This window comes from Amycolatopsis suaedae (genome assembly GCF_004214935.1).
Taxonomy (GTDB): Bacteria; Actinomycetota; Actinomycetes; order Mycobacteriales; family Pseudonocardiaceae; genus Amycolatopsis; species Amycolatopsis suaedae.
This window is the reverse complement of sequence record NZ_SFCC01000003.1, coordinates 113,778-226,873: the sequence shown is the minus strand read 5'-3', so window position 1 is coordinate 226,873 and position 113,096 is coordinate 113,778. Positions and strand designations below refer to the sequence as shown.

Here is a 113,096-nt window from a genome sequence, read left to right as displayed (position 1 = left end):
GCCGACGTCGAGGCGGCCCGCGGCGAGGTCGCCGCGGTCGCGGGCCTTGCCCGCGGCCGGGTCGCGGTCGGCACCGTCCAGACGCTGACCGTCGTCGACCTGCCCGGCGCGCTGGGCCGCTTCCGGCAGAACTACCCCGGCGTGCGGGTGCACGTCCGCGACGGGATGGTGCCCGACCTGATCGCCGCGGTCGCGTCCGGGGAACTCGACCTCTCCTTCGTGGCCGTCGAGGCGGTGCTCCCGGAGGACGTGGTCAGCTTCCGGCGGTGGGACCAGCGGCTCGGGCTGCTCACCCACCCCGGCCACCGGCTCGCCCGGCGGCGCCGGGTGCGGCTGGCCGAACTGGACGACGAGCCGTTCGTCGTGTTCTCCGGCAGCGGCCTGCACTCGATCCTGGAGCGCCGGTTCGCCGACGCGGGCATCCGGTACAACCAGGTCTGCGAGACGCCGCACATCCCGCTGCTGATCGACCTCGTGGCCGCGGGCCTCGGCGTCAGCATCGTGCCCGAGGACATCGCCGAACGGTCCGGGCTGCCCTGCGCACGTATCGAGCAGCCCAGCCTGCGCCGCCATGTTCACCTGATCGGCCGATCAGCGGTCCCCGCCAACCCGGCGGCCCGCGCGCTGCTCGCTCAGCTCACCGGCTGACCGGGCCGCGTACAGCAAGGCGGCGCCGCCACACATCGCCACCAGCGCGAGGATCGGCGACCCCGCCACCAGGAGCACCGCCGCGACGACCAGGACGCGGCCGCCGATGCCCAGCAGCACCCTGGCGGTCGCGGCGTCGTCACGGGGATCCATCCACCGAGTATTCGGCTCACCCGAATGTTCTGTCCAACGCAAAGATCAGAACCGATTGAGCGATGGAACAGATCAATCCACTACTGAGTAAAATCCCCCCGGCCGGCCACGGAGTCTTTCGTCGGTACCCCGGCACCACCACGCGGCCTACCGTCTGTCGGCACACCGGATCCCCGGTGCCCCGTGAACCCCGAAAGGACCTCGACCGTGAGCCGAGTCCGTACCCTCGGCGCCGCCTGTGCGGCGACCGCCACGCTCGCCCTGACCCTGCTCGGTGCCGGCACCGCCGGCGCCGGGGTGCAGCCGAACATCGTCGGCGGCGGCACCGCGCCGTCCGTGCCGTGGGGTGCCCAGGTCTACGTCAGCGGGAGCTTCAACTGCTCCGGCACCATCATCGCCCCGCAGTGGGTGCTCACCGCCGAGCACTGCCTCGGCAGCTCGATGAGCGTCCGGGTGGGCAGCAACAACCTCGGCTCCGGCACGCACGTCACGGTCGACCAGCAGCGGGTGTCGCCGGTCGGCGACGTCGCGCTGCTGCACCTGACCAGGGCCGTCAACACCACCTACATCACCCTCGGCAACGCCGACCCGGCGGTGGGCTCGACCAACCAGATCTACGGCTGGGGCCGCACGACCCCGACCGGTCCGGCCTCGCCGGTACTCAAGACCGCCAACGTCCAGGTCACCGGGCGGTCGGTGGACGCCTACGGCGGACCGGCCATCCAGAGCCGCGGCATCAACGGCGCCGCCTGGAAGGGCGACTCCGGCGGCCCGCAGATCTCCGGCGGCCGTCAGGTCGGTGTCGCGTCCACCGTGCAGAACCAGGGTGGCAGCAACCCCAACGGCACCAACAACTACGCCAGCGTGGCCAGCAGCCGCTCCTGGATCAAGCAGGTGTCGGGCGTCTGAGTGACCCCGGGGCGCGCCCGCCGCGGCGGGCGCGCCCCTTCACAGTCCACAGCAGACCGGCCGGACCCACTCGGGTTCGTGCCACCAGTACTCCGGGTCGTGGGTGTGCGCCGTGGCCGGGGCCGACGTCGCCACCGCGGTCGCCGCTCCCGCGGCCGGTGCGGCGAACGGCGCCAGCAGGTCGTCCACCGTGTGCAGCACACCGCCCGTCATCACCTTGCTGACCGCGGCGGCGGCCCGGATGTCGGCCAGCGGGTCACCCTCGACGAACGCCAGGTCGGCCACCGCGCCGGGCGCGATCCGGCCCAGCCGGGAGTCCAGCCCCAGCCAGCGGGCCGGGTTGACGGTCGCCGTCCGCAGCGCCTCGTACGGCGTGAACCCGTACCGCACCATCGCGCGCAGGTTGGTGTGCAGGGATATCGCCACGTTGTCCAGCGGTGCGTCGGTACCCGCGATGACGAACCCGCCGCCACGGTGGATCCGCAGCACCATGTCCACATTGGCCGCCAGCATCTCCCGCATCGCGGCGGCCGGCGGCAGCTTCGCCTCCTCGGCCTTGGTGACCAGCCGCTCGTACTCCCACGCCGGGTAGAGCGCCCTGGTCCGCCGGTCGTCCACCAGGGAGCGGTCGTCGGCGTAGAGCACGGCGGAGTTGAACAGTGTCGGCGTGACCGACATACCCGACCTGGTGAACAGCGTGACGACGTCGCCGTAGGCGCGGCCCAGCCTGCTGACCGTGTGCGAGTAGCCGAGCCGGTTGGTCGCGCCGGTGTGTTCCATGCCGTCCATGCCGATGTTCTCGGCCGGGTACAGGTAGTGCGACGACAGCGGCAGGCCGGCCCGGTGTGCCTGCCGCACCGCCTCTCGCTGGGACCGCACCGGCAGCCGGACGTAGGTCTTGATCAGGTCGTAGCCCAGCTCCCTCGCCCGTTCGAATTCGGGGCCGAGCTGCTCGGCGGAGCGGGTGGTGCGCATGAAGTTGTAGTAGATCCGGGAGCCGTCGATGGCCTCGCCGGTGGCGAAGTACCGCGGCCCGGTCCGCCGCCCGCCGTCGAGTGCCTCCCTGGTCTCCACCATCTGGTACGCCGGATCGCCCGGCGAGCGGGTGGTGGTGATGCCGTAGGCCAGCCACAGCCTGCCCTGCCGGTCGCCCCACTGCCGCCCGCGCAGGTGCCAGTGGTTGTGCGCGTCGATCAGCCCCGGCATCACCGTGAGCCGCGATGCGTCCACTGTGGACCGGCCGGGCAGGTGCGGCAGGACGGCCTCGATGCGGTCACCGGCGATGACGATGTCGACGTCGCGGCGCAGCGCGGTGGCCTCGCCGTCCCACACGGCACCGGCGTGGACGACGGTCCGGTCCCGCACGCGGGCCCGCCGCCAGTGCAGGTCGAGCGGGATCGTGCGGGCCCGCCCGCCGGCGACCCCGGCGATCCGCAGCCTGCCGTTGTTCAGGTACAGCAGGCGATCCGGACCGGCCCAGGACAGCGAGTCGGTGACCTCGTGGGTGACCTGCCGCGCCGGGCCCAGGTGCCGTCCGGCGGGGTCGACGTCGACCACCCAGGCCGCGGACTCGACGGTGAACGCCAGCATCCGCCCGTCCGGCGACCACACCGGGCCGTCGTCACCGCGGGTGGCGATGGACCGGCCGGGAACGGGCTCGGTGTAGGTCAGCCCGCCGGTGGCCAGGTCGACGGTCAGGATCTGGCTGGTGCCCTCGCGGAACCGCTTCGAGTTCGGCTTCACCGCGGCCAGCGCGAGCACGCGGCCGTCCGGCGACCAGGTCGGGCGTCCCGGCATGAACAGCGTCGGAGTCACCTGCTTCACCTCGCCGGAGGCCACGTCGAGCACCCAGGTGGCGCCGTCGTGGTCGGAGTAGGCGATCCGGGCGCCGTCGGGTGACCAGCGCGGCGTCAGCTGCGCGCCGGGCAGGGCGGTGAGCCGCCGGTCCTGCCCGCTGCGCAGGTCACGTACCCACAGGTCGGCGGTGCCCGCGCGGTCGCTGCTGTAGACCAGCGAGTTTCCGTCCGGTGAGAAGTCCGGGTCGGAGGCGAAGTAGCCGTCGTCGACGAGCTTGACCGGCTTGCCACCCGTCACCGGGAGCAGCCACAACGCGTTCAGCGCGCGGAAGGCGATCCGGGAGCCGTCCGGTGCCACGACCGGGCCTGCGATGCCGCGGACCGGGCGGGGGCCGGTCGAGTCGAGATCGGGGACGGCACGCCGGTAGTCCCGCCGCGAGACAACGGGAACCTCGGCCTGGAACGGGATCGGGCGGGCGTCCCCGGCGGACGGCCTGCGCCGGATCTGCCCGTTCGCGGTGTAGACCAGCTCGCCGGAAGCAAGCCAGGACGCCGCGAACCCGAACACATCCTCCCCGCGGGTCACCGCGGTGCCGCCGACCACGAGGTCCGCGTTCGCGCCGGTCAACCGGACATGGCTGATGGCACCGTCGGGGGTGAAGGCCGGGCCGAACACCGTCGTGCCCTCCGCCGGCTCGACCAGCCGGGTGACCTGGCCGGTGGCCACGTCCACCGCGTCGACAGCCGTGTTGTCCACGGTGTAGGCGACCCGCCTGCCGTCCGGCGACCAGGCCGGCATCGCCTCCTCGGTGGCGGTGTCGGTGAGCGCGCGGACGGCGCCGGTGGCCAGTTCGTAGGTGAACACCCCGTAGCTGCTGCCGCCGCGGTCCGACGCGAACGCGAGGTACCTGCCGTCCGGGGAGAACTTCGGTTCGCGGTGGTCGAACGGCCCGCTGGTGAGCTGACGCAGCCCGCCGCCGTCGGCGCCGATGACCCACAGGTGGTAGTTGCCGTCGCGGTACGACTGGAAGACCAGGCTGCGGCCATCGGGTGACCAGTGCGGCTGGGTGGCGTCCTGCAGGTCGTCGGTGAGCCTGCGGGCCGGGCCGCCGTCGATCGGCAGTACCCAGATGGCGGTCAGCAGGTCCATCGCCACCCAGCGGCCGTCGGGTGAGACCGCCGCCGCGATGTTGGTGCCCTCGGTGATGCGGGCCCGTCCCGTCGCATCGGGTTCGGCGGCCAGTGCTCCCTGCGGAAGCAGTGCCGCGCCGGTGACGACGGCCGCCGCCTGCCCGGTCCGGACCAGCAGGTCGCGCCGGGTCAGCGCGCCGGATTCCTCGGTTGCCATGCGGGCCTCCCATGTCGACCTTGGCCACGCGAGCGGAGCCGACGGTCTGATCGCTGAGCACTTGATCTTCGACTTTGGTCGTAGCCCCCGGTACCGAAGATCGATGTGCGATGCACAGTCCCGTTCCTACTCTCGGGTCGTGGGCAGGATCAAGGGACGACCGGCGGATAGATCGCCACGATGATCCCGATCGAACGTGCCGGCTCCCGCGGCCCCGCCGAGGTCGTACCGCGCCGGCGCAGCTACGGCCGCACCTGACTCCCCCCTCGCGTGTGGCCGTAGTCCCGCGGCACCGGCCGGAATTCGCCCTCCGGCCGGTGCCGCACCCCTCACCGCCGTGACACCGCGTCGATGGCCGCCGCGACGCCGTCGAGGATCAGCTCCAGCCCGAACGCGAAGTCGCCGTCGGCGTCGGCACCGGGCTCCGGCTCGAACACCCGCGCGGTGAACAACTCGGCCGCGTCCGGGAACCGGTCCGGGGTGACCAGCCCGGCCAGGCTTCTGCCGTAGTCGCGCTCGACCTGCTCCTGGCTGAGCCCGGTGGCGGCGCGGCCTGCCGCGAGCTGTCCCTCCAGCACGAGCGCCTGCCGGACGTATCCGCTCACCACGTTGAGCACGCCGACCTTCGTCCCGGGATCCAGCCCGGTGTCGCGCAGCGTGCGTAGCAGGGCGTCCATCCAGCCGACGGCGTTCGGCCCCCGCGGTGGCCCGGCGACCGGCACCCCGACCAGCCAGGGATGCAGGGCGTACCGGGCCCGGATGGCCGCGGCCCACCGGCGCAGGCCCTCCCGCCAGTGCCCGGCGCCGAGGTCCGGGGCGGCGCCCGTCGCGTGGTCGGCCATCAGCTCGACGAGTTCGTCCTTCGACCCGACGTGGCGGTACAGCGACATCTTCGTGAAGCCCAGTACCTGGGCGACCTTCTGCAGCGTCACGCCGTCGAGCCCGTCCCGGTCGGCCAGGTCGACCGCGGCGGTCACGACGCTGTCGACGTCCAGCGCGGCGGGCCTGCCCAGGCGCGACGGCGCCGGAAGCCGCCACAGTCTCGCCAGCCCGGCGGGCATCTCCTGGTCATCCACAGCAGGCACCCCTATAGTGTCTCATAGATACTATCCCTTGGATACTTAATCGGAGATGATCATGACCGGTGAGCGGGTCCGTGACGTCGACGCGGTGCGCGGATTCGCACTGCTCGGCATCTTCGTCGTCAACATCACGTTCATGGCGTCGGGCTATCCCAGCAACATCGTGACCGACCCCGCGTACTCGTCCACTCTCGACGAGATCGTGCGCGGGCTGACGTCGGCGCTGTTCGGCATGAAGTTCTACCTCCTCTTCTCGTTCCTGTTCGGCTACAGCTTCACCCTCCAGATCGAGTCGGCGAGACGCGCGGGCACGGCGTTCGGCCCTCGCATGCTGCGCCGGATCGCCGGCCTGTTCGCGCTGGGCGTGCTGAACATCGTCCTGATCTACGGCGGCGACATCCTCACCACCTACGCGGTGGCCTGCCTGATCCTGTTCCTGCTGCGCGGAGTGCGCGACCGCACGGCGCTGTGGATCGCGGGCGCGGTGTACGGCTACGTCCTGCTCAGCATGACGATCAGCAGCCTGGTCATGGACCCGGCGGCGTTCCTGCCGCCGGAGTCCGAGGCGCTGGCGAACGCCGAGCGGATCACCGAGGCGATGCGCGGCGGGTTCGCCGACGTGCTCGACACCCACCTGTCCGGCCTGTCGCTGCTGGTGATCCAGGCACTGTCGATGCAGGGTCCGACGGCGCTGGCGATGTTCCTGGTCGGCATGGTGGCCGGCCGCAGGCGGCTGCTGTCCCGCGTCCGCGGTGACGAGCCGGTGCTGCGCACCCTCCAGTGGATCGGCTTTCCCGTCGGCCTCGCCGGCGCGCTGATCTACACGCTCGCCGGCGGCAACGGCAACACGCTGGCCGTCGTCGCCAGCGTCGCCACCGCACCCCTGCTGACCGCCGCCTACGTCGCCACGCTGCTGCGGGTGCTGCACAACCCGCGCACAGCCCGCGTCCGTGACGTCCTCGCCCCGACCGGCCGGATCGCCCTGACCAACTACCTGCTCCAGGGCGTGTTCGGGTTGCTGATCTTCACCGGCGTCGGCCTCGGCCTGGCAGGCAGCCTCTCGCCACTGGAGACGATGCTGCTGGCGGTGGCCTTATTCGCCGTTCAGCTGATCGCCAGCGCGTGGTGGCTGCGACGGTTCCAGTACGGGCCGGCCGAATGGTTGCTGCGCTGGGTGACCAACGGCTCCCGGCCCGTCTGGCGGAAGATCACCTCAGGTGGATGACGTTGCCGGTCACCAGGTCGGCGGCCGGGCTCGCCAGGTAGGCGATCACGGCGGCCACCTGCTCCGGGGTGGCCACGCGGTAAAGGGCTGGGTTGGCCCGCACGTGCTCACGTACCTCGTCGTTGACCCAGCCGGTGTCGGTCACCGGCGGGTGGACGGCGTTGGCCGTGATGCCGTGCGCGGCCAGCTCGGCCCCCGCCGACAGCGTGTAGTCCACCAGCGCCGCCTTCGCCGCGCCGTAGGACACCTCCTCGGGAAAGCCGTTGCCCGCGCCGGAGGTCAGCGACACAATCCGCCCCCAGTCGCCACCACGTGCGACGAACCGGGCAGCGAACTCCGCGATCATCAACGCGCCTCCGCGGGCGTCCACGGCGAACTGCCGCTCGAACGTGCCGGCGCTGATCCGGTCGAGTGACCGGCCGAACCTGTCGGTGGCGTCGGGTTTGAACGTGTCGGCAAGCCAGAAGCTGGCGTTGTTGACCAGCACGTCGACGCCACCCAGCTCCCGCTCCGCGGTGTCGAACAGCCGCGCGGGCGTGTCGACGTCGGACAGATCAGCCTCGACGGCGATCGCGGTGCCACCCGCGGCGCGAATGCGTTCCACCACGGCGTCCGCACCGCCCGCGCGGTTACGGCGGTAGGCCTCCGGGGTGCCCGGGTCGGGTTCGTCGTCCAGCCGCAGGTAGGTGACCAGCACCCGCATACCGGCCTCGGCGAGGGCGACGGCCGTCGCCGCCCCGATTCCGTGATTGGCACCGGTGACGATCGCGGCCCGCGTCGGAGAGTTCATCGGACATCTTTATCATTCGCGGGTGACCGCGTACGACGACCTCGAGTATCTGGACACCTCGACGCTGCCGGAACGGCAGCAGCGGATCCTGGTGACGATCCGGGACTGGGTGATCAAGCACGGCTATCCGCCGAGCACCAGGCAGATCGGCGACGCCGTCGGCCTGCGGTCGTCCTCTTCGGTCTCCAAGCACCTGGCCAGCCTGGAGGACAAGGGTTTCCTGCGCCGCAGTGACACCATGCCCGGCCGATCGACGTCCGCATGTTCCTGCGGGAGCCCGCCGACGCCGGACCGTCCTCTGCGGACTCGGTCCCGGTCCCCGTCGTCGGCGACATCGCCGCGGGCACCCCGATCTCGGCCGAGGAACACGTCGACGACGTGCTGAACCTGCCCCGCGGGCTGACCGGGCGCGGCACGGTCTTCGGCCTGCGGGTGCGTGGCGACTCGATGGTCGACGCCGCGATCTGCGACGGCGACATCGTCGTGGTGCGCCAGCAGTCCGAGGCGCACTCCGGACAGATCGTCGCCGCGATGATCGACGGCGAGGCGACGGTCAAGGTGTACCGACGCCGGGGCGGCCACGTCTATCTCGAACCACGCAACCCCGCCTACGACGTCATCGACGGCGACGAGGCAGTGGTGCTCGGCACGGTCGTCTCCGTGCTGCGCAGCGTCTGACGCGGACTTCACGACCGGAGGAGCAGACTTCTCGGGTTGTGTCTTTGTGGGAAAGCGAGGTGAACAGCATGCCGGACGACAGTCCACAGTCGACCGACCAGTCCGCCGTGCCGTTACCTCGCGGCCGGCGATCCGGATAACCACAAGGAAAGGCGGTCGTACGATGACGGCTGCGGAGATGTTGCTGCGCCTGGGCACCGGGGTCACGCTCGGGGCGCTGATCGGAATCGAACGTCAGTTCCGGGCCCGCATGGCCGGGTTGCGGACGAACGCGCTGGTCGCCGCCGGCGCCACCCTGTTCGTCGTGCTGTCCGCGCACGGATTCACCGGTGACACCGCGGATCCGACGCGGGTGGCCGCGCAGATCGTGTCGGGAGTCGGATTCCTCGGCGGCGGGGTCATCCTCCGTGAGGGGCTGACCGTGCGCGGCCTGAACACCGCGGCGACGCTGTGGTGCTCGGCCGCGGTGGGTTCACTGGCCGGTGCCGGACTGTACCTGGAGGCGGCCGCGGGCACGCTCGTCGTCGTCGCCGTGCACCTGGTGCTGCGGCCACTCGGCCGGGTGGTCGAGCGGCGTCCGGAACACCGCGACGAGGAACACTGACTCACCGCACCAGTGCCTGGAGCCCGAGACTCGATGCCGCGACGGCGATCCACAGCACGCCGCCGAGCAGCAGCGGGCGGGCACCCGCCGCCCGGACCTGTCCGGGGTCCAGCGACAGGCCGATGCCGGCGAGGGCGGCCGTCACGAGGAACGTGCCGGCCGCCGCGAGCGGTTCGTGCCAGGCCGCCGGGATCATGCCCGCGCTGTTGAGCCCGGCGGCCAGCAGGAAACCGATCAGGAACAGTGGAACCATGCGGTGCCACGGCAACCGCGCGCGTGCCCGGTCGCGCCGGGCGGCGAACACGGCCAGCACCAGCACGATCGGGATCAGCGTGAGCGCACGGGTCAGCTTGACGACGATGCCAGCCGAGCCCGCGTCGCCGCCGTAGCCGACGGTGGCCGCGACCACCGAGGACGTGTCGTTGACCGCGGTTCCCGCCCACAGCCCGAACTCCTGCGGCGACATCCCCATCAGGTGACCCAGTGGCGGGAAGATCAGCACGGCCGCGATGTTGAAGGTGAAGATCGTGCCGAGGGCGTAGGCGATGTCGGCGTCACGCGGCCGCAGCACCGCGCTGGTCGCCGCGATGGCCGACGCGCCACAGATCCCCGTGCCGACGCCGATCAGGATCTGCGTGTCACCCCGCACGCCCAGCAGCCTGCCGAGCAGCCACGCCCCGCCCAGTGCCACGGCGAGGGTGCCGAGCATGACCGGAAGCGACTCGCCGCCGACCCGCACGACCTGCTGCAGCGAGAGCCCCGTGCCCAGCACCACGATCGACAGTTGCAGCACCGGCCTGGCGGCGATCGAGTAACCCGCGCCGAACCGCTCGTGCCGCAGTGCGGGCAGGAGCATTCCGGCGAGCACGCCGAGCACGATCCCGAACACCGGCCCGCCGACGAGCGGGACCAGTCTGCCGGCCACCGTCGCGACGGCGGCGACCACGGCGACCACGACCAGACCGGGCACCAGCCGGGTTCGAGCAGCCGTGGCGACCATGATCCTCCTAAATGTGCGCACATTTAAAGTAGGCTATGTACGTACATTTGACAACCCGGGGCCGGCGGTACGGTTTGACGACGGAGGAGGTGCCGTGGACGACGCAGGACTGGACCGCAGCAGCGACGTGCCCCTGTGGCGGCAGCTCCAGCAGCGGCTGCTGCGGCGCATCCGGGCAGGCGAGTTCGACACGACGTTCCCCGGCGAGCTGGCCCTTGCCGAGGAGTACGGAGTCAGCAGGCAGACCGTGCGGCAGGCGCTGCGTGAGCTGCGAGCCGACGGCACGCTGGTCGCCGAACGCGGCAGGCAGCCGCGGGTGGCCCCGGCTGCCGAGATCGTCCAGCCACTCGGCGCGCTCTACAGCCTGTTCGCCGCGGTCGAGGCCGCGGGTCTCCCGCAGCGCAGTGTCGTGCGCACGCTGGACGTCCGCGCGGACGCGGTGGTGTCCGAACGACTTTCCCTCGAGGGCTCGACACCCCTGCTCTACCTGGAACGTCTTCGCCTGGCCGGAAACGACCCGCTGGCACTCGACCGCGTGTGGCTGCCCGCGGAACTGGCCCGCCCGCTGCTCGACGCCGACTTCGGCCACACCAGCCTCTACGGCGAACTGCACCGCCGGACCGGAATCCGGCTCGACCACGGCCAGGAGCAGATCCGGGCCGTCATCCCGACCCCTGCCGAACGTGCGCAACTCGAGTGCGCCGACGACGCGGCGGCCCTGTCGATCTGCCGGCTCGGCACGGTGGCGGGGACGCCGATCGAGTGGCGGCACACTCTCGTCCGGGGCGACCGGTTCGCCCTGACCGCCGAGTTCTCCGGCCGCACCGGCTACCGCCTCGTGGGCACGGCCGCCACGGCATAGACTTTTCCGACTCGCTCGATCGTGTGATTGTTTCGAACACCTGTTCGTAATACGATGGTGATGTGTTCGAGAAACCTGGCACCCGCCTGTGGCGGCACTCCGACGAGGAGGTAGCCGCCATCATTCAGCGCGGCCAGGAAAAGATGGCCGCGGCCGCCGCCGAGATACTGGAAGGCCTGGCGGAGCTGAGCGCCCGCGGGGCCGATTTGGGCTTCCGGGATCTGGTGGCGTTTCAGGTGGACAACCTGAACGTCTCCCGGTCGCTGGCCAAGACGCGGGTGCAGTTGGCTCAGGAATTGTTCGGCTCGCTCGCCGCGACCGGTGCGGCACTGGCCGCGGGTGAGGTGTCACTGGAGCATGCGGTGGAAATCCACCGCGCTATTACGGCGTTGCCGGTGGAGGCGCGGGAGGGGTTCGAGGACATTCTGCTGACCCTGGCCCGCACGGCCCCACCGACCGCGGTCCGCAAAGCCGGGGACAACATCCGGGCCAGGGTCGATCAGGACAGTGCGCCGCCGGACGAGGACGCGCTGGCGCACCCGGTGCGTGAGTTCCGCTCGAAGACCGACCGGCATGGCCGGTACCGGTTCGCCGGAACCCTCGACCCGGAAACCGGGGCCACCCTGGACGGGTTGTTCGATGTGCTGGCCAAACCCTGCGCGGCCGAGGAAGGTCTGCCGGATCTACGCGATCAGGCCGAGCGGAAGGGTGACGCGCTGGCCGAGATCATCGAACTGGTCGCCCGCACCGAGGATTTAACTACTCAGGGCGGGGAACGGGCGGTGGTCACGGTGACCACGACGCTCGATGATCTGGAACGCCGGGCCGGGTCGGCGGTGCTCGACGGCACCGGATACCTGAGCGCGTCGGCCCTGTCGCGGCTGTGCTGCGAAGCCAAGCTGGTTCCGGCCGTGTTCGGTTCCGAGGGCGAGGTACTGCACCTGGGCCGCGACGTCCGGCTCGCCACCAAAGCCCAGCGCCGCGCGCTCCGCCTACGGGACCGTGGCTGCTGTTTCCCCGGCTGTACCAGGAAAGCCCGCTGGTGCGTCGTCCACCACGTACGGGAATGGCAACACGGCGGACAGACCACAGTGGACGAGATGATCCTCCTGTGCGGCAGACACCACCGGATCATCCACCACACCGACTGGACCGTCACCATGGTCCACGGCAAACCCCAGTTCCACCCACCCGCCTGGCTCACCAGACGCCGAAGACCCAGCACCAACCCCTACCACCGAATCCCCGCCTGAAAACGAGGCGCGGGCCCGCCTCACGCCGCCCGGGAACTACCGGACCTTAGTCAGCTCGTAGAACTCCGCACCCGCGATCACATCCCGGCCGCCGGTCGGGTGGGCGTCACGCAGGCTGGCGAGGACACGCTCGGCGAACTCGGCTCGATCGGCCTCGCCCAGGGCGTCGTACAGCCAGCGGTTGCCGTGCGAGAGCAGCCAGTCCCAGTGGGCACGCGGGCCGTCCACCGGCAACCTGACCTCGGCGGTGGAGGTGCGGGTGAACCGGAGGCCGGTCTGCTCGGCGACCTCGTCCCACGGCTCGTCGGCCATGCCGGGCGGCACGTCGCCGGTGAGCCGCGCGGTGAACTCGGCGACGATCTCGCCGTAGCCCGCCCACCATCCGCCGTCCTCACTCGGTCCCGGTACGGACAGGACCGCCCTGCCGCCCGGCCGCAGCACGCGTGCCGTCTCCCGCAGCGCCGCGGCGGGATCCGGCAGGATGTGGAACGCGAAACCGCTGAACACCAGGTCGAACGAGCCGTCCGGCAGATCCAGCGCCTGCGCGTCCATCACCCGGGCCCGCAGGCCCGCGACCCCCAGTGCCGCGACCGAGTCGACCATCCGCGGGGACACGTCGACGGCCAGGATCTCGCCGGCACCACGCGCCTCGGCGACGGCCAGCGACACCGCTCCCCGGCCCGTACCCAGGTCCAGAACCGAGTCGGCCGGTCCGGGCTCCGCCCAGGCCACCAGTTGCCTGGCGAAGGTGGCGAAGAACGGCACTTTCTCGTCGTAGCCGTCTGCCACGCTGTCGAACAGATCCGCGGAGAAACTCGTCACGAACATCAGTGTTCATACCAGAACAAGATCCGTCAAACCGATATCCGGTGGGCGCGGAATAGCCCCGGGCAGGTTTTGGTTGCACCTGCAATGAAATTCGGAGTTCTCACCTTCGTCACAGATGAGGGCATCGCGCCCGCTGCGCTCGGCCGGGCCCTGGAGGAACGCGGGTTCGACTCGCTGTTCCTGGCCGAGCACTCGCACATCCCGACCAGCAGGGAAACCCCGTACCCCGGCGGCGGCGAGCTGCCGCGCATCTACTACCGCACCCTCGATCCGTTCGTCGTGCTGTCGGCCGCCGCCACCGTGACCACCCGGCTCCGGCTCGGCACCGGCATCGCGCTACTGGCCCAGCGGGACACGATCCACACCGCCAACGAAGTGGCCAGCCTGGACTTCATGTCCGGCGGCCGCGTCGACTTCGGCGTCGGGGTCGGCTGGAACCGCGAGGAAATGCGCAATCACGGCACCGATCCGACCACCCGCGGCGCGCTGATGGACGAGCAACTCCAGGCGCTGAAGGAGATCTGGACCAAGGACGAGGCCGAGTTCCACGGCAAGCACGTCGACTTCGACCCGATCAACCTGTGGCCCAAGCCCGCGCAGCGCCCGCACCCGCCGATCTACATCGGTGGCGGCAGCCCCGCGGCGCTGAAGCGGGTCGTGGAGCACGGTGACGGCTGGATGCCCGTCTTCACCCCGGCCGAGGAGATCCGCAAGGCCCGCACCTGGCTGACCGAGCAGGGTCGCCCGGACGCGACCATCATCGCGAGCGGGGTGGAGCCCAACGCGGAGGCGATCGAGGCCAACCGCGAGGCCGGCGTCGACCAGATCCTGTTCAACCTGCCGACCGTGCCGGAGGCCGAGTCGCTCAAGCACCTCGACGAGCTGGCCAGCGTGCTACCTTGATCGCGTAAGTCATCCGACGTCGGTGGCAGGTGGAGCACGTCGGCCAGTTCGGTGTGCCGGTTCGGTCCGGGACACCCCGGCCGAAAGGTCTCCACCTATGTCCACAGTAGACGTTGCCGTCGTCGGCGCCGGCTTGTCCGGCCTAGTCGCCGCGTACCGCCTGCGTCAGGCCGATGCCGATGTCGTGGTGCTCGAAGCCAAGAACCGGGTCGGCGGCAGGCTGCTGACCTCCCCCACGGCCGCCGGAGCCGGTGTCGACTCCGGCGGCTCCTGGGTCGGTCCCGGCCAGCACGCGGTGCTCGGCCTGCTCGACGAGCTGGGCATCGGCCTCGTCCCGCAGTTCGCCGACGGCGTGAACCTGCTGCGCGTCCGCGGCCGGACCCACCGCTACCGCGGTGACATCCCACGCCTGCGCCCGCACGAGATGCTCGACCTCGGGCGGGCGCAGTGGGCGCTCGACCGGATCGCCAGGCGGCTGGGAGCACCACCGTGGCCGCCCGCACTCGCCGCACGCCTCGACGAGCAGACGCTCGGGTCGTGGATGCGCCGGAAGGTCCGCACCGCCGCCGCACGCCTGGTGCTCGACACCGCGACCGCCGCGAGCTTCGGCTGCCGGCCGAGCGAGCTGTCGCTGCTGGGGTTCGCCTCGCAGGTCGGCGGGTGCGGCGGACTCGCCGACCTCATCGGTGTCCGGGACGGCGCGCTGGCCAGCCGGATCGCCGGCGGGGCCGCGGCGCTGCCCGCCGAGCTTGCCCGCCGCCTCGGCGAGCGCGTCCGGCTCGGCCACGCCGTCACCGAGATCCGCCGCTCGGCAGGCCTGATCACCCTGGTCGGCCACGATCATCCGCCCGTGTACGCCCGGCGGGTCATCGTGGCCGTCGACCCCGCGACGGCAGGCTCCATCACGCACGACCCGCCGCTGCCCGTCGAGCGGGCCGAGCTTCAGCGACGCTGGCAGATGGGTTCGGGGATCAAGGCACACGTGGTCTACCGGCGGCCGTGGTGGCGCGACCACGGACTGACCGGGGCGACCGTCACCGACACCGGAACCGTTCGGCTGACCTTCGACGTCAGTCCCGCCGACGGACCCGGTGTGCTGGTGACGTTCCTCGGCCTGCCCGCCGGTGACACCCCGGAGCTGCTGTCATCCGACAGGTCGGCGGCTCGCCGCCGGCAGGTCCTCGACGACCTCGCCACCCTCCTCGGCCCCGAGGCCCGCGACGCCGTGGACTACGTCGAGCAGGACTGGACAGCCGAGCCCTGGCAGAGCGGCTGCGTCCCCCGCCCGCCCGCCGGCGTGCTGCACCCCGGTCACCGGTGGCTGACCCGGCCGGTGGACGGGCTCCACTGGGCGGGCGCGGAGAGTTCGTACCTCGGTGAGGCACACATGGACGGCGCGGTGCGCGCCGGAGAGCGGGCCGCCGGCGAGGCGGTCACCTGACCGGCGGCCCTGGCGTCGATCAGGTGGCGGTGCGGCCGTCGATCGCCTCACGCAGGATGTCGGCGTGCCCGGCGTGCTGGAACGTCTCGGCGACGATGTGCATCAGCGCCCAGCGCAGGCTGCGCACCTCGCCCGGCGCATTCCACGGCGCGTCCGGCAGCGGCCGGGTCACCGACAGGTCCGTCAGGCCGGCGACGATCTTCTCGGTGTCGGCGGCGATCTGCTCGTAGTGTTCGAGGATTCCGGCCAGCGTGTCGCCCGGGTTCATCCGGAAGTCGGCCGCGTGGTCGATCGCCCACTGCGGCACCTCGTGCGCGACACCGGCCTCGACGTCGGCCCAGGTGACGCCGTCGGGCAGCGCGAACAGATCCGCGGGCAGGCCCTCGACCACGAACCGCATCCAGCTCTTCTCCATGGCCGCGACGTGCTTGACCAGGCCGCCGAGGCACAGCGAGCTGACCGTCGGCTGCTGGGCGAGCTGCTCGTCGCTCAGGCCCTCGACTGCGCCGGTCAACGCGGCCCTGGCCTCGGCCAGCATCGAGATCAGTTCGGTCCGCTCGGCGTCGAGGGTGGCGGTCATGGTGTTGCCCTCCAGGGTCTCCGTCTTCATGAGGACAACTCTCGCAGCGATAGCGGCCAGTTTCTGACCGCTATCGCGAGGAGATTCGCCTGCGGTACACACTCGGCGGGACCCCGACCTCCCGCCGGAACAGCGTGCGGAAGTTCTCGGCCGTGCCCAGCCCGGTCTCGGCGGCGACCCGCTCCACCGGCAGGTCCGAGGTTTCGAGCAGCCTGCGGGCCCGCAGGAGCCGCTGGGCGGTGAGCCACCGCATCGGCGGCATGCCGGTCTCCTGCTGGAACCGCCGGATGAACGTGCGCCGCGACATCAGGCCACGCTCGGCCAGTGCCTGCACGGTGATCGGCTCACACAGGTGTTCCAGCGCCCAGCCACGCACGGCGGCGAGCTCCGAACCGGGCGGTGTCAGGACGTCCACGCACTCCGGTTGCCGGGCCGGTGCGGCCACCACGCGTTTCTCCGCGCGGTCGGCGGCCGCCACCCCGAAGTCCGTCCGGATGAGGTGCAGGCACACGTCCATGCCCGCACCGCCGCCCGCCGACGTCAGCAGCGTGCCGTCGTCGACGAACAGCACGTTCTCCACCACCCGCGCCGCCGGGTAGCGCTCCCGCAGTTCGTCGACGTAACGCCAGTGCGTCGTCACGCGACGGCCGTCGGCGAGCCCGGCTGCCGCGATGGCGAATGTCCCCGTGCAGATGCCCACCACGCAGCCGCCACGGGCGGCGTGCCGGGCGATCGCCGCCAGGTAGGCGGGCGGCAGCGGCAGATGGGGGTCGTCGTAGCCGGGGACGACGAGCACGCCGGCTTCCTCGACAGCGGACAGGTCGTGGGTCGGCGTGATCAGCACCCCGCCGCGGTCGGCCGCCTGGGGCCGCTCCAGATCGCCGCACACGATCAGCCGGTACCCCGGCTCGTCGCCGAGGATGTTCGCCGCGATGCTGAAGTCGAGCGCGACCACTCTGGGCAGCGCGAGGATGGCGACGGTGCGCTCCATGCCGGCCAGGCTACCCGCGTTGGCACGATCCTTGGGGTCAACGGCACGCCGTCACCTGGTCGCGACGGGTCCGGCTTCCTAACTTCGGAAAGGTCAAGTCAACGAACCCGATCGGAGCACCATGGCCCACACCGAGACCTTCGACGTCCCGTGGGAGAAGGACTACGGCTACGCCCAGGCGGTCAAGCACGGCGACACGATCTACCTGTCCGGGCAGGTCTCCCACGACGGGCCGGACCTCGTGGCACCCGCCCCGCTCGACGAGGCGGGCCGGCCCGCCGACTCCGGCAACACCGGTGAGCAGATGCGGCAGGCCTACGCCAACGCCGCGACGCTGCTCGCCCGGTTCGGCGCGTCGCTGGCCGACGTGGTCGAGGAGGTCGTCTACGTCCTCGACATCGACGCCGCCATGGCCGTGGCCGGCCCGGTCCGCAAGGCCGCCTACGGCCGGGAGGACCCGCCGGTGGCGAGCACGATCGTCACCACTCCCCGGCTGGCCTTCCCCGAGTTGCTCGTGGAGATCCGGGTGGTCGCCCGCGTCTGACTCCCGGAGCGGGTGTGCGGTGGGCGACGGGATTTGGGGCACGACGCCCACCGCACCCGCATCCCCGGCACGCACTACCGAGGAGGCTCACCAGGCCGCTCCGTTCCCTGGTGACCTCTGGGATACCGCACCGAACACCACTGAGCACAAGGTCAGTGGTCCACGGATTCGCAGCTCAGTAGCCCGTTGTCACCCGTACGGACGCATGGATGGCGGCATTGCGTCACGTGCTTAGCTGGGTGCCATGGGGAGCGACGTTCCGTACCGGCGGCGGGTCAACGAGGCCGTCGCCGTGATCCGCGGACGGTGGACGATCCCGGTGCTCACCGCGCTCGCCCTCGGCGAGGTCCAGTACAAGGAACTGCTCGCGCACATCAACGAGGAGGAGTCGCGGGCGAAGGCCGACCCGGACGACCCGCCGCTGTCCGACCGCGTCCTGACCGACACCCTGCGCCGGGCCCGCGAGCACGGGCTGATCGAGCGGCGGGCCGAGAAGCGGCCGTCCGAACGGGGCCGCTTCACCACCACCTGGTACCGGCTGACTCCGGCAGGCCGGTCGCTGCTGCGTGCGGTCCGGCCGCTCGCGGACTGGGCCGAGCAGTACTCCCAGCGGTCCTGATCAGGCCCGGCCCGCCACCGTGCGGACCTGGTCGCGGCCGCTGTCCTTGGCGACGAACATCGCGTTGTCCGCCGCGAGCAGCACCTCTTCGAGGTCGTCGCCGGCGTCCGGGTGAACGGCGACGCCGACCGAGATGCTCAGCCGCAGCCCGTCGATCTCCTCACCGGTGCCGACGTCGGTCAGGCGCAGCTCGCGGACCGCCGCGCGGATGCGCTCGGCGACCGCGACCGCGTGGTCCGCGGTCGTGTCGGTCAGCAGCAGGACGAACTCCTCGCCGCCGAAGCGGCCGCACAGGTCGTACGCCCTGACCTCGCGACGCAGCACCCCGGCGACCTCACGCAGTGCCTCGTCACCGACCAGGTGGCCGTAGGTGTCGTTCACGGTCTTGAAGTGGTCGAGGTCGATCATCAGCAGCGCGACCGGCGTCCCGTGCGGCGCCGCGCGGCCGAACTCCTTGGTGGCCAGGCTCTTCCAGGTCGCCGCGTTGAGCAGGCCGGTCTTCTGGTCGACGGTCGCGGCGTATTCGAGCTGGCGGACGAGCACGCTGCGGTGCAGCACGTACAGCGGCGGGAACACCAGCGGCGCCAGCCAGGGCAGCGATCCGAGCAGGACGGCGACCAGGGCACCGACGCACAGCGTCGCGCACTCCAGGCCGTTCTCGCTGCGGGTCCCGAGCAGCCGCGACAGCGTGCGCTCACCCGACGCCAGCGCGATCACCACGGCGACGACGCCGGAGTTGACCACCCAGTAGACCGTGAGGATGGCCGCCAGCCAGAGCAGTCCGGCGGGTTCGAGCAGGCTCGCCTCCCGATCGCCTGGCAGCAGGTGGGCGACGCCCGCCGCGGCGTAGCAGGAGAGCAGGACGACGCAGGTGTTGAACACGGCGCGGTACAGCGTGTGCCCGGCCATGTAACGCCACGTCCGCAACCACACGTGGGTGTAGAGCACGACCGTCACCACGGCGGCCAGTACGGGCGGGACGAGCAGCGCGGCGGACAGCGTCCAGACCGAGCTCATGTTGACATGCGGGGTGTCGGCGAACTGTTTACGCAGCCGTTCGACGCGTCGCGTGATCTCCGCGAACCCCAGCCCGCCGGCGATCAGCGCGGCGCCGTACAGCAGGTCGACGCCGTGAACGGGCTCGACGAATGCCAGCAGCGCGGTGGCGGCGAGCGCCGTGACCTCGACAATCAGCAGGTAGGTGAGGACCGGCGGCGGTAGGGTCCAGACCTTCCATCGCGGCTTGATCACCTCAGCGTGACGTCGAGGCTTCATACTGTGACCGCTCGCCGGTTGCCGATTTCCGGGAGGAGGTGCCTCTCATGCGCAACAAGGAGTGGTGACCCGCCATGACCGCACACACGATGGCACTCGCTCCCGGCACCGCGCCGGGGGCGAGTGCGTTTCACGCCCCAGTGCAGACGGAATTCGCGCATACGCTCCCACCGCGAAGTCGACCGGGAGGACTACAGTAGGTGCTGATCATGTCACGCGGCAGAGCCGCTCTCGATGTTCACTCGAACATACCAGCCTGACTACTGTTCGTAGCAGCGTCGGCCCGCGGCCACAGCACGTGAAGGCCACCATCACCACGTCACACGTAATGAAGGTGGCCTTCACGAGCTTTGACGGGGCCAGCTCTCGCCATCTGGAACCGGCGTGCCGAACAGTGGGACCCGGCGGGCGGGAACGGACAACTCGCGCGTCAGAACGTACAACTCGCGGGTCCGGAACGGACGACTCGCGCCCCGGAACGTACGACTCGCGCGAACGGCCCGCTCAGGTGTCGAAACCGGTGATCACCGATCGACGCGTCGGTGACACCAACCAAGGAGGCACCAATGGGCAAGGTCATCACCGGCGGCACGATGTCGCTCGACGGGTACATCGCCGGCCCCGGCGACAGCGGCTTCGACCTGCTGTTCCAGTGGTACGGCAGCGGCGACGTCGAGATTCCGTCGGCCAGCCCCGACGTACCGCCGTTCCGCGTCTCGGCGGCGAGCGCCGAGCTGATCAAGCGCGAGTACGCGGACATGGGCGCGCTGGTCGTCGGCAGGCACCTCTACGACCTCACCAACGCCTGGGGCGGGCGGCACCCGCTCGACGTCACCACGGTCGTGCTCACCCACCAGCGTCCCGCCGACCGGCCGGACGACGAGAACTTCGTCTTCGTCACCGACGGCATCGAAGCGGCCGTGGCCAAGGCGAAGGAACTGGCCGGGGACCGTGACGTCGCCGTCAACGGCGGGCAGATGGCCAGGCAGTGCCTGGAAGCCGGGCTGCTCGACGAGGTCGGCGTCGAGCTGGTACCGGTCGTACTCGGCGCCGGGACCCCGCTGTTCGCGGACCTCGGCATCGCGCCGGTGCAGTTCGACGGGCCCACGACCGTCGTCCAGGGCACCGGCGTGACCCACCTGCGCTACCGCGTGAAGCGCTAGGCCGCGTTTCACAAGTCACGTTCGCGGTCTTCGCGCCCAGGCGGCCCCTGGATCACGAAGCCCATCGAACAGACTTATGAAACACGGCCTAGGCGGCCATACCCGCGCGGTATCGCAGACGCGAAACGGGTCTTGGACGCCACGCGCGGGCCGGCGAGAAGCTGGGGGCATGTCTTCCGAACTCGTCAGCCACGGACCCGTCGTCGATGTCAGCCAGGCGCGGGAGATCGCCGACGACCTGGTGGTGATCCCCGATCGCGGGGCCGGGCTGGTGCCCAACATCGGCGTCATCGGCGGCAGCGACTCGGTGCTGGTCGTCGACACGGGTCTGGGGCCGGGCAACGCGGAGAACGTCCTCGCGTTCGCCACGGAGTACGCCGCGGGCCGCAGGCTGTACCTGACCACGACGCACTTCCACCCCGAGCACGCCTTCGGCGCGCAGGTGTTCGCCGGCGCGGCGACCTACCTGGTCAACAGCGCCCAGGCCGCGGACCTCTCCGGTAAGGGACCGGGTTACCTGGAGATGTTCCGCGGCCTGGGCGAGCCGGTCGCCCGGCGGCTGGAGGGCGTCGAGCTGGTGACGCCGGACGTGGTCTACGGCGACACCCACGACCTCGACCTGGGCAGCCGGGTGGTCCGGCTGAGCGCGACGGGCCGCGCGCACAGCAGGGGCGACCAGGTGGTGAGCGTCCCGGACGCCGGTGTCCTGTTCACCGGCGACCTGGTGGAGGCCGGCCAGTTCGCGATCTTCCCGTGGTTCCCGCCGCACGACACCGACGTCTCCGGGCTGCGGTGGATCGAGGTGCTGGAGCGCCTGATCGGCACCGGCCCGCGCCTGGTCGTGCCGGGGCACGGTGCCGTGTCCGGCCCGGACGTGCTCACCGACGTCCGGGACTACCTGGAACTGCTGCGGGACGAGACCTGGGCCCGGTGCCGCTCGGCCGTCGCCGAGGAGACGATCGCCGCCGAGGTCGAGGCGCTGCTGGTCCAGCGCTATCCGGACTGGTCCGGGCGGGAGTGGGTCACCAAGGGGGTCGGCTGCTTCTGCGCCGAGTTCACGGCCTGAGCCGCCGGCCGCCGCCAGAAGGCGTCCAGGATCCGCTCCCGCTCGGACAGCACGAGCAGTCCGAGCAGGACGGTGTAGCCGAGCGCGAAGTACTTCACCGACGGGTAGTCGAAGGCGAAGTCCATCAGCGTGATGTTCAGCGACACCCCGAACAGGGCCAGCGCGCCCAGCGGCATGGTCCGCCGGGACAGCAGTAACAGGGCGGGGATCAGCTCGAACAAACCGGTCATCCGGCCGTAGAACGGCGAGTAGCCGTAGAACGCCCAGACCAGCGACGTGCCGCCGACCGTCTTCTTGTCCAGGACCCAGTCGCCGTAGTAGTACTGGCCGCCGAACAGCTTGATCCCGCCATAAAAGACAAACACGGCAGCCAAGCCGAACCGGGCGACGTCGACGAGGCGCCGGATGACCTTCTTGCGCTGCATGGGTTCTCCTCCAGAACTCGACTGTGTCCACAGTGTCCGGCGGCACCACCCGCCCCCGGCTCCTGCGACCAGTCGCTCCGGCTCCTCCCCCGGTAGGAGCGGGCCCCGTCAGGGTTGCGCCGTTTCCCGGCCGGGCCGCGATTCCCGCTGGTAGCATCCAGCCCGGACGTTCGAGAGGGGACCAATGGCAGGCCGGGGGTTTCGCGACGAGCTGACCCAGCTGTTGCAGGCGCGCTATCCACTGCTCGTCGTGGAGACACACGAGGAGCAGCGGGTCGTCCGGGAGATCCGCGCGGTCGCCGAGGACGGCAACCGGCTGCGGACCCCTCGCCGGGTGCACGTGTGGTCGTCGACCACCGGGCTCACCCCCGCGGGCGGCGGCGCACCGGTGGCCGAGACCCGGGCGGCGTCGGCGGCCCTGGAGCGGGTGTACAGCTGGAACGAGCCGGGCGTGTTCGTGTTCGTCGACCTGCACCCCTCGCTGGTGTCGGAGGGCGGGCACCGGGCCGACCCGGAGGTGGTCCGCCGCCTGCGGGAGCTGGCCTCGACGCTCAAGACGCGTCCCGTCCCGCTGACGGTCATCCTGGTCTCGCCGTCGCTGAAGGTGCCCTCCGAACTGGAGCACGACGCGACCGTCATCGACTTCCCGCTGCCCGACCAGGAGCAGATCGGCGAGCTGCTCGACGGCATGGTCGCCGCCCACCGCCAGCAGGTGCGGATCGGCATCACCCGCGAGGACCGGGACATGTTCATCGCCGCGGCACGCGGGCTGACGCTGCCGGAGGCGGAGAACGCGTTCGCCCGCGCGCTGGTCGAGGGCGGCGGGCTGGATCCCGGTGACCTGGAGCTGATCCTCGCCGAGAAACGGCAGGCGGTGCGCCGGTCCGGGATGCTGGACATCGTGCCCGCGGAGGTGAACTTCGACTCCGTCGGCGGCCTGGAGCGGCTCAAGCGCTGGCTGACCAAGCGCAGCGGCACCTGGACGCCCGCCGCGGCGGCCTACAACCTGAGCGCCCCGAAAGGCCTGCTGCTCACCGGCGTGCCCGGCTGTGGCAAGAGCCTGTCCGCGGTGTGCGTCGCCAGCATGTGGCGGCTGCCGCTGCTGCGGCTGGACCTGGGCAGGGTCTTCGCCGGGCTGGTCGGGTCCAGCGAGAAGAACATGCGCAACGTCATCCGCACCGCGGAGGGCATCGCGCCGTGCGTGCTGTGGGTCGACGAGATCGAGAAGGGCCTCGCCGGCGCGGGCGGCGGTGGCGACGGCGGCACCGCACGCCGGGTGTTCGGCACGTTCCTGTCGTGGATGCAGGAGAAGACGGCCCCGGTGTTCGTGATGGCCACCGCGAACCAGGTCGACTCGCTGCCACCGGAGTTCCTCCGCAAGGGCCGGTTCGACGAGATCTTCTTCGTCGACCTGCCCTCGGCGGCCGAGCGGGCCGTGATCTGGCGGATCCACCTGCGCAAGCGGGTCACCGACCCGTTCGTCGGCAGCGAGCTGCAGCTGGAGGACGCCCTGTTCGCCGAGCTGGCCGCGTGCAGCGACGGCTACAGCGGCGCCGAGATCGAGCAGGCCGTGCTGTCCGGCCTCGTCGACGCGTTCGCCGAGAAGCGCCCGCTGCGCAAGGAGGACCTGATCCACGCCGTGCGTTCCACGGTGCCGCTGTCGGTCACCCAGTCCGACGAGATCCTCGCCATCCGCAACTGGGCGGAGACCAGGGCGGTCGCCGCCACCGACGACGCCGACGCGGACACTCCCGTCGCGGCGCCCGCCGCACCGGCGCCGGCTCCGGAGGCCCCCAGGGGAAGGACGATCGACGTATGACGCACCGGTTGACCGTGACCGTCGGACGGGACGGCTCGATCAGCGCGAAGACCCACGGCATGACGGGTTCGCAATGCCTGGACTACATCCCGCTGCTGGAGGACCTGCTCGACGCGGAGACGGTGTCGTCGGAGTTCACCGAGGACTACCGGCGCACGTCGGCGACGGTCGACAACACGGCGTCGCAGCAGCAGTCGCAATGGAACTCCTGAACGTCCACCGGATCGTCGACGTCACCGCGGCGGAGGGGCCGGGCCTGCGCTGCGCGGTGTGGACGCAGGGCTGCACTGTCCGCTGTCCCGGCTGCTTCAACCCACAGACCTGGACCACCCGCGGCGGCACGCTGATGCCGTGGCGGGAGGCGGCGGACCGGGTGCTGCGGGCGAGGGCGGAGCACGGCGTCGAGGGCGTGACGCTGCTCGGCGGTGAGCCGTTCGACCAGCCGGAACCGCTCGGCGCGCTGGCCACGGCCGTCCGCGCGGAGGGGCTGTCGGTGATGACGTTCACCGGGCACCTGCTGGAGGACCTGCGGCAGCGGCCGGACTGCGCGGAGCTGCTGGCGTCGACCGACCTGCTGGTGGACGGCCCGTACCTGGCGGACCAGCCGGAGCCGAGCAGGCCCTGGGTCGGTTCGGTCAACCAGCGCTTCCACTTCCTGTCCGGCCGCTACGACCGGTCCATACTGGACGCCCCGAACCGGCTCGAACTGACGATCGCCCCCGACGGCTCGGTGGACCTCAACGGGTTCGCCACCACCGAGGCACTGGAGGCGCTGCTCGCGCCGGTGCGCGAAAGGAACAACCGATGAGCGTCATCCTCAAGCTGCGCAGCCAGGCACTGGCCCAGCTCAACGCCGCGACGATCGCCGCGCACACCCAGGCGCAGGGCGTCGGGCAGCCGCAGGTCACGGTCCGCACCCGGATGCGCCACCGGGACCTGCTCGCCAAGGCCCTCACCGGGCTGCGCGCGCAGGTCACCAGCGACGAGCACACCGTGACGGCGGCGTGGGCGGGCAGGCGGATCCAGTTCACCTACGACGCCGACGGTGTCGCGACAGCCCACGTGGACGGGCCGGCCATCAACCCGGCCGAGGCCGAGCAGCTGGTGCTGTCCGTCGACAACGCCTATGCCGCCGAGGTCCAGCGGCAGGTCTACGAGCGGCTGAAGGAGCGGGCGGCCCAGTCCGGGATGCGCGTGGAGTCCGAGCGCACCAACGCCGACCAGTCGATCAGCGTCACCCTGGTCGCGTCGTCGTGACCGAGCGCAGGATCGGACTGATCGAGTTCGGCAAGGCGCTCAACAACTCGGTCTCGGTCCCCGGCCTCGGTGAGCTGCCCGGCGGGCAGGTGAGCGCGGGACGCGCCACCCGCGGCGCCAGGGCCCGGCTGATCCGGTTCGATCGGGTCGTCGCCGACAACCTGCGACTCGGGATCGTCGTGCGGAAGAAGTTCTTCTCCAGCGACGTCGAACCGGTGACCGAGGCCGGTTTCCTCAAGGACGTCTTCGTCGTCACCGGACGCGACGACCTCGGCAACGGCGACGCACTGGAGCTGTACAGCGACGACACGGCGCTGCCGGACACCAGCCGCCAGGTCGGCCTCGCGCAGGTCCACGCGCCGGCGTTCGACGAGATCACCGGCGTTCGCCTGCAGGTCCACCAGCACAGCGGCGTGCTGCGGGAGGGGTCGCTGGTCGGCCTGCTCCGCGGCGGCCGGGGCGGCGGGCTGCCGATGCGCGTGCTGCGGCTGCTCGGCCCGGTCGGCCCGGTTCCGGAACTGCGGGCGGGTCAGCCGGGCACCGTGCTGCTCGGGTTCCAGTGCGAGGTGCCGCCGATGCCCGGTGACGCGCTGGCCTGCTTCCACGAGCCCGAACAGGAGTACCTGGAACAGCGCGAGGGCATCGCCGTGGTGCACGGCCTCAACCCGCTGCCCGACGGGAGCGTCGTGGCCGCGGTCGAGGTGCCGGAGCAGGTGAAGAGCAACCAGATCACCGTCGGCTCGATGGTCCGGGTGCTGCGGCCTGCGGGCACGACGTTCAACGAACGGTCCACCGTCGTCGCCACCGGCCTGCGGGTTACGTCGCTGTCCAGGAACAACGTGATGGTTCCGAGCGCGCGCGGCACCGGTGTGTTCACCGTCGGGCTGACCAGGGGTGACGTCCGCGAGGGCGACACGATCGAGGTGCACGTCCCCGCACCCGGGACGCCGGGCGCCGGTCAGCCGCTCGCCCCACCGCCCCCACTGGCCCCGCCCGGGCCGCCGTCGCGGGAACTGCCGGTTCCGCAGGCCGCGCCGGGGCCGGTCGTGGACCTGAACACGGCTCCGCCGCCGGAGCTGGCCCGCCTGCCGGGCATGACACCGCAACGGGTCGCTGCGGCGATCGAGCTACGCACGCGGCAGGGCGGGTTCGCCGACGTCGAGGCGTTCGGCGTCGCCATCGGCCTGCAGCCGCACGAGATCGTCCGGCTGCGCGGCAAGGTGACCACGAGCCGGATCCAGCACCACGGCGGCGGCGTGCGGCAGCTCGACATCTGAGCGCCGGGTTGACCTTTCCCCTTGGGCAAGGCCCAAGATCGGTTCATCATGACTCGACACACGGAAAGGGACAGCACGATCAGCAACCCTGACACACACATGACGATCGGTGAGTTCTCGATGGTCACCGGTCTGACTCCGAAGGCGCTGCGTCTCTACGACGAGCGCGGCCTGCTGGTACCGGTCGAGACCGATCCGGCCACCGGTTACCGGTGGTACTCGGCCACCCAGACCCGGCACGGGCACCTCCTGTGGGCCCTGCGCGAGGCGGGGGTTCCACTGGCCGAACTCGCCGACCCGGAGAACCTGGACCTCGAGGCATACGAGGAACGCCTGCGGGCCAGGCGCCTGTACGAGGACACCGCACTGAAGATGGCGAGGGCCATCAGGGGCATCTCGCTGGACGAGTGGCCGGTGACCACCGCCGAGGCCGCCGCGCAGCCCTGGGTGGGAACCGTGGTCCACTTCGCGATGGAGGACTTCGAGCCGGCGTCGTCCATGACGACGTTCGAGACGATCCCGCGGCACCGCTCGGCGCTGGCGTCCACGCTGCGTCACTACGACAACGAAGCCGACGGTCCCTTCTGGACGACCCACCAGCCGACCATGGCCGGTGCGACGGAAGTGGACCTGCTCGTGTGCTGCCCGGTCCGCCGCGACCAGCGAGAGGTCGACTGGACCGGGTTCACCGAGCACATCGGGCAGCGACTCGCCGGCGAGCAGACCCGGGTGCTCGCCGGAGTGCTACCCGACCGGCTGGAGGTGTCCTGCCGTGCGGACGTCGACTTCGGGGACGAGAACGCCGCGATGGCCGCCGGGTTCGCTCCGCGGCTGGCCATCGACGAGTACATCCGGGCGCACGGCCTGCGGCCGTTGACCAGGGCGACACGGGAGCTGACTTTCTTCGGTTCGGAAGGCGACCCGGTCACGGTCCGCGACGTCGCGCCACACGGCTGAGCGGGGCGGGACATGCCGGCGACAACGGAGTGGGCGGAAAGCCTGCGGCGGTGGGCCATCCCCGAGGAGTTCACCCGGCGGACGGCCGAGACGCCGTGGGTGCTGCCGCGGCAGATGTTCGCCCGGCGCGCCGACGCCCTGATCGCGGAACCGTCCGGCGCGACGTTCACCGAGGCACGCGCGGCGCTGACCGAGCCGGGCACCGTGCTCGACGTCGGGGTCGCGGCAGGCGCGACCAGCCTCCCGCTGGCCGGCCGGGCGCCGGTGGAACACGTCACCGGCGTCGACACCGACGCGGAACTGCTGTCCGCGTTCGAGCGGCGGGCCGCGGCACTCGGCGTGCCCTGCCGCGTGGTGCGCGGCACGTGGCCGCGGGTGGCCGGACAGGCCGAGGTCGCCGACGTCGTGGTGTGCGGCAACGTGGTCTACAACGTCGCCGACGTGGAACCGTTCGTCCGGGCGCTGGCCGCGCACGCACGCCGCCGGGTGGTGGTGGAGCTGGCAGCGGCGCACCCGCTGACCGAGCTGAACGAGCTGTGGTGGCGGTTCCACCGGCTACGCAGGCCGGACGGCCCCACGGCGGAGGACTTCCTGCGGGTACTGGAACAGCTGGGGATCCGGGCCGAGGTGACCCGCTGGCGGCGCCCGGCACGGGCCGAGTACGCGACGGCGGGCGAACTCGTCGACGTCACCCGGCGCAGGCTGTGCCTGCCGCCCGAGCGAGCCGGTGACGTCGAGGCGGCGCTGGCCGGCCTCGGCGTCGATCCCGCCATGCCGCCCGACCTCGGCTCGTCCGGCCGCGACCTGGTCACCGTCTCCTGGGCAGGATCTTCCCGCGACAGGTGACGGCGCCCGGTCGGGGGCCCGGGCGCCGTCGTGCTCCCGGTCAGGGAGTGACCGGGACGTTGGTCAGGCCCTTCGTCGCTCCCGTCACGGTGTTCGAGGCGTGGACGACATTCGGATTGCTCCGGCACTTCGACGTCGAGGTGATCTTGATGGCGTACTCGCCCACCCCGCCGAGGTCGGACTTGTTGTTGCGCCACACGTTGCCGCAGCCGTTCGGGAACGACGGGGACGAGCTGGGGTTGTGCGTCTCGTATCCGTTGGCGAACGTGCCCGGTTTGCTGAACGTGCCGGTGTTGTCCTCGATGGTGTAGTCGATGCCCTTCACGTCGACCCACGAGTCGGCCGAGTTCTGGCCGGTGATGCCCCGCCCGTCGAACGTGTTGCCACGGATCAGGCCGTCGAACGTGCCTTCCTTGACGTCGATCGGCTCCGCCGCGATGTTGGGGCCGATCTTGTTGCCGATCACCTGGACCCGGTCGGACTTGTCGACGCCGCCGCTGTTGCCGTGGCAGGACCAGTTCGACTTGGCGGAGCCGATGTAGACGCCCTCGCCGTAACCCTTCTGCACCAGGCCGGTGTCGGTGATCCGCGAGTTGCGGATGACGCTGTCCGCGGAGGACTTGCGGAAGTGCACCGCCTCCTCGTCGATGTGGTGCACGTGGACGCCGTCGATCACCGTGTGGTGCGAGTTGTCCACCACGATGCCCTTCTTGGACTCGGCGACGGTGAACCCCTTGAGGTTCCAGTAGGCGGCGTTGTACAGCCAGAGCCCGTAGCCGGAGTCCCAGCCGGCCGTGGGTGCCGGGCAGGACGGCGCGCTGCCGGACGGGCCGTCGTTGATCAGCACCGCGTTCGCGGGACCGGTGAGGGTGATCGGCTTGCCCGCCGATCCCGCCCGTTGCGTGACGAACGAACCCCGGTAGGTACCGGCGGCGAGGGTGATCGTCTGGCCGGGCTGGGCGTTGGCCAGTGCGGCCCGCAGTTCGTCGGAGTTGCCGACGTTGACCAGCGCCGCGTTCGGTGCCGCCTGGCCGGCCGGCGCCATCGTCAGCAGGGCCAGCGTCGCCGTGGCCAGCAGGGCTGTCTTCCTCATCGCTTCCCTCCGGCGTTCTTCAGGAACAGGGACGGGGCACTGTCGGTCTTCGTGGCGTCCACGCCGTGCCCGCCGGTGTAGTCGCGTTGCTCGTTGTGCGCCCAGTCGCTGATCGGCGTGCCACCCACGTCGAGGTGGGCGAAGGTGGTGCCGTTCCAGCCGAACTGGTAGACCCGGTTGCGGTCGGGGTAGTAGTCGGTGTACGGGCCGTTCCTGGTGAGCTGCTTGGTCATGGCGTTGTTGAAGAAAACGTTGCGGGGACCGGACGCGCCGGACCACTTGACGGCCTTCTTGCCCGCGCCCCACCAGATGGGGAACCAGTTCGAGTCGTCGGGCGCGCCGCCGCCCTCGTCACCGCAGTTGGCGCGGCAGTTGCCCGGCCGGTGGTCGTGCGGGACGCGGACGGTGTTGAGCTCGAACAGGTTGTTGCGCTCCCAGCCGCCGTGCAGGTTCAGGTCCGAGTCGAAGTCGTTGCCGATCACCACGTTGCCCGAGGCCGACCACTGGAACGTGAAGTGCCGCAGGTTCCGGGAGACATTGCCGGTGTAGAGGGAGTCCCACACCCGCGAGCCGCGGAAGTAGCCGTTGCCGCCCTTGCCCTTGTTCCAGGAGCCGTCCAGTTCGTTGTGCTCGATCTGCAGGTTCTTCGCTTCCTCGGTGACGATCGGGTGCGACCCGGTCATCTGCATCCGCATCCCGCGAACCCACGAGTTCGCCGCCCACTTGAACACGATGCCGTGCATCTGGGCCTTCGGCTCCATGTTCCCGTAGTTGTAGCGTGCCTGCGCCGGGTCCAGGTTCGGCATGTCCTGGGTGAACGAGAAGTCCTCGAACCCGACGCCGACGACCGGATCGACCAGCGGTGCCGCCTTGGAGTCGTAGTTCGCGCCACCGATCGGCGCCGAACCGTCCGAAGTGGAGTTGACCGGGACGTCGTACTCCAGCGGCTTGTCCAGCGTGATGGTGCGCTGTGAGCTGTTGACCGCGGTGATCGTGAAGATCTGCTGCCGCATGTGCATGTTCAGCAGCGGCCACTGGGTCGGCGTGGCCTTCTGGTACTCGTAGAACTTCTGCGAGTTGGCCGCGCGGATGTTCACCAGCGACCCGGCCGTCAGCGCGCCGGGGGCCGACGCGAGGTGGACGACCCGGTCGCCCGCGCGGGCGGAGAAGCCGGTGTCACCGGGCTTTGCCTTCAGCTTCACCCCGGACTTCCAGTGCACGTTCACCGTGCCCTCGAAGATGTCCTTGCGGTTCTCCGGTGCGGACCGGTAGTCACCGGAGTAGCTGGAGTGCACGCCCCGGGACTGCACCCGGAACAGGCCGCGGCCCGGCCACAGCCAGCCGCCCTTGCCCGCGCCGTGGGTCATCCCGTCCTCGTCCCAGTCCGACCCGTCCGGCGTCAGCGCGTCGTACAGCGTGTTCTGGTCCGGCCGGTAGACGACCTTGGTGGCGTCCTTGCCGGCGCCGCGGATGATCAGGTAGTCGGCGTCGACGCTCAGCTCGCGCGACACGTTCAGCTCACCGGCGGGCAGCGTGATCAGGCTCAGCTTCGTGTAGCTTGCCGAGCCCGAGCAGGACGACTTCACCTGGTCGATCGCCGCCTGCAGACCGGTGGTGTCGTCCGCGCCGTCACCGGGCCGGACGTTGAACTGGCTCGCCAGCTCCGCCGCGGTGATCTGGCAATTCTGGTTGCTGTTGATGTCGCCGGGCCCGGGCAGGTCGGCCCCGCCCCGGTAGCCCGCCTTGCTCCAGTCGTACAGCCCGCTGACCGGTGCCCGGCGGTTACCCGCCGAGGTGTCCAGGTCCGGCGGCGCCGCCTGGGCCACCGCCCCCTGCGACATCGCGACCCCGGCCAGCGCCACGGCCAAACTCAAGGCCGACGACAACGCGAACAGCCGTTTGGACATGTACGAACCTCCACAGCGGCGGCGGGATGGGGGCTCAACACGAACACGTCAGTTGTGACACGCGAGACGGAGCCCCGTCAATACTGATAGGAAACTTTCCTAACTATTTCCATCCGGACCGATCAGGAATCGAGAAGCACCGGGCCGCGGCCCCTACCTACCGTGATCGCCATGGACATCACCATTCACGAGACCTTCCTCCCCCACACCGACCGTGACGCCTCGCTGGCGTTCTACCGCGACACCCTCGGCTTCGAGGTGCGCAAGGAGGTCGAGTACGGGGACATGCACTGGATCACCATCGGCCCGCCCGGCCAGCCCGGCACGTCGATCGTCCTGCAGCCGCCCACCGCCGACCCGGACTACAGCGAGGACGAACGGCGCGCCATCACCGACATGATGGCCAAGGGCACCTTCGCCGCCGTCAACCTGGCGACCAGGGATCTCGACGGCACGTTCGAGAAGGTGCAGGCAGGCGGCGCGGACGTCGTCCAGGAGCCCACCCGGCAGCCGTGGGGAATCCGCGACTGCGCGTTCCGCGATCCCGCCGGAAACCTGGTGCGCATCCAGCAACTGTGACCACAGTGGATAGACAAGATGGAGTCGACGATGAGTGAGACACGGACACGCAAGCCCGGCACGCCGGGGAAGTTCTCCCGCTGGATGCAGGTACGGGCAGGCGCGCGCGCCGTCAGGAAGATCCGCGGCGGCCGCGCCCGGATGATGGGCATGGACATGCTGGTCCTGAACACGGTGGGTAAGCGAAGCGGCCAGCCGAGGGAAACCGCACTCACCTGGTTCCCCGACGGCGATGACGGCTGGCTGATCGTAGCGTCGGGTGGCGGGAGCCAGAATCCCGACTGGTACGCGAACATGATGGCCCGGCCGGAGCGGGTGAGCGTCGAGATGCCGGGCCGCGAGGCCGTCCCGGTGACGCCGCGACGGCTCGACGGCGGCGAACTCGACACGGCCTGGCAGCGCATCGCCGAGGCCCAGCCCCGGTACGCGAAGTACCAGAGCAAGTCCGACCGGCGCTACCCGGTGGTCCGCCTGACCAGGCGGTGACGCCGAGCGGATACGTCACGGGTTCCTCGTCGGGGCCCAGCCAGCCCGGAACAGCATCAGATAGTGTGGCTGTTCCGCTGATCGCAGGTTTCGCTCCGCCTCCCTCTGTTGCAGACTGAGTTCGGAGGGGATCTATGGACAGCGGCGAGAACCGGACAAGGACAACACGGAACATCTACCAGTTGCCCCGTTCCCCGGTGTTTCTCGTCGAACGCGAAAACTTGCAGAATCGGATGGATCAGGCCTGGTCGCGGCGAGGACCCAGCTCTGGACTCGCTGTACTCACTGGCATGGGTGGCGTGGGCAAAACCACCCAGGCGTTGGCCTGGATCCGCAGGCACAGCAATGACTTCCCAGACGTCCAGCTCTACGCGTCACTTGGCGGATCCAGCGAGCTACCTGCCGACCCGAACGACGTCCTGCAGGCTTTCCTGCTATCACTGGGCTCACAACCGGAGCAGATTCCATCCAATCTAGCTCAACGGGCCGCCTCATTCCGTGCGGCGACGCTCGGCCAGCAGGTGGCTGTACTGCTCGACGACGCGGTGTCGGCGGCACAGGTGACACCGCTGCTGCCTGCGGGCCGGGATTCCATGGCGATCGTGACGAGCAGGCGGCGCCTGACTTCACTGGGCACCGAAGCGGCTGTGTACATCCCGGTGCCCGTCCTGGACAACGCGCAGGCATGGGAACTGTTCACGCGCGGTGTCGGCGACGAAAGAGTGACCGCGGAGCGGGATGCCGCCGCGTCGATCGTCGAAGCCTGCGGAGGCCTCCCGCTGGCGCTGAGCCTCGCCGCCGCAAGGCTGCGTGGCAGGCCTCGACGGCCCCTTTCCCGGGAGGCCATGACCTACCGGCGTGATGCCGGATCCACCGGCGATCGGCTCCCTGACGTACGCACGGTTCTCGACCAGAGCTACGAGGAGCTGTCATCGACAGCCGCCCGGCTCTACCTGACCTGTGGCGTTCATCCCGCACCAGCTGTCTCCGTCGACGCACTCGCGGCGGCGGGCGACACCAGGCTCAGTGACGTTGACGACGACATCGACGAACTGATCGAGGCAAACCTGCTCGATGACCTCGATGACGGCCGGGTGGTCCAACACGACCTCCTGCACCACGACGCGCAGGTACGTGCCGCCACCACCGTCGCCTACGAGGAACGGGCGACGATCCTTCGCCGATTCCTTGCCTGGTACCTCGAACGTGCCACCGCGGCCGACCAGTTCGTTCACCCGTATCGGGACCGCCTCGCACCGGTACGACCGGGACGACAGGCACGGGCCGGGCTCTCGGACAGAACCAGCGCCGTTCGGTGGTGGCTCAGCGACCTCTCCACCGTGCTGGCCCTCTTCACCGAGGCCGTGCGGCACCGCTGGGACGAGGAAGTCTGGCAGCTCGGCGAGGCCGCGTGGGGATTCTTCCTCCACCACAGGGGTTATCACCGCTGGCTTCCGGTCTTCGAAGCCGCCGCCGAAGCTGCCGCCCGGTGTGGCAACCAGGTCGCCGAGGCTCGCCTGCGCTCCCAGCTGGGTTTCGCATTCGCCAAGCTGCGGCGGTTCGACGAGGCAGCCAGGGAGAACAACACAGCACTGTGGTTGGGACGCCAAGCCGAGCACGAACCGACCCAGGCGACCGCCCTGGCACAACTCGGCAGGGTGGCGCGTGGACGCAAGGACTGGGCCACCGCACTGAATCTGTACCGTGAAGCGGCATTACTCCAGGAACGGCTCGGCATTCCCCGTGGCGTCGCGTTGTGCCGCCGCCGCGCCGGCGAGGTTCTCATCCGCCTCGGCCGCCTCGACGAGGCCGAAGCCGAGCTGGCGGCGGCTGCACAGGCCATGGCTGACCTGGGCGACCGGGCGCAGCATGCCCGCGCGATGGTGGCGCTGGCCAGGCTGCGCCACCGCAACGGACACACCGGCGACGCGCTGGACCTCCTCCACAATGCACTACAGGCCATGCGTGAACTCCGGTCGCCCTACTACACCGCCGAGGTACTGACCGCGCTCGCCGACATCGAGGCCGCACACGGCCACGACGAGCAGGCACGCCGCCATCTGACAGAGGCTCACGACCTCTACGTCCAACTCGGTGATCCACGTGTCGGAGACCTCGACACGAGTCCGAGCTGACCGCCGCAACCATCCGGTCCAGCTGTCGGCGGGCACACGAGCGGCCGGCAGCACGACCCGGCGATATCGGGAATCGACGACTGCCCCGACGTCCGGTACCACGCTGATCACCACCTCGGCGCCCGGCCAGCGGGCCAACGCCGCCGCACCCTCCTGGCTGAGCAGGATGTCGGCGCAGGCCAACCACACCGGGTCAGCCCGTTCGGCGGCGACCAGCACATCTCCACGCCGGGCGACCGACACCTTGGCAGCGCTGTCGCCGACTGGCCGGATGACCGCGACCGCCCCGCGTTTCATGAGACAACAGGAGTGACCGGGACAGGCGCAGGCACGGGGTGCGGTGCGGACCATGCCTCGGGCGGAGACAACCGCAGCAGCCGGTACATGGCCCGGCCGAGAATGTCGGCGGCCTGCCCGGGGCGCGATGTGATGGCCGCGCTCGTCGCGGCGGCGAGTTCACCGGAGACGGCTTCCGCTTCCTCCGCCTGCACGGCCAGTGGACGGGACAGGTCGAGGCACGGGGCGAGGCCGGCGACGACGTCGGCGATGCTGCCCTGCCGGACGTCGGGTGACCTGGTCGCCAGCGTGACCGGAACGCCGGTGGCAGCGGCGTAGGCGGTGGTCGAGCCGTGGTCGCCGACGACCCAGTCCGAGGCCAGGACGGTGGCTTGCCAGCCCCGGTCCGGAGGAATGAGCCGGAGTCCCTCGGCAACGCAGTCCCCGAGCCAGGTGAGCACCTGGCGATGCCCGTGGACGGTCCAGATGTTGGGGTGCAGAACAGCGGCCACCGCGCTATCCGGGGCCGGTAATGCGTCGAGCAGGGCCCGGCACAGTCCGGGCAGCCTGCCGAACGCGGAGTCGACCGACCAGGTCGAGCTGACGGTCACCAGCCGCTGCCCGCCTTCCACCCCGAGCGCACGGCGGTACTCCGAACGCCTGTCGCGGCTGGCCATCATGCGGTCCAGGCACATGTCGCCGGACACCAAGGCCACCGGAAGTGCCTCCGGGCATAGGGTTCGCAGCGCGTCGTACTCGGAATCGGTGCTCACAGCCAGCGCGGCGGGCAGCAGCCTGCCGCGGTAGGTGAGCAGTTCCCGGTCAAGGCCGGTAGCCGGCAGCGTCGGCGCTCCCGCCTTACGGCTGAACCGCAGCGACTTCATCGCACCCGCCCCGTGCGGCACCAGCAGGATGGGACCGCGCAACTGTTCGAGGTGGCGGTGGCTCGCGGCCAGCACCAGGTCGTATTCGTGGCGCGCTGCCTGGTGCCACGGCAGGACCAGACCGCCCTGCGCCCGGACGTACGTGTCCAGCCCATGCCAAGTGTCGGTTGTCTCGGGAACGGTGAACAACACCTGTACGCGCCGATCGGACTCCAGCAGAGGCACTAGTTCGAACAGCCGAGTGCCGGCCGTCAGGGTCGGGATCACGACCAGAACGGTGCGGCAGCCCGGGCGCGTGACGCGAGCGTGCGCGTCGATTCCGATCGGCCCTCTGATCCAGGTACTCGCACTCATCGCAAGACGCCTTCCGTTCGGTGACCGGGACGGAACCCAGGCTGGTACACCCGCATTTCAAGCGACTTTTCAACGAGCTGTCAGACCACTGACAATTGATCAACACCCCGAACACATCTGGAATCTTTCCGGAAAGAATGTGAGACTGGCCGCGGACGCGGTGGTCCACGGGAGGGGGCCTGGATGGAATTCATGCTCGGAGTCCTCGGGCCAACCATCGTGCAGATGCACGGGAAGCCGGACGTGAAATTGGGCCCCCCGAAGCTGCGCATGATGCTCGGCGCGCTACTGACCTCGCCGGGCCGTCGCATGGGCGTGGATACGCTGGCGGAGTGGGTTTGGCAGGACAATCAGCCGAAAGACCTCCGCGCGACGCTGCACCAGTATGTCACCAGGGTACGCAAGGCACTCGACGGCGCGGGGATACCGGCAGTGCTGAAGCTGGAAGGCCACGGCTGCATCCTCCATGTCGAATCCGAAAAGATCGACTACAAGTTGTTCGACCACCACATGCGGAATGCCTGGGCGGACCGGCAACGCGGCGATCATTCAAGTGCACGCGACAATGCACATGCAGCATTGAAATTGCGGCGAGGTGATCCTCTCGACGATCTGCGTTCCGACCTGGCCGACGAGTGGCGAACTCGATGGGAGCAGAATTGTTGGATTCCCGCCAATTTCTTTCTCGTTGAGGAACTCTTGGCCGAAGGTCAGCCGCAGGCCGCACTGCGACAGCTCGACGACCTCGACGAGGACCATCCAGGACAACTTCTCTCGGCAACGCTGCGGCTGAGGACACTGGATGCGATGAAACGACGCGATGACGTCACCGCGCTCTACCGAAGTTTGATCCGGCGGTACGAAGGAGACGCGCTGGCGATCGAGGAGGTTCGAAGCGTATGGACGGACCTGCGGTATCCGGCAGCCCCGAAACGCGTTGACGGAGCCTCCGTCCACACCAGCCGGCGCTCCGTTCTCCGGCAGGTTCCCCGCCGCAATCCCGACTTCGTGGGCAGAGACGAGATCCTGCACGCACTCGACGAGGAGACACGGGACCCGTTCGGGGCAGCCAGGCCCACGGTCGTCGCGCTGGCCGGGCTGGCCGCCGTCGGCAAGACGAGCATCGCTATCGAGTGGGCACATCGGGCGGGACACCGTTATCCGGATGGGGTGGCTGTGTTCGACCTGCACGGCCTCGGCAGAGCACCGCGCCGCGAACCGAGCGAGGTCGTCGACACCCTGCTCAGGTCGCTGAACTACCCCGTCGACCACGTCGTCGACCCGAACCAGCGGGCCGCCGAGCTGACCCGCCTGCTCGCTGATCGATCGCTGCTGGTCGTGCTCGACAACGTCGCCGACTCCGATCATGTCCACCCCCTGCTCCCGGTGCTCTCCACCTGCACGGTGGTGCTCATCTCCCGCCACCGGTTGACCGGCGCCGCGGTACGGCACCAGGTCCGGACGATCACCGTCGACCCGCTACCGGACGTCCATTCGCGCGCATTGCTGGTTCGTGGCCTCGGCCCACGCGATGCCGAGCCTCATGTGGTCGACAGGCTGGTCGAGTTGTGTTGTGGAATCCCTCTGGTGCTGACACTCGTCGCGGACCGGGCGGCCGCCCGTACCGGAGTCACCCTGGGCGCCCTGGCCGAGTGGCTCGCCAACCCCTCCACATTGCTGGCGCTGGGTGATGACGGGGACGGTGCCGGCGTCAGCCTGCGGTCGGCGTTCGAACTGTCCTACCACGCACTGGGTCCTGCCGAGCAGCGAGTCTTCACCGCGGTGGGGCTGCAGCCGGACGTCGAGTTCGGGCCGCACGCACTGGCGGCCGCGGCAGGACTACCGGTCGTGGCGACGGAGCGCTCGATCGACACCCTGGTCGCGGCGCATCTGGTGCAGCAGCCAGGTGACGCGGACCGATTCGGAGTTCACGACCTCCTGCACCACTATGCCGCTCTGCTCGCCGAGGCCATACCTGACCGGGCCGGAGCGCTGTCCCGGCTGCTGTCGTTCTTCCTGCACACCGCCCACAACGCGCACGAGGCCGTGCATCCGTACAAACTGCGCCCGCCCATGCTCCCGGTCGAGGACGGCTGCGCACCGCTGATCTTCACGGACGCCGCCGCCGCCCAGCGGTGGTGCCTGACCGAACGCACCAACCTCAACGCACTGGTCGAGGTGGCAGCCCGGCATGAGCTGCATGGTTATGCCTGGCGAATCCCGGCGCTTCTCGCCGATCTGCTCGACACGTTCGGCTTCTACGACGACATCGTGGCGGGGCTGAGAATCGCGGCTGAGTCCGCTGCCGCGGCCGGCGACATCGAAGCGGAAGCCTCCATGCTCAACGACCTCGGCCAGACGCACATGCTGATCGGCAACGACGACGAGGCCGATCGTTACCTCCACGCGGCTTACGAACTGGTCAGCCGCCACCGCATCGAAATAGGCCAGCTGACCGTCATGCTCAACATGGCCCGCAGGCACCTTCACGCCGGCCGGATCGGAGACGCGGTCTACAGCTACCAGGAGACGATCAAACTGGCACGCCGAGTAGGTGAGCCGGACCGCCTCGCCGCCACCGCACACCGGCTCGCCGACGCGCTCGCCGAGGCCGGCCGCGAACCCGAGGCGCTGCCCCTCTACCGGGAAGCGTTGGAGATCCGGATGGATCTCGGCTTCGTGGGTGGCATCGTGCAGACCCGGACGGCACTCGCGGCGCTGCTCATCGAGTTCGGGGACTACAGCGAAGCCGCGCAGCACTGCGAGGCCGCACTGCCTCTCGCCCCGGAGGCGGGCCTTCCGGCGAACATGAAGCTGCATACGGTCATGGCCCGACTGGCGCAGGCCCGAGGATCGCGAGCCGATGCGCTGGAATACGCCCGACGAGCGGTGGAACTAGCGAACGAAGCCCGCAACGCCACCGGGCAGGCTAGGGCACGAAGCACGCTGGCGGAGGTCCTCGCCGATCAGGGCGACCTCGCCGAAGCCCGTGTGGAGTGGACGGCTGCGGCCGCCCTGTACCGGGCACGCAAGCGACACCACCGGGCCAAGCAGGTGGAGGCACGGCTGCGTGATCACGACAGCTCCGATCCCGCCCTGCCGACGGCCCGCCGCCCGAACACACCCTCAGTAGAACACTCACTCTAAGTAGTGGTCCACTAACGGGGGATCTTTGTGCGGTTATAACAGGTTGTCGCTATAGATAGCTTGCCGTAGATAGCACCGGGCCAATACGCTGCGCGGGCGTTGATCTTCCCGATCACCCCGCACACAAGGAAACCCGGTGAAACGATACCTCTTACACTGCACCGCGCTCAGCGTCCTGGCGGCCGTCGCCTTGGTGTCCGCAACGTGGTGGAAGTACTACTGATCTAGTGCCACAGTCGCCTTCGTCTCCGAACCGAACGAAGGCGACTTTCATGCCTTCGTGGGTCAACGCCCCTCGGCGGCCATGCGCACGCCGAGGCCGACGAGCACGGTTCCGCTGATCGCGTCCAGCCTGCGGCGGATCTTCGATCGGCGGAACCAGCCGCCCGCGCGGCCGACGGCCGCCGCGAGCGTCAGATAGAGCACGACCTCGATGACCACCTGGAGCAACGCCAGCACCGCGGTGGTGGTGAACAGCGGCCAGCCCGCCGGCACGAACTGCGGATAGAACGCGATCATGAACGCAGCCGCCTTCGGGTTGGCCAGCATCACCACCGCGCCCTCGCCGAACGCCTTCCACCAGCTCCGCGAGGACGCCACCGGCGGCTCCTCAGCCACGTCCGCCGTCTCGCCGCGGCTGCGCCAGGCCGAGCGCAGCGCCTTGAAACCCAGGTACAGCAGGAAACCCGCCCCGACGATGCGCAACACGAGGAACGCCACCTCGGACGCGGCGACGAGGGCGGCCAGGCCCGCGCCCGCGAACAGGGCCCACAGGTACAGCCCCGCCTCCAGGCCGAGCACCGTCGGCACCGCGCCGGAGAACCCCCGCACCGCCGCGCGGCGCAGGATCAACGCCATCGCGGGGCCGGGCGACGCCGAAATGAGGACCACCGCGACGACGAAGGCGGGCAGCAGCGCGACCAGTTCCATGACCGCATCCTGCCCGGACGAGGCCCACCAGTCCACCTGATCGAAGTGTTGCGATATCCGGGTCAATCGAGCAGTTTCGAGCAGCCGGACCGTTGACTGGGCGGCAGGGCCACTGGCAGTCTGATGCGACTGGCAGCGGTCTAGACCACATTGGGGGCGCCCATGCGCAGGTCACCTCTCGTCGTCGTACTGGCCGTGCTCATGACGCTGGGCCTGGTCCAGCCGATCGCGGTGGCGGAGCAGGCCTTCGACACCGGGCCCGCCGAACGGGCACTGCGCAGGCTGGTGCCCGGGCATGCCGACCAGGTACGGCTGCGGGCCGTGCCCCGCGCGGGGGCCTCGGACACGTTCCGGGTGCACGGCCGGCAGGGTGCGATCGTGGTGGAGGGCAGCTCCAACGCCGTGCTGCTGGCCGGGTTCAACGCCTACCTCGGCGAGGTGGGCGTCAACATCTCCTGGGCGGGCGAGCAGGTGCGGCTGCCCGGCAGGCTGCCCGCTCCCGCCGCGCCGATCAGCCGGACCTCCGACGTACCGCACCGGTTCGCGCTCAACGACACCAACGACGGCTACACCGGCCCGTACTGGGACTGGGCACGCTGGGAACGCGAGCTGGACGTGCTCGCCCTGCACGGGGTCAACGAGGTCCTGGTGTACGCCGGGCAGGAGGCGGTCTACTACGACACGTTCCGCCGGTTCGGCTACTCCGACACGGAGATCCGCGCCTGGATCCCGGTGCCTGCCCACCAGCCGTGGTGGCTGCTGCAGAACATGTGCTGTTTCCCCGGCGGGATGTCCCGTCAGCTGATCGAGCAGCGCGCCGCGCTGGGCCGCCGGATCGTGCACCGGCTGCGCGAGCTGGGGATCACCCCGGTGCTGCCCGGCTACTTCGGTACCGTCCCACCGTCCTTCGCGGACAAGAATCCCGGTGCCCGGGTGGTGCCGCAGGGCGACTGGGGTGGCTTCCGGCGTCCCGACTGGCTGGACCCGCGCACGGCCGAGTTCGGTCGCGTCGCCGCGGCTTTCTACGACACCCAGCGCCGGCGGTTCGGCGACAGCACGATGTACAAGATGGACCTGCTGCACGAGGGCGGGTCGCCCGGTGACGTCCCGGTTCCTGACGCCGCGCGGGCGGTCGAACGGGCATTGCGGACGGCGCGGCCAGGGGCGATCTGGGTGATCCTCGGCTGGCAGAACAATCCGCGTCCGGAAATCCTCGGCGCGGTGGACCGCAGCCGGATGCTGGTCGTCGACGGGCTGTCCGACCGTTACCCCGGCCTGGGCAGGGAGCGGGACTGGGGCGGCACGCCGTACACGTTCGGCAGCATCCCGAACTTCGGCGGGCACACCGCGATCGGCGCGAACCTGACCGTGTGGAACGAACGCTACTGGCAGTGGAAGAACAAACCGGGCAGCGCACTGGCCGGGATCGCCTACATGCCCGAGGCCGCCGACAACAACCCGGCCGCGTTCGACTTCTTCACCAGCCTGGCCTGGCGGGGCGGACCCGCCGACCCCGGCGCCTGGTTCGATGACTGGGCACGGCGCCGCTACGGCGGCGACGACCCGAACGCCCGCGCCGCCTGGCGGGCGATGCTGGCCAGCGCCTATGCGATGCCCGGTGACGACCGGTGGAGCGAGCCGCCGGACGGCCTGTTCGGCGCACGGCCCAGCCTGTCCGCGGACAAGGCGTCCTGCTGCAGCCCCGAACACGAGCGCTACGACACCGCCGTGTTCGACCAGGCGCTGACCGCGCTGCTGGCGGTGCGGCCGGAGCTGCGCGACAGCGAGGCGTACCGCTACGACCTGGTCGACGTCGCCAGGCAGGTGCTGTCCAACCGCAGCCGGATCCTGCTGCCGCGGCTGGAGCAGGCGTACCAGCGCGGTGACCGGGCCGGGTTCGCCGAACTGTCCGCGGCCTGGCTACGCTGGCTGGACCTGCTGGAACGGGTCACCTCCAGCCAGCGTGACTTCCTGCTCGGCCCGTGGCTGGAGCAGGCCAGGCGGTGGGGACGGGACAGCAGGGAACGCGCGCTGCTGGAGTACGACGTGCGCAGCCTGCTCAGTGTGTGGGGCAACCGGTCCAGCGCGGACGAGGGGCTGCACGACTACGCCAACCGGGAGTGGTCCGGGCTGATCTCGGGTCTGTACCGGCCACGGTGGGAACGCTACCTGAGCGAGCTGTCGTCGGCGCTGGAGCAGAACCGGCCACCGCGGCCCATCGACTGGTACGCGATGGAGGACGCGTGGGCGCGACAGCACGACCGGCTGCCGACCCGGCCCACCGGCGACCCGCACGCCGCCGCGAGCGCCGTGCTCGCCGAACTGCGCGGCAACGTGCACCAGGCCGAGCTGACCGGTGCGGCCGAGCCTGCCGCCGTGGAGCCGGGCGGGTCGGTCGTGCTCACCGCGAACCTGCGCAACCGCAACGGGTTCGCCCCGATGACCGACGTGTCAGTCACCCCCGAGGTGCCGCCGGGTGCCACCGTCGAACCGCTGTCCCCCGTTCCGGGACAGCTTCCGCCCGGTGGCCGGGCCGAGGTCCGCTGGCGGGTCACCCTGCCCGCCACGGCCGGCGGCCCGGTGCTCGACCTGGGACTGCGGGCCGGCTACCGGTACGCCGGTGCGGCAGGCAGCGTGACGGCGTCGAGCCCGGTGCTGCTCGCCAACGGCGTACGGCCGCCGCTGCACACGGTGTCGTTCAACGACGCCGCTTTCGGCCAGGCCGGCGACGTGCTGGCCGTCCACGGCGGCGGCGCGGACATGTGGGGCGGGACCAACGAGTTCGGCGCCGCGTACCTGCCGGGCGGGCTGACCGACGGCGCCGCCGCCGAAGTGACGGTCGCCGCCCAGGACCGCACCGGTCCGTGGGCGCGGGCGGGGCTGGTGGTGCGCGACGACCTGTCCCACGACGGCGCGGCCGGTTACCTCAACCTGGCCGTGACGCCGTCGAACGGCTGTGTACTGACCTCGGACAGCGACGGCGACGGGAAGCTGGACCGGGTGAGTACCGCCACGGGCCACACCACCCCGGTGCGGCTGCGGCTGGTCCGGGCGGGGAACACCTACCGGGCCTGGTGCGGCGCCGTCGAGGTCGGCACGGCGACGGTACCCGCTGCGGCACGGCAGGACGTCGGGGCGTTCATGACGGCGGCGAACGGCGGCTCCGGCCGCACCGGCACCGCCCGGTTCACCGGCTTCACGGTCACGGCAGGCTGAGGGCACCGCGGGTCAGAACACGAGTGGCGCTGGTGCAGCTGCACGACGAGCGGCGCAGGCTCGGCGCTCCGCTGGTCACCTACCTCAGATCGGTCGCCCAGCGGCAGACGTTCGTGCGCTGCGGCGCCGCGCCGACGCCATGGTGTGCCGCATGCGGCTCCGGCTCGGGTCAGCCGGCTGATCCGCCGGGACTACGCACGGTCCGGACCGTGTCGCGGCCGTCCGCCTTGGCGGCGAACAACGCGTTGTCCGCCGCACGAAGCAGCGCCTCGAGGTCGTCACCGGAGCCGGGGAAGCCGGCGACGCCGATGGAGACGGTCAGGCGAAGATCCGCGGTGGTCTCCTCCTCGACCCGCAGCGCCCGGACGGCGGCTCCGACACGGGCCGCGATGCGGGTGGCCGTGTCCACTGTGGTGTCCGGCAGCAGCACCACGAACTCCTCGCCACCGAAACGGCCGGTCAGGTCGGTGTCGCGGACCGTCTGCCGCAGCGCGTCGCCGACGACCCGCAGGACCTGATCCCCGACCAGGTGCCCGTAGTTGTCGTTGACCCGCTTGAACAGGTCGAGGTCGGCCATGAGCACCGCGACCGGCGTACCGCGGCGCCGCGCCCTGGACAGTTCCCGCTGCGCCAGCGCGTGCCAGGTGGTCGCGTTGAGCAGGCGGGTCTTGCTGTCGGTCGTCGCCGCCAGCTCCAGTTCCTGCACGGCGACGGCGCGGTGCAGCACCAGCAGCGGCAACATCAACGGCACCAGCAGCCACGGGTTGACCTGCGTCAGCACCGCGGTGACCGCGCCGAAGCACAACGTCCCCAGCAGCAGCCGGTTGTCGTCCCAGCTGCCGAGCAGCCGCACCCAGGAACGCGCGCCGTCGGACAGTCCGATCACGACGGCGACCAGCAGCGAGTTGACCGCCCAGTACGCCGTCACCGCCAGGCCGAGGGCGAGCACCTGTTCCAGCGAGCCCGCCCGCGCGTCGAACGGCACCAGCGCCGCCGCCGCACCGTGGGCCGACAGGATCATCACGCCGGTGTTGAACGCGGCCCGGTAGACCGTGATACCGGAGATCTCCCGCCAGGCCCGCCACCACAGGTGGCTGTAGAGCACGACCGCGGTGGCCGCTCCGAGCGCCGGGCTGGTCACGACGGTGACCGCCATGATCCAGACCGAGCTGAGGTTCACGTGGGGCGTGTCGGACAGCCTGCGGCGGACCCGCTCCAGCCGTAACGTCACCTCGGCCATCCCCAGCCCGACCGCCGTCAGCATCCCGGCCCGCGTAAGGTCACCCGGCGTAAAAGGCGTCGCGGCAAGGCTCACGACGCTCGTCAGCACCGCGAACACGTCGGTGAGCAGCACGAAAATCACGACATGACGCGGCAATGACCACAGCTTCCAGCTACCCAGCCATCGCCATGGTCGACGCTGTGTAGTCACGTCGTGATCCTCAGCACTCATAATGGCGCCCAGTCCGTCTGCTGGGAGGAGGTGCGCCCGATGTCCGGTAAGGAGTGGTGATCGTGTCGGCTGATGCCGGGCTCGCTCCCGGGACGGAGCCGGGAGCGAGCCCCCAGCCACCCAAGCACCAGCAGTAACGCCAGCGCTACGGCCAGAAGACCCGACGCCGCGACGGCGAGAAACGGCCCGACGGCCTCCGCCACCACGCCGCCGAGCAGCACCGCGACGCCCTGCGAGCAGTACAGGCAGCCCGCCATGCGGCCCATGACCCTGCCGTGGCGGTTCGCCGGCACCACGGCGGCGACCATGGTCTGGGTCTGCAGCAGGTACGCCGTCGACAGCACACCCGAGAGTGCCCACAGCACGGCGGACCACACCAGGCCGGGCTGGAACGCGCACACGGCGAGGACGGCACCGCCCGCGGCGGCGATCAGCCCGGCGCGCACCGGCGTCGGCGCCGCCCGCGACCGGCTGCTCAGCCACGCCCCCAGCGCGCTGCCCGCCGGCTCGGCCGCCAGCAGCACGCCCACCCCGACGGCGGCGTAGCCGAGCTGGCCCGCGTAGGGGGCGGCGAGCCCTTCCGGGACCACGTACAGGCCGATCAGGCAGACCAGACCGTAGAGCACCGCCAGCCTCGGGCCCGCCGGCCCGGACCGGTCCGCCCGTTCCCGGGGCTCGTCCTCCGCCGGAACGGGCCGGGGCCGTACCCAGACCATGACCACCACGACGCTGACGGCGAACGTGGCGGCGTTGAGCAGCATGCCGACATGCGGGTCCAGCAGTGCCAGCAGCAGACCGCCGCCGGCGAACCCGGCCAGGTTCGCCGCCTGCGAGGTGAACTGCCGCAGCGCCAGCCCCGCCGGGTACACCTCGGGGCCGAGCAACTGCGGCAGCATCGCCATGTGCGCGGCCCGGTAGGGCCCGGCCGCCAGGCTCAGTACGGCCACGCAGCCCCACAACACCGGCAACGGCATGCCCGGCACGGCCATGGCGGCAGCCAGCCCGGCCCGCAGGACGTCGATCACGACCAGGACGCGACGGCGCGGGAAGCGGTCGGCGATCCCGGAGAGCAGGAAGCCGCCCAGTACGGAGGGGACGAACGTCAGCCCGTAGGTCAGGGCCGTCAGCGCCGCCGAGGCGGTCTGCGCGTACACCAGCAGCGACAGCGCCACGCGGGCGACCTGATCCCCGGCCACCGAGACCAGCTCGGCGGCCCACAACGCGCGAAACTCACCGACGCGCAGCGGCGCTATGAACCCGATCCTGCGATGCCCAACGTCGACCATGCCTCCCCGCAATCGTCGCCGTTCCACCCGGCATGACGCCGAGTATCCGGACAGATACGGTAGGTCCGCGAACTTCCCGAGTCCCAGCCTTCGCGGAGGCCTTCACCCGAAGGTACCAGCCGATCACGCTCAGCGACGTCTAAAGCACGTGAAGGCCACCTTCACCACGTGAGACGTCAGGGTCCTGGCAAAGTCCGGTGGCGGCCAGGCGAGGTGGCTGGTCTCGAGCGTGGAACTCGTGTACCGGAACGTAGAACTCGCGTGCCGGAATGCAGAACTCGCGTGCGTGAGCGCAGAACTCACCATGTGGACGCCGGTTCTCACGTGGTGCCGGTTGCCCGCGTGAACGGGCAGTTCGCGCGAGTCTTCCGTTCCCGACCCGCGAGTCGACCGTTCCGGACCCGCGAGTTGCACGTTCCCGCCCACCTGATCCCACTGCCCGGCACGCCATTTCCAGATAGCGAGACCAGCCTGTCATCGGCTGGCCGAACGGACCGTTCGCGCGACCGCGCCGGGCCGGAGCACGAGTTTCGCGTTCCTGAACACGTCTCGGCTTCCGGAACGCGAATGACGCGCTCCGGACCACCCGACATTGCCGGACCCTGACGTGGTGAAGGTGGCCTTCACGTGCTTTGACGGACACCGGAGCCACGCCGGGAAACTACGGCGCCGGGTCCAGCCGGACGCAGCAGTGACCGGGGGTGGGCGCCAGGCGCGCCTGCATCGCGGTGTCCGCGAGACCGTCCAGCAGGCCCTGCAGCAGGCACAGGTTCATCCCGCAGACGAGCTCCGTGTGCCGCTGGGCCAGGCTGTGGAACGGGCAGTTGGCGAGCACGAACCCGGCCCCGTCGGGGCGGGGCTCGAACCCGTTGGCCTCCAGTACGGCCCGCGGGTCGCCACCGGGGCCGGATGCCCTGCCCAGCTCGGCACCCATATCGCGGGCATGCCGCTCCAGCACCGCCCTCGGCGGCTCACCGGACGTCTCCGCCTCGGCCACGGCACCGGCGAGCAGGCGCCCGGCCAGCTCGTACCGGCGGTCGGGCAGGGACACCGCGATCTGGCCGGCCGCGCGGTGGTACAGCTTGGCCGGACGGCCCGCGCCGGGGCCGCTGCGCCCGGTTCGGCGCTCGTACACGACGTCGAGAAGCCCGCCCTCGACCAGCCGCTCCAGGTGGAACGCGGCGGTGGTGCGGGGAACCCCGGCCGCGTCGGCGGCCTCGTCGCGGCTCACCGGGTCCGGCTGGCGCACGACGAACTCGTACAGCCGGCGCCGGGTCGGCTCGTCGAGCGCGGCGACCGCCGAGACCTGCGAGTCCCAGGAATCCATTCTAAAAACCACTCCCGTTGACGAAAGCCGGGCGAGTCTTCTAATGTTAGCACGCATTGTTTTTAGAAGGAGGGCCGATGACCGCCGAGGCAACCGCCGCTCCCCTGCTGACGGTCGTACCCGGGCGGGACGGAGTGGATCTCGCTGCCGCCCAGCGCGCGGTGGCCGACCTGCTGGTCGCACTGGGCCGCGACCCGGAGTCGGCGCACCTGGCCGACACGCCCCGCCGGGTGGCCCACGCCTACGCCGAGCTGCTCACCCCACGCGAGTTCAACCTGACCACGTTCCCGAACGACGAGGGGTACGACGAACTGGTGCTCGCGCGGTCGATTCCGGTGCAGTCGCTGTGCGAGCACCATCTGCTGCCGTTCCAGGGCGTCGCCCACGTGGCGTACCTGCCGGGCGAGCGGATCCTCGGCCTGTCGAAGCTGGCCCGAGTCGTCGAACTGTTCGCCAGGGACCTGCAGGTGCAGGAACGGCTCACCAAACAGGTGGCCGACTGGCTCTGGCAGCACCTCGCGCCGAAGGGGGTCGGTGTGGTGGTGGAGGCGGAGCATCTGTGCATGTCGCTGCGCGGAGTCCGGGCCGCCGGTTCGCGCACGGTCACCTCGGCCCTTCTCGGGACCCTGCGCGCGGACGCGCGATCACGGCAGGAGTTCTTCACACTGACCGGTGTCGGCGGCACACACCGGAGCTGAACGGTTTCCTCGGAGGGAGCGGGCATGGGCACGGAACAGACGTTCGTCATCGTCGGCGCGGGACTGGCCGGTGCGAAGGCGGCACAGACACTGCGCGAGGAAGGCTTCACCGGGCAGGTGATCCTGTGTGGCGAGGAGGCCGAACGTCCCTACGAACGGCCGCCGCTGTCGAAGGGTTACCTGCAGGGCACCGAGGAACGCGCGAAGATCTTCGTGCACGACGAGGGGTGGTACGCGGACAACTCCGTCGACCTGCGGGTCTCGGCCGCGGTGACCGGCCTGGACCTGGCGGCGCACCAGATCGAGCTGGACGGTGGCGAACGCGTCGGCTACGACAAGCTGCTGCTGGCCCCCGGTGCGTCGCCGCGCCCGCTGCGGGTACCCGGCGCCGACCTCGACGGCGTGTACCTGCTGCGCAAGGTCGGCGACGCCGACCGGCTCGGCGAGGCACTGCGCGCGGGCGGCCGGGTCACCGTCGTCGGGGCGGGCTGGATCGGGCTGGAGACCGCGGCCGCCGCCCGCGGCCACGGCTGCGCGGTGACGGTCGTCGAGCCGCAACCGGCACCCCTGTACGTCGCGCTGGGCCAGGAGATGGGCGAGTTCTTCGCCGCGGCGCACCGGGCGCAGGGCGTCGAGCTACGGCTCGGCAGCGGTGTCACCGAGATCCACGGCGAGGGCGGCAAGGTGAGCGCGGTCGTCCTTGACGACGGCACCCGGCTGCCGTCCGACACCGTCATCGTCGGTGTGGGCGCGGCCCCGAACACGGCACTGGCCGAGCGTGCCGGGCTCGCGGTCGACGACGGCATCCTGGTCGACGAGTCACTGCGGACCGCCGACCCCGACGTCTACGCGGCCGGTGACGTCGCCTCCGCGCGGCATCCCCGCTACGGACGGCACCTGCGGGTCGAGCACTGGTCCAACGCGCTGCACAGCGGCCCGGCCGCGGCGAGGGCGATGCTCGGCCAGGACGTGACCTACGACCGGATCCCGTACTTCTTCACCGACCAGTACGACATCGGCATGGAGTTCCTCGGCTGGTTCCCGCCCGGCGGCTACGACCGGGTGGTCACCCGCGGAGACGTGGAAGGCCAGGCTTTCCACGCGTTCTGGCTGGCCGGTGACCGGGTCGTGGCCGGGATGCACGTCAACCGCTGGGACGAGGGCATCGCGCCGGTCGAGGAACTGATCCGCAGCGGGAAACCGCTGGACTGATCACTTCCACCGGTACCGGCCGGTGAGTGCCAGCGCCCCGATGACGATCGCCATCGCGATCCAGCTGGGCCAGCTGCCCGGCAGCGAGGTGTGGACGTTGGCGTTGGCGGGATCGGTCGCGGTGCCGATGACGGCCGGGATGGGATTGGCCAGCAGGTTGGACGACCCGTGCAGGGCCACCGCCGGCCACAGGCTTCCCGACTCCATGCGGATCCACGCCATCAGGCAGCCGAGCAGGACACTGCCGACGGTGAACAACAGCGTGCCGAGCAGGCCGGGCAGGTTCGGGTACAGGTAGCCCTGCAGCGTGAGCGGGGCGTGGAACAGGCCCCAGATCAGGCCGCTGAGGAGAACGCCGGGCCACACACCCAGCGGCAGCAGCCGCGGCAGGAGGTATCCCCAGCCCCACTCCTCACCGAACATGAGCACCAGCAGGGGCAGGAACGTCAGCAGGTTCGCCGTCAGCTCGGCGGCCAGTGCGTCGAACGGGAACGGCCTGCCGGGTTCGTACACCCCGGCGACGACGCCGATCCCGAGCGTCAGCGCGAGCAGCAGCAGCGGGAGCGCGAGCCCGATCGCCAGGTAGGCGACGTGCCGCCGCCACGGCGTGGCCGGGATGAGCCCGGTACTGGCGAGCCAGCGGCGGGGTGTGCGGATGTCGCCGGTGATGACCGCGGTCAGGACCAGCCCGGCGGCCGGGGTGAACATCCCGACGCCGCCGAACAGCAGCGCGTCGGATTCGTCGTCGAACTCGCCGAACGCCGCCCAGGCGAGGGCCACGGCGGTGATCCCGAGGAAGGTGATCCCCACGAACAGCGCCAGCTCACGCCAGGGCACGGTGGCGGGGACGGCCTCCCGGTACTCGGGTACGGCGTCGGGTGTCAGGGACTTCGGCAACGTGATGACCTTTCGCGGAACGAATCGGGCGAGCGCCATGCTCGCCGCCGCCCGCTCCGGCAGGCATCTGCCGATCGGCAGAGAAGGCCCGGATTCGTTACGCCGTCAGGCCGTTGTCCCTCGCCCACAGCGCGATGCCCACCCGGTTGCGGACCCGCAGCTTCCGCTGGACGCTGGCGACGTGCGTCTTGGCGGTACCCGCCGAGATGAACAGCGCGGCGCCGATCTCGGCGTTGGTCAGGCCCTGGGCCACCAGCCGGGTGATGTCGAGTTCCCGTTCGGTGAGCGGTTCGGCCATCGCGTGCTCGGGAACCGGCGGAGCCGCCGCGAGGTGGCGCAGCAGCCGCACCGTCACCGACGGGCTGATCAGCGCCTCACCCGAGGTGGCCGCGCGCACGGCTTCGACCAGCAGCGCGGGCCCGGACCGCTTGAGCAGGAAGCCGCAGGCACCGTTGCGCAGTGCCGAGTACACATAGGAGTCGAGGTCGAACGTGGTGATGACGACGACCTGGATGGGCTCGCGGACATCGGGCCCCGCCAGTGCCCTGGTGACCTCGAGGCCGTCAAGTGCGGGCATGCGGATGTCCGCCAGCACTACGTCCGGCCGCAGCCTGCGCGCGAGGTCCACGGCGCTGCGGCCGTCGGCCGCCTCGGCGACGACCTCGATGTCGCGCTGGGCGTCCAGGATCACCCGGAGGTTGCGGCGCACGCGCTCCTGGTCGTCCGCGACCAGCACACGGATCACGAGGGTACCGCCGCGGGCGACATCGGCAGGGTCACCCGCACCCGCCAGCCACCCGCCCGTCCGGCCGGGCCGGCGTCGAGCGTTCCCCCGACCGTCCTGACCCGCTCGGCGAGCCCGACCAGCCCGAGCCCGCCACGCCGGCCGGACCGGCCGCCGGTGGCGCCGGTGCCGTCGTCGGTCACGACGACCTCGAGGCCGTCGCCTGCCGTACCGACCCGGACGTCGACGGCGGTCACCCCGCCGGCGTGACGGCGCACGTTGGTCAGCGCCTCCACGACGACCCGGTACGCCACCGCGCCCGACTCGCGGGAGACGGCTTCGGCCAGCCCGGGCTCGACGTGCAGGCGGACCGCGACCTCGTCACCGGAACCGAACCGGCCGACCAGCTCGGCCAGATCGGCCAGCCCGCCTGCCGGGGCACCGGGGTCCGGTTCCTCGCCGTGCAGCGTCCGCACGGTGTGGTCCATGGAAGTCAGTGCCGACAGGCCGACCTGCTCGATGTGCTTGAGCGCGGCCATCGCGCGTTCCGGGGAGACCTGCGCGGCCTGCGCCTCCAGGACGATGCCGGTGAGGTCGTGTCCCACGAAGTCGTGCAGGTCGCGGGCGAAGGCCAGCCGCTGGGCGCGGCGCGTCTCGACGACGGCGGCCATCCGCTTGCGGTCCAGCGAGCGAAGGTACCCACCCGCCACAGCGGCGGTGCTCGCGGCGACGGACCCGAGCAGGCACAGCACGACGACCTCCAGGGCGTCGGGCGGCACCGGGGAGTCGACGCAGGCCCGCAACGGCAGCGCGGTCAGCGCCAGTCCGGCCAGTCCGGCGGCCGGTCCCGCCCGCCGGACCGCTGTCACCAGCAACGCCATCAGGGCCAGTGTCTCCAGCAGCAGGCAGAGCCCGGCGACGTTGCGCAACGGTGGCGACGACGCGAAGGGCAGCACGGCCGTCGCAGCGGCGGACACCACCGCCGCGACGGTGGACGCGAGCACGGCCGACCTGCCCCGCCACAGCACGCAGGCCACCGCGACGGCGGCGGACAGGGTGATCAGCACACTGACGTCGGTCACCAGGGGCAGCAGCACACCGACCGCGAGAATCACGACAGAGCTTGCCACGCCCCAACACTAACGAGCCGGCGCCTCACCCGGCCGCGTGCCGGCCGTAGGGCACCGCGCGCACGAGCCGCACCCGCACGCTGGCCCCGCTGGGCACCGGATAGGTGCGGGTCTCCCCCTCGCGTGCGCCGGTTAGCGCGCGGCCGAGCGGCGAGTCGGGTGAGTACACCTCCATGCCGTCGGCGACCACGCCCTCGCGCACGCCGAGCAGGAACGTCTCGGTCTGGTCCTCGCCGTCGAAGCGGACGGTCAGCACCATGCCCGGTTCGGCCACACCGTCGTCCGGCGGGGCCTGCCCCACGACGGCGCGGTGCAGCAGGTCCTCCAGCTCGCGGACCCGCGCCTTGCGCCGTCGCTGGTCCAGAACAGCGTCGTCCTCGTCGCCGCTGGTCGCGCCGGCCCGCAGCGCGCCGAGTTCGTCGCGCAGGCGCGCGTACGCCTCCTCGGTCAGCCACACAGTGTCCACAGTGGTTCCTTGTTCGGTCGGCCCGACGGCACCGCGCCGTCGGAGCAGCGTCGCGTTCGCGTCGTCGGCGAAGCCGGCCGCGACCCGCAGCAGGATGTCTCGTTCGGTGCGCAGCAACGCGTTCTCCGCCCGGAGGAAGTCCAGCTCGGAGTCCTTTGTGGAGTCCACGGTCACCGGACCGGATCGAACGGCCGCAGGGCCTCCGGCCGCTTGCCGGTGACGATGTGCTCGGCCAGCAGCCGTCCGGTCGCCGGCCCCTGGGTGAAGCCCCACATGCCGTGCCCGCCCGCGACGAACACATTCGGCTCCTCCGTCGCGCCGATCAACGCGAGCCCGTCACCGCTGACCGGCCGCGGGCCGACCCAGGTGTCGGTGCGGTCGGCCCAGCGGACACCGCCGAAGAACGGCGTGGCCGACCGGATGATCGCCCGCACCCGCCGCTCGTCGAGCGGATCGTCGGGACCGCGGAACTCCATGGTCCCGGCGACCCGCATCCCGTCGCGGTGCGGCGTGCACGCGACCCGGATGTCCGGCAGGTAGACGGGCTGCGGCACCGGCTCGGCGGTGGGAACGGTGAACGAGTAGCCGCGCCCGGCCCGCACCGGGACTCGAACGCCGAACCGCCGGGCGAGCCTGCCGATCCAGGCTCCGGTGGCGAGGACGGCGACGTTGGCCGAGAGGCTGCCCTCGGCACGGGATTCGAGGGTGACCGCGTGCGGGTGCGCACGGACCGCCCGGACGTCGAAGCCCATCCGGATGGTGCCGCCCCGCGCACGCACCGAGTCGGCCAGCGCGCCGGTCAGGCGTGCCGGGTCGGCGTAACGCTGGCCGCTCAGCCGCACCCCCGCTCCGGCACGGGCGGACAGCTGCGGCAGCTGCGCGCGGAGTTCACCGGCCGGCAGGCCCGTGTAGTCCACGGCGGCTCCGGCCGCGGTGAACCGCCGCAGCTCGGCCAGCAGCCCCGCGGCGTGCCCGGCCGACTCGAACACCGCGGTGATCGGCGCGTCGACCATGCCGGTCGCCACGCCACCGCGGGTCAGGGCGTCGAACGCGTCGAGGGATTCGTCGTTGAGCGCCAGGTTGGCGGTGACCACCCGGCGCCAGGCCGGCCAGGTGCAGTGGGCGGCGAAGCGCAACAGGAACGACCACAGTGCCGGGTCGGCGGCCGGCGGCACGTGCAGCGGGGCGTCCCGCCTGACCAGCGAGGCGACCGCCGTGCGCGCCACCCCCGGCTCGTTGAGCGGGATGGCGAGCCCCGGCGAGAGCCAGCCGGCGTTTCCCCAGGAGGCTCCAGCGGCGACGCCGGTGCGGTCCACGACGGTGACCCGCACCCCGTGTTCCTGCAGGAACCACGCCGTCGACAGGCCGACGATCCCGGCGCCGACGACAATGGCGGTGCGTGGGCCGGTACCCCCTGCGACCTCGTTCATCGGCGGCCTCCCTGAGCTGACGTTCGCCGGATTCATCCCGAGCATCGCCCACCCGCGGCCACCACCACGTGTCCGGACAGCACAATATGCGGGATGCTGGTTGTAGAAACTCGACAGTGCCCGGGGGCAGGTGACGCATGGTCAAGCTGGACCGGTTGATCACGATCCTGGGCACCTACGGCGCCCGGCTGGTCGGCTCCACCGCCGACCGGACCACCGAGCTGCACAGCGTCGCGCTGCACGACCCGGTACGGCCGGGCACGCCGGTCGGCGACGTCTTCCTCGCCGTCGGCGTGCCCACGCTGGCCGACGCGCTCCGGCTCGCCCAGGAGGCGCAGGCCGCTCTGCTGATCGTGCGGACCACCGAGATCCCGGAGCCCGAGCTGCCGCGTGCGGCCGGTGTCGCCCTGCTGGTCGTCGAGCCGAGCGTGTCCTGGAGCCAGGTGGCGGGCGTGGTGTACGGGCTGGTGCTCGAAGGCCGCGAGACCGAAGCCGGCCGCGGCCCGGCCGACCTGTCGGCCCTTGCCGACACGATCGCCGCGGCCGTGGGCGGCCCGGTCACCATCGAGGACCAGCTGTCCAGGGTGATGGCCTACTCGACCCAGCAGCACGAGGTCGACCCGGCCCGGCAGGACACCATCCTGGGCAGGCGGGTGCCGGACGCGGTGCGGACGCTGTTCGAGCGGCAGGGCGTGTTCACCCACCTCGCCCGCTCCGACGAGCCGCTGTACGTCCCCGCGTCACCCGAACACGGCCTGCACGGCCGGTCGGTGGCCGCGGTCCGCGCGGGCCGGGAATTGCTCGGGTCGCTGTGGGTGTCCTGCACCGCACCGCTGGACGAGGACAAGGCCCGCATCCTGACCGACGGCGCGCGGACGGTCGCACTGCACCTGCTGCGCTGGCGGGTCAGCGCGGACCTGGAACGGCAGGTGGAGTCCGAACTGGTCATCCAGCTGCTCGAAGGCGACCCGGACGCGACCGCCGTCGCCGGGAAGCTGGGCCTGCCCACGTCCGGGTTGCGGGTCGTCGCGCTGCAGGCACACACCGACGCCGAACGCAACGCCGGCCTGCTGCTCGCCTTCGAACGCGCCACCACCGGGTTCGGCTGGTCGCGGGTGGGCCGCAGCACGCTGTTCGGCAACACCGTCTACACCGTGCTACCCGCCGGGCCCGCGGCGGACTGGCTGCGCCGCCTCGTCACCAGCCTGCCCGGGCACCTGCGGATCGTGGCAGGCATCTCCGCCGAGTGCGACGTCGCGGACCTGCCCGCGGGCCGCCGGGAGTCCGACGAATGCCTGGCACTACACGAAAGTCACGGCAGCACCGATGCCGTGTGCTACGACGAGTCCTGGCACCGGGTGCTGCTGCAGCGGCTACGGTCCGCAGCCGCGACCGGGCGTATCCCCGCCCGCGGCCCGGTGGCCCGCTTGGCCGAGCACGACGCCGCGCACGGCACCGGATACGTCCCGACACTGCGCGCCTGGCTGGAGGCCCAGGGCGACCCGGCGGCGGCAGCGGCGACCCTGCGGGTCCACCAGAACACCATCCGCAACCGCCTGCGCCGGATCTCCGCGGCCGTGCCCGGCCTCGATCTCGCCGACCCGGAGCAGCGCCTGGCGATGCTGATCGCGATGGCGGTGCTCGGCTAACCGACGGCGTACTCGGGCAGGTCGAGTGCCGTGTGGGAGGGCCGTCCGGTCTCCGGCGGCAGCGCGGTCAGCCCGCGCAGCCTGTCGTTGCGCCGGTCCAGGGCGTCGGCCGTGGTCGGGAACAGTGCCGCGTCACCCTTGCCGACCTGCGCCTGGTTCAGCTCGACGAAGCCGCGGATCTGCCGCTCGTACGCGGCGAACGCCGAACCGTGGTCGCGGTGCGTGCCCAGCGCTCCGGCGAGCGCGTACGCGCCGACGAGCGCGAGGCTGGTGCCCTGTCCGGTCAAAAAGGACGGTGCGTAGGCGGCGTCGCCGGTGAGGGCGACCCGCCCGCTCGACCACCGGGGTAGCCGGATCTGGCTGGTGGTGTCGAAGAACAGGTCGTCCGCCCGCCGCATGGCGGCGACCATGGCGGGGATTTCCCAGCCGTGGCCCGCGAACGTGGCGGCGACGAGGTCGCGTTGCGCCTCGGGATCGCGGTAGGCGTGGTACGGCGGCTCGGCGCGGGCGAACACGAGGAACCCGTGCACGTACGGGCTGTCCCGCACCGCGTACAGTGCGGCGCCCTTGCCCGGGCTGTTCCACACCACTCCCTCGTGGGAGAGCCCGGACTCGTTGGGCATGGTGAACCCGGCGAAGCAGTAGCCGAGGTAGTGATGGAACGACTGCTCGGGGCCGAACGCCAGCTCCCGCACCCGGGAGTGCAGTCCGTCAGCGCCGACCACCAGGTCGAAGGTGCGCTCGGCGCCGCCCGCGAACGTGACGTCCACCCCGTGCTCGTGCTCGTCGAGGACGTCGACGGAGTCGCCGAAGAGGAACTCGGCGTCGCCGGAGACGGCACCGTGCAGTGCCCTGGTCAGCTCGCCGCGGGGCACCTCGGCGTCCCTGCCCTCCACCCCGCCGACGATCGCCTGCGGGTGGACCGAAGCCACCTGCCCGCCTTCGGCGTCCACAAAGGTCAGTCGCCGGGAGCGGATGTGGGCCTCCCGCAACCACGGCAGCAGGCCCATCCGGCCGGCCACCTCCAGCGCGGTGCCCCGCACGTCGATCGGGTATCCGCCGTCGCGCGGCCCGCCTGCCTTCTCCACCACCGTCACCGCGAACCCGTGGCGGCGCAGCCAGTACGCCACCGCGAGACCCGCGATGCTCGCGCCGGAGACCAGGACCGTGCCTCTCGGTTCGTTCATGTTCACTCCTTCACTCGACTCATCCGACGACTGAGGACGACGGCGAGCACGGCCGCGGCGGCAAACGCGCAGCAGGCGATCGTCACGTAGCTGTACACACCCGTCGCGGAATTCACCGTGTCGCCACCGATCGCCACGGAGGTGGACTTGAGCACCGCCGCCCCCACGAAGTTGAGCACCACGGATCCGGTGGCCACCATGACCATGACCAGGCTCGACACGAGGCCCTGCCGCTCGGGCGGCGCCAGGCTGGCCGCCATGTTGAAGCCCGACGTCCCGAGCGCGCCCACCGTGAAACCCAGTACCAGCGCGAAGAAGATCGCGGCCGGGTAGGCGGTGGCGCCGGCGAACATCCCCAGCGTTCCCGCCACGCCGAGCAGCACCGCACCGGCCAGCGTCGCCGCCGGCCCGACACGCGCCGCGAGCGCACCGGCCAGCGGCCCGCCGAGCATCACCCCGACACCGGGCGCGGCGAGCAGCAGCGCGACCGAGCCCTGCCCGGCGAGACCGTAACCGAGGCCCTGCTCCGCGCCGACGTCCGCGACGAGCGGGAACAGCTGGAGCATGCTCTGGTAGGAGCCGGTGGCGAGGACGACCACGAGGAGGGTGAGCGCCAGCGGCCCGCCGAGGTCACGCAGGTCGATCAGCGGTTCGGGTTTCCGCCTCGACACCAGCAGCCACCGCAGCAGCGCGGCGGCCCCGCAGGCGAGCAGGACCAGCGGAACCGGGGCGAACCAGCCGAACTCCGATCCCAGGCTGACGTAGCTGAGCACCCCGGCCAGCCCGCCGCCCAGCAACAGCGCGCCGCCGACGTCGATCCTGCCGGGCGTGGTGACCCGGGACTCCGGGACGACGGCACGCACGCAGATCGCCATCGTCGCCGCGATGACCGCCGACCCGGCGAACAGGATCTGGAAACCGAACCGCTCGGCCAGTCCCTCGAGTGCGAAGCGGGAGCCGATGTTGAGCACGGCGGAGCCGGAGGTGACGATGCCGACGACGACCATCGCCAGGCGGGGCGCGCAGACGTCCCGGACGATCGCGACGGCGAGGAACATGGCGGCCACGGCCGCGCCCTGCAACAGGCGGCCGGGCACGAACATCCAGATGCTGGGTGCGACAGCGCAGAGCAGGGCTCCGGCGCCGCTGATGGCCAGTGTCCACAGCAGCACCCTGCGTTTGCCGTAGACGTCCGCGCACTTGCCCAGCAGCGGCGCCCACATCACCCCGGCGAGCATGGCGCTGGCGTTGAGCCACGCGGCCTGGTCGGTGTCGAAGTGGTCGAGCATTTCCGGCAGGACGATCAGCGGGGCGGTGATGGCCGAGTCGACCATGAAGTTCACCAGCACGAGGACCGTCACCACCCCGAGCAGTCGTCCGTTCCACCTGGTGTACGGGCCGGTGCGGGCACGGACCTCGGTCACTGACATGCGGGCTCCCCAACTCAGTTGACTACACTGCACAGTGTAGTGTTCGACTGCTGAGAATAGGATGAGAAACATGGCCCCCCGGAGAGCGACCGTCCCGACGCCTGGCCGGCGACCCCAGTTCGAGGCCAAGCAGGCCGCCATCCTCGCCGCGGCAGAGGAGTTGTTCGTCGCCGACGGGTACGCGCTGGCCGGTGTCGACGCCATCGCGGCACGGGCGGGTGTCTCCAAACGCACCGTCTACGACCACTTCGGCGACAAGCAGACCCTGTTCCAGGCGGTGCTCAGCCGGGCGAACGAGCGGGTCGTGGCGACCGTGCGCACGGCGGTGGAAGAGGAACTCGTGGACGGGCGGGATCTGCGGGACGCGTTGTTCGCCTTCGCCCAGCGGGTGGCGACGACGATGTTCCCCTCGTCGGACTACGCGACGTTCCGGCGGCTGAGCTCGCAGGCACCCGCGGCGCCGCGCCTGCCCGAGGGGCAACGCGACGAACCCGAGCGGATTCTCGCCGACCGGCTGGCGACGTTCGCGGCGGACGGCAGGCTACGCATCCGCGACCCGTACCGGGCGATGCAGCACTTCATCGCGCTGACCATGCGGCTGGCGCTGGACACCGTCAACGAGGCCCCGTCCGGGATGGTCGACAGGCCGGAGCTGGACGCGCTCATCGGCGACGGAGTCGACGTGTTCCTGCGTGCCTACCGCGCCTGACGGTCCTGGTGGAGCTGACGCCAGAACCGGCCGAAGTCCGGGTCGCCCGCCAGGATGCGCTCGCGGAACCGGTCGAGGAAACGTCGTTCCGCGTCGATGAGTTCGAGGCGGTAGTCGTGCTCGATGAGGAACAGGCCGTCGACGTCGGCGGAATCCGTGGCCTCGCGCACGAAGGTCCGCAGCTGTTCGGCGCGTTCGGTGAGGGCGTCGTGGCGCTGCCGCAGCAGTTCGGCCACCTCGTCGGGCGGCAGCACGATGATCAGCGCGAGTGCCGCCTCGAACTGGGGATACTCCTTGACCGGCACCGAAACCAGCTCGCGCATGCGCTCGCGTAGTTCGGCGCGCCCGGCGTCGGTGAGACGGTAGACGGTGCGTTCGGGCCGCTGCCCGTCGCGGACCGTCTCCTGGGCCTCGATGCTGCCGTCCCGGTGGAGTTGCTCGACGACCATGTACAGCGAGGCGTGCCGGTACCTGATGCTGTTGTTCTTGTCGCGCTGCTTGAGCAGCTTGCCGAGTTCGTAGGGGTGCATCGGCCGTTCCATCAGGTAGGCGAGCACGGCCAGCGCGAGCGGGTTGCCTGCCGCGCGTCGCCTACCTGACACCGATCACTCCTCCGGTTCGAGGGCCGTCCGGGCCTCAGTCAAGCATGCCGGGTCAGGCGTCGAGCACGATGCGGTCGCCCCGGACGCGTGAGACACACGGGTAGATGACGTCGGTGCGGTCCCGTTCGTGGGCCTGCAGGACGTCGTCGCGGTGGTCCGGGGTGCCGGCCAGCACCCTGGTCACACAGCTGCCGCAGATGCCGTCCTCACACGACAGGTCCACGGTGGGGTCGACGTCCTGGATGGCCGCGAGCAGCGTGCGGTCGGCCGGCACGTGGACGGTCACGCCGCTTTGCCGCAGTTCGGCGTCGAACGCGGTGCTGGGCCCGGCATCCGCCCGGCCGCTGGCCGCGAACCGTTCGGTGTGCAGCGTGCCCGCCGGGCAGTGCTCCTCGACGGCCCGCAGCAGGCTTTCCGGGCCGCAGCAGTACACCGCGACCCCGTCGGGGCAGCCACGCAGCACGGCGGCCAGATCCGGGCGGGCGTGGGTGTCGGCTGGCAGCAGCGTCACCCGGCCCGGGTACTGGCGGGCGAGGGCGTCGGTGAACGGCATGGTGGACAACGACTTGCCCCGGTAGATCAGCCGCCAGTCGGCGCCCGCGCGGTTCAGCTCGTGGATCATCGGCAGGAACGGGGTGATCCCGATGCCACCGGCGAGGAACAGGTAGGCGGGCGCCTGGACGAGCGGGAAGTTGTTGCGTGGCCCGCGGATTCCGATCTCCGCGCCGGGGCGCAGCCGGTGGATCTCGGCCGAGCCGCCCCGCCCGTCCGGCTCCCGCAGGACCGCGACGCGGTAGCAGCCGGCGTCGGCCGGGTCGCCGTACAGGGAGTACTGGCGTACCCGCCCCGACGGCAGCACCAGGTCGACGTGCGCGCCGGGTGCCCAGCGCGGGAGCGCCTGCCCGCCGGTGGCACGCAGGGTCAGGGCGACCGTCCCGTCGGCGACGGTCCGGACGTCGGCCACCCGGACACGCAGGCCGGGCTGCCGCTTGCGGCGACCGCGTGGGGTCCGGCCGCCGGGCTTGTACAACGAGAGCAGCAACGCCCCAACCAGGCTGAGCACCGAGCTGCCGAAGCCCCAGAACACCACGTCGGCGGTCCCGGTAAGCTGCGCGGCGGTGCCGCCGGTGGCGACCAGCCGGGCGGCCTGCTCGCCCGCGTCCTCCAGTGCGTCGTGCAGGAAGCCGAACGCCATGACCAGGATGCCGACGGCGATGGCCAGCTTGGCGGCCACCCAGTAGTACCGGACCAGGCCCCACTTCGTGGTGATGCCCAGTGCGATGCCGGTCAGGCAGGCGGCGAAGTTCGCCCACGGCAGCAGGGTGATGTCGAAGACGGCCATCAGCTCGTAGGACACCCGCGTGACGTGGATGTCGGTGCCGGTCATCGCGACCAGGCCCATCGCGGCGATCACCACCGCGATCCCCACCCAGGCCGCCGAGCTGACCACGTGCGCGGCGACCAGCGCCTTCCTCGGCCCGGCACGCAGCTGGCCCGCGAGCAGCGCCAGTGCGGGAACGACCAGCCAGGTGCCGAACATCGCCACCAGATCGCCGATGACGAACGCCTGCACCACGGTCAGCACCAGCAGCAGCCAGCCCAGCCCCAGCACCACTGCACGCCGGGTGGCCGGGCGCGTGGTCACCAGCACGGCCAGCGCCCCGGCCAGGCCGGCGATCGCGTACCAGGCGGGCCGGTGCAACGCCGGGAAGCTCGGCGGGATCACCGCGGGCAGCTGCGCCATGAGCAGCGCGACCGCCGCGAAGACGGACAACAGGACACGAGCGGCACGCGACACCCGCACCGGCGGGGACGTCGTACTGGTCGGTACGGGCATGACGGACTCCGATAGTCAGGATCGTTTAGTCAGGATCGACTATTCGAGTGTCGCGGCACCACCGGCTCCCGCCCATCAGGGATGACCCCGACCTGCCCCTGGTTCACCCCCGGGATGCCGTGAAGGGGGCCCTCACGGCATCTGTTGCCAGGGCCCCGGCAAAGTCGGGCCCTGTGCGTTCGAACGCAGAACTCGCGGGCCGGAACGCAGAACTCGCGTGCGTGAGCGCAGAACTCATGATGTGGACGCCGGTTCTCACCTGGTGCCGGTCACCCGCGTGAGCGGCCCGTTCGCGCGCGTTGTCCCGTCCCAAGCACGTGAAGGCCACCTTCACCACGTCAGACGTAATGAAGGGGGCCTTCACCACCCTGGCCAGACCCACCGACGGGACACACCCGCCACATCGGCACCAGCAGGCACAACCACCCCAACCGCCACCACGAACGAGACAACACCCCGGGCACGGCCAACCCGACTTTGCCGTGGCCGTGATGCCGTGAAGGGGGCCTTCACGGCGTCTCATGCCGTGAAGGCCCCCTTCACGGCACACAGTGACGTGGTTCACAGAGCGTGCCCGTGAGCTTTCCGGCGGGCGCGTGTCTATCCGGTGTGGACGGTGGCGCTCCCGCCGCCGTTCTTCCCGCACCGACACCAAGGAGCGTCCGATGACCAAGCCGTCCCCCGCCAAGACCGACAACACCTCCACCTCCAACGAGGTGGCCACCACCGGCGCGCTGGCGAGCAACCAGGGCGTCACCACGATCGCCGACACCGTCGTGCAGAAGATCTCCGGCCTGGCGACCAGGGAGATCCCGGGCGTCCACGACCTGGGCAGCGGCGCGGCGCGGACCTTCGGCGCGATCCGCGAGCGGATCCCCGGCGCGTCGGCCAGCGCGGGCCGGGGCGTTTCCGTTGAGGTCGGCGAGAAGCAGGCTGCCGTCGACCTGCAGATCCTGGTCGAGTACGGCGCGTCGATCGCCGACGTGGCCCGCTCCATCCGGCGCCACGTGATCAGCACCGTCGAGCAGATGACCGGCCTCGAGGTCGTCGAGGTCAACATCAACGTCAGCGACGTCCACATTCCCAACGGGGACGAGGACGCCGAGGGCGACACCAGCCGCGTGCAGTGACCACCACCCGCCCGACGTCAAGGAGTTCGGCCATGAAAGCCACCCATCTCGGACTGCTGACCGGCCTCGCACTGGGCCTGGCCGCCGCCTTCGGCGGCTTCGGCGCCTTCCTCGCCGTGCTCGTGCTGGGCACCCTCGGCCTGCTGGTCGGCAGGCACCTCGACGGCAAGCTCGACCTGTCCCAGCTCATCGGCCGCGACCGGGGCTGATCGCCATGACCACGACACTTCTCGAACCGGCGGCCGACCGTGGCGTCACCACGGTCGGCGACCGGGTGGTCGAACACATCGCGGCGCGGGCGGTCACCGAGGTCGACGGCGTGGGCGGTGCCGCCGGCCGCGTGCTCGGCCTCGGCCCGCGCGGTGACGCGGCCGACCGCGCCGCCAAGGTGACCGCGAAGGTCGGCGGCGGCATGGTGTCGCTGACCGTCCGGCTGTCCGTCGGCTACCCGGCCTCGGTCGCGCGGACCACCGAGGACGCCCGCGGCCACCTGCGGCGCCGCGTCGCCGAACTCACCGGGCTCACGGTGTCGCATGTGGACATCGTGGTGACCGAGCTGCACAACGAGTCCGGACCACGCAGGAGGGTGCTGTGAAACGCCGGCCGCGCCGCCGCGTCCCGTCGACGCTCACCGCGCTGGCGTTGCTGGCAGCGTGCGTCGTCGTCGCCGCGGTGGCCATCCAGCTCATCCTCGGCCAGCCGCAGTGGATCGACTACGACAGGGTCGCCACCACGCTGCACGGCCTGCGGTGGAACGACCCGCTCACCGCTGTCGCGGGCGGCCTGCTCGCGCTGCTCGGCCTGGTCCTGCTGCTGGCCGCCGTCCTGCCCGGCAGGCTCATCGTCATCCCGCTCGACGGCGACCCCGACTCCGGAGCATCCCGCCGCGGCTACCGCAACACCCTGCGGGCGGCCGCAGCCGTCGACGGGGTCAGCGCGCTGAAGCTGCGGGTGCGCCGCCGCCGGATCAAGGCCGTCGTGCGCACCAACCGCGGCACCACCGCCGGTCTCGACGAGGCGGTGCGGGCCGGCCTCGAACGCAGGCTGGACCAGATCCGCCCGAGCACCCGCCCGGCACTCACCGTCAACGTTCGTTCGACGAGGAAACCATCATGAGCGGTCTCAACCGCCCGGCCCGGCTGAACCGGGCCCTGCTCAGCCTGTTCGGACTCATCCTGCTCGCCGCGGGCGGCTTCGCCGCCGCCACCTACTTCGGCGTGCTCACCGTGGTCAACCCGGCCAGCCCGCTCGTCCCCGGGACCGCGCGGCCGCCGGGCTGGGTGCTCTACCTGACCGCCGCCGTCGCCATCGTCGCCGGCCTGCTCCTGCTGCGCTGGTCGCTGGCCCAGCTCGCCGGTAAGCCCAAGACCCGGACCTGGCACATCGAGAACGACCCGGCGAAAGGCCGGACCGAACTCGCGGCGAGCACGGCCGTCGAGCCGTTCGTCGCCGAGGTCTCGGCCTACCCCGGCGTCCACACCGCACAGGCAACCCTCACCGGCGACCGCGACGCCCCGACCCTGGTCCTGGTCATCACCACCACGCAGGACGGCGACCTGGCCACCATCCGGGACCACCTCACCACCGAGGGACTCCCCCGGCTGCGTGGCGCACTGGACCTGGACACGCTGCCCGTGCGGACGGAGTTCCGCTTCACGACCCGCCCCGAGGCACGCGCGGTCTGAGGTACTTCATGCCGGTGTCACACAGCACGGTCACGACGGTCGAGTCCGGCCCCAGCCGATGCGCCAGCCGGAGGGCGGCGATCACGTTGACACCGGTGGACGTCCCCGCGAACAGCCCTTCCTCCCTGGCCAGTCGCTCGACCATGGCCACGGCCTCCTCGGTGGAGACCCGATCGACCAGGTCGGCGACACCCGGCCGCCACAGTGGCACCACGAAACCGGCGCCGATCCCGTCGATCCGGTGCGCGCCGGTCCGGCCGCCGGACAGGACGGGCGACTCCGCGGGTTCCACCGCGACGATCTCGATCCCGTCGCGGTGACCCCGGAGCGCGGCGGCGACGCCGGTGACGCACCCCGCCGTGCCGACGCTCTGCACGAAGCCGTCGATCCGCCCGCCGGTCTGCCGCCAGATCTCCTCGCCCATCGCCCGGTAGCCCGCCAGCTGGTCGCTGTTGTTCAGCTGGTCGGTCCAGACACCACCGGTCCGCGTCGTGATGTCCCGGGCGGCCTCGATCATGTCCCGCGTCAGCTTCTCGGTCATCCGCCCGGCGTCGCTGGGCACGATGTGCAGGGTGGCGCCGAGATACCGCATGTGGTCGAGCTTGTCCGGGGCGAAGGCATCCGACGTCACGACATGCAGCCGGTAGCCCTTCACCGCACAGACCAGTGCCAGCGACACACCGGTGCTGCCACCGGTGTACTCGACGACGGAACCACCCGCTTCGAGCCTGCCGTCGGCCTCCGCGGCCTGGATCATGGCGAGGGCCATCCGGTCCTTCATGCTGCCGGTCGGGTTGCCGCTCTCCAGCTTCAGCAGGACCCGCGCGCCGTTGTCCGGCACGACGTTGCGTAAGGCCACCATCGGGGTGTTGCCGATGCCGGCGAGGATGTCCGGGAGCAGCTCGTTCATGTTGTCCACCCGGTGATGCTCTGCCCGGCACCGATGCTTCATCCAGTTCAGAAGTTGAACCACGCCTACCATCGACTCGTGAACGGATACGGTCAGTTCTGCGCGGTCGCGCGGGCACTCCAGGTGCTCGGCGAGCGCTGGACCCTTCTTGTCGTGCGGGAACTCCTGCTCGGTGCCGCCACCTTCACCGACATCCGCCACGGCATCCCCCGCATTCCCCGCGCGACTCTGTCCTCGCGCCTGCGCGGCCTGCGGGCCGCCGGAATCGTCGAGACCGTCGACGGCGAGTACCGGCTCACCGAGTCCGGCGCCGCCCTCTACCCGGTGGTGCGGGAACTGGCCGGCTGGGCCACCGTCGCCGACCGCGCGGCCCTGTCCGAGGACGACCTGGACACCGCGGCACTGACCTGGGACATCCGGCGCCGCGTCAACACCGCGGCCGTGCCGGACCGCACCACCGTGCTCGCGATCGAGTTCACCGACCGCGCGGCGAGCGATCGCAACTTCTGGCTGCACCTGTCCCGCACGAGCGTCAACCTCTGCCGCGACGACACCGGGGCACCCGTCGACCTGTGGCTGAGCGCGCCCACCATGGACGTGACCCGCTGGTGGCTCGGCGAACTCTCCTGGGCGCAACTGATGCGCAGGCCAGGCGTGCACCTGCACGGCGACCGCGCCCTGCAACGCCAGATCCGTCACTGGTTCCAGGGCTACGTCTTCGCACCCGGCGCACCCGGCCCGGCGGAGAGCGGCTGACCGTGACGCAGCAACGCCCGGTTTCGACGTGATCGCGACGCTGTTCGTCGTTCCGGCCCACGGCGCTTCGGTGGTCGAGGACGTTCGCATCGATCAGGTGATCGTCGAGGAATCAGATGCCGCGTACAACCTGCACATCTCCGTTCTCAGCAAGCTGGCACGCGAAGAGCTGGTCCGCGGGATCACGCTCGTTGTGACCCACGGACCAACCCCGGCGCCCAGACCCGCGCCCGGGGTCCCCCGCTGGCCACGACACCCGGGGCGGCCGAACCGGTCGCCGGCACGGTCCCGATCGTGCTGCCGACCACGTCCGAGACCGGCGCGACCATGGAGGTACGGCTGTCGGTCGGAAACTCCGAGGTGTCCCGGCGCTTTCCCTAGTGTCCTGCTGCTCGCCCGCCGCAGGCGCGCGGCGTCACCCGACGACGGCTGTCGCCTCCAGCTCCACGAGCACGTCCGGCTCGAAGAGGCTCTCGACGCCGATCAGTGACGCCGGCGGCGTCGGCTGCGGCAGCCCGACCTCCTCGGCGACTTCGGCCACCCCTGCCAGGAACTCGGTGATCTTCTCCGGTGCCCACTTCGTGACGTAGAACGTCAGCCGCACCACGTCACCGAACCCGGCCCCGGCACCGTGCAGGCCGACCGCGGTGTTGCGCAGCACCTGGGCGACCTGCCCGGCGAGGTCGCCAGGGGCGACCGGCGTGCCGTCGGCGAGCCGCGCGACCTGGCCGCTGACATGCACCTGCCGGTTGCCGGTGGCAACGGCGACGTGGTGGTAGGGCGTGGGCTGCAGCATGCCTTCGGGAGTGAAACGACGAACGGCCACGAAGCTCTCCTCACAACTCGGTAGGTATCGCATTGATACCTGGTAGCCTCAGGGAACTTCAACGAAACCAGGTGTCATGACGGAAACCACCCCCGGCGCGGAGGGCGAGCTGACGATCAGCGCGCCCCACCGCGAACTGCTCGACCAGGTACTCGACAAGTGGTCCCTGCAGGTCCTCAACGCACTGTGCGAACGGCCGCACCGCTTCAACGACCTACGCCGCGAAATCCCCGTGGTGACACAGAAATCGCTCACCGCCACACTGCGCAGACTGGAGCGCAACGGCATCGTCGAGCGATTGGTCACCGCCACCCGCCCGGTCGCCGTCGAGTACCGGATCACACCGCTTGGCAAGACGCTGCGGCACCCCGTCGACGTACTTCTGGAGTGGGCCCGCGCGCACCTGCCCGCGATCGAGGCGGCCCGGGAGAAGTTCGACAGTACGTAGGCCGAACAGCAGTTCCGCACGCCGGGAACCGCGGTGGACCGCCTCGCCGCGATCCTGACCGAGGGCCGCGAGCGCGGCGAACTGGAGGCCACGCTGGACCCGGGCACGACCGCGGCGACGGTCGTCGCGGTCCTGCAGGGCGGCTACGTCCTGGCCCGCGCCGCCGGCTCCGTCGAGCCGTTCGACCAGGCCGTCACCGGGGTGCTCGCCCTGCTGGCCGCCCACACTCCGCGCGGCTAGCGGGCGACACCCGAGCCACACCCCGACCAAGGACGGCATTCCCGTGTACGCCAAGCAGTACGAGATCACCCTGCCGGCCGACTACGACATGGCGATAATCCGCGAGCGGGTGGCTCGTGCGGCACTGGACGGGTGTCGCCTGCCACGCCGGGCCCGCCCGCGGCACAACGCCCACGGCGGCCTGACAACGCTGATCGAGCGGGAAGCCCAGCAACTACGCCGGCTGGCCACCCAGGACGGCGTGCACACCGCCGCCCTGGCCGTCGACCCGCACCACTGGCACCTGCTGCGGTTCGTCCTGTGGGCAGATTCGCCCGCCGGGGACGAGTACGCGACCGAGCACTACGAAGTGCTCCACCTGTCCTCCCCCGGTCTCCGCAATGGACCGTCTACTGTGGACTGACAACCCGCGGGTAACCAGCACACTCAGCGCCCGCCAGGAAGTTCTAGTCATCCCCTTAGTGCGTTACCCGGACCATTGCTTGGCATGGAGGGTCTGTACGCGCTGAAACCCTGGTTTGCCGCACGGTTGACCGCGGTGGAACGCGTGCTGGTTCGTCGCGCTGTCTCGCCGAACCTGATCAGCGTGGTGGGGGTGGTCTGCGCCGGCGGTGCCGGGCTCGCGCTCGCCTTCACCCCGGCACCGGTAGCCGCGATTCCCGTGACACTCTTGCTGATCGCCCGCCTCGCGTGTGCCAATCTCGACGGCACGGTGGCACGGGAGACTCAGCGGAGCACCCGGTTCGGGGCCGTGCTCAACGAAGCCGGCGATCGTGCCGCGGACCTCCTCGTGCTCGCCGGCCTGTTGCCGCACGTCCCGTTGCCCCTCGTCGCCGGGGCCGCGTTGGCCAGTTCCGTGCCGTCCTGGATCGCGCTGTCCGGCGCCGCCGCCGGGGCACCCCGGATCAACGGCGGGCCGATGGGCAAGACCGAACGGTGTCTCGTGGCGGTGCTCGCCGCGGCGACCGGGTGGTACAGCACCGCGGCGGTCGTCGTGCTGGCCGGTTCGTTGCTCACGGGTGCGTTGCGCCTGAGCCGGATCGCCGTGCACTGCGGCCGGGAGCCTTCGGTGGACCAGCCGTGACGCCCTGGCGCGACCCCGTCATCATGCGTGCCGGGCTCGTCATGATCGTGATGCTCGTGGTAGGCGGTGCCCTGGTGCTCGCCTTCGGCGGCCCGGAACTTCGCCGGCGCTGGCGCACCTGGCTGATCGCCGCGATCCTCGTCTGCGTCGCCGTGTCGTTCGGCACGCCTGGTTCCGCCGTGCTGGCCGTCGGCCTGGGGATTGCCGGCTCGGTCGAATACGCGCGGCTCGTCGGGCTGCGTCCGATCGACTGCGCGGCGCTGGTGCTGGCCAGCGTCACCCTGCCATTGTTCGCCTGGCTGCGCCCGGAAGGGCTCACCCTTTCCGCTGCCGCGCTGCTGCTTGTGCTTGCCGTACTGCCGCCGTTGTTCTCGCAGGACGGCAAAGACGGGGCCGCACGGGCGGCCCGGACCGCGTTCGGCCTGCTGTGGCTACCCGTCGCCCTAACCGGCTTCGTCCTGCTCGGAACCACCGTGATCACGATCTGCGTGGCCGTCGCGTTCGCCGACATCGGCGGCTGGTGCGGAGGCAAAGCGCTGGGCCGCAAGGGATTGCTCGCCCGTCCGCTGTCCCCGCTGTCCCCGGCGAAGACCTGGGCGGGCGTGCTCGGCTCGGCCGTTTTCGCTGCCGTCGCACTCGTGGCGACGGGCGGGTTCACGGTGCTGCTCTGGCTCGCCGTGGTCAGCGGGTGCGTGGTCGGCGACCTGCTGGAGTCCATGGTCAAACGCGGCGCCGGGGTCAAGGACACCGGCCGCTGGGTGCCCGGTTTCGGCGGTCTGCTCGACCGCATCGATTCTCTGCTTTTCACACTGATTCTGGTTGGGGTGAGGGGATGAACAGCAGGGCGATGGTCGAGCCCGTCGTGCTGACGGGCAGGCCCGCGACGGGCGCGATCGCGGCGGCATGGCTGCGTAGATGGCTCTGGCGGGTCGTCTTCTTCCTTCTCGGTGGGGTCTCGGTGTCCGGCAAGCTGCCCACGGGCGGGTGCGTGGTGGTCGCGAACCACGTTTCCCACGCGGACTCGGTGGCGTTGATCACCGCGATACGCGCCCACCACGCACCCCGCTTCGCGGCCGCCCGGGACTACTGGTTCCACAGCCGGTTGCGCAGGTTCGCGTGCTCGGTGCTCGTCTCGACCTTTCCCGTCCACCGCAGCCACAAGGGCTACGGCGAACTGGACGGGGTCGGCGTGGAGCTGCTCAGGAAGGGGCACGCGGTCGTCGTGTTCCCCGAGGGCAGCCGGAACCAGGACGCGACGCGGTTCCGCCGTGGCGCGTTCGCCCTCGCCGAGGCCGCGGGGACACCGGTCGTGCCGGTGGCGGTGTGCGGCACCGACGAGCTCCTGCCCAAGGGCGGATGGTTGCGGCCGCGCCCGGTCGGCGTCCGGATCGGCGCACCGCTGGAGAACCCCAGCGCCGAACGGGCCCGCGCCGCCGTGGCCGAGCTGGCCGAGGGGTACGAGTGGCGAGACAGCCGCACCCGGCGCCGCGTTGCCCGGTTCGCCGCTTCCCGCTGGGGCCTGCTGTTCGTGGCGCTGTGGGCGGCGGCCGAGGCGGTCAGCTGGCCACTGCTGTCCGAACTGCTGCTGGGCGTGCTGTGCGCGGCCGCGCCGCGGGTGGCACCCAGGCTCATCGCGACGACCGTACTGGCCGGTGTGGCAGGCGGAGTGCTGATGCTGCTGCTCTACACCTCACCGGGAGCCGCGGTCCCCCAGCCACTGACCACGGCCAGGATGCACGCGACCGCGGCCGAGCAGATTTCCCGGGAAGGCGCGGACGCGGTGTGGAACCAGCCACCGAGCGGCATTCCCTACAAGGTCTACTCGGCCGAGGCGGGGAAGGCCGGGGTACCGGCGGCGGAGTGGGCGTGGAACTCACTACAGGCCCGCGGCTTGCGGGTGGTGTGTGTCGTCGGCGCGGTGCTGGCGCTGATCGGCCTGGTGGCCCAGCGGCTGCGGCGGTTCTTCGTGCCCTACGTGCTCGTGCTGTGCGCCGCGGTCGCGGCGGCCCTGTACGTCCTCGTCGGGATGTGGAGCTGACATGACCGGACCGTTCGCGCTCCGGGCGCTGGCGCTCACCAGCCTCGGGGTGTTCGTGGTGTTCCTCGATACCACCATCGTCAACGTCGCGTTCGACACCATCGGCCGCGACCTCGATGCCGGGATCACCGCCCTGGTCTGGGTACTCACCGCCTACAGCCTGGTGTTCGCCGCGGTGCTGCTCCCCGCCGGGCGGCTCGCGGACGTCTTCGACGGCACCCGCCTGTTCCGGGTCGGGCTTGCCGGCTTCGCGGTGTCCAGCGCGTTGTGCGGGCTGGCGCCGAACCTTGCCGTGCTGATCGCGGCTCGCGCCGCGCAAGCTGTCTTCGGCGCGGTCATCGTGCCGTCGTCGCTGGCACTGCTGCTGCGGTCGACCCCGCCGAACAGGCGGACCCGGGCGATCAGCATCTGGGGCGGGATGGGCGCGGTCGCCACCGCCATCGGTCCGACGGCCGGCGCGTTGCTCATCGAGTACAGCACGTGGCGGTGGGTCTTCCTGGTGAACGTGCCGGTGTGCCTGGCGGCGGCCTGGTGGACCACGCGGCTGCCTGCCGGGCCGCCGAGGCACCGTACCGGCGGGCTGCCCGACCCCGCCGGGGTCGCGCTCAGCGCGGCCGCGCCCGCCTTGCTGAGCTTCGGCGTGATCCACGGGCCGCGGCTGGGCTGGCTCGACCCGCTCGTGCTGGCCACGCTCGGCGCCGGTGCGGCACTGGTGCCGCTGTTCGTCTGGCGTGCCCGCCGCGCGGCGCACCCGGCCGTCGACCTCACGTTGTTCCGGGTGCGGAACTTCCAGGCGTCCAATGTGGTCACGCTGGTGTTCTCGGTGTCGTTCTTCGCGGTGCTGCTGTCCAGCCTGCTGTACCTGCAGGGCGTATGGCAGTACTCGGTCCTGCGCTCGGCGCTGGCCGTGAGCCCGGCCGCCCTGGTGACGGCCGTCGTCGCACCGCTGGCCGGCCGGCTGACCGACCGGTACGGGCCCCGGGCGGTGTTCACCGCGGGTGCGCTCTGCTACGCACTCGGCGTGCTGTTGCTGGCGGTGCGCACGGACGCCACGCCGGACTGGGTCGCGCACTGGCTTCCCTCGCTCGTGATCAACGGCGTCGGCATCGGTCTGGCCCTCTCGGCGCTGAACAGCGCCGCCGCGGAAGCGCTTCCCGCCGAACGGTTCGGTGTGGGGGTGGCCGTCAACAACTGTTTCCGGCAGCTGGGTGCGCTGGCGGGGGTGAGCCTTTTCGTCGCGGTGCTGGGCACTCCGGACGCGGCCGGAATGGTGGCCGCGTATCACCGGGTGTGGCTGGTGCTGGCCTCGATAGCCGTGGTCAGCGCCGGGTTGTTCTGGTTCGCCCACTCCGGCCGGCCACGCACGGACATGGAAAGGGAGCGAGGAACCGTGGCACAGTTCGACGACCTGGGGCAGGTATACGAGCGTTCTGCCGTCGACCTGCCGTTCCGGGAGCATCTCGAGCACTACTCGCTGCGCCGTGCCGCCGGGGACGTGACCGGGCTTCGCGTGCTCGACCTGGGTTGCGGCACGGGGCTGTACACCCGTCGCTTCGCCAAATGGGGCGCAGCCGAGGTGGTCGGCATGGACACGTCCGAAGGCATGCTCGCCACAGCCAGGGACCGCCCTGGAACTCCGGAGAACGCGAGGTACCTGCACCGTGATGCCATGCGGCCGGCTCCCGGCGGCGACCCCGGTACCGACGGCCGGTTCGACCTCGTCTCCTCGGTCTACGTGTTCTGCTACGCGGCTACCACCGAAGAGCTGGCCGGGTTCTTCGTCACCGCCCGGCGCGCGCTGACCCCCGAAACCGGCCGGCTGGTCGCGATCACCCTCAACCCCGGCTACCGGCGTGATCGCGACTACTACGCCGGCTACGGGTTCACCCTGACCCAGGACGGTGAGGGGGAAGGGGCACCGGTCACGCTCCACTCGGAACAGTTGGGGCGGAAGTTCAGTGTCACCGCCCACTGGTGGTCACGCGACGCGTACGAGCATGCCGCCAAGTCGGCCGGGTTCACCGACGTCTCCTGGTCAGCGCTCGAAGTTTCCGACGAGGGCGTCGCCCACTACGGCAAGGAGTATTGGACGAACTATCTGGCGGCACCGCAGGCCGTGCTGCTGCGGGCCACCGTGTGACGACCTGTTCGTGTACTGGGAAAGGTGTTACGTCGTGAGTGCTGTGCCGATGCCGGAAACCTCTCCCGAGCTGCCCCTGCGCTACCCGTTTCCGCCCGGTCGAATGGGTACCCCGCCACCGCTGGTGCACTGGGCTCGTGAGCATCGACCCGTCTGCCCGGTGCGGCTGCCGTCCGGTGCCCAGGCGTGGATGATCACCAACAAGGACGACATCGCCGCCGTCTTCACCGACCGGCGCTTCTCCCGCAACCTCGCCTTCCACCACGCGCCGCGCATCGTCGGTGACGACACCACCGCGGTCCAGGGCTCGATCTTCAACCTCGACCCGCCCGACCACACCCGGGTCCGCCGCATCGTCGCGCCCTACTACTCCCGTGCGGCCACCGAACGGCACCGTGCGGAGGTCACCAGGCTGATCGACGAGACGCTGGACGTCCTGGCCGACGGGCCGACCAGGACGGCCGATCTCGTCGAGTCGTTCGCCGCCCCGCTGCCGCCCGCCATCGCCTGCGCGCTGCTCAAGATCCCGCCGGAGATGGTGGGCGCGTTCGTGGACAGCTTCTCCGTCCAGACCGCCTTCCGTAACACCCCTGCCGAGCTGGCCACCGCGTCCACCAGCATCGCCGAGTTCAGCCGCCGGATCGTCGAATCCCGCCGGGACGACGATCCCGCCGAGCGGGACGACCCGATCGGGGCTCTGCTCACCGCGCACGAGAACGGCACCCTCAGCGAGGCCGAACTCCACGGCACCGCCTCGTATCTGATCGTCGTGGGCGTGGGATCGCTCGTGTCCCCGCTGGCCACCGGCCCGCTCACGCTGCTGCTACACGGCGACCAGCTCCGCGAATGCCGGGCCGATCCGGACCTCTGGCCCCGCGCGGCGGAAGAGGTCCTGCGGTACCACCACAACGGTGTTCTCGGGCTGCCGCGTATCGCCACCGAGGACGTCGACATGCACGGCGTCACCATCCGGCGCGGCGACGCGGTCTGCGCCACCATGCTCGGTGCGACGTGGGACCCGTCCCATTATCGTGATCCGGCCAGGTTCGACGTCCATCGCACGGAGAACGCCGATCCGACCTTCGGCGCCGGACCACACTTCTGCCTCGGTGTCCATCAGGCACGCATGGTTGTCACCATCGCCTTGAAGACGCTTTTCGTGCGGTTCACCGACCTCGAACTCGCCGTGCCCGAGCACGAGATCTCGTTCGACACGGACTCCATGTTCATCCTCCCCAGCGCGCTTCCCGTCTCGTGGAACGCCTGAGGGACCGGCCGGAGGCAACGGTGACGTCGTACGGGGTGTCCGGGAGCACGGCCGTTCGGGAGCCCGGCCGGCGTGGCGACACGCTCCTGGTCGTACACCAGGAAAGCGAGCCGAACCCGCCCGCGGTACTGCGTTCCCACGTCCTCGCCGACGGTGCGGAGCATCCTGTCCGCGGAGTGCGCGGCATGAGTTGCGTATCGCTCGCGCCGGGCGGCGGCCAGGTCCGCCGTCCGGTGTCCCGTGCGGCCAGGCGCGTGGAAGGCGTTGCGACCTTCTTCGGCACGGACCAGCTGGCCAAGGGCGACCGTGCCCTGTCGGTGCGGACCGGTCACCGCAGCGAGGACGTCTTCGTCGAGGCACGGTTCCCGCGCGGCCGCCACCATGTGCACCTGCGCGGTGCCAAGAACCTGCCCCGGTCACTGGCGGGCGTGAACGCGGTGTCCATTCACTCCGGTATCTGCCTGTTCAGCGAGAATACGTTGAGATTTTGGGACGAGAACGGCGGCAGCCCGCCCCTGCTGCGGCATCTGACGCGGTGGCCGGAAGCCGTCCGCCTGAGCCGGATCACCGTGGACGACGAGTTCTCGCTCTACGAATATCTCACCGCGGCCCACCTGCCCCACACGATCGCCGAGGTGGCGGCCACCCTGCCGGCATCGTTGCCGCTGACCGTCGTGGTCGAGGTCCCGCGTGTGCAGTACTACGGCTACCTGCTCGACGCCGTCCAGCGCGGACTCGTCGACAGGGAGCTGGCGCTGAACTGGTTCGACCTCGTCGACGCCCGCCACAACCGGGTCGCCCAGCTGTTCCGACGGAACGTGTGGGCCGAGCTCGCCGCCGTCGGCTGCGCGGATCGCGCCAGGGTGTTCTGCCCGTCACCCGGGCTGGACCTGTTGGCGGACCATATCCGGAGGTCCGTCGCCGGCGGCACGCCCGTGCGGCACGAGAACCTGCTCGACCTGCTCGCCGGCAGCGGCGATCCTGCCTGGAACCTGCTGCTGCGACTGGAGCCGCCTGCCACCTACCCGCAGCTCAACGACGCGAGCTACATCGTGGAGGTTCTGCGGGGCGCGCGTGCCCGCGACAACCTGGTGCGCGGTCTGTCCATTGTGGTCGACAGCTACGAGGAGTTCCCGCGGCGGGAACACGCCCAGCGCGTGCTGGACGTGCTGAGCGAGGGCGCGCTGCCCGCGCTGGGAATCTACTCGGCCGAACGCCTGTTGACGGCGGACTCACGGGGACGCCTGGACACGCCCTACCTCAACGGCCCCGGCCGGCACGTGGTCGACGAAGCGGGCAACGTGGTCGACCTGTTCACCCTGGTTGACCAGCTGTACGGGCGTGCTTGACGCTTGCCGCTGACGCCCGGTCAGCCGAGCAGTCCGGCGATCGCGGCCGCGCCGCCCCGGTCGAGCCACGCCGGGAACGTCAGCAGACCGGGGTGGCGCGCCCGCAGCCCGTCGAGGTCGATCTCGGGGTAGCGGAAGTCCGGTGCGTTGAACATCTCCGCGGCGGCGACCAGGGCGGGGTGGATCGCCCGCAGCTCGTCGGCGTCAAGTTGACGGTAGGGCACCTCCCGGCCGGTCGCGGCGCTGATCGCGGCAGCTGCCCGGGGCGCGGTGACGAGGTCACCGGCGAGGTTGAGCTGCGGACACCCCGATCCGGCGGATGTGCTCCTCGACCTCCCACTTGGCAGGCTGCCACCGGTCGGCACCCAGCGTCGAGCTGTACACCAGGTGCCGCACACCGTGTCGCAGCGCGGCGTCGGCCAGCTCCTTGCCCAGGGCGGCCTCGTCCTGCTCGGGCTCGACCGGACCTGCCTGCACACTGAACACGCCGTAGGCGCCCTTCACCACGCGTTCGACGTCGGCGGGCTCAGCGAGGCTGCCCTGGACGACCTCGGCTCCCCGCGCCGCGAGGGCCCACGCCTTCGGGCCGGACGGGTCCCTGGTCAGCGCACGGACACCCCAGCCGCCGACCAGCAGCCGCGACGCGACCGCGCCGCCCCGCCGCCCGGTCGCTCCGGTCACCAGCACGGTTTCCTTCATGCGGCTCCTCCACTGGACGAGGGGTTCTCATCGGGCGTTTAACGCTGTAGTCTACATAGTACGCTAACCGGAGAGATGCGAGGTGGACGTGACCACAGGCCAGAGCGGCCCGAAGCGGCGTACCCCCCGGGGGACGCTGAGCAGGGACGGCATCGTCGCCGCCGCCGTCGGCCTCCTGTCCGACGTCGGCCTGGACGGGCTGACGATGCGATCGGTCGCCGCCGCCCTGCGGGTCAACGCCATGTCGCTGTACCGGCACTTCCGCGACAAGGACGAACTGCTGCTGGCGATCCTCGACCACCTCACCGCACAGGTCGAGTTCCCGCCCGCGGGCACGCCGCCGGTCGAGGACGTCAAGGAGGTCCTGCGCCGCTACTACCGGCTGCTGATCAGCTACCCCGGACTGCACCTGCTCGACCCGGGCAACGTGCCCACGCCGGGACAGCTGCGGATCAACGAGCACCTGTACTCGGTCCTGATCGAGTCCGGAATGGACCCCCGGCAGGCGGTCAGCCTGCTGGCCGCCATCGAGCGGTTCCTGCTCGGCTGCGCGTTGCGGTACCCGGGCCGGGTGGGCTGGGACCACAACGCGACGTACTGGTCGGGCGTACGGCAATGGATCTCCGCCCTGCCCGAGGAGCGTTACCCGACGCTGCGGCAGGTGGGGTCGGCCATGGACGGCGAGGTGCAGACCCAGGAGGAGATCGTCGAGGACGGCCTGGCCGTTCTGCTCGCGCCGCTGGAGGCGCTCGTATCGGCGACGTGACCCGGGGGCATGACCACGAGGAGGCCACACCCAGTGGACGAGACGGAACCGCCCCGGCTCGGCCGGATCATCGATTACCTGGGGAGCACACTGCTGCGGGTCGTCGCCGGGCCCGCCGCGGCCGGCCGGGCCGTGTCGTCGGTGACGATCTACGACCCGTCCGACGGAGTACGGGTCGAGCCCGGCGGGGTCCTGCTCGGCGTCGGGGTGGCCGATCCCGGCACCGTGCGGTCCCTGCTGGACGAACTCGGGCGCTGTTCGGCCGCGGCGGTCCTGCTCAAGGAACCGGCCCCGCTCACCGACGCCATCCGGCAGGCGGCGGACCGCCTGGAGGTCGGCGTGTTCGAGGTCAGCAGGGCCGCGTCGTGGGACCAGCTGGTGGTGTTGCTGCGGACGGTGCTCACCCCACCCGAACCGGCAGGCCACGGCGACGAGCCTGCCGAGGGATTCGGCGGCGACCTGTTCCAGCTCGCCAACGCCATCGGTACGTTGCTGGACGCTCCGGTCACCATCGAGGACCGCTCGGCGCGGGTGCTCGCCTTCTCCAGCGGGCAGGAGGACACCGACCACGGCCGGGTGCAGACCGTCCTCGGCAGACAGGTTCCCGCGCGGTACCAGCAACTGCTGACCGAACGCGGAGTCTTCCGCGAGCTGTACCGCAGCACGGAGCCGGTGTTCGTGCCCGCCCTCGACGAGGCGTTCAAACCGCGGATCGCGGTCGCGGTCCGCGCGGGCGACGAGGTGCTCGGGTTTCTCTGGGCGGTCGTGCCCGAGCCGCTTCCGGAGAGCCGGCTCCGTGCTTTCGCCGACGCGTCCAGGATCGCCGCTCTGCACCTGGTCCGGGACCGGGTGGGCTCGCCTGCCGACCGGCGGCTGCGGGCCGAACTCTGCGCCCGGCTGATCGGCGGGAACGGGGACCGCGCCGAGGCCGCGCGGCGTCTCGGGCTGCACGGTGCTCCCGTCTGCGTGCTGGCGTTCGAAGCCGAACCGGCGGACGACGAGATCGAGCACGCCGGAACCGTGCGGCGCGTCGCCGATTCACTCGCGGTGCATCTGGCCGCGCTGCATCGGTTCTCCGCGGTCACCACCCTCGGCGACGTCGTGTACGGCCTGCTTCCCGTGCCCGCCGCGGACAGCGACCGGGCGGCGTTGCACGTGGCCACGGACTTCCTCGACCGGATCACCGCACGCGCCGCACTGCGTGCCGGTGTCGGCAGGGTCGCACCGGACGCGACCGCGGTGATCCGGTCGCGTGCCGACGCCGAGGCGGTCCTGCGGGTCCTGCGGCACAACGGAAACGGGGTCAAGGCGGCCACCGCACGGTCGTTGCGGGCCGAACTGCTGACCCTGCGCCTGGCCGACGCCCTTGACCAGGACGACCTCCCGGGGCAGACCGCGGTGGGGAGACTGCTGGACCACGACGCCCGGCACCGCACGGACCTGACCCGCACGCTCGCCGCGTACCTCGAACAGCTCGGCGACATCCCGAAGGCCGCGGCCGCCGTCCACGTCCACCCCAACACCTTCCGGTACCGCCTGCGGCGTCTCTGCGAGATCGGCGAGCTCGACCTCACCGACCGGGACGCCCGGTTCGAGGCGCTCCTCGAACTCCGCCTGCACCAGTTCCGTTCGGTGGACGCCGGTTCGTGAGAACAGCCGATCCGGCGGCGTGCTTTTCGTTGCCGTGGACGAGTTCCGGCCGCCGGTAGCTCAGTAGCGTCGCTCGCGAAACAGACGCACCGGAGGACGACGTCATGGCAATCGAGACCGGGGCACTCGCCCGCGTAGCCGAATCAGCCGCTGCCGAACTGGGAATCGTCGGCGCTCAGGTCGCGCTCGCGGTCGGCGAGGACTTCGCCGAGACGCCGGTGGGCGTGGAGAACACCGCCACCGGACGCGCGGTCACGGCGAACACCCTGTTCCAGATCGGCTCGACCACCAAGGTGTTCACGGCCGCGCTGCTCATGCGGCTCGCCGAGGCCGGCGAGGTGGACATCGACCAGCCGGTCGTCACCTACGTTCCCGGCTTCCGGCTCGGCGACGAGGCGGCCACGAAAACCGTCACGCCGCGGCACCTGATGTCGATGACCAGCGGGATCGACAACGGCCCCTACCTCGACACCGGCCGGGGCGACGAGTCGGTCCGCGACGCGGTCGAACTCGTCGCCGATCTGCCGGTGATCACTCAGCCGGGCGCGGGATTCGGCTACTCGAACGCCTCCACCAACGTGTCCGGGCTGATCATCGAGACAATCACCGGGACCGACTGGGACACCGCGCTACGCGACCGGCTGCTGGAGCCTGCGGGACTGCGGCATTCGGCCAGCCTGCCCGAGGACCACGTCTACCACCCGGTCGCCGTCGGCCACGTCCGTGCCGACGAGGGCGTTTCCCATGCCCGGCCGTGGATCTTCGCGCGTGGCTACGGGCCCGCCGGTTCCTCGTTGTGCTGCTCGGCGGGCGACCTCGTCCGGTTCGGCCGGATCTTCCTGCGCGGCGGCCTCGCGGCCGACGGCAGCCGCGTCCTGTCCGAACGGACCGTGGCGGCCATGCAGACCCCGCACGTCGACGTGCCGACCAAACTGTTCGCCGACGGCTGGTGCCTTGGCCCCTACACCAAGGTCTGGGACGGCGTCCGCATCTTCGGTCACTCGGGGACCACCCCGTGCGGTTCCTCGACCCTGCTCTGGGTGCCCAGCCACGACGCGGCGGTCGCCGTCACGGTGAACGTCGCCAACCGCGGCTACCACTTCGCGGACCGCGTGTTCGACCACGTCTTCACCGACGTCCTCGGCATCACGAAGCCGACGCGCCCGGCGAAAACACCGGGCGCGCCCGTCGACACCGCCGCCTACGCCGGTGTCTACGAGACGGCCGACACCTGCTACCGGGTCACCGGCGAGGACGGGCACCTGTTCGTCACCGTGTCGGCCACGGGCCCCGTCGGCGGATCCGACGGGGCGGTACGATCGGCGCTCTATCCCCTCGGTGATCACCGCTTCCTGCCCGCGGACGACGCGGTCGGCGGGCACCACCTGTGGGACGTCGCGTTCGACCTCGGCCCCGACGGCACCGCCGTCCGGTTCCTCAACGGCGCGTTCGCGGCGAGGCGGACCCGATGAACACGCCGGATCCGCCGGGCGCCCGGCGGATCCGGCGACGGCACCGCTGTCAGCTGAGCAGGTCCAGGATGTGGTCGGCGGTCAGTGGCACCGGCCGCAGGCTGTACCGGGGTGGTTCGGTCCCGTGCAGGTGCCGCACGAAATAGTCCCACTGGCGGCGCTGGATGTAGTGCTGCCTGCCGAGGAACGCGTGCTCGACGCCGGGCACGACGAGCAGGTCGAAGTCCTTGTCCGCGCGGATCAGCGCATCGACCAGGTTGAGTGTCTGCGAGGGCAGCACGTTGTCGTCGAGTTCACCGTGGATCAGCAACAGCTTGCCCCGCAGGTTCTCGGCGAGCGCGGGATTGGACACCGACCGCAGGTTGTCCTCGGTCGGGTCACCGAGGTAGTGCTCGGCCCACATGGCCAGGTAGTGGCGCATGTCGTGGTCACCGCAGCCGGCGACGCCAACGGAGTAGAAGCCGGGATGGGTCAGCAGTGCGCGTGCGGTGGCGAACCCACCGCCGGACGCGCCGAAGATCCCGACCCGCCCGGTGTCCATCCACCGGTACCGGGCGGCGAGCTGCCTGATGGCGGCGACGTGGTCCTCCAGCATCCCGGCCGTGGCCAGGTTGCCGTAGGACTCGTCGAGAAACGCCTTGCTCCGCCCCGGGGTTCCCCGCCCGTCGACCGCGACCACCACGAACCCCAGGGCCGCCAGCGCCTCCGGTTCGCCGGTGCCCGCCAGGCTGTCGAAACTGGGCCGGGCACGGTGGATCTGCGGGCCGGGGTAGATGTGGTCGATGACCGGGTAACTGCCCGCCGGGTCGAAGTCGTAGGGCCGCCACACGGTGCCGTGGATCCGGGTCAGCCCGTCCGCCGCGGTGGCCGAGAACCGTTCCGGGGCACTCCAGCCGGCCTCCTCCAGCGCCCCGGTGTCCGCCTGTTCCACCTCGACGAGGACCTCGCCGGCGAGGTCGAGCACGACGGTGCGCGGCGCGGTGTCCACAGCGGACGCGCTGTCGACGAGGACACGGCCGCTCTTGGACGGCACGACGTCGTGGTCGAACCGGTCCTCGGTCATCCGGGTGAACCCGGTGCCGTCGAGGTTGACCTTGCAGATCTGCCGGACGTACGGATCCTCCAGCAGACCCGAGGCGACGAAGTAGACCACGCGTGCCCGCTCGTCGACATGCAGTACCCGGCGAACGGCCCACGGCCCGCCGGTCACCCGTCCTGCCTGCGCCCCGTCGGCGTCGTAAAGGTAGAGGTGCGCCCAGCCGTCGCGCTGGGACCACCACAGGATCTCGCCGGAGGACAGTACCCGCACCGGCGGCTCGTCGATGATCTCCAGCGAGGTGTCGACGCGGGTGTCGCCGGACTCCTCGATCAGCAGCCGGACCGCGCCGGTGTCCGGGTCGAGCCGGTACAGCCCGACCGTGCGGGCGTCCCTTGTGCTGCGCAGGAAGTGGACGGCGGTGCCGTCCTCGCTCCAGCGAACCTTCTTGAGCGCGATGGGGGAACGGAACCCGATGTAGGCCGGTTCGCCCTGTTCGCGGGTCACCGTCCGCTCGGCCACGTCGAGCACGACGTAGGACATCGTCGCGTGCTCGTCGTCCCCCGGCATCGGATACCGGTAGTGATGCGCGACCGGACGGCCACCGCCGTCCGGAGTGGATTCCACGATCACCTGCTCCGGCAGGCTCCGCTGATCGATCCGGTGGGTCAGCAGCCTGCGCGAGTCGGGCGACCACAGCACCATCGGGGGCAGTGTGAGCCCGAGGTTCCGCAGCATGATCCGCGACATGGCCACATCGAGGTTCGACCCGTAGTCGTGGTACGGCTCACCGTCGTCGGTCAGCGGGAATTCCTCGGCGCCGTCGGCGGATCGAACCCAGATGTCGTGCCCCCGCCGGAACGCCACCCACTTCCCGTCCGGCGAAGGCAGCTCGCCCATCGCCACCGGCCGGTGCCCCTCGACCCGGGTGAGCGCCTCGCCGGCATAGCGCCAACGGGACCCGAACGCGTCGAACTCGACGCCGTCCGCGACCATCTCGATCGCACCGAACGGCAGCCTGCCGCCTTCCACGGCAGTCCCCGACGCCTCCGACAGGGCTGCCGCGAGGGCGTCGTGGTCGAACGCCGGACGCCGCACCCGCGCGTCCGGGTCCACCAGAACGAACCGGCGGCCGTCCTCGCCGTCGAGGCGGTACCAGAAACGGGTCCCGTCGTCGAGCCAGCGCGGCCGGATCTTCGCCCCCGGCACGAGGCGGGCGCGGTTGTGTGCGAGCATCCGCTCCGCCCGCGCGTAGTCCACAGTGGTCAATTCGGTCATCGCACAGTTCCTTCGTCCGGATGCGTAGGTAACGTGATGGTCCTGCGTGGACGGCGTGGCGCGCTCGTGGATCCACCCCAAATCCGGTGCCCTGTTTCGTGCCCCGCTCCGAGCGGGCTCACCGGGACGCGGCGTGCCGTGGCAGGGTGAACGCGGTGGCGGCCGCCGCGATCGCCACCACCGTGCCGACCAGGAACACCAGGCTGAACGCCGGCCAGGTCGGCAGCGGCGTACCGGCGACGGTGTCGCTGCCGAGCAGGCTGCCCGCGACCTGTGCGCCGAGCGTCCCGCCGACCGCCCGGATGACCAGCACCAGCCCGCTGACGCTGGTCACCCGTCGCGCCGGAACCGATTCGGCGACGACGTTCATCGCCTGGGTGAGGCCGATCCCCGTGCCCAACCCCATGAGGCCGGACGACAACGCCAGCACCCAGGCGTCGTGCCTGCCGGCGAACATGGCCGCCACCGCCGCCACGATCGGCAGGCAGGACAGCACCATCAACGGCCTGCTCCCGACTATCCGCTCCAGCCGGCCGGTCAGCGACGCGGCCACCATGGCGACGACTCCCAGCGGCACCAGGAGCAACCCGGCGGTGGCGGCGTCCGAACCGAGGCCGTAACCGACCGCAGGCGGCGCCGCGACGATCGTCGGCATCGTCAGCGACGTCGTGACGGTCGACCAGCCGACGGTGAACGCCACGCCGCAGGTGACCAGCACCGCCCGGCCGCCGACCCGGAAATCCACCAGCGGCTGGTCGACCCGCCTCTCCACGACGACGAAGAGCACCAGACACGCCACCGCCCCCGCCTCCAGCGCGAGGAACGCGACCGATCCCCAGCCCCACGTGGGCGCCATCGTCACACCGATCAGCAACGCGAGCAGGCCCGTGCCCAGCAACCCGGCCCCCGCCCAGTCGACGCTGCCACGGTCGGCGGGCGCCATGGCGGGCAGCAGCCGGAACGCGACGGCCCCGATCAGCAGCAGGACGGCGAGGGGAATCCAGTACAGCCAGCGGTAGGGCAGCACGGTGAGCAGCGGGCCGGCGAGCAGCAGACCCGCCACCACACCGAATCCGGACAGGCCGATGACGAGTCCGTTGCCGTTCCTGGCCGTGGCCTGGTCCTGGCTGTCACGCAGGATGCCCAGCGCCAGCGGCACGAACCCGAGCCCGGCGCCCTGGAGGGTCTGGCCCACCGCCAGCACCAGCACCGACGTCGCCGCACCGGCGAGGACGACACCGGCAACGACGACGGCCAGCACTCCGAAGAAGACCTTCTTCTTGTCGTGGACGTCGGCGAGCCTGCTGATCAGCGGCGTGCACACCGCGGCCGCGAGCCCCGGCCCGGTGAACACCCAGGCGATCGACGCCGCGGACGCGTCCACCCCGGCCTGAATGAGCGGCAACGCGGGCGCCAGCATGGACTCCAGCACCGTGTAGATCAGGACGACTCCGCACAGGGCAGCCGTGGCCGCGGGGCCCGTTCGGGCCGGGGCTTCGACGGATGTCGGCATTGGACGCAACCTCCGAGTTCCGGATTCCGGACTGTGGAGGCTGTAGCGTCGGTCACCCCCGGGCCCGAAACCTCAGCGCGGAAACACAAAGTCGAGCCGCTTTTCCGGACGATCCGCCAACGGGCACATCCGCGTCCGCCGGACCGGTTCGTGGTGTTTCCCCAAGCAGCGTGGGGAGTTTTGTCCGCGACGACAACACCCCGGCACGTACGTTCGCACCTGAGTGGACAGCCGCTCCTTGACGCGGAGGTACTGATGGATCGCTTTCCCGCCACCCGGACCGCCCGGGTCGTCGACGATTACCACGGAACCAAGATCGCCGATCCGTTCCGGTGGCTGGAGAACCAGGAACATCCCGAGGTACGGGAGTGGGTGCGGGCCCAGACCAGGGCGGCCGTCGACCACATCCACGCGTCGCCGATGTTCGGCACGGCACTCGACCGCCTCACCGCACTGTGGTCCTCCGCGCGGCGCGGTGTCCCGGTCGTCCGGGCGGGGCGAACCTTCGGCCTGCACAACGACGGCACCCGGCCGCGGGACGTCCTGCGGGTGTCGGACGAGGACGGTGACCGGGTGCTGGTGGACCCGGCTGCCGGCGGCGCGGAAACGGTGGCGCTGAACGCTTTCGAGCCCAGCCCGGACGGCCGGTGGGTGGTGTACGCGACGTCCGTGGGCGGCAGTGACTGGACCACGCTGCGCGTCGTGAACGCGGAGACCGGCGACGAACTCGAGGACACGATCGAGTGGGTCAAGCAGCCGACGATCGCGTGGTTTCCGGACTCCGCCGGTTTCGTCTACTCGTCACTGGCGCCGCCCGAGGACGGCGGCACCTTCACCGCGGAGAACACCGGGTTGCGGCTGCGTTCGCACCGGCTCGGCCGGCCGGCCGACGAGACGCTGTACGAGCCGGAGCCGGGTGTTCTGTGGATCTGTCCCCATGTCACGGCCGACGGGAAGTACGTCGTGGTCGAAGCTCCCAGCAGCGGGCTCCTGTTCGATCGCGTGCTGTACCGTCCGGCCGACGGTGACGGCGACTTCGTGCCCCTCGTCCAGGGCGGCGCGCCGGCGCGGTTCGTCGGCAGCGACGGCGACACGTTCTACCTCCAGACCCACCTGGACGCCCCCAACGGCCGCCTGGTCGCCGTCGACCTCGCCCGGCCCGACCCTGCCGCCTGGCGCGACATCGTCCCGGAGAGCGCGCTGCGCCTGCCGGTCCTGCTGCTCCGGGCGGGCGTCTTCGGGAGGCACCTGGTGAGCGTGCACGAGGACCTGATGAACAACGTCGTCCAGGTCACCTCACTCGACGGCGCGGACTCGTACTGTGTCGACCTTCCCGGCCCCGGCGTGGTCCCGCTGAGCGGCGGCGAGCTGAGCGGCAGCCCGGAGGAGCCGGTGTTCCACTTCGCCTTCTCGTCGTGGACTCAGCCGCCGTCGGTGCTGCGGCACGACATCACCACGAGGGAGACGACGACGTACTTCCGGCCCGAGTTGCCGGGTTACGATCCGGACGAGTTCGTCAGCTACACGGTCGAGGTGCCCTCGTCCGGCGGCGTCAGCGTCCCGGTCGAACTGGTGCACCGGCACGACGTCGAGCGGGACGGTAACCGGCCTGTCCTGGTGACCGGTTACGGCGGGTTCGGGCTCAACTACAAGGCACTGGGCTTCACCCCGTGGCTGGCCGTATGGCTGGAACAGGGCGGTGTGCTGGCCGTCGCCGGTCTGCGTGGCGGGAACGAGCGCGGGGAGAGCTGGCACGCGGCCGGAATGCGGGAGCACAAGCAGAACGTCTTCGACGACTGCGTCGCGGCCACGCAGTGGCTGATCGACCACGGCTGGACCCGCCCCGGGCGGCTCGCGCTGACCGGACAGTCCAACGGCGGCCTGCTCGCCGGTGCGGTACTCGTGCGGCGACCGGACCTGTTCGCCGCGGTGGTCCCCGAGGTCGGCGTGCTCGACATGCTGCGATACCACCGGTTCACCGGTTCCAGGAACTGGATCTCCGAATACGGCTGTGCCGACGATCCGGACCAGTTCCGGTACCTGTACGCCTACTCTCCCCTGCACAACGTCGTCGAAGGCACGTCGTACCCGAACGTCCTCGTCACGACCGGCGAGTACGACGACCGGGTTCCGCCGGGCCCCCATTCGTACAAGTTCGCCGCCGCGCTCCAGGCCGCGCAGGCCGGGCCCGCCCCGATCCTGCTCCGGGTCTGGGAGGACACCGGGCACGGCGGCGGCAAGACCGTCACGCAGGAGGTACGGGAACGGGCCGAGGTCCTGGCGTTCCTGCTGGAAGCCCTGAACGTGCAGACATCGCGGAGCGAATGAAGGAGCGGGTTACTCGGCGAGGTCGGCGGCTTGCTGCCGGAGGGCGTGGACGAGGGTGTCGGTCGCCGCCGTGGTCGGGCCGGGCAAGCGTGCCAGGCTGACGCGGCGTCGTTCCTCGGGGGCGTCGTCGATGGTGACGAGGCGTACCCCGGAGGGGATTGCGGACCGCAGCATCGACGGAACGGTGGTGATCCCCGCCGCGGACGCGACCAGACCCAGTTTGGTCAGCCAGTCGCGGGTGGTGTGGCGGACTTCGGGCCGGCCGGGCAAACCCGGCCAGATGCCGAGCAAGGGCTCGTCGATGCTGGCCGGGCTGGCGACCCAGGTCTCGTCGGCGAGGTGCTCGGTGGTGACGTTCGGGCGGTTCGCGAGCCGGCTGCCCGCCGGTACCGCCAGGACCAGGCGGTCTTCCAGGAGGGGCTCCACGTGCAGGGGTGGATCGTCGGTGTCCGGTGAGCGGTGTGGTGGCCGGGAGGACAGCAGGGCGAGGTCAAGGGCGCCGGTGCGCAGTGCCCTGACCAGCGATGGGGTGGTCGCCTCCCGAGTGGTGACCTGGACGCGGGGGTGTTGCTGGTGCAGGGTCGCCAGGGCGTGGGCCACGATCACCGCCCCGGCGGCCGGGAAGAAGCCGAGCCGGACATGGCCGGCGTCATCCACGGTGCCGCGCAGCTCCCGGTCGGCTGCGTCCAGCGCGTCCAGCGCGGTGAGAGCGTGGCGCAGCAGAGTGTGTCCGGCGGAGGTCAGCCGCACACCGCCGGGATGGCGATCGAACAGCCGGACACCGACGGCCTGCTCCAGCGTGGCGATCTGCCGGGAGACGGCCGACTGCGTGTAGCCCAGCACGGCGGCCGCCGTCGTGAAGGAGCCCCGCTCGGCCACTTCACGCAGGACCCGCAGCCCCACGAGGGTGAGTTCCATGAGGATTCAGCATACCTCGCATGCGAGGCATTCGTTGGCGGAATGACGTTGCGGTTTCTACCGTCGGAGGTATGGACAAGCACCCCACGACGGAAGGTTCCGGCTTGGGCGGCCGGTTGCCACTCGTTCCACCCGAGGCTCTCGATCAGGCGCAACGCGCGCTGTACGACCGCCTGCAAGCAACCCGCGTCCGCGACGCGGGAAGGGCGGCCTACACGGCGTCACTGCCGGACGGGCGACTCGTCGGCCCGTTCAACGTCATGCTGCGTGTCCCGCGGATCGCAGGTCCCCTGCTGGAATGGGCACAAGCCATCACCCGGTCCGGCATCCCGGAGGATGTCCGCGAGGTGGTCATCCTCACCGTTGCCGCCCACTGGCGGGCCGAGTACGCGTTGTATGCCCACACGGCGGCCGCCGAGCGGGCAGGAGTGTCCGAGGCCGTGATCGCGGCGCTTCGACAGGGCGAGGCACCCCGCGGTCTGCGCGCCGAGGCCGACGTCGCGCACCGAGTGGCCGTCGCGTTGGTCCGCGACCATGACGTGCCGGATGACCTCTACCAGGAGGCGGCCGCCGCGTTCGGCACCGAAACGCTTGTCGCACTGGTCAATCTCATCGGTCAGTACCTCAACACCTCGGCACTGCTGACCTGTTTCCAGGTACCGGCCCCCGCCGCCTGAACCCACCGCACAACGCACCAGAAAAGGGGAAATCATGCCGTTGGTCAACGTCTATCTGCGCCAGGGAACGACCCCCGAATACCGCCGGCTCGTTTCCGAGGCCATCCACAAGTCCATGGTGGACGTGCTGAAGATCCCCCAGGACGATCAGTTCCACGTCTTTCATGAAGTCACTCCCGACAACTTCATCATCCAGCCGGTCGTGTTCGGCCTGCGGCGCGGCGAGCGCACGATGTTCATCCAACTATCGTTCAACCAGCGCACGCCGGAGCAGAAGAACGACCTTTTCCGGGCGATCGTGGCCAACCTGCGGCTGTTCGCCGACGTCGCCGAGGAGGACATCCTGCTGGTGGTGTTGGAAACGGCCCGCGAAAACTGGTGGGCCGCCGGCCGTGTCATCAACCCCGACACGGGCTACGACGAGCGCATGACCGACCTGCGCGGAACCCCCGAGACCGTTTAGTTCTCGTTTCGTCGAGGCTGTTGCCGGCTGTCTGTAGCGGGTGTCAGCGACCAGGAGCGGTACGAACGACGACCCGTTCACCGCCGCGCTCCGGCAGACCTACAACGACCTCGGGGCGAGCTGGGTGCTGTATGTACCCCGATGGGACTCGTTCGTCATCTACGGGCCTGAAACTGCCCGTGAGCTGCGGTCGCGCCATCACCGGCCGCTGGACTCCAAGGATTTCGCAAGGGCGCCGGCCTACAGTGCGGTGTCCGTCCCCCGGGAGATAGCAGGGAAGCAGATGAAAAGTTCCGCTCTTAGTCGCCGATGCCTCGCGTTCGCCGCGGCGGCGGGTGTCGCCCTGACGACCGTGCTTGCCTCGGCCGCGCCCGCATCCGCCTCTCCACTGGCTCGCCACCGCGAGTGCGGGGGTCCGATCGGCATTTGTGTCGAGTACGAGTACGACCTGATCGGCGGTGGGGACAAGATCTACAAGGTCGGCACCTACCTGCAGAAGCAGGGAGACCACGGGTACTTCGAGATGTGGGGGCCCGACGGGCTGATCGGATTCTCCGGAACCCGTACCTGGGCTCTCGGAGAGACCGCGACGTTCTCGGGCACCCATCGGCTTCCCTACGGCCGCATGCTGTGCACCAAGTTCATGCGGCCGGGCGGCGTGAAACTGACCGAGCACTGCATGACCCGGTAACGGCTCTACTGCCCGATCACGAGTTCCGTGGTGGCGGGTTCGGGGCCGAACACGGCGCCGGTGGGGCGCAGAACCACCACCGGGATGACCCGGCTGGTGCTGCTCTGGTATTCGGCGAAGCCGGGTTCCTGCGCACATACCTTTTCGAACAGGTCGTCGCGTTCGGCTCCGGTCGTGACGGTGGCGATGGCGGGATAGGTGTCGGTTCCGGTTTCCACTGTCACCACCGGATTCTTGCGGATGTTGTGGTACCAGGCGGGATTGGCCGGCCCGCCACCGGCGGAGGCCACCACCACGCGCCGCCCGTCGATGTCCAGGCAGGCCAGCGGGCTCGTGCGCGGCAGGCCGGTGCGCGCTCCGGTGGTGGTGAGCAACACCAGTGTCGCACCGTCGAGGATGCCGCCGACCCTGCCGTGGTTGGCCCGGAACTCCTCGATGACCTGCCGCTGGAACGTGGCGAAGTCGATGTCCTTGGTCACGGCTGTCCTTTACGAGTCGGTTCCGGCTGACGGGGGTGGCTGACGCCAGCCGAGGGTGGTTTCCACGGCTTCTTCGACGATGCTGGACATGGTGGCCATGTAGGTGGCGGTGATGTGGTTGTCGTCAATGTAGAGCAGGACGTTGCCGATCACCGGCGGGCAACGGTCGGTGTCACAGTAGTAGTCGCTGAAGTCCAGAAAGGACACATTGGCCGGGAGGTCCGGCAGGTCGGCGTACGGAGGGCGGGGCGCCAGCAGTTCGGATCGGGGCGTGGCGCACTCGGGTGCGGTCGGTCCGTGGGTCTCCACACAGGCCGACGGGGCGAAGTCGTAGCGCGGGTTGTCCCGCACGGCGAGCACGGGAATACCGGCGGCGTCGACCTTGCGCCACTGGGCGACGTACCCGGGCGGGGTGTGTTCGGTGGCGCCGACGCGGACGTCACGGGTGCCGATGGTGAAGACCGCGTCGGGACGGATCTCGGCGATCTCGTCGGCGACAGCGGCGTTCCAGTCCATGCAGGGCTGGTCACCGGGCACGGTGTCGGAGTCGGTGGAGAACGGGCAGCCGCCGCGGAGCATGGACAGGATCTGCCAGTTCTTCTGCTCGGCCACCGGGCGCAGCGCGGCGAGGAACTGCTGGGAATGCGAGTCGCCGGCCACCACGATGCGCCGGGCGGGCGGATCGGCGGACGCGGTGGGGCAGACGGTCAGTTCCGGGTGCCGCGGGGACAGCACACAGGCCGCCTCGTCCACTCTGGCGTAGTCCTGGCCGACCGCGAGGAAGGACGGCGCGAGCTCGGGGTCGGGCTTGCCCCAGTACTCGAAGCCGGGCACGCGGGCCAGCGCACCGGGGTGGTCGGGATCGCCCACGGTGACCGCGTAGGCGTCGGCCTTGCGGGTGGCCACCACCTGCCAGGTCGCCGTGGCAGCCAGCACCGGCACCAGTGTCAGGGCCGCGAACCGGTAAGCGCCCCACCGGTTCGCGGTACCGATCCGGGAGTCGCGCATCGGCTTCTCCACGAGATGATGGGTGGCAACAGCCAGCAGCAGGGACACGCCGACGACGACCGCGCCGCCGGCCAGGCCGACCGTCTCCTGCTCGCGGCCCACCAGGTAGAACACCAGGATCGGCCAGTGCCACAGGTACAGGCTGTAGCTGAGGTTGCCGACGTAGGTCAGCGGCGCGCTGCTCAGCAGGCGGTCCGCGCCAAGCCGGCTGCCGGCGGCTCCGGCGAGGATGACCGCCGCGGCCGACAGCGTCGGCCAGAGCGCGGCGTAGCCCGGGAACACGCTGCCCACCCGCAGCACCAGGCCACACGACACCAGACCCGCCAGCCCGGCCCACCCCAGCAGCAGCCGCGACCACCGCGGCAGCACCACCACCTCGACGGCGACGGCGAGCAGGCCGCCCAGCGCGAACTCCCACACTCTGGTCAGTGAGTGGAAGTAGGCCAGCGGCTGGTCGGCCGCGGTCAGCACGACCGAGTAGGCCAGCGACGCTCCGCCCACCGTGGTCAGCGCGAGGACCAGGCACCGGCGGGCGCTCTGCCCTGCCCCGGCGGCGACCGCCAGGACGAGTGCGATCAGCAGCGGCCACACCACGTAGAACTGACCCTGGATCGACAGCGACCAGAAGTGCTGCACCACGCTGGCGCTGTCGTGCTGGGCGAAGTAGTCGGCCGAGTCGGCCGCCAGCCGCCAGTTCTGCACATACAGCGCCGACGCGGCGATCTCCTTGATCGTCTGGAACCACCGGTTCTCCGGCAGCACGAACACCGCGACGACGATCGTCACCGCCAGCACCGTCAACGCCGCCGGGAACAACCGTTTGATCATCCGGCCCCACATCGGGCCGAACTCGATACCGCCCCGGCTGTGGGCACGCACCAGTTGCCCGGTGATCAGGAACCCGGTGACCACGAAGAACACGTCCACGCCGCCGGACACCCGGTCCAGCCACACGTGGTAGACCACCACCAGCACCACGGCGACGGCCCGCAGGCCCTGCAGTTCGGGCCGGTACTTCCGAGTTCGAGGGTCCTGCCGCCGAGGCAGTTCGCTGGAGTCACACACCACGTTCGTCGTCACCGGGTCTCGCCGTCATCACCTGAACCCACCCGCGACGGGGCGAGCTGCCGACCAGACTTCCCGGCACACCGTGCGTAAAGATGCCCCACCCGCACGGTGAAAGGCAAATCGGCTGGTCACCAACCGGTACCGGAATACCGGCCCACCCACCGTCGCGTCCCTGCCTTCACCTATGCTCGGAAACCGGTGTGCCGGGAAGTCTGGTCGGCGATCCGTAGCGCTGCCCGACCCCGCGGAGCACCCCGATGCACCAGCCCCGCCGACACATCGGCACACCGTCGTCATGACCGCCGACACGATCGCGGTTCTCGCGGCCCTGGCGACCGTCGCGTTCCTGGCCGTCCCAGCCTCAATGCGGTTCCTGCGGCTGGCCGCCGTCCTGGGGTGGTGCCTGGTGTGGTGGGACGGCGGCTGGCAACACCACTGGCTGGACTACCTCGGCGCCGGGGTCGTCCTCACCAGTCTGATCCTGGTGATCCGGTGGCTGACCAGACCCTCATCCGGAGCGAGCGGCCGGGGCGGCGAAGGCGGTGTCGTGGGGTGATGGAATCGAGCTGGGCCGCCGAGGCGATCGTCACCGGCGCACTCCTGCTGCTGGCGGCGGTGTGGTTCCGGAAGCGACAGCGGCACTGGTTCACGCTCGGTTGCGTGTCCGCCGCCGTGGTCACTATCGCCGCCGGGGTGACCGGCTCGGCCTGGTTGGCCGCCGTGGCGGTCGCCGTGTTGTTGCCGGTGGGCGCCTACGACTACCTCCTGGAACGCCGCGCGCTGCGCCGGCGCCGCGGCCGGCACGCCAACGACGACTGAACCGGCTCACGACCGCTGGCCGGTGGCGGCGATGGTGACGCCGCCGGGGTCGGCGCTGGTCCGCACGTGACGGGCCACCAATGCCATCCACTCCACCAGTTCGGCTCGGGCAGCATGGCCAGGGGCGTGCATCGTGTGCAGCAGGCGTGCGCTGGCCCGGAAGCTGCGTCGCAGCAACCAGGCGGCCGACGTGCCCAGGAGCCGTGGCGTGATACGCAGCCGGGTCAGTCCGCCCGGTGATACCAGCACCTGGTGGTCGACCAGGGGTGAGTCGCAGGCGAGCGCGATCGCCGCTCCGAGTGAGTGACCCAGCACGGTCACCGGGCCATGGGTGGTGGTGTGCTCGATCAGCGACGTCAGCCACTGGCTGTACCACTCCAGACGCCCGGCGGCCGCGACTCGTTCGACGCTGCTCAACCCGGGCTGCCCGGGAACGTCGGCGGCCACGACGCGGCAACGGCCCGCCATCGCGGTCAGCAGCGGCAGGCACGCGGCAGCGGGAAAGTTGGTACCCGGCACCACCACGACGGTCTGGTCACCGTCACCAGCGATCACCAGGTGGGTGTCGACGTCGTGCACGCTGGTCAGGACGTTCTCGTGCGGCACCGGCCACGCGTCAAGTTGATCGAAACACCACCGCTGGACAGCGCAGCGGCCGACGGCCGTCCGATAGATCGACACCGGATCAGTCGTCCAGGTCGTGCCGGTCCTGCCTGTCGAGGTAACGGACCATCTGCTCCCAGTACACCAGCAGCAGCGCCATCTGCGCCGTGGTCGCCGCCGCTGCCGCGACCGGCCGGCGCCGCCACGCGGCCGCGACCGCCGCCGCACCGGCGACGCTCGCGGCGACGTTCACGGCGAGGGCCGCGTCGCGGGGGCGGTCGATGAGCCACTGTTCCTCGCCGAGCATGGCCCGGCTGGACCAGGCCCGGTAGTGCGCCGGTTTTCCGAAGATCACCGGATTGACGGCGAACCACGCCGCGACCGCAGCGGCGTGACTCCACTTCCGGGTCCACACCGGCAGCAGGACCAGCGGGGCGCTGGCCCAGCGAGTCCAGGCACTCCACGGGTTGGCATGGCGGGCGAACCCGGCACGTCGCACGCGTGCGACCAGGCTGGCGTCGGACGATCCGGTCATGAGAGGCTCCCACGGCGTCGATCGGCAACTGACGGCGAACTCGTTGTCAACCGTCAACGGGCAGTGGCGGCGTAGGGGGCTTCCGTGGCACTGGTACTGGCGTTCGGCTTGGTCCTGTTGATCAGCGTGTCACTGTCGGGTGTGGCCGCCCGCACCGTACTGTCGACGGCGCTGTTGTTTCTGGTCGCCGGCGCGCTGATCGGCCAGGGCGGGTTCGGACTGGTCCACATCGGACCCCAGGACCCGCTGGTGACCGTGCTGGCCGATGTCGCCCTGTTCACCGTCCTGTTCACCGACGGCCAGCGGGCCAACCTGCGCGCGCTGCGGGAAGGCTGGCGGCTGTCCGGCCGCGCGCTCGGGCTGGCCATGCCGCTGACCATGATCGGCATCGCCGTACCCGCCTACTTCCTGGTCGGCCTGGACTGGCCCACCGCACTGCTGCTCGGCGCGATCCTGTCCCCAACCGACCCGGTCTTCGCCGCCGCCATCGTCGGCCGCAGCGACATCCCACTGCGGCTGCGGCGCCTGCTCAACGTCGAATCCGGCCTCAACGACGGACTCGCGCTGCCGTTCGTACTGATCTTCCTCGCCACCGCGTCGCACACCACCGCCGACCTGGGCACCATCGGCTGGGAACTGCTGCTCGGCCTCGTCCTCGGCATCGCCCTGCCCGCCCTGGTCGCGCTGGCCTGGCGGCTGCGGATCCTGACCAGCGAACCCCGGCTGCAGGCACTTGGCCCGCTCGCGGTCGGCGTGGCGCTCTACGGCGCCTGCCACCTCACCCACGCCAATCCCTATCTCGCCGCGTTCGCCGCCGGCGCCACCCTGGCCACCCTCGACCGGGTGGCCGCCGAACACTTCGAGCCCCTGGGCGACCTGCTCTCCGAGATCACCAAATTCGCCGCCCTGCTCGTCTTCGGCGCACTGATCACCCCCGACCGCCTGTCCCACCTCACCGTCGGCGGCTGGGTCTTCGCCGTGCTGGCCATCGTGCTGGTTCGCCCGGCCGCCATGATGCTGTCGCTGGTCCGCACCCAGCTGTCCGGACGGGAACGCGCCACCGCCGCGTGGTTTGGCCCCAAAGGCTTCGCCTCGGTCGTCTACGGCCTGCTCGCCCTGCAATCGGGCATCCCCGACAACGAGCTGGTGTTCGACCTCGTCGCGGTCACCATCGCCATCTCGATCATCCTGCACTCCTCCACCGACGTCCCCGTCGCCAAGGCCCTGCGGGTCGAACCACCCGACAACCTCCCCATCGGACGGCACGCCGACCACGACAAGCCCGGCTGATGCGACCCGAACTCGTCGCACTGCTCACCGTGGCCGGCGTCGCCGTAGCATTCGCCGGGCTCACGGTGTTCGTGGTGTGGTCGGTACGCCAGCACCGCACCCGGCAACAGCAGCTGGCCCACTACGCCCGCCACGGCTCGCAGCCCGGCCCGCAGCCCCCGCTCCGGCCGCCGGGCCGGGCGCACCAGCGACGCCGACGCACCTTCGAGTCCCGGCTGGCCGCAGGCCGTGCCGTCTGGGTCCGGCCCGCCGACCTGCGCGCGGCCGTTGCCGACGTCCAGGCGCTGGCCCGCTCCCACGGCTTTCACCTGGCGCGGGTGTTCGGCGACCGTCGTGATCCCGTGCTGCTGTTCAGCCGTGAGCCCGTGCCCAGGGTCGACCATGCCGCCGACCGGGCCGGGCGGCACGGGCTCACCTCGATGGCACGGCACATCCTCAGCAGGGTCCTGCTCGCCGGCGGCCTGTTCGTCTTCATCCTCGGCATGGGCGCCGTCACCACGTTCGGCCTGCCGAGGTGGTCCTATCTCGTCGCCGCCGGACTCGGACTGCTCATCCTGACCGTCGCCGCGGTCGTCCCGTTCCTGCCTGCCGTCCGCGACCTCGACACCCGCATCGCGCTGGCGATCCGCGAGTTCGACGGCCGCCCGCGACGCACCGTCCTGGCCCACCAGTACCTGCTCGACCCCACGGTGATCACCGATATCGCCTCCGAACTCGGCTACACCTACACCACCTCACGCCACGGCTGGCTCAACAACCCCCGCACCAACGAAACCTGGATCACCTACATCCGGCTGCCCGCGGCGCGATAGGCGGCCGTCTCACTATTGGTCTCAGAATGTCTCACAAAGTGTCGGAATGCGGCGCCGGCGAGTCAGGTTCCTTGCCGAGGTGGCGGTACACGGTGGCCCGGGACACGCCTGTCGCCTGGGCGATCTCCTCGACCGTGTAGGTGCCCGCCGCCTGCATCCGCCTGGCCTTGGCGAGTCGTTCCCGCGTCATCACCGTGCGCCGCCCGCGGCGGCCACCAGCCCTCGGTGCCGGCGAGGAGACCTCGGCCTGGCCGGTTCCGTCGAAGAGTTGCCGGGCCGCGGCGAGTACCTCCCGGCGCACGTCGGCGACGGGCGCGTCCCGGTGATGCATGGCCGGGCGGGCGAGCAGGGACACCACCGCGGTGGCCCGGATGCGCTCCCGCAGGCCGGCCTGCGGCCCGGCGATGATGTCGATCGTGCGGGCGTTCTGCTCCATCACGCGATGCAGCAGGGGCTCGCGCATCGCCCACCAGCCGTCGAGGACGCGCAGCAGCGGCAGGTTGTCCAGGATGCCGTCCAGCAAGCCCGTGACGACCGTCCAGCGCGCCTGTTCGGGATCCATCTCCTCGGCGGCGTCCAGGACGGCTTTGGCCTGGTCCAGCATCGGCGTGACCAGCGTGGCGAGGATCTGCGCCTTGCTGGAGAAGTGGTACAGCACCGCCGCTTTGCTCACGTCCAGCCGTACCGCGATCTGGCGCAGGGACGTCTGATCGTAGCCCTGCTCGGCGAAGAGCCGCCCAGCCGTGGCGAGGATGCGCGACCGCGTGTCGGATGCCGCCTGTCCGTCCATGCCCGCAGTTTAGGTACTTGCTGACCGGCGGGAAGGTGATAACGTGAACTGACTGACCGACGGTCAGACTGGGAAGTTCGCCACGGTCCACCGACCTAGGAACCGACATGACCACACGCCCACCCGTCGTCGCGTCGCTGCCGATGACCCGGCCCAACCCGTTCGATCCGCCGGCGGAACTGACGCGGTTGCGCCGCTCTCAGCCGATCAGCCGAATGGCCTACCCTGACGGGCACACCGGCTGGCTGGTCACCACCCACGCGCTGGCCCGCGCCGTCCTGGCCGATCCCCGCTTCAGTGCCCGGTCGGAGCTGACCCACCGGCCCTTGTTCGAGAACGAACTCCAGGCGCGGGCACCGGAGCCGGCGCCACCGGGCATGTTCCTCACGATGGATCCGCCGGACCACACCCGTTACCGTCGCCTGCTCACCGGGCAGTTCACCGTCCGCCGCATGCGGCAACTCACCGCGCGCATCGAGCAGGTCACCACCGGGCACCTGGACGCGATGGAACAGCACGGCCCGCCCGTGGACCTGGTGGACGCGTTCGCGCGGCCGATCCCGGCGATGGTGATCTGCGAGCTGCTCGGTGTGCCGTACGCGGACCGGCAGCGGTTCCAGCGCGACGTCACCACGCTGATGGACACCTGGTCGACCGTGGAGCAGGCCATGGCGGCCATCACCGACATCGGCGCCTACCTGGCCGAGCTGGTGGCGGCCAAGCACGCCGCACCGACCGACGACCTGCTCAGCGGCCTGGCCGGTGGCGGTGAGCTGACCGACGAGGAACTGACCAACATCGCCTTCCTGCTTCTGGGAGCTGGCCTGGACACCACCACGCACATGCTCGCCCTGGGCACCTTCGCCCTGCTGTCCCACCCCGGTCAGCTGGCCGTCCTGCGCGAGAGCGACGACCCCGCCGTCACCGAACGGGCGGTGGAAGAGCTGCTGCGCTACCTGAGCATCGTCATGGCCACGGTCCGGACCGCGACCGAGGACGTCGAACTGGACGGTCAGCTCGTGCGGGCCGGCGAGTCGGTCACCATCTCGCTCGCGGCGGCCAACCGCGACGAGGAACGGTTCGCCGACCCCGGCACCCTCGACTTGCGCCGGTCCGCCGCCGGGCACGTCGCCTTCGGCCACGGGATCCACCAGTGCCTTGGCCAGCAGCTGGCCCGCATCGAGATGCAGGTCGCCTACCCCGCGCTGGCACGCCGGTTCCCCGCCCTGCACCTGGCGATCGACCCCGAGGAGGTTCCGGTCAAGCACAACGTGCTCATCCACGGCGTGCACGAGCTCCCGGTCGGCTGGTGACGCCGATCCGGGTAGAGTTCTGACCGGTGTGCCGGGAAGTCTGGTCGGCTGGTGACCCGCCGACCCCGGGAGGCTCCCGTGCCCATGGCCGCTGTCCGCTTCGACGGCCTGACCAAACGGTTCGGCCGCATGCTGGCCGTCGACAGCGTCACGCTGTCCGTCGCGCCCGGTGAGGTGTTCGGCTTCCTCGGTCCCAACGGCGCCGGCAAGTCGACGACCATCCGGCTGCTGCTCGGACTGCTGCGTCCCACGGCCGGCCACGCCGAGGTGTTCGGGACACCGGCGGCGGATGTGCGGCGCGCACACCGGCACCTGGCCTACGTTCCGGGTGACGTGGCGTTGTGGCCGTCGCTGACCGGTGCGGAGATCCTGGAGCTGCTCGCCCGCGTCGGTCCCGGCGTCGACCTGGACTACCGGGCCGAGCTCGTCGACCGGTTCGCGCTGGACCTCGACAAGCCGGGAAAGGCCTACTCGACCGGCAACCGGCAGAAGGTCGCGCTGGTCGCGGCGTTCGCCACCCGCGCGCCACTGCTCGTGCTGGACGAGCCGACCAGCGGTCTGGATCCGTTGATGGAGCAGGTTTTCCGCCGCTGCGTGACCGAGGCCCGGCAGCGTGGTCAGACGGTGTTCCTCAGCTCGCACCAGCTCACCGAGGTGGAGGCGGTCTGTGACCGGGTCGCCATCCTGCGGGCCGGCCGCCTGGTCGAGATCGACAGCATCGCCGGGCTACGGCGGTTGCGGCGCAGCTGGGTCGAGGTGAGTTTCGACGGAACCCAGCCGTCCCTTGTGGACGTAGCCGGGGTGGCCGGAGTACACCGGCTGGACGGGAACCGGCTGCGGTTCACCCTGACCGGGCCTCCGGGCCCGGCGTTGCAGGTGCTCGCCGACGCCGGGGTCACCGCGGTGGCGATGCGGGAGCCGACGCTGGAGGAGATCTTCCTCGACTACTACGGGGAAACCAGCCGATGATCAGCATCTCGAGCCACCCCGGCCGTGCCGTCACCGGCCACGCTGTCCGCCAGGTCCGGCGCGGCGGCGTGATCGTCGCGCTCGCCGCCGCGGGCATGTCGGCGGTGGTCGCCGGCCAGTACCAGAGCACCTTCGCCGGTGCGCTCGACGGGTCGGCGCTGCGGGCGCTCGCCGAGAACCCGGCCATCCGGATCCTGTTCGGGCCACCGGTCGCCCTCGACGATCCCGGCGGATTCACCGTGTGGCGCACCGCGATCCCGGTCCAGGTCCTGTGCGCGGTGTGGGCACTGCTCGCCGCCACCCGCCTGACCCGGGGAGAGGAGGAGACCGGCCGCGCCGACCTCCTGCTCGCCGGCCGGCTGCACCGGGCTGACCTGACCATCCGCGGCCTGCTGGCGGTGACCGCCGCCGCGGTCGTCATCGCGGCGGCCGTCGCTGGCGCGCTCATCGTCACCGGAACCGCCACCGCCGGAGCCCTCATCCACGCCGGCGGGATTCTCGGCATCACGCTCACCTTCGCCTGCGGCGGCGCGCTCGCCGCGCAGGTCGTTCCCAGCCGTGCCGCCGCGACCGGGCTGACCGTGGCCGTCCTCGGCGCGACCGCCCTGGCCCGCATGCTCGCCGACGGCGTCGGTCAGCTCGCCTGGCTCGGCTGGCTCACCCCGTTCGGGCTCGTCGCCAGGGCCGCGCCCTACGCCGACGACCGGGTGGGTCCGCTGCTCGTCCTCGCGGCGTTCCCCGCGGTGCTGACCGCCGCCACCATGGTCGCGGCCCGCCACCGCGACACCGGAGGCGCATTGCTGGCCACGGCGGCAAGCCGCCGGCCACGGACCCGGCTCCTCGGATCGCTGACCGCATTCGCCGTACGCAAAGCCTTGCGCCCCACGGCAGGCTGGGCCGCCGGCCTCGCCGCGTACTTCCTGCTCGTCGGCACGCTCATCACCTCGATTCTCGCCTTCCTCGACGAGAACTCCCGCTTCACCGACCTGGCCGCCGGTGCCGGATTCACCCGGCTCGGCACCGCCGACGGCTTCGCCGCGGCGATGTTCAGCCTGCTCGCCATTCCCACCGGTCTCTACGCCGTCACCCGGATCGCGGCCATGGTCGCCGACGAGACCAGCGGCCGGTCGACCTGGCTGACCGTGCTGCCCGTCTCCCGCCACAGGCTCGCCGCCTCCGAACTCGCGGTCACCGCCGCCGCGTTGTTCACGCTGCTCACCACGGCGGGGCTCGCACTGTGGGCGGGTGCCCGGATCAACGCCGCACCGCTGGACATCCTGTCCTCGCTCGGTGGCGCGTGGAACGTCGCCCCGGTCGCACTGCTGTCCTTCGGTGCCGCCACCCTGGCGCTCGGCTGGGCGCCCCGCGCGGCAGCGGCGATCGGAGCTCTCCCCGTAGCTGGCGGATTCCTCCTCCACGTCACCGTCCAGAGCATGGACGCGTCCGGCTGGCTCAGCGCCCTGTCCCCCTTCGCGCACCTCGCCGCCGTGCCCGACACCCCGCCCGACTGGCCGGCCACCACCGCCCTCGCCGTCATCGCCGCCCTGCTCACCGCGGCCGGCCTCGTCGGCTACGCCCGCCGCGACCTGACCGCATAGCCCGCCCGGTCAGGCGAAGTCGCGGCGGCGTAGCGCGAGCAGCCCGGCACCGGCGAGTGCGGCGGTCGCCACGACCATGACCAGGGCGGGCAGCGGCGTGAACTCATCGCCTGCCACGGTGTTGGGGATGTAGTGAAACGGCTCGACCGGGGTGCCGCCCCACAGGTCGTACAGCGGTCCGGCGATTCTGCCGAGCACGATCGTCGCGATCCAGGCGAGCCAGCTGAGCGCGACGGCCGCGCGCGGGAGCAGGCCGTAGGCAAGCATGCACACCGCGCCGACGAGCAGCGCGGCGGGAACGGTGCCGACTGCACCGGCCGTGGTCCGGAGGATGTTCGACGGTGCACCGTGGATCAGTGCGAACGTCGCGCCGAACAGAACGCCGAACAACGCGAGCAGGGCCGCGGTGCCGAGGCCGGTGACCACCAGGTGCCCGCCTGCCCAGCGGAGCCGGCTGATGGGCGTTGCCTGGAGCGCCTCGGTTCTGCCGCTGGTTTCCTCCGCGCGTAGCCGCTGGACCATGAGCACCGGATAGAGCGTCACGACGTACGCGACGATCAGCGTGATGGCCCACAGACCGTTGTCGAAGTAAGTGGCCGTCGGGCTGCCGCCGAAACCCTCCACCAGTTTCGTGGCGAACGAGTCCGGTGTGTTCTCGAGTTGGTCGGCCATCGTCGTCACGCCGCCTGCACCGACGGCGAAGACCCCGGTTCCGGCCGCCCACTTCAGGAAAAGGCCACGGTTGAGCCGCCAGGACAGCCGGATCGGGCCGCGCAACTCCGGTGCGGTGGCGCGGCCGGCTCGTTCGGGCACGAGGCCGGCACCCAGATCACGCACGCCCGCCACGCGGTAGGCGACGGCGGTCAGCACCGCGGCGACGGCGAGCGAGATCAGCAGGATCCACAAGCGATTGTCCCGGTAGGGCGCGACGAGATGCGTCCAGCCGAGTGGCGAGGCGTATTTCAGCCAGTACTGGCCGGACGCGTCACCGGCGAACCGCAGAAGGTAGGAGATGCCGAGCGCGGAAAAGCTGATCATCCGTGCCGTGCGGGCATTTTGGGCGACTTGGGCGGCCAGCGCCGCGATCGCGCCGAACACCAGACCGGACACGGTGACACCGGCACCGTAGGTGAGCGATCCGGTCGGGTCGAAACCCATGGCGATCATCAGCCCCGCCGGCAGTACGCCGCAGGCGAGACTGACGCACCCTGCCACCAGCAGGCCGGTCGTCAACGCGGCATAGCGGCTGACGACACCGGCGCGCAGCAGCTCGGTGCGGCCGGTGTCCTCGTCGGCCCTGGTGTAGCGAATGACCGCGGTCAGCGCGGCGAGCGCGCAGAAGACGTAGAGCGCCCCACCGCTTCGCCAGGCGGCCATGTACCCGAGGTCGGCGATGACGGCATCGCCACCGACGGCGCGGAAGAAACTGTTCTCGTTGATCATCGTGGTGTAGCGGGCCAGCAGTTCCGGCGTGCTCATCCACCGTTCGACATAGCTCGCCATGATGACCGTCATCGCGCCGAGCAGCAGAATCCAGCACGGCGCGATGAACCGTTCCCGGCGTACCGCGAGCCGCCCCAGCCGCCGGGTCCCCGTCAGCGCGCTCATCGCCCGGCCGCCGCGTAGGCCGCGCCGGTCCGGTCGTAGTGCCGCAGGAACAGCTCCTCGAGCGTCGGCGGCCGGCTGACGATGCTGCGCACCCCGAGCAGATCGAGCTGACGCAGCGCCGGACCGAGCGCGTCGGCCTCGACGTCGAAGTGCACGACGCCGTCCTGCTGGCGCAAGCCATGCACGCCAGGCAGCTCGGCGAGCCCCGCGGCCGGACCGGTGATCTCGGCCCGGACCGAGGTCCGGGTCAGGTGCCGTAGCTCCGCGAGGCTCCCGCCGTCGACCGTGCGGCCGTCGCGGATGATGGTGACGCGATCACACAGTCGCTCCACCTCGGCGAGAATGTGGCTGGACAGCAACACGGTCCGGCCGTCACGTTGCTGTTCGCGGATGACCTCGCGGAACACCTCGTCCACCAACGGGTCGAGCCCGGAGGTCGGCTCGTCGAGAATGAGCAGCTCGGCGTCCCCGGCCAGCGCGGCGATCAACGCGACCTTCTGCCGGTTCCCCTTCGAATAGGCACGTGCCTTGGTTCTCGGATTGAGGTCGAAACGCTCGATCAGCTGGTCGCGCCGGGCGCGACCGGCGTGTCCCCGCGCCTGGAGCAGCAGGTCGATGATCTCGCCGCCGGACAGCCCCGGCCACAGCGTGACATCGCCTGGCACGTACGCGAGCCGGCGGTGCAACGCGGTCGCGTCCTGCCACGGGTCGCCGCCGAGCAACCGGGCGCGGCCCGCGTCCGCGCGGAGCAGCCCGAGCAGGATCCGGATCGTGGTGCTCTTACCCGCGCCGTTCGGGCCGAGGAAACCGTGCACCTCGCCGGACCGCACGGTCAGGTCGAGACCGTCCAGCGCCGTGGTCGCACCAAACCGCTTGACCAGCCCGCGCACCGAAATCGGTTCAGTCATCATCGGCCTTTCTCGAGCTGTTCCCGGTAGGCGATCGCCTCGTCCGGGCTGAGATACGGGTGGGAGTAGAGATCGAGCAGGATCGGGCCCAGCACCTCGGCACCGTCCTGGGTCAGCACGTCGACGCCCAGACCGCGGGACACATGCTGGTGCAGCACCGAGATCGACAGCGCCATCGCGGCAGCCACGATGGCGCGGTCCCGGCGGGACACCTCCGGCGGATCCGGGCGTTTCGAGTCCAGCTCGGCAAGCCACTGCTCGCTCAGCTCGACCAGCTTGTCGAACAGGGCCGTGGCCCGCCCCTCGCTCAACGCGCGAGCGACATACCGGCGATAGGGACCGAACGCCGCCATCGCGGCGCCGATATGGCCACCGCCCTCCGGACCGGCACCTGTTCCCTCCCTGACCTGATCGTTCAGCCGCTGCAGGCTCGCGGCCAGATGCTCGTCACAGGCGTCCCGGAGGTCCTCCTTGGCGCCGAAGTGATGGCGCACGAGCCCGGAGGACACCCCCGCGGTCTCCGCGATGCCACGGATCGTCGTCCGCTCGAAGCCGTGCTCACCGAAATGCCGCAGTGCGGCGTCCCGGATACGGGCACGGGCAGTGAGGTCGTCCGGCTCCGGTGTCGTGATCGTCATGTGCGTCATCCTTGGTTGCTACACGTGTGGGCAACATACTACACACATGTGTAGGCACCTTGAAACGCGGCGGTGCGGAGGTAAAGGTCACCGGGCCGGTGCGGGGCGTGCGGCGTGGTAGCGACCGGCGGTGAGCCAGGCGGCCACGGTTCGCACCGCGGCTCGTGGGCCGGTGAACCGGATGGTGTGCCTGCGTAGTTCGTCCAGGCACCGGGACCTGCCGAGCCAGATGTCGATCAGCGCGGTGGCGGTGGCCTCAACCGAGACCGCGACGGGGTTGTCCGGTGCGGTGCGGCGCGGGGTGACCGCGCCGCCGTCGGCGACCAGCCACCAGGTGCTGCGCACGGGCGTGTCGATCACGGTGAAGCGGGCGGGCAGCGCGGCGGGCCCGGCGGTGGCCGGGTCGAGCCCGTGACACAGGGAGGCCAGCAGATGCTCCGGGCACACCTCCCGCGCGGACGGGGGCGGAAGCCACCGCCTGCTCCAGGCGCCGGCCTGGTCGAGCAGCAGGAGAAATTCCCGCCCGGCGGGGGTGAGCCGGTAGGAGCGAAGGTCCGCGGGCGGACGGGAACCGGCCACCGTGGCAGCCTGGGAGATGATTCCGGCGGTGGTGAGCCGGCGCAGCCGGTGCCCGAGGCTGGGCCGGGACAGACCGGGCACCCGCAGCGCCAGCTGTCCCAGGGTCAGTTCGCCGGCGGCGAGGCTGCCGACCAGCAGTGGCGTCCATGGCTCGCCCAGAAGGTCGGCCGCCCGTGCCGCGGGATGGTGGGGGTGGCGGCGGATCACCGGCCGATCCCCGGCTTGCCCGCCACTGCCCAGCGCTGAAGCCGGGAGCGGGCCAGCCGGTGCAGCATCTCCTCCATGGCCTCGGGCACGACCTGGCCGTCCAGATCGCCGCGGGCTGCGCGGACGACGTCGGCGACGCCGGCGGCCGGCACGGTGTCGGCGAAGGCCTCGGTCAGTTCGCCGGCGACCTTGGTCACGACGGGGTCGGTTGCGGACATGGTGGTTCCTCCGGAAGCGTGGATCGGCCACCATCCTCGCCCGCGCGGACGTGAACTCACCTGACGACTGTCTGACGATCCTCCGGGGCGGGGGTCAGGGGCGGCCCGACCCGGTAGCCTGCACCGCGGACGGTCAGCACGACCTCGGGATCGTCGGGGTCGTGCTCGACCTTGCGCCGCAGTCTGCGGATGTGGACGTCCAGCAGCCGGGTGTCGCCGAAGTAGTCGTAGCCCCAGACCCGGTGCAGCAACTGCTCCCTGCTCACGATGTCGCCCTCCGCCGTAGCGAGTTCGACGAGGAGCCGGAACTCGGTACGGGTGAGGTGGACCGGCGTGCCCGCGCGGGCGACGGTCCCGGACTCCGGGTGGATCCGCAGGTCCCCGATCAGCCACTCGGTACGCCGCGCCGGGGCCCGGCGGCGCAGCAGCGCCCGGACCCGGGCCGCGAGCTCACCGGCGACCAGCGGTTTGGTGACGTAGTCGTCGGCACCGGCCTCCAGCCCGTCGATGACGTCGGCGGTGTCGGTGCGCGCGGTGACCATGATGATCGGCAGGTCACCGCGGAACCGCAACGCCCGGCACACGGCCATACCGTCCATGCCCGGCAGCATCAGGTCGAGCAGAACCACGTCGACAGCGGTCGAGTCGACCATCGCCAGGGCCTGCTCCCCGCTGACCGCCTCGTGCACGACGAACCCCTCGTCCCGCAACGCCAGCGCGAGCACTTCACGGATCAGCTCGTCGTCCTCGATCAGCAGGACGGCCGTCGGCGAGTCGGCCGCGGCGTGCTGGCCTGTCATGACTCACCTCCGCGCCCACGGTACAACCCGCCACCGCCCGCCCGAGCCGCCACGGGTTGTACCGCAAGGAGATCGTCAGGTTCGCCTCGAGGCCACGACCCGCTCGACCTCGCCGCTGCGGCGGCGCTGCCGGTAGTCGGCCATCTCCCGCTTGACCACCGGAGCCAGCAGGTAGAGGCCGGCGATGTTGAACAACGCAAGCAGGAACAGCACCGCGTCGGCGAAGTCGAGGACGCTGCCGAGAGTGAGCACCGAGCCGGCGACGACGAACAGGCAGAACACCACGTGGTAAACCCGTTCACTCAGCGGTGACTTGCCGAACAGGTAGGTCCACGCCTTCTGGCCGTAGTAACCCCATGTGATGATCGTGGACACGGCGAACAGCACGACGGCGACGGTGAGGACATAGGGGAACCACGGCAGGACGGTGGCGAAGGACTCCGAGGTCACGGTCACGCCGTCGGGCGGCTCACCGCCCGCGGCCACGGCGGCCTTGGCGTCGGTCCAGAACGTCGTCTTGGCGATCACCACGGTCAGCGCGGTCATCGTGCAGATCACCACCGTGTCGACGAACGGTTCCAGCAGGGCGACATATCCCTCGGTGACCGGGTGCTTCGTCCGGACGGCGGAGTGCGCGATCGGCGCGGAGCCCAGACCGGCCTCGTTGGAGAACGCGGCACGCTGGAATCCGACGATCAGCGCACCGATCGCACCACCGGCCACGCCCTCAGGCGCGAACGCTCCCGAGATGATCTCGCCGAAGGCGGCGGGTACCTCGCCGAGGTTGACCCCGATGACGATGACACAGGCCGCCACGTAGACCACGCCCATCGTCGGCACGAGCCGGGCGGTGACCGCGCCGATGGACTTGATCCCGCCGATCACGACCGCGCCGACGAACAACGCCAGCAGCAGCCCGAAGATCAGGGCGGCGCCGTCGCCGCCGAGCAGCCCGTCCTCGCCACCGGTGACATCGCGAACCTGCGCGAAGCTCTGGTTGGCCTGGAACATGTTGCCGCCCGCGATCCCGAAGAACAGGATCATCACCGCGGCACCCCCGGCCAGCACCTTGCCGATCCGCTGCCCCGCAGCGTTCGGAAAGCGCTCGGCGATGCCCTTGCGCAGGTAGTGCATCGGCCCACCGGACACCGAGCCGTCGGCGTGCACCTCGCGGTACTTCACGCCCAGCGTGCACTCCACGAATTTGGTGCACATGCCCAGCAGACCGCACAGGATCATCCAGAACGTGGCACCGGCACCGCCGATGGTGACCGCGACCCCGACACCGGCGATGTTGCCCAACCCGACGGTGCCGGACAACGCCGAGCTCAGCGCCTGGAAGTGGCTGATCTCCCCCGGCTCGTCCCGCCGCGTGTACTGGCCGCGGGCCACGCGCACGGCAAGCCGAAACGAACGGAACTGGACGAAACCGAAGTAGACGGTGAACACGGTCGCGGCGATCACCAGCCACGCCACGATCCACGGGAACGACACGCCGAACACCGAGATCTCGGCGAACACGAAACCCGACAACGCTTTCGACACCGGATCGAACACGGTGTTGATCGCGTTCTCGATCCCCGACAGCACACCTCCCTCCGCGGCCAGAACGTGCCCTACCGGAGGCTCCGCGAGGTGCGGTGTCCACTGTGTCCCGAACATGGTGCGCAATCCGACACAATCCGGACAGTGGTCCGCAACCCTTCCACGAAAGTGGGAACCAGTTCGTTACCAGCCGACGCTAACGCGGCCCCGCGTTTCGAGGGGGGAGGAAAACGCGAGGCCGCTGCGGGCAGCATAACCAAGGCGCACCCCGCCGGATGACCTCCTGACCTGCCACCGGCCGGTTCGTAAGGTCATCGCAAGGTGTAAGCCGGACTGACCGGGTAGCCGGGTGTCATGGACGCGTTGACGGTATGCCCGGGGCAGGCGGACAGTCTGGCGTTGGCCGACGTCCCCGAGCCCGTTCCCGGACCCGGCGAGTTGCTGGTCGACGCCCTGGCGGTCGGGGTGTGCGGCACCGACCACGAGATCGTCGAGGGCGGCTACGGGTCGGCGCCGCCGGAAACCGATCGGCTGGTACTCGGGCACGAGTCGCTGGGCCGGGTCCGGCGGGCACCGGAGGGCAGTGGCTTCGCGGCCGGGGATCTGGTGGCCGGTGTCGTGCGCCGCCCGGATCCGGTGCCGTGCGGGGCGTGTGCCGAGGGCGAGTTCGACATGTGCCGTAACGGCCGCTACACCGAGCGCGGCATCAAGCAGGCACACGGCTACGGCAGCCGCCTGTGGTGCGTCGACCCCGGCTACGCCGTCACGCTCGATCCGCGGCTGCGTGACGTGGGCGTGTTGCTGGAGCCGACCACGGTGGTCGCCAAGGCGTGGGAGCAGATCGAGCGGATCGGCCGGCGCAGCTGGTTCGACCCCAGCCGGGTCCTGGTGACCGGGGCCGGGCCCATCGGCCTGCTGGCCGCCCTGCTCGGTACCCAGCGGGGACTGGACATCCACGTGCTCGACCAGGTGACCGCTGGGCCGAAACCCGACGCGGTCCGTGCCCTGGGCGCGACCTACCATCACGATTCCGCCGGCGAGGTCGCCGCGCGGCTCGAACCGGACGTGGTTGTCGAGGCCACCGGCGCCGGTGCCGTCGTGTTCGACGCGATCGCCCACACCGCCGCCTACGGCATCGTATGCCTCACCGGCGTCTCCCCCGCCGGCAGACGCCTGCGCGTCGACGCCGGCGGTCTCAACCGGGAACTGGTGCTGGAGAACGACGTCGTCGTCGGCTCGGTCAACGCCAACCTCCGGCACTACCGGCAGGCGGCCGACGCGTTGCGCGAGGCGAACCTCGGCTGGCTGGACCGCCTGATCACCCGGCGGGTACCGCTGGACCGGGTCGCCGAGGCCTTCACCCGCGGCTCCGACGACATCAAGACCGTCATCACGCTCGACCACGACTGACCAGGAGGACAGGATGCCCGGCGCCATCGAGGACTACGCACTCCTCGGTGACCTGCAGACCGCGGCGCTGGTCGGACTCGACGGCGGTATCGACTGGTTGTGCCTGCCTGCCTTCGACTCACCGGCCTGCTTCGCGGCGCTGCTGGACGACGAGCGAGCCGGCCGGTGGCGCATCGCCCCGGCCGGCCACGGGCACGCCACCCGCCGCCGTTACCGCGGCCACTCCCTGGTCGTGGAATCCGAATGGGACACCGCGGAGGGCACGGTCCGCCTGGTGGACTGCATGCCTCCCCGCGGCGAGGCAGCCGACGTGGTCCGGGTCGTGGAAGGCGTGTCCGGGCGAGTTCGGATGCGGATGTGGCTGCGGCTGCGGTTCGACTACGGCTCGGTCGCGCCGTGGACTCGTTACGGCGGTCACGGCCTGTCCGCGATCGCCGGCCCGGACGCGGTCTGGCTGAACACCACGGTCGCGTTGTCCGAGATCGCCGGGGCGGTGTGCGCCGAGTTCGCCGTGTCCGCGGGCGACCGTGTGCCGTTCGTGCTCACCCACACGCCGTCCCACCTCCCGCAACCAACACCTGTCGACCCGTTCCGGGCCGTCGCGGACACGGTCGGCTTCTGGGAAAACTGGATCTCGCGGTGCCGCTACCGCGGCCCCTGGGACGCCGCGGTGCGGCGGGCCCTGGTCACCCTGAAGGCACTGACCTACGCCCCCACCGGCGGCATCGTCGCGGCGGCGACCACCTCACTACCCGAACAACTCGGCGGACCCCGCAACTGGGACTACCGCTACTGCTGGCTGCGTGACGCCACGTTCACCCTGCAGGCGCTGCTGGGCACCGGGTTCGTCGACGAGGCACGGGCCTGGCGGGAATGGCTGGTCCGGGCGGTGGCCGGGGATCCGGCGAAGCTGCAGATCATGTACGGCACCGACGGCAGGCGGCGGCTTCCCGAATACACAGTGGACTGGCTGTCCGGTTACGAGGGTTCGGCTCCGGTCCGGGTCGGCAACGCCGCCGCCGACCAGCTGCAGCTGGACGTGTGGGGTGAGGTGCTGGACTGCCTGCACCTGGCCAGGGAAGCCGGCCTGCCGACCCACGACGTCGCCTGGGATCTGCAACGCGCCCTGCTCGATCACCTGGAGGGCCACTGGGACGAGCCGGACAACAGCCTGTGGGAGGTCCGCGGACCCCGCCGCCATTTCGTGCACTCAAAGGTCCTGGCCTGGGCGGGCGTGGATCGTGCTCTGCACACCGTGGAACACCACGGCCTCGACGGTCCCGTCGACCGGTGGCGGAGGCTGCGCGACCGCATCCACGCCGAGGTGTGCGAGCACGGGTTCGACGCGCGCCGCGGCACGTTCACCCAGTTCTACGGCTCTCAGGGGGTCGACGCCGCGCTCCTGCTGCTGCCCCGGGTGGGCTTTCTGCCCTGGGACGACCCGCGGGTGAGGGGAACCGTCGACGCGGTGCGCCACCACCTCTGCCGGGACGGGCTGGTCCTGCGTTATCAGCCGGATGCCGACGGCGGTGTCGACGGGCTGCCCGGCACCGAGGGTGCCTTCCTCGCGTGCAGCTTCTGGCTGGCCGACGCACTGCACGCCACCGGCCGGACCGAGCAGGCACGCGCGTTGTTCCAGCGTCTGCTCGATCTGCGCAACGACGTCGGTCTGCTCAGCGAGGAGTACGACACCGTCAACCGGCGGCACGTCGGCAACACCCCGCAGGCCTTCAGCATGGTCGGCCTCATCAACACCGCCCGCGAACTCGCCGGCTCCCACACCCGGACCTCCGCGGACACCGACGAACAAGACCTGACCGACCGCGACGACACCACGCTCTGACAGAAAGGAATGCTCATGGCACAGACCGTCGGCGACTACCTGATCCAGCGACTGCGGGAGTGGGACGTCCGCGAGGTGTTCTCCTATCCCGGCGACGGGATCAACGGCATCGTCACCGCACTGGCCAGGGCGGACAACCAGCCGCGGTTCGTCCAGGCCCGGCACGAGGAGATGGCCGCGTTCGCCGCGGTCGGCTACGCCAAGTTCAGCGGCAGGGTGGGTGTCTGCCTGGCCACGTCGGGCCCGGGCGCGATCCACCTGCTCAACGGCCTCTACGACGCCAAGCTCGACCACGTGCCGGTCGTGGCCATCGTCGGTCAGACCGACCGCACCGCCATGGGAGGCAGCTACCAGCAGGAGGTGGACCTGCAGTCGCTGTTCAAGGACGTGGCCAGTGAGTATCTGGTCGAGGTCAACGTCCCCGAACAGTTACCCAACGCGCTGGACCGCGCGTTCCGGACCGCGGCCGCCACCCGCTCCCCCACCGCGCTGATCATCCCGGCAGACCTGCAGGAGGCCGAGTACAGCCCGCCGCGGCACGCCTTCAAACAGGTGCCGTCCAGCCCGCCCGGCACCTCGCTGCCGGCGCCGGTTCCGCCCGAGGCCGATCTCGCCGCCGCGGCTGAGATCCTGAACGCGGGCCGGAAGGTCGCCATCCTCGTCGGTCAGGGCGCCCGCACTGCTGCGGACGAGGTCAGGCAGGTCGCCGAGGTCACCGGTGCGGGGGTGGCCAAGGCCCTGCTGGGCAAGGACGTGCTGCCCGACGACCTGCCGTTCGTCACCGGCGCCATCGGGCTGCTGGGCACGCGGCCCAGTTACGAGCTCATGCGCGACTGCGACACCCTGCTGATCGTCGGCTCCAGCTTTCCCTACACCCAGTTCATGCCGGAGTTCGACCAAGCTCGCGCCGTCGAGATCGACATCGATCCCCGCTTCATCGGGATGCGCTACCCCACCGAGGTCAACCTGGTCGGGGACAGCCGCGCGACGCTGTCGGCGCTGCTGCCACTGCTGCGACTGAAGAAGGACCTGTCCTGGCGGATCACCGTGGAGAAGAACGTGGCCCGCTGGTGGGAGACCATGGAACGGCAGGCGGCGCTGGGAGCCGATCCGGTCAACCCGATGACCGTGGTGTCCGAGCTGTCGAAACGGATCCCGGACAACGCGATCATCACTGCGGACTCGGGCTCGTCGACCAACTGGTACGCCCGGAACCTGAAGATCCGCGACGGCATGCGGGCGTCGTTGTCCGGGACGCTGGCCACGATGGGACCGGCCGTCCCCTACGCCGTCGGCGCCAAGTTCGCCCACCCCGACCGGCCGGTGATCGCGCTGGTCGGTGACGGCGCGATGCAGATGAACGGCCTGGCCGAGCTGATCACCATCGCCCGCTACCGGACACTGTGGACGGACCCGCGATGCGTGATCTGTGTGTTCCACAACAACGACCTCAACCAGGTCACCTGGGAACTGCGTGCCATGGGCGGGGCACCGAAGTTCGAGGAGTCCCAGAGCCTGCCCGACGTGGACTACGCCGGGTTCGCCCGCTCGCTCGGCCTGGACGCCGTCACCGTCGACGACCCGGCACAGCTGGGCCAGGCCTGGGACACCGCCCTGAACGCCACCAATCCCGCCGTGCTGGACATCCGGTGCGATCCCGAGGTCCCGCCTATCCCACCGCACGCCACGTTCGACCAGGTGAAGTCGGTGACCGAAGCGGTGCTCAAGGGCGACCCCGAAGCGTTCCACCTGGTCGCGCAGGGCGCCAAGACCAAGTTGCAGGAGTTCGTCCCCGGCAAGCGGCGCTGATGACCTGCGACGTTCCGGCCGTCGGCTCGATCGATGCCCGCGCCTACCGGATCCCCACCCCCGGCCCCGAGGCGGACGCGACGCTGACCTGGGACTCCACGACGATCGTGGTGGTGACCGTGCGAGCGGGCCCGGTCGACGGGCTGGGATGGACCTACGCCGACGCGACCTGCGTCCCGCTCATCCGCGACGTACTGGCACCGCAGGTGCTCGGAGCGCCGGTCACCGACGTCCCGCAGAGCTGGGAGGCCATGCGCGGCCGGGTACGCAACCTCGGCCGCCCCGGTCTGGTCTCCTGTGCCCTGGCCGCCGTGGACCTGGCGCTGTGGGACGCAGCCGCCCGCGCGCTCGATCTGCCGCTGGCCCGGCTGTGGGGACGGGTACGCGAGCACGTCGACGTCTACGCCAGCGGCGGCTTCACCACCCAGAGCAGCGAGGAACTGGCGGCCCAGCTGCACGCCTGGACGCGACAGCGGTCGATTCCCCGAGTCAAGATCAAGATCGGTGAGTCGTGGGGAAGCATGGTGGAGCGCGACCTCGACCGGGTGCGGCTGGCCCGCCAGAGCGTGGGCGACGGCGTCGAACTCTACGTCGACGCCAACGGCGGCTACCCGGTCGGGCAAGCCCGGCGGATGGCTTCCGCACTGGCGGCCTGGGACGTCACCTGGTTCGAGGAACCGGTGTCCAGCGACGACCTCGCCGGCCTCGGGCAGGTGCGCGGCCACGGTCCGGACGTCGCGGCGGGCGAGTACGGCTACGACCTGGCCTACTTCGCCCGCATGGTGCCCTACGTCGACTGCCTGCAGATCGACATCACCCGCTGCGGCGGGTTCACCGAGTGGGCCCGCGTGGCCGCCGTCGCCGCGGCAGCCAATCGGGACGTCTCCGCGCACTGCGCACCAAACCTGTCCGCACACGCGGGGGCGGCCACGGCCAACTTCCGTCACGTCGAGTGGTTCGCCGACCACGACCGGATCGAGTCACTGCTGTTCGAGGGCTGCCTCGACCCCGCCGGCGGCACCGTGGCGCCGTCGATGACCGCACCAGGACACGGCCTGAGCCTGCGCCCGCGGGTCGCGGCCGACTACGAACTCTGAGGAAGCCATGGCCACTGCCGACCTGCCACCACCCGTCATCCGCACTCCCGGCGAGCCCGACGTGGACCTGGACAGGCTTGCCGCCGCCCTCCGCGACCGCGTGGACGGCGAGGTCCGCTTCGACGCAGGCAGCCGGGCCGCGTACTCCACCGACGCGTCGAACTTCCGCCAGGTACCCATCGGCGTCGTCGTGCCCACGCATCCTGACGCGGCCGCCGAGACGGTCGCCGTGGCACGCGAGTTCGGCGTCCCCGTGCTCTCCCGCGGCGGCGGAACCAGCCTGGCCGGTCAGTGCACCAACACCGCCGTGGTGATCGACTGGTCGAAGTACTGCACCACCGTCGAATCCGTCGACACCGAAGCCCGCCGGTGCGTGGTGCAACCGGGCATCGTGCTCGACGAG

At 70.8% G+C, this 113,096-nt stretch carries 107 protein-coding genes and 1 pseudogene (2 of these 108 cut by a window edge); 63 read left to right on the top strand and 45 right to left on the bottom strand.

Annotation, left to right across the window (positions count from 1 at the left end):
* Positions 1 to 648, top strand: the 3' portion of a protein-coding gene (locus EWH70_RS07100; protein WP_130474454.1) for a LysR family transcriptional regulator. The gene continues 216 nt to the left of window position 1, outside the view; only the last 648 of its 864 coding nucleotides appear in the window; the start codon falls outside the window, past its left edge; the stop codon is at positions 646 to 648.
* Here the strand turns inward: EWH70_RS07100 and EWH70_RS07095 are convergent.
* Positions 592 to 801, bottom strand: a complete 210-nt coding sequence (locus EWH70_RS07095; RefSeq protein WP_130474453.1) for a hypothetical protein — start codon at positions 799 to 801, stop codon at positions 592 to 594. The genes EWH70_RS07100 and EWH70_RS07095 overlap by 57 nt on opposite strands.
* A 207-nt stretch (positions 802 to 1,008) precedes the next feature.
* Here EWH70_RS07095 and EWH70_RS07090 point away from each other — a divergent pair, with 207 nt between their 5' ends.
* Positions 1,009 to 1,710 (top strand): S1 family peptidase, encoded by a 702-nt coding sequence (locus EWH70_RS07090; RefSeq protein ID WP_130474452.1) that lies wholly within the window; start codon positions 1,009 to 1,011, stop codon positions 1,708 to 1,710.
* Positions 1,711 to 1,749: 39 nt separating this feature from the next.
* Here the strand turns inward: EWH70_RS07090 and EWH70_RS07085 are convergent, their stop codons facing one another.
* Positions 1,750 to 4,854, bottom strand: coding sequence for an amidohydrolase family protein (locus EWH70_RS07085; protein ID WP_130474451.1), 3,105 nt, complete (start codon positions 4,852 to 4,854; stop codon positions 1,750 to 1,752).
* 329 nt (positions 4,855 to 5,183) lie between these two features.
* Positions 5,184 to 5,939, bottom strand: coding sequence for a TetR/AcrR family transcriptional regulator (locus EWH70_RS07080; RefSeq protein ID WP_240686847.1), 756 nt, complete (start codon positions 5,937 to 5,939; stop codon positions 5,184 to 5,186).
* A 52-nt stretch (positions 5,940 to 5,991) separates the two neighbouring features.
* Between EWH70_RS07080 and EWH70_RS07075 the strand changes: the two genes are divergently transcribed.
* Positions 5,992 to 7,161, top strand: coding sequence for a DUF418 domain-containing protein (locus EWH70_RS07075; protein WP_240686846.1), 1,170 nt, complete (start codon positions 5,992 to 5,994; stop codon positions 7,159 to 7,161).
* On the opposite strand, the gene EWH70_RS07070 is transcribed toward EWH70_RS07075, so the two are convergent.
* On the bottom strand, positions 7,145 to 7,951 hold the full coding sequence (locus EWH70_RS07070) for an SDR family NAD(P)-dependent oxidoreductase (protein ID WP_130474449.1): 807 nt from the start codon (positions 7,949 to 7,951) through the stop codon (positions 7,145 to 7,147). The genes EWH70_RS07075 and EWH70_RS07070 overlap by 17 nt on opposite strands.
* A 22-nt stretch (positions 7,952 to 7,973) precedes the next feature.
* On the opposite strand from EWH70_RS07070, the pseudogene lexA reads away from it, so the two are divergent.
* Together lexA and EWH70_RS07060 are read left to right on the top strand one after the other, a co-directional pair.
* Positions 7,974 to 8,629: pseudogene (gene lexA, locus EWH70_RS07065) on the top strand (transcriptional repressor LexA).
* A gap of 163 nt (positions 8,630 to 8,792) precedes the next feature.
* The gene (locus EWH70_RS07060; protein WP_130474448.1) at positions 8,793 to 9,233 is read left to right on the top strand and encodes an MgtC/SapB family protein; all 441 of its coding nucleotides are present in this window, start codon (positions 8,793 to 8,795) and stop codon (positions 9,231 to 9,233) included.
* 1 nt (position 9,234) lies between these two features.
* Here the strand turns inward: EWH70_RS07060 and EWH70_RS07055 are convergent, their stop codons facing one another.
* The gene (locus EWH70_RS07055) at positions 9,235 to 10,233 is read right to left on the bottom strand and encodes a YeiH family protein (RefSeq protein ID WP_130474447.1); all 999 of its coding nucleotides are present in this window, start codon (positions 10,231 to 10,233) and stop codon (positions 9,235 to 9,237) included.
* 94 nt (positions 10,234 to 10,327) lie between these two features.
* Here EWH70_RS07055 and EWH70_RS07050 point away from each other — a divergent pair, with 94 nt between their 5' ends.
* Complete coding sequence (locus EWH70_RS07050) at positions 10,328 to 11,095, top strand: GntR family transcriptional regulator (RefSeq protein ID WP_240686845.1); 768 nt, start codon at positions 10,328 to 10,330, stop codon at positions 11,093 to 11,095.
* A 62-nt stretch (positions 11,096 to 11,157) separates the two neighbouring features.
* A complete protein-coding gene (locus EWH70_RS07045; protein ID WP_130474446.1) occupies positions 11,158 to 12,348 on the top strand; it encodes an HNH endonuclease signature motif containing protein in 1,191 nt (396 codons plus the stop codon).
* 36 nt (positions 12,349 to 12,384) lie between these two features.
* On the opposite strand, the gene EWH70_RS07040 is transcribed toward EWH70_RS07045, so the two are convergent.
* Positions 12,385 to 13,170: a class I SAM-dependent methyltransferase gene (locus tag EWH70_RS07040; RefSeq protein ID WP_165436189.1), complete on the bottom strand. Its 786-nt coding sequence runs from the start codon at positions 13,168 to 13,170 to the stop codon at positions 12,385 to 12,387.
* 90 nt (positions 13,171 to 13,260) lie between these two features.
* Between EWH70_RS07040 and EWH70_RS07035 the strand changes: the two genes are divergently transcribed.
* The gene (locus EWH70_RS07035) at positions 13,261 to 14,079 is read left to right on the top strand and encodes an LLM class F420-dependent oxidoreductase (protein WP_130474444.1); all 819 of its coding nucleotides are present in this window, start codon (positions 13,261 to 13,263) and stop codon (positions 14,077 to 14,079) included.
* Between the two features lie 97 nt (positions 14,080 to 14,176).
* A complete protein-coding gene (locus EWH70_RS07030) occupies positions 14,177 to 15,520 on the top strand; it encodes a flavin monoamine oxidase family protein (protein ID WP_130474443.1) in 1,344 nt (447 codons plus the stop codon).
* A 19-nt stretch (positions 15,521 to 15,539) separates the two neighbouring features.
* Here EWH70_RS07030 and EWH70_RS07025 read toward each other — a convergent pair whose 3' ends face one another.
* Together EWH70_RS07025 and EWH70_RS07020 are read right to left on the bottom strand one after the other, a co-directional pair.
* On the bottom strand, positions 15,540 to 16,130 hold the full coding sequence (locus EWH70_RS07025) for a DinB family protein (protein ID WP_240686844.1): 591 nt from the start codon (positions 16,128 to 16,130) through the stop codon (positions 15,540 to 15,542).
* A 40-nt stretch (positions 16,131 to 16,170) separates the two neighbouring features.
* Positions 16,171 to 17,091, bottom strand: coding sequence for a GlxA family transcriptional regulator (locus EWH70_RS07020; RefSeq protein ID WP_130474442.1), 921 nt, complete (start codon positions 17,089 to 17,091; stop codon positions 16,171 to 16,173).
* Between the two features lie 121 nt (positions 17,092 to 17,212).
* On the opposite strand from EWH70_RS07020, the gene EWH70_RS07015 reads away from it, so the two are divergent.
* Positions 17,213 to 17,635, top strand: a complete 423-nt coding sequence (locus EWH70_RS07015) for a Rid family hydrolase (protein WP_130474441.1) — start codon at positions 17,213 to 17,215, stop codon at positions 17,633 to 17,635.
* A 244-nt stretch (positions 17,636 to 17,879) separates the two neighbouring features.
* On the top strand, positions 17,880 to 18,254 hold the full coding sequence (locus tag EWH70_RS07010) for a winged helix-turn-helix transcriptional regulator (RefSeq protein ID WP_130474440.1): 375 nt from the start codon (positions 17,880 to 17,882) through the stop codon (positions 18,252 to 18,254).
* Here EWH70_RS07010 and EWH70_RS07005 read toward each other — a convergent pair whose 3' ends face one another.
* Positions 18,255 to 19,505, bottom strand: a complete 1,251-nt coding sequence (locus EWH70_RS07005; protein ID WP_165436188.1) for a GGDEF domain-containing protein — start codon at positions 19,503 to 19,505, stop codon at positions 18,255 to 18,257.
* Positions 19,506 to 20,095: 590 nt separating this feature from the next.
* Between EWH70_RS07005 and EWH70_RS07000 the strand changes: the two genes are divergently transcribed.
* Both EWH70_RS07000 and EWH70_RS06995 read left to right on the top strand, forming a co-directional pair.
* Complete coding sequence (locus EWH70_RS07000; protein ID WP_130474438.1) at positions 20,096 to 20,692, top strand: dihydrofolate reductase family protein; 597 nt, start codon at positions 20,096 to 20,098, stop codon at positions 20,690 to 20,692.
* Between the two features lie 169 nt (positions 20,693 to 20,861).
* Positions 20,862 to 21,758 (top strand): MBL fold metallo-hydrolase, encoded by an 897-nt coding sequence (locus EWH70_RS06995; protein WP_130474437.1) that lies wholly within the window; start codon positions 20,862 to 20,864, stop codon positions 21,756 to 21,758.
* Here the strand turns inward: EWH70_RS06995 and EWH70_RS06990 are convergent.
* Positions 21,686 to 22,183, bottom strand: coding sequence for a hypothetical protein (locus tag EWH70_RS06990; protein ID WP_130474436.1), 498 nt, complete (start codon positions 22,181 to 22,183; stop codon positions 21,686 to 21,688). The two genes, EWH70_RS06995 and EWH70_RS06990, sit on opposite strands and share 73 nt — an antisense overlap.
* A gap of 184 nt (positions 22,184 to 22,367) precedes the next feature.
* Here EWH70_RS06990 and EWH70_RS06985 point away from each other — a divergent pair, with 184 nt between their 5' ends.
* From EWH70_RS06985 to EWH70_RS06955, 7 genes are all read left to right on the top strand, one after another.
* Positions 22,368 to 24,002 (top strand): AAA family ATPase, encoded by a 1,635-nt coding sequence (locus EWH70_RS06985; RefSeq protein ID WP_130474435.1) that lies wholly within the window; start codon positions 22,368 to 22,370, stop codon positions 24,000 to 24,002.
* Positions 23,999 to 24,214, top strand: a complete 216-nt coding sequence (locus EWH70_RS06980) for a DUF2997 domain-containing protein (RefSeq protein WP_130474434.1) — start codon at positions 23,999 to 24,001, stop codon at positions 24,212 to 24,214. The genes EWH70_RS06985 and EWH70_RS06980 overlap by 4 nt, the downstream gene beginning before the upstream one ends.
* The gene (locus EWH70_RS06975; protein WP_130474433.1) at positions 24,202 to 24,810 is read left to right on the top strand and encodes a 4Fe-4S single cluster domain-containing protein; all 609 of its coding nucleotides are present in this window, start codon (positions 24,202 to 24,204) and stop codon (positions 24,808 to 24,810) included. Before EWH70_RS06980 ends, EWH70_RS06975 begins: the two co-directional genes overlap by 13 nt.
* Positions 24,807 to 25,259 (top strand): hypothetical protein, encoded by a 453-nt coding sequence (locus EWH70_RS06970; protein ID WP_130474432.1) that lies wholly within the window; start codon positions 24,807 to 24,809, stop codon positions 25,257 to 25,259. The genes EWH70_RS06975 and EWH70_RS06970 overlap by 4 nt, the downstream gene beginning before the upstream one ends.
* The gene (locus tag EWH70_RS06965; RefSeq protein ID WP_130474431.1) at positions 25,256 to 26,536 is read left to right on the top strand and encodes a ComEA family DNA-binding protein; all 1,281 of its coding nucleotides are present in this window, start codon (positions 25,256 to 25,258) and stop codon (positions 26,534 to 26,536) included. The genes EWH70_RS06970 and EWH70_RS06965 overlap by 4 nt, the downstream gene beginning before the upstream one ends.
* Positions 26,537 to 26,635: 99 nt before the next feature.
* Positions 26,636 to 27,493, top strand: a complete 858-nt coding sequence (locus tag EWH70_RS06960; protein WP_165436187.1) for a MerR family DNA-binding transcriptional regulator — start codon at positions 26,636 to 26,638, stop codon at positions 27,491 to 27,493.
* 12 nt (positions 27,494 to 27,505) lie between these two features.
* The gene (locus EWH70_RS06955) at positions 27,506 to 28,339 is read left to right on the top strand and encodes a class I SAM-dependent methyltransferase (protein ID WP_130474429.1); all 834 of its coding nucleotides are present in this window, start codon (positions 27,506 to 27,508) and stop codon (positions 28,337 to 28,339) included.
* Between the two features lie 40 nt (positions 28,340 to 28,379).
* Here the strand turns inward: EWH70_RS06955 and EWH70_RS06950 are convergent, their stop codons facing one another.
* Both EWH70_RS06950 and EWH70_RS06945 read right to left on the bottom strand, forming a co-directional pair.
* The gene (locus EWH70_RS06950; RefSeq protein ID WP_130474428.1) at positions 28,380 to 29,432 is read right to left on the bottom strand and encodes a right-handed parallel beta-helix repeat-containing protein; all 1,053 of its coding nucleotides are present in this window, start codon (positions 29,430 to 29,432) and stop codon (positions 28,380 to 28,382) included.
* On the bottom strand, positions 29,429 to 31,339 hold the full coding sequence (locus tag EWH70_RS06945) for a hypothetical protein (protein WP_130474427.1): 1,911 nt from the start codon (positions 31,337 to 31,339) through the stop codon (positions 29,429 to 29,431). Before EWH70_RS06945 ends, EWH70_RS06950 begins: the two co-directional genes overlap by 4 nt.
* 171 nt (positions 31,340 to 31,510) lie before the next feature.
* On the opposite strand from EWH70_RS06945, the gene EWH70_RS06940 reads away from it, so the two are divergent.
* The 3 genes from EWH70_RS06940 to EWH70_RS06930 all read left to right on the top strand — a co-directional run bounded on the left by EWH70_RS06940 (position 31,511) and on the right by EWH70_RS06930 (position 34,539).
* Positions 31,511 to 31,918 carry a VOC family protein gene (locus EWH70_RS06940; protein ID WP_130474426.1) on the top strand — a complete coding sequence of 136 codons (408 nt, stop codon included), beginning with the start codon at positions 31,511 to 31,513 and terminating at the stop codon, positions 31,916 to 31,918.
* Between the two features lie 30 nt (positions 31,919 to 31,948).
* Positions 31,949 to 32,404: a nitroreductase family deazaflavin-dependent oxidoreductase gene (locus EWH70_RS06935; RefSeq protein ID WP_130474425.1), complete on the top strand. Its 456-nt coding sequence runs from the start codon at positions 31,949 to 31,951 to the stop codon at positions 32,402 to 32,404.
* A 134-nt stretch (positions 32,405 to 32,538) separates the two neighbouring features.
* Positions 32,539 to 34,539, top strand: coding sequence for a tetratricopeptide repeat protein (locus EWH70_RS06930; protein WP_130474424.1), 2,001 nt, complete (start codon positions 32,539 to 32,541; stop codon positions 34,537 to 34,539).
* 293 nt (positions 34,540 to 34,832) lie between these two features.
* Here the strand turns inward: EWH70_RS06930 and EWH70_RS06925 are convergent, their stop codons facing one another.
* On the bottom strand, positions 34,833 to 35,966 hold the full coding sequence (locus EWH70_RS06925; RefSeq protein WP_338078567.1) for a hypothetical protein: 1,134 nt from the start codon (positions 35,964 to 35,966) through the stop codon (positions 34,833 to 34,835).
* 270 nt (positions 35,967 to 36,236) lie between these two features.
* Here EWH70_RS06925 and EWH70_RS06920 point away from each other — a divergent pair, with 270 nt between their 5' ends.
* Positions 36,237 to 39,200, top strand: coding sequence for an AfsR/SARP family transcriptional regulator (locus tag EWH70_RS06920; protein WP_130474422.1), 2,964 nt, complete (start codon positions 36,237 to 36,239; stop codon positions 39,198 to 39,200).
* Positions 39,201 to 39,485: 285 nt separating this feature from the next.
* On the opposite strand, the gene EWH70_RS06915 is transcribed toward EWH70_RS06920, so the two are convergent.
* Positions 39,486 to 40,130, bottom strand: coding sequence for a LysE family translocator (locus EWH70_RS06915; protein WP_130474421.1), 645 nt, complete (start codon positions 40,128 to 40,130; stop codon positions 39,486 to 39,488).
* A 162-nt stretch (positions 40,131 to 40,292) separates the two neighbouring features.
* On the opposite strand from EWH70_RS06915, the gene EWH70_RS06910 reads away from it, so the two are divergent.
* Positions 40,293 to 43,346 (top strand): alpha-N-acetylglucosaminidase, encoded by a 3,054-nt coding sequence (locus tag EWH70_RS06910; protein ID WP_130474420.1) that lies wholly within the window; start codon positions 40,293 to 40,295, stop codon positions 43,344 to 43,346.
* Positions 43,347 to 43,515: 169 nt separating this feature from the next.
* On the opposite strand, the gene EWH70_RS36110 is transcribed toward EWH70_RS06910, so the two are convergent.
* The 3 genes from EWH70_RS36110 to EWH70_RS06900 all read right to left on the bottom strand — a co-directional run bounded on the left by EWH70_RS36110 (position 43,516) and on the right by EWH70_RS06900 (position 47,412).
* Complete coding sequence (locus EWH70_RS36110; protein ID WP_240686843.1) at positions 43,516 to 44,709, bottom strand: GGDEF domain-containing protein; 1,194 nt, start codon at positions 44,707 to 44,709, stop codon at positions 43,516 to 43,518.
* 86 nt (positions 44,710 to 44,795) lie between these two features.
* Positions 44,796 to 46,085: an MFS transporter gene (locus EWH70_RS36105; RefSeq protein ID WP_240686842.1), complete on the bottom strand. Its 1,290-nt coding sequence runs from the start codon at positions 46,083 to 46,085 to the stop codon at positions 44,796 to 44,798.
* Positions 46,086 to 46,746: 661 nt separating this feature from the next.
* The gene (locus EWH70_RS06900; protein ID WP_130474419.1) at positions 46,747 to 47,412 is read right to left on the bottom strand and encodes a helix-turn-helix transcriptional regulator; all 666 of its coding nucleotides are present in this window, start codon (positions 47,410 to 47,412) and stop codon (positions 46,747 to 46,749) included.
* A 77-nt stretch (positions 47,413 to 47,489) separates the two neighbouring features.
* On the opposite strand from EWH70_RS06900, the gene folE reads away from it, so the two are divergent.
* On the top strand, positions 47,490 to 48,110 hold the full coding sequence (folE, locus tag EWH70_RS06895; protein ID WP_130474418.1) for a GTP cyclohydrolase I FolE: 621 nt from the start codon (positions 47,490 to 47,492) through the stop codon (positions 48,108 to 48,110).
* A gap of 24 nt (positions 48,111 to 48,134) precedes the next feature.
* Positions 48,135 to 49,322, top strand: a complete 1,188-nt coding sequence (locus EWH70_RS06890; RefSeq protein ID WP_130474417.1) for an NAD(P)/FAD-dependent oxidoreductase — start codon at positions 48,135 to 48,137, stop codon at positions 49,320 to 49,322.
* On the opposite strand, the gene EWH70_RS06885 is transcribed toward EWH70_RS06890, so the two are convergent.
* From EWH70_RS06885 to EWH70_RS06865, 5 genes are all read right to left on the bottom strand, one after another.
* Positions 49,323 to 50,219 carry a CPBP family intramembrane glutamic endopeptidase gene (locus EWH70_RS06885; protein WP_165436185.1) on the bottom strand — a complete coding sequence of 299 codons (897 nt, stop codon included), beginning with the start codon at positions 50,217 to 50,219 and terminating at the stop codon, positions 49,323 to 49,325.
* A gap of 97 nt (positions 50,220 to 50,316) precedes the next feature.
* Entirely contained in the window at positions 50,317 to 50,964 is a 648-nt protein-coding gene (locus EWH70_RS06880) for a response regulator (protein WP_165436184.1), read from the bottom strand.
* Positions 50,961 to 52,073 carry a sensor histidine kinase gene (locus EWH70_RS06875; RefSeq protein WP_205669053.1) on the bottom strand — a complete coding sequence of 371 codons (1,113 nt, stop codon included), beginning with the start codon at positions 52,071 to 52,073 and terminating at the stop codon, positions 50,961 to 50,963. The genes EWH70_RS06880 and EWH70_RS06875 overlap by 4 nt, the downstream gene beginning before the upstream one ends.
* 25 nt (positions 52,074 to 52,098) lie before the next feature.
* Entirely contained in the window at positions 52,099 to 52,713 is a 615-nt protein-coding gene (locus EWH70_RS06870; protein ID WP_338078566.1) for a GreA/GreB family elongation factor, read from the bottom strand.
* Positions 52,710 to 53,969 carry an NAD(P)/FAD-dependent oxidoreductase gene (locus EWH70_RS06865; protein ID WP_130474414.1) on the bottom strand — a complete coding sequence of 420 codons (1,260 nt, stop codon included), beginning with the start codon at positions 53,967 to 53,969 and terminating at the stop codon, positions 52,710 to 52,712. The genes EWH70_RS06870 and EWH70_RS06865 overlap by 4 nt, the downstream gene beginning before the upstream one ends.
* Positions 53,970 to 54,106: 137 nt before the next feature.
* On the opposite strand from EWH70_RS06865, the gene EWH70_RS06860 reads away from it, so the two are divergent.
* Positions 54,107 to 55,618, top strand: a complete 1,512-nt coding sequence (locus tag EWH70_RS06860; protein ID WP_130474413.1) for a PucR family transcriptional regulator — start codon at positions 54,107 to 54,109, stop codon at positions 55,616 to 55,618.
* On the opposite strand, the gene EWH70_RS06855 is transcribed toward EWH70_RS06860, so the two are convergent.
* Both EWH70_RS06855 and EWH70_RS06850 read right to left on the bottom strand, forming a co-directional pair.
* On the bottom strand, positions 55,615 to 56,805 hold the full coding sequence (locus tag EWH70_RS06855; protein ID WP_130474412.1) for an FAD-dependent monooxygenase: 1,191 nt from the start codon (positions 56,803 to 56,805) through the stop codon (positions 55,615 to 55,617). The genes EWH70_RS06860 and EWH70_RS06855 overlap by 4 nt on opposite strands.
* A gap of 2 nt (positions 56,806 to 56,807) precedes the next feature.
* On the bottom strand, positions 56,808 to 58,235 hold the full coding sequence (locus EWH70_RS06850) for an MFS transporter (protein ID WP_205669052.1): 1,428 nt from the start codon (positions 58,233 to 58,235) through the stop codon (positions 56,808 to 56,810).
* A 70-nt stretch (positions 58,236 to 58,305) separates the two neighbouring features.
* Between EWH70_RS06850 and EWH70_RS06845 the strand changes: the two genes are divergently transcribed.
* Positions 58,306 to 58,944 (top strand): TetR/AcrR family transcriptional regulator, encoded by a 639-nt coding sequence (locus EWH70_RS06845; protein WP_130474411.1) that lies wholly within the window; start codon positions 58,306 to 58,308, stop codon positions 58,942 to 58,944.
* Here EWH70_RS06845 and EWH70_RS06840 read toward each other — a convergent pair.
* The gene (locus tag EWH70_RS06840; RefSeq protein ID WP_240686841.1) at positions 58,932 to 59,546 is read right to left on the bottom strand and encodes a PadR family transcriptional regulator; all 615 of its coding nucleotides are present in this window, start codon (positions 59,544 to 59,546) and stop codon (positions 58,932 to 58,934) included. The genes EWH70_RS06845 and EWH70_RS06840 overlap by 13 nt on opposite strands.
* Before the next feature lie 52 nt (positions 59,547 to 59,598).
* Positions 59,599 to 61,383 (bottom strand): PDR/VanB family oxidoreductase, encoded by a 1,785-nt coding sequence (locus EWH70_RS36595; RefSeq protein WP_338078565.1) that lies wholly within the window; start codon positions 61,381 to 61,383, stop codon positions 59,599 to 59,601.
* A gap of 665 nt (positions 61,384 to 62,048) precedes the next feature.
* Between EWH70_RS36595 and EWH70_RS06830 the strand changes: the two genes are divergently transcribed.
* From EWH70_RS06830 to EWH70_RS06815, 5 genes are read left to right on the top strand one after another with little or no spacing between them, the layout of a single operon-like run.
* On the top strand, positions 62,049 to 62,513 hold the full coding sequence (locus EWH70_RS06830; protein ID WP_130474410.1) for an Asp23/Gls24 family envelope stress response protein: 465 nt from the start codon (positions 62,049 to 62,051) through the stop codon (positions 62,511 to 62,513).
* A 32-nt stretch (positions 62,514 to 62,545) separates the two neighbouring features.
* Positions 62,546 to 62,722, top strand: a complete 177-nt coding sequence (locus EWH70_RS35410; protein WP_165436183.1) for a hypothetical protein — start codon at positions 62,546 to 62,548, stop codon at positions 62,720 to 62,722.
* A gap of 5 nt (positions 62,723 to 62,727) precedes the next feature.
* Entirely contained in the window at positions 62,728 to 63,108 is a 381-nt protein-coding gene (locus EWH70_RS06825) for an Asp23/Gls24 family envelope stress response protein (RefSeq protein WP_130474409.1), read from the top strand.
* A complete protein-coding gene (locus EWH70_RS06820) occupies positions 63,105 to 63,629 on the top strand; it encodes a DUF6286 domain-containing protein (RefSeq protein WP_130474408.1) in 525 nt (174 codons plus the stop codon). Before EWH70_RS06825 ends, EWH70_RS06820 begins: the two co-directional genes overlap by 4 nt.
* A complete protein-coding gene (locus EWH70_RS06815) occupies positions 63,626 to 64,198 on the top strand; it encodes an Asp23/Gls24 family envelope stress response protein (RefSeq protein ID WP_130474407.1) in 573 nt (190 codons plus the stop codon). The genes EWH70_RS06820 and EWH70_RS06815 overlap by 4 nt, the downstream gene beginning before the upstream one ends.
* Here EWH70_RS06815 and EWH70_RS06810 read toward each other — a convergent pair.
* Positions 64,167 to 65,108, bottom strand: coding sequence for a PLP-dependent cysteine synthase family protein (locus EWH70_RS06810; RefSeq protein ID WP_130474406.1), 942 nt, complete (start codon positions 65,106 to 65,108; stop codon positions 64,167 to 64,169). The genes EWH70_RS06815 and EWH70_RS06810 overlap by 32 nt on opposite strands.
* Before the next feature lie 78 nt (positions 65,109 to 65,186).
* On the opposite strand from EWH70_RS06810, the gene EWH70_RS06805 reads away from it, so the two are divergent.
* A complete protein-coding gene (locus EWH70_RS06805; RefSeq protein ID WP_165436182.1) occupies positions 65,187 to 65,864 on the top strand; it encodes a winged helix-turn-helix transcriptional regulator in 678 nt (225 codons plus the stop codon).
* A 415-nt stretch (positions 65,865 to 66,279) separates the two neighbouring features.
* Here the strand turns inward: EWH70_RS06805 and EWH70_RS06800 are convergent, their stop codons facing one another.
* On the bottom strand, positions 66,280 to 66,690 hold the full coding sequence (locus EWH70_RS06800) for a RidA family protein (RefSeq protein WP_130474404.1): 411 nt from the start codon (positions 66,688 to 66,690) through the stop codon (positions 66,280 to 66,282).
* A gap of 76 nt (positions 66,691 to 66,766) precedes the next feature.
* On the opposite strand from EWH70_RS06800, the gene EWH70_RS06795 reads away from it, so the two are divergent.
* The 9 genes from EWH70_RS06795 (at position 66,767) to EWH70_RS06755 (ending at position 75,256) form a co-directional block, all read left to right on the top strand.
* A complete protein-coding gene (locus EWH70_RS06795; protein WP_130474403.1) occupies positions 66,767 to 67,138 on the top strand; it encodes a winged helix-turn-helix transcriptional regulator in 372 nt (123 codons plus the stop codon).
* 33 nt (positions 67,139 to 67,171) lie between these two features.
* Positions 67,172 to 67,378: a TetR family transcriptional regulator C-terminal domain-containing protein gene (locus EWH70_RS06790; protein ID WP_420809037.1), complete on the top strand. Its 207-nt coding sequence runs from the start codon at positions 67,172 to 67,174 to the stop codon at positions 67,376 to 67,378.
* Positions 67,379 to 67,421: 43 nt separating this feature from the next.
* Positions 67,422 to 67,781, top strand: a complete 360-nt coding sequence (locus EWH70_RS06785; protein WP_130474402.1) for a DUF4865 family protein — start codon at positions 67,422 to 67,424, stop codon at positions 67,779 to 67,781.
* 144 nt (positions 67,782 to 67,925) lie between these two features.
* On the top strand, positions 67,926 to 68,462 hold the full coding sequence (locus EWH70_RS06780) for a CDP-alcohol phosphatidyltransferase family protein (protein ID WP_205669051.1): 537 nt from the start codon (positions 67,926 to 67,928) through the stop codon (positions 68,460 to 68,462).
* Entirely contained in the window at positions 68,459 to 69,298 is an 840-nt protein-coding gene (locus EWH70_RS06775; RefSeq protein ID WP_205669050.1) for a phosphatidate cytidylyltransferase, read from the top strand. Before EWH70_RS06780 ends, EWH70_RS06775 begins: the two co-directional genes overlap by 4 nt.
* Positions 69,295 to 70,500 (top strand): lysophospholipid acyltransferase family protein, encoded by a 1,206-nt coding sequence (locus EWH70_RS06770; protein ID WP_205669049.1) that lies wholly within the window; start codon positions 69,295 to 69,297, stop codon positions 70,498 to 70,500. Before EWH70_RS06775 ends, EWH70_RS06770 begins: the two co-directional genes overlap by 4 nt.
* A gap of 1 nt (position 70,501) precedes the next feature.
* Entirely contained in the window at positions 70,502 to 72,640 is a 2,139-nt protein-coding gene (locus tag EWH70_RS06765) for a DHA2 family efflux MFS transporter permease subunit (RefSeq protein ID WP_130474400.1), read from the top strand.
* Between the two features lie 34 nt (positions 72,641 to 72,674).
* Positions 72,675 to 73,907 (top strand): cytochrome P450, encoded by a 1,233-nt coding sequence (locus tag EWH70_RS06760; RefSeq protein ID WP_130474399.1) that lies wholly within the window; start codon positions 72,675 to 72,677, stop codon positions 73,905 to 73,907.
* 185 nt (positions 73,908 to 74,092) lie between these two features.
* Entirely contained in the window at positions 74,093 to 75,256 is a 1,164-nt protein-coding gene (locus EWH70_RS06755; protein WP_130474398.1) for a hypothetical protein, read from the top strand.
* Between the two features lie 20 nt (positions 75,257 to 75,276).
* Here the strand turns inward: EWH70_RS06755 and EWH70_RS35785 are convergent, their stop codons facing one another.
* Together EWH70_RS35785 and EWH70_RS35780 are read right to left on the bottom strand one after the other, a co-directional pair.
* Positions 75,277 to 75,480 carry a hypothetical protein gene (locus EWH70_RS35785; RefSeq protein WP_205669048.1) on the bottom strand — a complete coding sequence of 68 codons (204 nt, stop codon included), beginning with the start codon at positions 75,478 to 75,480 and terminating at the stop codon, positions 75,277 to 75,279.
* A gap of 55 nt (positions 75,481 to 75,535) precedes the next feature.
* A complete protein-coding gene (locus EWH70_RS35780; protein ID WP_205669047.1) occupies positions 75,536 to 75,955 on the bottom strand; it encodes an NmrA family NAD(P)-binding protein in 420 nt (139 codons plus the stop codon).
* Between the two features lie 88 nt (positions 75,956 to 76,043).
* Between EWH70_RS35780 and EWH70_RS06745 the strand changes: the two genes are divergently transcribed.
* From EWH70_RS06745 to EWH70_RS06735, 3 genes are all read left to right on the top strand, one after another.
* Positions 76,044 to 76,721, top strand: a complete 678-nt coding sequence (locus tag EWH70_RS06745) for a TetR/AcrR family transcriptional regulator (RefSeq protein WP_165436181.1) — start codon at positions 76,044 to 76,046, stop codon at positions 76,719 to 76,721.
* A gap of 33 nt (positions 76,722 to 76,754) precedes the next feature.
* Positions 76,755 to 78,371: a helix-turn-helix domain-containing protein gene (locus EWH70_RS06740; RefSeq protein WP_130474396.1), complete on the top strand. Its 1,617-nt coding sequence runs from the start codon at positions 76,755 to 76,757 to the stop codon at positions 78,369 to 78,371.
* 104 nt (positions 78,372 to 78,475) lie between these two features.
* Entirely contained in the window at positions 78,476 to 79,843 is a 1,368-nt protein-coding gene (locus EWH70_RS06735; protein WP_130474395.1) for a serine hydrolase domain-containing protein, read from the top strand.
* 49 nt (positions 79,844 to 79,892) lie between these two features.
* Here EWH70_RS06735 and EWH70_RS06730 read toward each other — a convergent pair whose 3' ends face one another.
* Positions 79,893 to 82,157 carry a S9 family peptidase gene (locus tag EWH70_RS06730; protein ID WP_130474394.1) on the bottom strand — a complete coding sequence of 755 codons (2,265 nt, stop codon included), beginning with the start codon at positions 82,155 to 82,157 and terminating at the stop codon, positions 79,893 to 79,895.
* 118 nt (positions 82,158 to 82,275) lie between these two features.
* Positions 82,276 to 83,670 carry an MFS transporter gene (locus EWH70_RS06725; RefSeq protein ID WP_130474393.1) on the bottom strand — a complete coding sequence of 465 codons (1,395 nt, stop codon included), beginning with the start codon at positions 83,668 to 83,670 and terminating at the stop codon, positions 82,276 to 82,278.
* A 255-nt stretch (positions 83,671 to 83,925) separates the two neighbouring features.
* On the opposite strand from EWH70_RS06725, the gene EWH70_RS06720 reads away from it, so the two are divergent.
* Positions 83,926 to 85,998 carry a prolyl oligopeptidase family serine peptidase gene (locus EWH70_RS06720; RefSeq protein WP_130474392.1) on the top strand — a complete coding sequence of 691 codons (2,073 nt, stop codon included), beginning with the start codon at positions 83,926 to 83,928 and terminating at the stop codon, positions 85,996 to 85,998.
* Positions 85,999 to 86,007: 9 nt separating this feature from the next.
* On the opposite strand, the gene EWH70_RS06715 is transcribed toward EWH70_RS06720, so the two are convergent.
* A complete protein-coding gene (locus EWH70_RS06715; protein ID WP_130474391.1) occupies positions 86,008 to 86,916 on the bottom strand; it encodes a LysR family transcriptional regulator in 909 nt (302 codons plus the stop codon).
* 71 nt (positions 86,917 to 86,987) lie between these two features.
* Between EWH70_RS06715 and EWH70_RS06710 the strand changes: the two genes are divergently transcribed.
* The 3 genes from EWH70_RS06710 to EWH70_RS06700 are packed head-to-tail and all read left to right on the top strand — an operon-like array spanning position 86,988 to position 88,747.
* Positions 86,988 to 87,593, top strand: coding sequence for a carboxymuconolactone decarboxylase family protein (locus EWH70_RS06710; RefSeq protein ID WP_130474390.1), 606 nt, complete (start codon positions 86,988 to 86,990; stop codon positions 87,591 to 87,593).
* A 34-nt stretch (positions 87,594 to 87,627) separates the two neighbouring features.
* A complete protein-coding gene (locus tag EWH70_RS06705) occupies positions 87,628 to 88,056 on the top strand; it encodes a tautomerase family protein (protein WP_130474389.1) in 429 nt (142 codons plus the stop codon).
* Positions 88,057 to 88,096: 40 nt separating this feature from the next.
* Complete coding sequence (locus EWH70_RS06700; protein WP_130474388.1) at positions 88,097 to 88,747, top strand: hypothetical protein; 651 nt, start codon at positions 88,097 to 88,099, stop codon at positions 88,745 to 88,747.
* Positions 88,748 to 88,752: 5 nt separating this feature from the next.
* Here the strand turns inward: EWH70_RS06700 and EWH70_RS06695 are convergent, their stop codons facing one another.
* Together EWH70_RS06695 and EWH70_RS06690 are read right to left on the bottom strand one after the other, a co-directional pair.
* Positions 88,753 to 89,226: a nitroreductase family deazaflavin-dependent oxidoreductase gene (locus tag EWH70_RS06695; RefSeq protein ID WP_130474387.1), complete on the bottom strand. Its 474-nt coding sequence runs from the start codon at positions 89,224 to 89,226 to the stop codon at positions 88,753 to 88,755.
* Between the two features lie 9 nt (positions 89,227 to 89,235).
* Positions 89,236 to 91,314, bottom strand: a complete 2,079-nt coding sequence (locus EWH70_RS06690) for an acyltransferase family protein (protein WP_240686840.1) — start codon at positions 91,312 to 91,314, stop codon at positions 89,236 to 89,238.
* Positions 91,315 to 91,597: 283 nt separating this feature from the next.
* Between EWH70_RS06690 and EWH70_RS06685 the strand changes: the two genes are divergently transcribed.
* The gene (locus tag EWH70_RS06685; RefSeq protein ID WP_130474386.1) at positions 91,598 to 91,858 is read left to right on the top strand and encodes a hypothetical protein; all 261 of its coding nucleotides are present in this window, start codon (positions 91,598 to 91,600) and stop codon (positions 91,856 to 91,858) included.
* Complete coding sequence (locus EWH70_RS06680) at positions 91,858 to 92,121, top strand: hypothetical protein (RefSeq protein ID WP_130474385.1); 264 nt, start codon at positions 91,858 to 91,860, stop codon at positions 92,119 to 92,121. The genes EWH70_RS06685 and EWH70_RS06680 overlap by 1 nt, the downstream gene beginning before the upstream one ends.
* A 6-nt stretch (positions 92,122 to 92,127) precedes the next feature.
* Here EWH70_RS06680 and EWH70_RS06675 read toward each other — a convergent pair whose 3' ends face one another.
* Positions 92,128 to 92,802, bottom strand: coding sequence for an alpha/beta fold hydrolase (locus tag EWH70_RS06675; protein ID WP_240686839.1), 675 nt, complete (start codon positions 92,800 to 92,802; stop codon positions 92,128 to 92,130).
* A gap of 4 nt (positions 92,803 to 92,806) precedes the next feature.
* Positions 92,807 to 93,259, bottom strand: a complete 453-nt coding sequence (locus EWH70_RS06670) for a DUF6653 family protein (protein ID WP_240686838.1) — start codon at positions 93,257 to 93,259, stop codon at positions 92,807 to 92,809.
* Between the two features lie 84 nt (positions 93,260 to 93,343).
* Between EWH70_RS06670 and EWH70_RS06665 the strand changes: the two genes are divergently transcribed.
* Together EWH70_RS06665 and EWH70_RS06660 are read left to right on the top strand one after the other, a co-directional pair.
* Positions 93,344 to 94,549, top strand: coding sequence for a cation:proton antiporter (locus EWH70_RS06665; RefSeq protein ID WP_130474384.1), 1,206 nt, complete (start codon positions 93,344 to 93,346; stop codon positions 94,547 to 94,549).
* A complete protein-coding gene (locus tag EWH70_RS06660; protein WP_130474383.1) occupies positions 94,549 to 95,361 on the top strand; it encodes a hypothetical protein in 813 nt (270 codons plus the stop codon). Before EWH70_RS06665 ends, EWH70_RS06660 begins: the two co-directional genes overlap by 1 nt.
* Positions 95,362 to 95,392: 31 nt before the next feature.
* On the opposite strand, the gene EWH70_RS06655 is transcribed toward EWH70_RS06660, so the two are convergent.
* Positions 95,393 to 96,151 (bottom strand): TetR family transcriptional regulator, encoded by a 759-nt coding sequence (locus EWH70_RS06655; RefSeq protein WP_130474382.1) that lies wholly within the window; start codon positions 96,149 to 96,151, stop codon positions 95,393 to 95,395.
* 107 nt (positions 96,152 to 96,258) lie between these two features.
* Here EWH70_RS06655 and EWH70_RS06650 point away from each other — a divergent pair, with 107 nt between their 5' ends.
* The 3 genes from EWH70_RS06650 (at position 96,259) to EWH70_RS06640 (ending at position 100,031) form a co-directional block, all read left to right on the top strand.
* Complete coding sequence (locus tag EWH70_RS06650) at positions 96,259 to 97,464, top strand: cytochrome P450 (protein ID WP_130474381.1); 1,206 nt, start codon at positions 96,259 to 96,261, stop codon at positions 97,462 to 97,464.
* 84 nt (positions 97,465 to 97,548) lie between these two features.
* Complete coding sequence (locus EWH70_RS06645; RefSeq protein ID WP_205669063.1) at positions 97,549 to 98,433, top strand: ABC transporter ATP-binding protein; 885 nt, start codon at positions 97,549 to 97,551, stop codon at positions 98,431 to 98,433.
* The gene (locus EWH70_RS06640) at positions 98,430 to 100,031 is read left to right on the top strand and encodes a polyketide antibiotic transporter (RefSeq protein WP_130474380.1); all 1,602 of its coding nucleotides are present in this window, start codon (positions 98,430 to 98,432) and stop codon (positions 100,029 to 100,031) included. Before EWH70_RS06645 ends, EWH70_RS06640 begins: the two co-directional genes overlap by 4 nt.
* A 9-nt stretch (positions 100,032 to 100,040) precedes the next feature.
* Here the strand turns inward: EWH70_RS06640 and EWH70_RS06635 are convergent, their stop codons facing one another.
* From EWH70_RS06635 to EWH70_RS06605, 7 genes are all read right to left on the bottom strand, one after another.
* Positions 100,041 to 101,639: an ABC transporter permease gene (locus EWH70_RS06635; RefSeq protein ID WP_130474379.1), complete on the bottom strand. Its 1,599-nt coding sequence runs from the start codon at positions 101,637 to 101,639 to the stop codon at positions 100,041 to 100,043.
* The gene (locus EWH70_RS06630) at positions 101,636 to 102,547 is read right to left on the bottom strand and encodes an ABC transporter ATP-binding protein (RefSeq protein WP_130474378.1); all 912 of its coding nucleotides are present in this window, start codon (positions 102,545 to 102,547) and stop codon (positions 101,636 to 101,638) included. The genes EWH70_RS06635 and EWH70_RS06630 overlap by 4 nt, the downstream gene beginning before the upstream one ends.
* Positions 102,547 to 103,185 carry a TetR/AcrR family transcriptional regulator gene (locus EWH70_RS06625; RefSeq protein WP_130474377.1) on the bottom strand — a complete coding sequence of 213 codons (639 nt, stop codon included), beginning with the start codon at positions 103,183 to 103,185 and terminating at the stop codon, positions 102,547 to 102,549. The genes EWH70_RS06630 and EWH70_RS06625 overlap by 1 nt, the downstream gene beginning before the upstream one ends.
* An 87-nt stretch (positions 103,186 to 103,272) precedes the next feature.
* Positions 103,273 to 103,971 carry a winged helix-turn-helix transcriptional regulator gene (locus tag EWH70_RS06620; protein WP_165436180.1) on the bottom strand — a complete coding sequence of 233 codons (699 nt, stop codon included), beginning with the start codon at positions 103,969 to 103,971 and terminating at the stop codon, positions 103,273 to 103,275.
* Entirely contained in the window at positions 103,968 to 104,189 is a 222-nt protein-coding gene (locus EWH70_RS06615; RefSeq protein WP_130474376.1) for a hypothetical protein, read from the bottom strand. The genes EWH70_RS06620 and EWH70_RS06615 overlap by 4 nt, the downstream gene beginning before the upstream one ends.
* A 56-nt stretch (positions 104,190 to 104,245) precedes the next feature.
* Positions 104,246 to 104,989: a response regulator transcription factor gene (locus EWH70_RS06610; protein WP_130474375.1), complete on the bottom strand. Its 744-nt coding sequence runs from the start codon at positions 104,987 to 104,989 to the stop codon at positions 104,246 to 104,248.
* Positions 104,990 to 105,064: 75 nt separating this feature from the next.
* Complete coding sequence (locus EWH70_RS06605) at positions 105,065 to 106,651, bottom strand: alanine/glycine:cation symporter family protein (protein ID WP_130474374.1); 1,587 nt, start codon at positions 106,649 to 106,651, stop codon at positions 105,065 to 105,067.
* A gap of 237 nt (positions 106,652 to 106,888) precedes the next feature.
* On the opposite strand from EWH70_RS06605, the gene EWH70_RS06600 reads away from it, so the two are divergent.
* The 5 genes in view from EWH70_RS06600 to EWH70_RS06580 are tightly spaced (at most 15 nt apart) and all read left to right on the top strand, a layout consistent with a single transcriptional unit that may run on beyond the window.
* On the top strand, positions 106,889 to 107,944 hold the full coding sequence (locus EWH70_RS06600; RefSeq protein WP_130474373.1) for a glucose 1-dehydrogenase: 1,056 nt from the start codon (positions 106,889 to 106,891) through the stop codon (positions 107,942 to 107,944).
* Positions 107,945 to 107,957: 13 nt separating this feature from the next.
* A complete protein-coding gene (locus tag EWH70_RS06595) occupies positions 107,958 to 109,787 on the top strand; it encodes a glycoside hydrolase family 15 protein (RefSeq protein ID WP_130474372.1) in 1,830 nt (609 codons plus the stop codon).
* Between the two features lie 15 nt (positions 109,788 to 109,802).
* Positions 109,803 to 111,596, top strand: coding sequence for a thiamine pyrophosphate-requiring protein (locus tag EWH70_RS06590; protein WP_130474371.1), 1,794 nt, complete (start codon positions 109,803 to 109,805; stop codon positions 111,594 to 111,596).
* Complete coding sequence (locus tag EWH70_RS06585) at positions 111,596 to 112,693, top strand: enolase C-terminal domain-like protein (protein ID WP_130474370.1); 1,098 nt, start codon at positions 111,596 to 111,598, stop codon at positions 112,691 to 112,693. The genes EWH70_RS06590 and EWH70_RS06585 overlap by 1 nt, the downstream gene beginning before the upstream one ends.
* A gap of 7 nt (positions 112,694 to 112,700) precedes the next feature.
* Positions 112,701 to 113,096, top strand: the start of a protein-coding gene (locus EWH70_RS06580) for an FAD-binding and (Fe-S)-binding domain-containing protein (protein WP_130474369.1). The gene runs 2,565 nt beyond the window's last position; 396 of the gene's 2,961 nt are visible here — the first part of the coding sequence; the start codon lies at positions 112,701 to 112,703; its stop codon lies off the right edge, out of view.

Bases quoted from the DNA above. Each gene is read 5' to 3' on its own strand.
- EWH70_RS07095 (WP_130474453.1), bottom strand. From the start codon at position 801: ATGGATCCCCGTGACGACGCCGCGACCGCCAGGGTGCTGCTGGGCATC.
- EWH70_RS07085 (WP_130474451.1), bottom strand. From the start codon at position 4,854: ATGGCAACCGAGGAATCCGGCGCGCTGACCCGGCGCGACCTGCTGGTC.
- EWH70_RS07075 (WP_240686846.1), top strand. From the start codon at position 5,992: ATGACCGGTGAGCGGGTCCGTGACGTCGACGCGGTGCGCGGATTCGCA.
- EWH70_RS07070 (WP_130474449.1), bottom strand. From the start codon at position 7,951: ATGAACTCTCCGACGCGGGCCGCGATCGTCACCGGTGCCAATCACGGA.
- EWH70_RS07060 (WP_130474448.1), top strand. From the start codon at position 8,793: ATGACGGCTGCGGAGATGTTGCTGCGCCTGGGCACCGGGGTCACGCTC.
- EWH70_RS07055 (WP_130474447.1), bottom strand. From the start codon at position 10,233: ATGGTCGCCACGGCTGCTCGAACCCGGCTGGTGCCCGGTCTGGTCGTG.
- EWH70_RS07035 (WP_130474444.1), top strand. From the start codon at position 13,261: ATGAAATTCGGAGTTCTCACCTTCGTCACAGATGAGGGCATCGCGCCC.
- EWH70_RS07030 (WP_130474443.1), top strand. From the start codon at position 14,177: ATGTCCACAGTAGACGTTGCCGTCGTCGGCGCCGGCTTGTCCGGCCTA.
- EWH70_RS07025 (WP_240686844.1), bottom strand. From the start codon at position 16,130: ATGAAGACGGAGACCCTGGAGGGCAACACCATGACCGCCACCCTCGAC.
- EWH70_RS07020 (WP_130474442.1), bottom strand. From the start codon at position 17,091: ATGGAGCGCACCGTCGCCATCCTCGCGCTGCCCAGAGTGGTCGCGCTC.
- EWH70_RS07015 (WP_130474441.1), top strand. From the start codon at position 17,213: ATGGCCCACACCGAGACCTTCGACGTCCCGTGGGAGAAGGACTACGGC.
- EWH70_RS07010 (WP_130474440.1), top strand. From the start codon at position 17,880: ATGGGGAGCGACGTTCCGTACCGGCGGCGGGTCAACGAGGCCGTCGCC.
- EWH70_RS07000 (WP_130474438.1), top strand. From the start codon at position 20,096: ATGGGCAAGGTCATCACCGGCGGCACGATGTCGCTCGACGGGTACATC.
- EWH70_RS06995 (WP_130474437.1), top strand. From the start codon at position 20,862: ATGTCTTCCGAACTCGTCAGCCACGGACCCGTCGTCGATGTCAGCCAG.
- EWH70_RS06990 (WP_130474436.1), bottom strand. From the start codon at position 22,183: ATGCAGCGCAAGAAGGTCATCCGGCGCCTCGTCGACGTCGCCCGGTTC.
- EWH70_RS06985 (WP_130474435.1), top strand. From the start codon at position 22,368: ATGGCAGGCCGGGGGTTTCGCGACGAGCTGACCCAGCTGTTGCAGGCG.
- EWH70_RS06980 (WP_130474434.1), top strand. From the start codon at position 23,999: ATGACGCACCGGTTGACCGTGACCGTCGGACGGGACGGCTCGATCAGC.
- EWH70_RS06975 (WP_130474433.1), top strand. From the start codon at position 24,202: ATGGAACTCCTGAACGTCCACCGGATCGTCGACGTCACCGCGGCGGAG.
- EWH70_RS06970 (WP_130474432.1), top strand. From the start codon at position 24,807: ATGAGCGTCATCCTCAAGCTGCGCAGCCAGGCACTGGCCCAGCTCAAC.
- EWH70_RS06960 (WP_165436187.1), top strand. From the start codon at position 26,636: ATGACGATCGGTGAGTTCTCGATGGTCACCGGTCTGACTCCGAAGGCG.
- EWH70_RS06955 (WP_130474429.1), top strand. From the start codon at position 27,506: ATGCCGGCGACAACGGAGTGGGCGGAAAGCCTGCGGCGGTGGGCCATC.
- EWH70_RS06950 (WP_130474428.1), bottom strand. From the start codon at position 29,432: ATGAGGAAGACAGCCCTGCTGGCCACGGCGACGCTGGCCCTGCTGACG.
- EWH70_RS06945 (WP_130474427.1), bottom strand. From the start codon at position 31,339: ATGTCCAAACGGCTGTTCGCGTTGTCGTCGGCCTTGAGTTTGGCCGTG.
- EWH70_RS06940 (WP_130474426.1), top strand. From the start codon at position 31,511: ATGGACATCACCATTCACGAGACCTTCCTCCCCCACACCGACCGTGAC.
- EWH70_RS06935 (WP_130474425.1), top strand. From the start codon at position 31,949: ATGAGTGAGACACGGACACGCAAGCCCGGCACGCCGGGGAAGTTCTCC.
- EWH70_RS06930 (WP_130474424.1), top strand. From the start codon at position 32,539: ATGGACAGCGGCGAGAACCGGACAAGGACAACACGGAACATCTACCAG.
- EWH70_RS06920 (WP_130474422.1), top strand. From the start codon at position 36,237: ATGGAATTCATGCTCGGAGTCCTCGGGCCAACCATCGTGCAGATGCAC.
- EWH70_RS06915 (WP_130474421.1), bottom strand. From the start codon at position 40,130: ATGGAACTGGTCGCGCTGCTGCCCGCCTTCGTCGTCGCGGTGGTCCTC.
- EWH70_RS06910 (WP_130474420.1), top strand. From the start codon at position 40,293: ATGCGCAGGTCACCTCTCGTCGTCGTACTGGCCGTGCTCATGACGCTG.
- EWH70_RS36105 (WP_240686842.1), bottom strand. From the start codon at position 46,085: ATGGTCGACGTTGGGCATCGCAGGATCGGGTTCATAGCGCCGCTGCGC.
- EWH70_RS06900 (WP_130474419.1), bottom strand. From the start codon at position 47,412: ATGGATTCCTGGGACTCGCAGGTCTCGGCGGTCGCCGCGCTCGACGAG.
- folE (WP_130474418.1), top strand. From the start codon at position 47,490: ATGACCGCCGAGGCAACCGCCGCTCCCCTGCTGACGGTCGTACCCGGG.
- EWH70_RS06890 (WP_130474417.1), top strand. From the start codon at position 48,135: ATGGGCACGGAACAGACGTTCGTCATCGTCGGCGCGGGACTGGCCGGT.
- EWH70_RS06865 (WP_130474414.1), bottom strand. From the start codon at position 53,969: ATGAACGAGGTCGCAGGGGGTACCGGCCCACGCACCGCCATTGTCGTC.
- EWH70_RS06860 (WP_130474413.1), top strand. From the start codon at position 54,107: ATGGTCAAGCTGGACCGGTTGATCACGATCCTGGGCACCTACGGCGCC.
- EWH70_RS06855 (WP_130474412.1), bottom strand. From the start codon at position 56,805: ATGAACGAACCGAGAGGCACGGTCCTGGTCTCCGGCGCGAGCATCGCG.
- EWH70_RS06850 (WP_205669052.1), bottom strand. From the start codon at position 58,235: ATGTCAGTGACCGAGGTCCGTGCCCGCACCGGCCCGTACACCAGGTGG.
- EWH70_RS06845 (WP_130474411.1), top strand. From the start codon at position 58,306: ATGGCCCCCCGGAGAGCGACCGTCCCGACGCCTGGCCGGCGACCCCAG.
- EWH70_RS36595 (WP_338078565.1), bottom strand. From the start codon at position 61,383: ATGCCCGTACCGACCAGTACGACGTCCCCGCCGGTGCGGGTGTCGCGT.
- EWH70_RS06830 (WP_130474410.1), top strand. From the start codon at position 62,049: ATGACCAAGCCGTCCCCCGCCAAGACCGACAACACCTCCACCTCCAAC.
- EWH70_RS35410 (WP_165436183.1), top strand. From the start codon at position 62,546: ATGAAAGCCACCCATCTCGGACTGCTGACCGGCCTCGCACTGGGCCTG.
- EWH70_RS06825 (WP_130474409.1), top strand. From the start codon at position 62,728: ATGACCACGACACTTCTCGAACCGGCGGCCGACCGTGGCGTCACCACG.
- EWH70_RS06815 (WP_130474407.1), top strand. From the start codon at position 63,626: ATGAGCGGTCTCAACCGCCCGGCCCGGCTGAACCGGGCCCTGCTCAGC.
- EWH70_RS06810 (WP_130474406.1), bottom strand. From the start codon at position 65,108: ATGAACGAGCTGCTCCCGGACATCCTCGCCGGCATCGGCAACACCCCG.
- EWH70_RS06795 (WP_130474403.1), top strand. From the start codon at position 66,767: ATGACGGAAACCACCCCCGGCGCGGAGGGCGAGCTGACGATCAGCGCG.
- EWH70_RS06770 (WP_205669049.1), top strand. From the start codon at position 69,295: ATGAACAGCAGGGCGATGGTCGAGCCCGTCGTGCTGACGGGCAGGCCC.
- EWH70_RS06765 (WP_130474400.1), top strand. From the start codon at position 70,502: ATGACCGGACCGTTCGCGCTCCGGGCGCTGGCGCTCACCAGCCTCGGG.
- EWH70_RS06755 (WP_130474398.1), top strand. From the start codon at position 74,093: ATGAGTTGCGTATCGCTCGCGCCGGGCGGCGGCCAGGTCCGCCGTCCG.
- EWH70_RS35780 (WP_205669047.1), bottom strand. From the start codon at position 75,955: ATGAAGGAAACCGTGCTGGTGACCGGAGCGACCGGGCGGCGGGGCGGC.
- EWH70_RS06735 (WP_130474395.1), top strand. From the start codon at position 78,476: ATGGCAATCGAGACCGGGGCACTCGCCCGCGTAGCCGAATCAGCCGCT.
- EWH70_RS06730 (WP_130474394.1), bottom strand. From the start codon at position 82,157: ATGACCGAATTGACCACTGTGGACTACGCGCGGGCGGAGCGGATGCTC.
- EWH70_RS06725 (WP_130474393.1), bottom strand. From the start codon at position 83,670: ATGCCGACATCCGTCGAAGCCCCGGCCCGAACGGGCCCCGCGGCCACG.
- EWH70_RS06720 (WP_130474392.1), top strand. From the start codon at position 83,926: ATGGATCGCTTTCCCGCCACCCGGACCGCCCGGGTCGTCGACGATTAC.
- EWH70_RS06715 (WP_130474391.1), bottom strand. From the start codon at position 86,916: ATGGAACTCACCCTCGTGGGGCTGCGGGTCCTGCGTGAAGTGGCCGAG.
- EWH70_RS06710 (WP_130474390.1), top strand. From the start codon at position 86,988: ATGGACAAGCACCCCACGACGGAAGGTTCCGGCTTGGGCGGCCGGTTG.
- EWH70_RS06705 (WP_130474389.1), top strand. From the start codon at position 87,628: ATGCCGTTGGTCAACGTCTATCTGCGCCAGGGAACGACCCCCGAATAC.
- EWH70_RS06685 (WP_130474386.1), top strand. From the start codon at position 91,598: ATGACCGCCGACACGATCGCGGTTCTCGCGGCCCTGGCGACCGTCGCG.
- EWH70_RS06680 (WP_130474385.1), top strand. From the start codon at position 91,858: ATGGAATCGAGCTGGGCCGCCGAGGCGATCGTCACCGGCGCACTCCTG.
- EWH70_RS06670 (WP_240686838.1), bottom strand. From the start codon at position 93,259: ATGACCGGATCGTCCGACGCCAGCCTGGTCGCACGCGTGCGACGTGCC.
- EWH70_RS06660 (WP_130474383.1), top strand. From the start codon at position 94,549: ATGCGACCCGAACTCGTCGCACTGCTCACCGTGGCCGGCGTCGCCGTA.
- EWH70_RS06655 (WP_130474382.1), bottom strand. From the start codon at position 96,151: ATGGACGGACAGGCGGCATCCGACACGCGGTCGCGCATCCTCGCCACG.
- EWH70_RS06650 (WP_130474381.1), top strand. From the start codon at position 96,259: ATGACCACACGCCCACCCGTCGTCGCGTCGCTGCCGATGACCCGGCCC.
- EWH70_RS06645 (WP_205669063.1), top strand. From the start codon at position 97,549: ATGGCCGCTGTCCGCTTCGACGGCCTGACCAAACGGTTCGGCCGCATG.
- EWH70_RS06640 (WP_130474380.1), top strand. From the start codon at position 98,430: ATGATCAGCATCTCGAGCCACCCCGGCCGTGCCGTCACCGGCCACGCT.
- EWH70_RS06635 (WP_130474379.1), bottom strand. From the start codon at position 101,639: ATGAGCGCGCTGACGGGGACCCGGCGGCTGGGGCGGCTCGCGGTACGC.
- EWH70_RS06630 (WP_130474378.1), bottom strand. From the start codon at position 102,547: ATGACTGAACCGATTTCGGTGCGCGGGCTGGTCAAGCGGTTTGGTGCG.
- EWH70_RS06625 (WP_130474377.1), bottom strand. From the start codon at position 103,185: ATGACGATCACGACACCGGAGCCGGACGACCTCACTGCCCGTGCCCGT.
- EWH70_RS06615 (WP_130474376.1), bottom strand. From the start codon at position 104,189: ATGTCCGCAACCGACCCCGTCGTGACCAAGGTCGCCGGCGAACTGACC.
- EWH70_RS06610 (WP_130474375.1), bottom strand. From the start codon at position 104,989: ATGACAGGCCAGCACGCCGCGGCCGACTCGCCGACGGCCGTCCTGCTG.
- EWH70_RS06605 (WP_130474374.1), bottom strand. From the start codon at position 106,651: ATGTTCGGGACACAGTGGACACCGCACCTCGCGGAGCCTCCGGTAGGG.
- EWH70_RS06600 (WP_130474373.1), top strand. From the start codon at position 106,889: ATGGACGCGTTGACGGTATGCCCGGGGCAGGCGGACAGTCTGGCGTTG.
- EWH70_RS06595 (WP_130474372.1), top strand. From the start codon at position 107,958: ATGCCCGGCGCCATCGAGGACTACGCACTCCTCGGTGACCTGCAGACC.
- EWH70_RS06590 (WP_130474371.1), top strand. From the start codon at position 109,803: ATGGCACAGACCGTCGGCGACTACCTGATCCAGCGACTGCGGGAGTGG.
- EWH70_RS06585 (WP_130474370.1), top strand. From the start codon at position 111,596: ATGACCTGCGACGTTCCGGCCGTCGGCTCGATCGATGCCCGCGCCTAC.